This window comes from Streptomyces sp. NPDC048521, from assembly GCF_043199855.1.
Lineage (GTDB): Bacteria > Actinomycetota > Actinomycetes > Streptomycetales > Streptomycetaceae > Streptomyces.
This window is the reverse complement of sequence record NZ_JBICWR010000023.1, coordinates 1-113425: the sequence shown is the minus strand read 5'-3', so window position 1 is coordinate 113425 and position 113425 is coordinate 1. Positions and strand designations below refer to the sequence as shown.

100 protein-coding genes and 5 pseudogenes are annotated in these 113425 nt (G+C 70.1%); 52 read left to right on the top strand and 53 right to left on the bottom strand.

The features are described from left to right. Positions 1 to 174: 174 nt before the first annotated feature. Positions 175 to 1176 carry an SIS domain-containing protein gene (locus ACGFRF_RS36460; RefSeq protein ID WP_393747521.1) on the bottom strand — a complete coding sequence of 334 codons (1002 nt, stop codon included), beginning with the start codon at positions 1174 to 1176 and terminating at the stop codon, positions 175 to 177. A gap of 363 nt (positions 1177 to 1539) precedes the next feature. On the opposite strand from ACGFRF_RS36460, the gene ACGFRF_RS36455 reads away from it, so the two are divergent. The 7 genes from ACGFRF_RS36455 (at position 1540) to ACGFRF_RS36425 (ending at position 7294) form a co-directional block, all read left to right on the top strand. Continuing rightward, complete coding sequence (locus ACGFRF_RS36455) at positions 1540 to 2859, top strand: ABC transporter substrate-binding protein (protein ID WP_393747519.1); 1320 nt, start codon at positions 1540 to 1542, stop codon at positions 2857 to 2859. Between the two features lie 60 nt (positions 2860 to 2919). Beyond that, positions 2920 to 3774 carry a carbohydrate ABC transporter permease gene (locus ACGFRF_RS36450; RefSeq protein ID WP_393747517.1) on the top strand — a complete coding sequence of 285 codons (855 nt, stop codon included), beginning with the start codon at positions 2920 to 2922 and terminating at the stop codon, positions 3772 to 3774. Beyond that, complete coding sequence (locus tag ACGFRF_RS36445) at positions 3768 to 4604, top strand: carbohydrate ABC transporter permease (RefSeq protein ID WP_393747515.1); 837 nt, start codon at positions 3768 to 3770, stop codon at positions 4602 to 4604. Before ACGFRF_RS36450 ends, ACGFRF_RS36445 begins: the two co-directional genes overlap by 7 nt. 236 nt (positions 4605 to 4840) lie before the next feature. Further along, positions 4841 to 5278, top strand: a complete 438-nt coding sequence (locus ACGFRF_RS36440) for a glutaredoxin domain-containing protein (protein WP_393747513.1) — start codon at positions 4841 to 4843, stop codon at positions 5276 to 5278. A 135-nt stretch (positions 5279 to 5413) separates the two neighbouring features. Continuing rightward, positions 5414 to 6040, top strand: coding sequence for a TetR/AcrR family transcriptional regulator (locus ACGFRF_RS36435; protein ID WP_393747511.1), 627 nt, complete (start codon positions 5414 to 5416; stop codon positions 6038 to 6040). Positions 6041 to 6068: 28 nt separating this feature from the next. Then, entirely contained in the window at positions 6069 to 6740 is a 672-nt protein-coding gene (locus ACGFRF_RS36430) for an enoyl-CoA hydratase-related protein (RefSeq protein ID WP_393747509.1), read from the top strand. Between the two features lie 80 nt (positions 6741 to 6820). Beyond that, a complete protein-coding gene (locus ACGFRF_RS36425) occupies positions 6821 to 7294 on the top strand; it encodes a hypothetical protein (protein ID WP_393747508.1) in 474 nt (157 codons plus the stop codon). Between the two features lie 128 nt (positions 7295 to 7422). On the opposite strand, the gene ACGFRF_RS36420 is transcribed toward ACGFRF_RS36425, so the two are convergent. The 3 genes from ACGFRF_RS36420 to ACGFRF_RS36410 are packed head-to-tail and all read right to left on the bottom strand — an operon-like array spanning position 7423 to position 10192. Beyond that, complete coding sequence (locus ACGFRF_RS36420) at positions 7423 to 8607, bottom strand: cytochrome P450 (RefSeq protein ID WP_393747506.1); 1185 nt, start codon at positions 8605 to 8607, stop codon at positions 7423 to 7425. Between the two features lie 30 nt (positions 8608 to 8637). Further along, on the bottom strand, positions 8638 to 9993 hold the full coding sequence (locus ACGFRF_RS36415) for an NAD(P)/FAD-dependent oxidoreductase (protein ID WP_393747504.1): 1356 nt from the start codon (positions 9991 to 9993) through the stop codon (positions 8638 to 8640). Further along, positions 9983 to 10192 (bottom strand): ferredoxin, encoded by a 210-nt coding sequence (locus tag ACGFRF_RS36410; protein WP_393747502.1) that lies wholly within the window; start codon positions 10190 to 10192, stop codon positions 9983 to 9985. Before ACGFRF_RS36410 ends, ACGFRF_RS36415 begins: the two co-directional genes overlap by 11 nt. Positions 10193 to 10369: 177 nt before the next feature. Between ACGFRF_RS36410 and ACGFRF_RS36405 the strand changes: the two are divergent. Continuing rightward, positions 10370 to 10543: pseudogene (locus ACGFRF_RS36405) on the top strand (cytochrome P450); the annotation flags it as partial. 261 nt (positions 10544 to 10804) lie between these two features. Here the strand turns inward: ACGFRF_RS36405 and ACGFRF_RS36400 are convergent. The 3 genes from ACGFRF_RS36400 to ACGFRF_RS36390 form a co-directional block, all read right to left on the bottom strand. Next, positions 10805 to 11647: an SDR family oxidoreductase gene (locus tag ACGFRF_RS36400; protein ID WP_393747500.1), complete on the bottom strand. Its 843-nt coding sequence runs from the start codon at positions 11645 to 11647 to the stop codon at positions 10805 to 10807. A 319-nt stretch (positions 11648 to 11966) separates the two neighbouring features. After that, positions 11967 to 12611, bottom strand: a complete 645-nt coding sequence (locus ACGFRF_RS36395; RefSeq protein ID WP_393747498.1) for a dihydrofolate reductase family protein — start codon at positions 12609 to 12611, stop codon at positions 11967 to 11969. Positions 12612 to 12701: 90 nt separating this feature from the next. After that, positions 12702 to 13421 carry a helix-turn-helix transcriptional regulator gene (locus tag ACGFRF_RS36390; protein WP_393747496.1) on the bottom strand — a complete coding sequence of 240 codons (720 nt, stop codon included), beginning with the start codon at positions 13419 to 13421 and terminating at the stop codon, positions 12702 to 12704. Positions 13422 to 13542: 121 nt separating this feature from the next. On the opposite strand from ACGFRF_RS36390, the gene ACGFRF_RS36385 reads away from it, so the two are divergent. From ACGFRF_RS36385 to folE, 3 genes and pseudogenes are all read left to right on the top strand, one after another. After that, on the top strand, positions 13543 to 14091 hold the full coding sequence (locus ACGFRF_RS36385; RefSeq protein ID WP_393747494.1) for a DUF2231 domain-containing protein: 549 nt from the start codon (positions 13543 to 13545) through the stop codon (positions 14089 to 14091). Positions 14092 to 14167: 76 nt separating this feature from the next. Continuing rightward, positions 14168 to 14623 carry a hypothetical protein gene (locus tag ACGFRF_RS36380; RefSeq protein ID WP_393747492.1) on the top strand — a complete coding sequence of 152 codons (456 nt, stop codon included), beginning with the start codon at positions 14168 to 14170 and terminating at the stop codon, positions 14621 to 14623. Between the two features lies 1 nt (position 14624). Continuing rightward, a pseudogene (folE, locus tag ACGFRF_RS36375) lies at positions 14625 to 15226 on the top strand (GTP cyclohydrolase I). 410 nt (positions 15227 to 15636) lie between these two features. Here the strand turns inward: folE and ACGFRF_RS36370 are convergent. Further along, a complete protein-coding gene (locus tag ACGFRF_RS36370; RefSeq protein WP_393747490.1) occupies positions 15637 to 16092 on the bottom strand; it encodes a VOC family protein in 456 nt (151 codons plus the stop codon). Positions 16093 to 16378: 286 nt separating this feature from the next. Between ACGFRF_RS36370 and ACGFRF_RS36365 the strand changes: the two genes are divergently transcribed. Further along, positions 16379 to 17731 carry an MFS transporter gene (locus ACGFRF_RS36365; protein WP_393747488.1) on the top strand — a complete coding sequence of 451 codons (1353 nt, stop codon included), beginning with the start codon at positions 16379 to 16381 and terminating at the stop codon, positions 17729 to 17731. Between the two features lie 245 nt (positions 17732 to 17976). On the opposite strand, the gene ACGFRF_RS36360 is transcribed toward ACGFRF_RS36365, so the two are convergent. Beyond that, positions 17977 to 19182, bottom strand: coding sequence for a cytochrome P450 (locus ACGFRF_RS36360; RefSeq protein ID WP_393747486.1), 1206 nt, complete (start codon positions 19180 to 19182; stop codon positions 17977 to 17979). A gap of 473 nt (positions 19183 to 19655) precedes the next feature. On the opposite strand from ACGFRF_RS36360, the gene ACGFRF_RS36355 reads away from it, so the two are divergent. Continuing rightward, complete coding sequence (locus ACGFRF_RS36355; RefSeq protein ID WP_393747484.1) at positions 19656 to 20234, top strand: fasciclin domain-containing protein; 579 nt, start codon at positions 19656 to 19658, stop codon at positions 20232 to 20234. A gap of 64 nt (positions 20235 to 20298) precedes the next feature. Then, positions 20299 to 21797: pseudogene (locus ACGFRF_RS36350) on the top strand (MFS transporter). An 8-nt stretch (positions 21798 to 21805) separates the two neighbouring features. Here ACGFRF_RS36350 and ACGFRF_RS36345 read toward each other — a convergent pair. Next, positions 21806 to 22159, bottom strand: a complete 354-nt coding sequence (locus ACGFRF_RS36345; RefSeq protein WP_393747556.1) for an SHOCT domain-containing protein — start codon at positions 22157 to 22159, stop codon at positions 21806 to 21808. A gap of 119 nt (positions 22160 to 22278) precedes the next feature. Further along, positions 22279 to 23679 (bottom strand): DUF2252 domain-containing protein, encoded by a 1401-nt coding sequence (locus ACGFRF_RS36340; protein ID WP_393747482.1) that lies wholly within the window; start codon positions 23677 to 23679, stop codon positions 22279 to 22281. Positions 23680 to 24135: 456 nt separating this feature from the next. On the opposite strand from ACGFRF_RS36340, the gene ACGFRF_RS36335 reads away from it, so the two are divergent. From ACGFRF_RS36335 to ACGFRF_RS36300, 8 genes are all read left to right on the top strand, one after another. After that, positions 24136 to 24570, top strand: coding sequence for a hypothetical protein (locus ACGFRF_RS36335; RefSeq protein WP_393747480.1), 435 nt, complete (start codon positions 24136 to 24138; stop codon positions 24568 to 24570). Between the two features lie 61 nt (positions 24571 to 24631). Next, the gene (locus ACGFRF_RS36330) at positions 24632 to 25027 is read left to right on the top strand and encodes an amphi-Trp domain-containing protein (protein ID WP_393747478.1); all 396 of its coding nucleotides are present in this window, start codon (positions 24632 to 24634) and stop codon (positions 25025 to 25027) included. 284 nt (positions 25028 to 25311) lie between these two features. Further along, positions 25312 to 25596, top strand: a complete 285-nt coding sequence (locus tag ACGFRF_RS36325; RefSeq protein ID WP_393747476.1) for a polyprenyl synthetase — start codon at positions 25312 to 25314, stop codon at positions 25594 to 25596. Next, a complete protein-coding gene (locus ACGFRF_RS36320; RefSeq protein ID WP_393747474.1) occupies positions 25589 to 26641 on the top strand; it encodes a polyprenyl synthetase family protein in 1053 nt (350 codons plus the stop codon). The genes ACGFRF_RS36325 and ACGFRF_RS36320 overlap by 8 nt, the downstream gene beginning before the upstream one ends. A gap of 61 nt (positions 26642 to 26702) precedes the next feature. After that, positions 26703 to 27866, top strand: a complete 1164-nt coding sequence (locus ACGFRF_RS36315; RefSeq protein WP_393747472.1) for an oxygenase MpaB family protein — start codon at positions 26703 to 26705, stop codon at positions 27864 to 27866. Between the two features lie 159 nt (positions 27867 to 28025). Next, positions 28026 to 28724 (top strand): VanZ family protein, encoded by a 699-nt coding sequence (locus ACGFRF_RS36310; RefSeq protein WP_393747470.1) that lies wholly within the window; start codon positions 28026 to 28028, stop codon positions 28722 to 28724. Between the two features lie 68 nt (positions 28725 to 28792). Further along, the gene (locus ACGFRF_RS36305; protein ID WP_393747468.1) at positions 28793 to 29488 is read left to right on the top strand and encodes a response regulator transcription factor; all 696 of its coding nucleotides are present in this window, start codon (positions 28793 to 28795) and stop codon (positions 29486 to 29488) included. Further along, on the top strand, positions 29481 to 30560 hold the full coding sequence (locus ACGFRF_RS36300; RefSeq protein ID WP_393747466.1) for a sensor histidine kinase: 1080 nt from the start codon (positions 29481 to 29483) through the stop codon (positions 30558 to 30560). The genes ACGFRF_RS36305 and ACGFRF_RS36300 overlap by 8 nt, the downstream gene beginning before the upstream one ends. A 144-nt stretch (positions 30561 to 30704) precedes the next feature. Here the strand turns inward: ACGFRF_RS36300 and ACGFRF_RS36295 are convergent, their stop codons facing one another. Then, entirely contained in the window at positions 30705 to 31361 is a 657-nt protein-coding gene (locus ACGFRF_RS36295; protein WP_393747464.1) for a hypothetical protein, read from the bottom strand. A gap of 583 nt (positions 31362 to 31944) precedes the next feature. On the opposite strand from ACGFRF_RS36295, the gene ACGFRF_RS36290 reads away from it, so the two are divergent. Further along, positions 31945 to 33081, top strand: coding sequence for an MFS transporter (locus ACGFRF_RS36290; protein ID WP_393747554.1), 1137 nt, complete (start codon positions 31945 to 31947; stop codon positions 33079 to 33081). Between the two features lie 205 nt (positions 33082 to 33286). Here ACGFRF_RS36290 and ACGFRF_RS36285 read toward each other — a convergent pair whose 3' ends face one another. From ACGFRF_RS36285 to ACGFRF_RS36270, 4 genes are all read right to left on the bottom strand, one after another. Then, a complete protein-coding gene (locus ACGFRF_RS36285) occupies positions 33287 to 35371 on the bottom strand; it encodes a HelD family protein (protein ID WP_393747462.1) in 2085 nt (694 codons plus the stop codon). Between the two features lie 698 nt (positions 35372 to 36069). Further along, a complete protein-coding gene (locus ACGFRF_RS36280; RefSeq protein ID WP_393747461.1) occupies positions 36070 to 37035 on the bottom strand; it encodes an alpha/beta hydrolase in 966 nt (321 codons plus the stop codon). Between the two features lie 277 nt (positions 37036 to 37312). Further along, positions 37313 to 38296: a zinc-dependent alcohol dehydrogenase family protein gene (locus tag ACGFRF_RS36275; protein WP_393747459.1), complete on the bottom strand. Its 984-nt coding sequence runs from the start codon at positions 38294 to 38296 to the stop codon at positions 37313 to 37315. A gap of 305 nt (positions 38297 to 38601) precedes the next feature. Continuing rightward, on the bottom strand, positions 38602 to 39183 hold the full coding sequence (locus ACGFRF_RS36270; RefSeq protein WP_393747455.1) for a TetR/AcrR family transcriptional regulator: 582 nt from the start codon (positions 39181 to 39183) through the stop codon (positions 38602 to 38604). 181 nt (positions 39184 to 39364) lie between these two features. On the opposite strand from ACGFRF_RS36270, the gene ACGFRF_RS36265 reads away from it, so the two are divergent. Both ACGFRF_RS36265 and ACGFRF_RS36260 read left to right on the top strand, forming a co-directional pair. Continuing rightward, the gene (locus ACGFRF_RS36265) at positions 39365 to 39976 is read left to right on the top strand and encodes a nuclear transport factor 2 family protein (protein WP_393747454.1); all 612 of its coding nucleotides are present in this window, start codon (positions 39365 to 39367) and stop codon (positions 39974 to 39976) included. Positions 39977 to 40028: 52 nt separating this feature from the next. Continuing rightward, positions 40029 to 41129, top strand: a complete 1101-nt coding sequence (locus ACGFRF_RS36260) for a Gfo/Idh/MocA family protein (RefSeq protein ID WP_393747452.1) — start codon at positions 40029 to 40031, stop codon at positions 41127 to 41129. Between the two features lie 198 nt (positions 41130 to 41327). Here the strand turns inward: ACGFRF_RS36260 and ACGFRF_RS36255 are convergent, their stop codons facing one another. From ACGFRF_RS36255 to ACGFRF_RS36240, 4 genes are read right to left on the bottom strand one after another with little or no spacing between them, the layout of a single operon-like run. Beyond that, a complete protein-coding gene (locus ACGFRF_RS36255; RefSeq protein ID WP_393747450.1) occupies positions 41328 to 42185 on the bottom strand; it encodes an alpha/beta fold hydrolase in 858 nt (285 codons plus the stop codon). Further along, positions 42182 to 42748 carry a hypothetical protein gene (locus ACGFRF_RS36250; RefSeq protein ID WP_393747449.1) on the bottom strand — a complete coding sequence of 189 codons (567 nt, stop codon included), beginning with the start codon at positions 42746 to 42748 and terminating at the stop codon, positions 42182 to 42184. The genes ACGFRF_RS36255 and ACGFRF_RS36250 overlap by 4 nt, the downstream gene beginning before the upstream one ends. After that, positions 42745 to 43710: an RNA polymerase subunit sigma-70 gene (locus ACGFRF_RS36245; protein WP_393747447.1), complete on the bottom strand. Its 966-nt coding sequence runs from the start codon at positions 43708 to 43710 to the stop codon at positions 42745 to 42747. The genes ACGFRF_RS36250 and ACGFRF_RS36245 overlap by 4 nt, the downstream gene beginning before the upstream one ends. Further along, complete coding sequence (locus ACGFRF_RS36240; RefSeq protein WP_393747445.1) at positions 43700 to 45154, bottom strand: MFS transporter; 1455 nt, start codon at positions 45152 to 45154, stop codon at positions 43700 to 43702. Before ACGFRF_RS36240 ends, ACGFRF_RS36245 begins: the two co-directional genes overlap by 11 nt. Before the next feature lie 131 nt (positions 45155 to 45285). On the opposite strand from ACGFRF_RS36240, the gene ACGFRF_RS36235 reads away from it, so the two are divergent. Beyond that, a complete protein-coding gene (locus tag ACGFRF_RS36235) occupies positions 45286 to 45852 on the top strand; it encodes a dihydrofolate reductase family protein (RefSeq protein ID WP_393747443.1) in 567 nt (188 codons plus the stop codon). A 231-nt stretch (positions 45853 to 46083) separates the two neighbouring features. On the opposite strand, the gene ACGFRF_RS36230 is transcribed toward ACGFRF_RS36235, so the two are convergent. The 3 genes from ACGFRF_RS36230 to ACGFRF_RS36220 all read right to left on the bottom strand — a co-directional run bounded on the left by ACGFRF_RS36230 (position 46084) and on the right by ACGFRF_RS36220 (position 48224). Further along, complete coding sequence (locus ACGFRF_RS36230) at positions 46084 to 46818, bottom strand: NADPH-dependent F420 reductase (RefSeq protein WP_393747441.1); 735 nt, start codon at positions 46816 to 46818, stop codon at positions 46084 to 46086. A 135-nt stretch (positions 46819 to 46953) separates the two neighbouring features. Further along, positions 46954 to 47550: a TetR/AcrR family transcriptional regulator gene (locus ACGFRF_RS36225; RefSeq protein ID WP_393747439.1), complete on the bottom strand. Its 597-nt coding sequence runs from the start codon at positions 47548 to 47550 to the stop codon at positions 46954 to 46956. Between the two features lie 194 nt (positions 47551 to 47744). Then, positions 47745 to 48224 (bottom strand): ATP-binding protein, encoded by a 480-nt coding sequence (locus tag ACGFRF_RS36220; RefSeq protein WP_393747437.1) that lies wholly within the window; start codon positions 48222 to 48224, stop codon positions 47745 to 47747. A 162-nt stretch (positions 48225 to 48386) separates the two neighbouring features. Between ACGFRF_RS36220 and ACGFRF_RS36215 the strand changes: the two genes are divergently transcribed. Beyond that, positions 48387 to 48761: an STAS domain-containing protein gene (locus ACGFRF_RS36215; protein ID WP_393747435.1), complete on the top strand. Its 375-nt coding sequence runs from the start codon at positions 48387 to 48389 to the stop codon at positions 48759 to 48761. A 216-nt stretch (positions 48762 to 48977) separates the two neighbouring features. On the opposite strand, the gene ACGFRF_RS36210 is transcribed toward ACGFRF_RS36215, so the two are convergent. Continuing rightward, complete coding sequence (locus tag ACGFRF_RS36210) at positions 48978 to 49457, bottom strand: HIT family protein (RefSeq protein ID WP_393747433.1); 480 nt, start codon at positions 49455 to 49457, stop codon at positions 48978 to 48980. A gap of 389 nt (positions 49458 to 49846) precedes the next feature. Here ACGFRF_RS36210 and ACGFRF_RS36205 point away from each other — a divergent pair, with 389 nt between their 5' ends. Further along, entirely contained in the window at positions 49847 to 50905 is a 1059-nt protein-coding gene (locus ACGFRF_RS36205) for a PucR family transcriptional regulator (RefSeq protein WP_393747431.1), read from the top strand. Between the two features lie 209 nt (positions 50906 to 51114). Here ACGFRF_RS36205 and ACGFRF_RS36200 read toward each other — a convergent pair whose 3' ends face one another. Continuing rightward, a complete protein-coding gene (locus tag ACGFRF_RS36200; RefSeq protein ID WP_393747552.1) occupies positions 51115 to 52413 on the bottom strand; it encodes a phosphatase PAP2 family protein in 1299 nt (432 codons plus the stop codon). Positions 52414 to 53079: 666 nt separating this feature from the next. On the opposite strand from ACGFRF_RS36200, the gene ACGFRF_RS36195 reads away from it, so the two are divergent. Both ACGFRF_RS36195 and ACGFRF_RS36190 read left to right on the top strand, forming a co-directional pair. After that, on the top strand, positions 53080 to 53229 hold the full coding sequence (locus tag ACGFRF_RS36195; RefSeq protein ID WP_393747429.1) for a hypothetical protein: 150 nt from the start codon (positions 53080 to 53082) through the stop codon (positions 53227 to 53229). Positions 53230 to 53471: 242 nt separating this feature from the next. Then, positions 53472 to 54512, top strand: a complete 1041-nt coding sequence (locus tag ACGFRF_RS36190) for a VWA domain-containing protein (RefSeq protein ID WP_393747427.1) — start codon at positions 53472 to 53474, stop codon at positions 54510 to 54512. Positions 54513 to 54779: 267 nt separating this feature from the next. On the opposite strand, the gene ACGFRF_RS36185 is transcribed toward ACGFRF_RS36190, so the two are convergent. From ACGFRF_RS36185 to ACGFRF_RS36160, 6 genes and pseudogenes are all read right to left on the bottom strand, one after another. Continuing rightward, complete coding sequence (locus ACGFRF_RS36185; RefSeq protein ID WP_393747425.1) at positions 54780 to 56120, bottom strand: hypothetical protein; 1341 nt, start codon at positions 56118 to 56120, stop codon at positions 54780 to 54782. A 33-nt stretch (positions 56121 to 56153) separates the two neighbouring features. Continuing rightward, a pseudogene (locus ACGFRF_RS36180) lies at positions 56154 to 56471 on the bottom strand (zinc-binding dehydrogenase); the annotation flags it as partial. A 187-nt stretch (positions 56472 to 56658) separates the two neighbouring features. Then, a complete protein-coding gene (locus tag ACGFRF_RS36175) occupies positions 56659 to 59040 on the bottom strand; it encodes a phosphoketolase (protein ID WP_393747550.1) in 2382 nt (793 codons plus the stop codon). A 47-nt stretch (positions 59041 to 59087) separates the two neighbouring features. After that, positions 59088 to 59963 (bottom strand): universal stress protein, encoded by an 876-nt coding sequence (locus tag ACGFRF_RS36170; protein ID WP_393747423.1) that lies wholly within the window; start codon positions 59961 to 59963, stop codon positions 59088 to 59090. A 104-nt stretch (positions 59964 to 60067) separates the two neighbouring features. Next, positions 60068 to 60979: a universal stress protein gene (locus tag ACGFRF_RS36165; RefSeq protein ID WP_393747421.1), complete on the bottom strand. Its 912-nt coding sequence runs from the start codon at positions 60977 to 60979 to the stop codon at positions 60068 to 60070. A gap of 105 nt (positions 60980 to 61084) precedes the next feature. Then, on the bottom strand, positions 61085 to 62113 hold the full coding sequence (locus tag ACGFRF_RS36160; protein WP_393747549.1) for an alcohol dehydrogenase catalytic domain-containing protein: 1029 nt from the start codon (positions 62111 to 62113) through the stop codon (positions 61085 to 61087). A 303-nt stretch (positions 62114 to 62416) separates the two neighbouring features. On the opposite strand from ACGFRF_RS36160, the gene ACGFRF_RS36155 reads away from it, so the two are divergent. Further along, entirely contained in the window at positions 62417 to 63337 is a 921-nt protein-coding gene (locus tag ACGFRF_RS36155) for a pyridoxamine 5'-phosphate oxidase family protein (protein ID WP_393747419.1), read from the top strand. A gap of 122 nt (positions 63338 to 63459) precedes the next feature. Here ACGFRF_RS36155 and ACGFRF_RS36150 read toward each other — a convergent pair whose 3' ends face one another. The 4 genes from ACGFRF_RS36150 to ACGFRF_RS36135 form a co-directional block, all read right to left on the bottom strand. After that, on the bottom strand, positions 63460 to 63711 hold the full coding sequence (locus tag ACGFRF_RS36150) for a hypothetical protein (protein ID WP_393747417.1): 252 nt from the start codon (positions 63709 to 63711) through the stop codon (positions 63460 to 63462). A gap of 27 nt (positions 63712 to 63738) precedes the next feature. After that, positions 63739 to 64746, bottom strand: coding sequence for a hypothetical protein (locus ACGFRF_RS36145; protein WP_393747415.1), 1008 nt, complete (start codon positions 64744 to 64746; stop codon positions 63739 to 63741). 180 nt (positions 64747 to 64926) lie between these two features. Further along, positions 64927 to 65805: an aminoglycoside phosphotransferase family protein gene (locus ACGFRF_RS36140; protein ID WP_393747414.1), complete on the bottom strand. Its 879-nt coding sequence runs from the start codon at positions 65803 to 65805 to the stop codon at positions 64927 to 64929. A gap of 183 nt (positions 65806 to 65988) precedes the next feature. After that, positions 65989 to 66471, bottom strand: coding sequence for a winged helix-turn-helix transcriptional regulator (locus tag ACGFRF_RS36135; protein WP_393747412.1), 483 nt, complete (start codon positions 66469 to 66471; stop codon positions 65989 to 65991). Between the two features lie 86 nt (positions 66472 to 66557). Between ACGFRF_RS36135 and ACGFRF_RS36130 the strand changes: the two genes are divergently transcribed. Further along, the gene (locus ACGFRF_RS36130) at positions 66558 to 67391 is read left to right on the top strand and encodes an enoyl-CoA hydratase/isomerase family protein (RefSeq protein ID WP_393747410.1); all 834 of its coding nucleotides are present in this window, start codon (positions 66558 to 66560) and stop codon (positions 67389 to 67391) included. Positions 67392 to 67615: 224 nt separating this feature from the next. Here the strand turns inward: ACGFRF_RS36130 and ACGFRF_RS36125 are convergent, their stop codons facing one another. From ACGFRF_RS36125 to ACGFRF_RS36105, 5 genes are all read right to left on the bottom strand, one after another. Further along, positions 67616 to 68368 carry an SDR family oxidoreductase gene (locus ACGFRF_RS36125; RefSeq protein WP_393747408.1) on the bottom strand — a complete coding sequence of 251 codons (753 nt, stop codon included), beginning with the start codon at positions 68366 to 68368 and terminating at the stop codon, positions 67616 to 67618. 67 nt (positions 68369 to 68435) lie between these two features. Continuing rightward, positions 68436 to 69155 (bottom strand): SDR family oxidoreductase, encoded by a 720-nt coding sequence (locus ACGFRF_RS36120; protein WP_393747406.1) that lies wholly within the window; start codon positions 69153 to 69155, stop codon positions 68436 to 68438. A gap of 342 nt (positions 69156 to 69497) precedes the next feature. Further along, positions 69498 to 69983 carry a lipocalin-like domain-containing protein gene (locus tag ACGFRF_RS36115; RefSeq protein WP_393747404.1) on the bottom strand — a complete coding sequence of 162 codons (486 nt, stop codon included), beginning with the start codon at positions 69981 to 69983 and terminating at the stop codon, positions 69498 to 69500. A 73-nt stretch (positions 69984 to 70056) separates the two neighbouring features. Continuing rightward, positions 70057 to 71634: an aldehyde dehydrogenase (NADP(+)) gene (locus ACGFRF_RS36110; protein ID WP_393747402.1), complete on the bottom strand. Its 1578-nt coding sequence runs from the start codon at positions 71632 to 71634 to the stop codon at positions 70057 to 70059. Continuing rightward, positions 71631 to 72293 carry a cysteine hydrolase gene (locus ACGFRF_RS36105; protein ID WP_393747400.1) on the bottom strand — a complete coding sequence of 221 codons (663 nt, stop codon included), beginning with the start codon at positions 72291 to 72293 and terminating at the stop codon, positions 71631 to 71633. The genes ACGFRF_RS36110 and ACGFRF_RS36105 overlap by 4 nt, the downstream gene beginning before the upstream one ends. A gap of 143 nt (positions 72294 to 72436) precedes the next feature. Here ACGFRF_RS36105 and ACGFRF_RS36100 point away from each other — a divergent pair, with 143 nt between their 5' ends. Further along, complete coding sequence (locus ACGFRF_RS36100; RefSeq protein ID WP_393747398.1) at positions 72437 to 73006, top strand: TetR/AcrR family transcriptional regulator; 570 nt, start codon at positions 72437 to 72439, stop codon at positions 73004 to 73006. Between the two features lie 573 nt (positions 73007 to 73579). Here ACGFRF_RS36100 and ACGFRF_RS36095 read toward each other — a convergent pair. Continuing rightward, positions 73580 to 74344: an SDR family NAD(P)-dependent oxidoreductase gene (locus ACGFRF_RS36095; protein ID WP_393747396.1), complete on the bottom strand. Its 765-nt coding sequence runs from the start codon at positions 74342 to 74344 to the stop codon at positions 73580 to 73582. Between the two features lie 119 nt (positions 74345 to 74463). Then, the gene (locus ACGFRF_RS36090) at positions 74464 to 75087 is read right to left on the bottom strand and encodes an ester cyclase (protein WP_393747394.1); all 624 of its coding nucleotides are present in this window, start codon (positions 75085 to 75087) and stop codon (positions 74464 to 74466) included. Positions 75088 to 75445: 358 nt separating this feature from the next. Here ACGFRF_RS36090 and ACGFRF_RS36085 point away from each other — a divergent pair, with 358 nt between their 5' ends. From ACGFRF_RS36085 to ACGFRF_RS36055, 7 genes and pseudogenes are all read left to right on the top strand, one after another. Next, complete coding sequence (locus tag ACGFRF_RS36085) at positions 75446 to 76120, top strand: TetR/AcrR family transcriptional regulator (RefSeq protein WP_393747392.1); 675 nt, start codon at positions 75446 to 75448, stop codon at positions 76118 to 76120. 391 nt (positions 76121 to 76511) lie between these two features. Further along, the gene (locus tag ACGFRF_RS36080) at positions 76512 to 77816 is read left to right on the top strand and encodes an MFS transporter (protein WP_393747390.1); all 1305 of its coding nucleotides are present in this window, start codon (positions 76512 to 76514) and stop codon (positions 77814 to 77816) included. A 340-nt stretch (positions 77817 to 78156) separates the two neighbouring features. Beyond that, positions 78157 to 78477 (top strand): hypothetical protein, encoded by a 321-nt coding sequence (locus tag ACGFRF_RS36075; RefSeq protein WP_393747388.1) that lies wholly within the window; start codon positions 78157 to 78159, stop codon positions 78475 to 78477. Positions 78478 to 79844: 1367 nt separating this feature from the next. Continuing rightward, positions 79845 to 80390 (top strand): cupin domain-containing protein, encoded by a 546-nt coding sequence (locus ACGFRF_RS36070; RefSeq protein WP_393747386.1) that lies wholly within the window; start codon positions 79845 to 79847, stop codon positions 80388 to 80390. A 286-nt stretch (positions 80391 to 80676) separates the two neighbouring features. Further along, positions 80677 to 81078: pseudogene (locus ACGFRF_RS36065) on the top strand (transposase family protein); the annotation flags it as partial. Between the two features lie 478 nt (positions 81079 to 81556). Then, positions 81557 to 82375: an enoyl-CoA hydratase/isomerase family protein gene (locus ACGFRF_RS36060; RefSeq protein WP_393747384.1), complete on the top strand. Its 819-nt coding sequence runs from the start codon at positions 81557 to 81559 to the stop codon at positions 82373 to 82375. Positions 82376 to 82542: 167 nt separating this feature from the next. After that, complete coding sequence (locus tag ACGFRF_RS36055) at positions 82543 to 82686, top strand: hypothetical protein (RefSeq protein WP_393747382.1); 144 nt, start codon at positions 82543 to 82545, stop codon at positions 82684 to 82686. Positions 82687 to 82898: 212 nt separating this feature from the next. On the opposite strand, the gene ACGFRF_RS36050 is transcribed toward ACGFRF_RS36055, so the two are convergent. The 4 genes from ACGFRF_RS36050 to ACGFRF_RS36035 form a co-directional block, all read right to left on the bottom strand. Next, complete coding sequence (locus tag ACGFRF_RS36050; RefSeq protein WP_393747380.1) at positions 82899 to 83696, bottom strand: enoyl-CoA hydratase/isomerase family protein; 798 nt, start codon at positions 83694 to 83696, stop codon at positions 82899 to 82901. Positions 83697 to 83841: 145 nt separating this feature from the next. After that, positions 83842 to 84558, bottom strand: a complete 717-nt coding sequence (locus ACGFRF_RS36045; RefSeq protein WP_393747378.1) for an NADPH-dependent F420 reductase — start codon at positions 84556 to 84558, stop codon at positions 83842 to 83844. Between the two features lie 15 nt (positions 84559 to 84573). Further along, positions 84574 to 85605: an LLM class flavin-dependent oxidoreductase gene (locus ACGFRF_RS36040; RefSeq protein ID WP_393747376.1), complete on the bottom strand. Its 1032-nt coding sequence runs from the start codon at positions 85603 to 85605 to the stop codon at positions 84574 to 84576. Continuing rightward, positions 85598 to 86647: an LLM class flavin-dependent oxidoreductase gene (locus tag ACGFRF_RS36035; protein WP_393747374.1), complete on the bottom strand. Its 1050-nt coding sequence runs from the start codon at positions 86645 to 86647 to the stop codon at positions 85598 to 85600. The genes ACGFRF_RS36040 and ACGFRF_RS36035 overlap by 8 nt, the downstream gene beginning before the upstream one ends. A 105-nt stretch (positions 86648 to 86752) precedes the next feature. On the opposite strand from ACGFRF_RS36035, the gene ACGFRF_RS36030 reads away from it, so the two are divergent. From ACGFRF_RS36030 to ACGFRF_RS36020, 3 genes are all read left to right on the top strand, one after another. After that, a complete protein-coding gene (locus tag ACGFRF_RS36030) occupies positions 86753 to 87226 on the top strand; it encodes a MarR family winged helix-turn-helix transcriptional regulator (protein WP_393747372.1) in 474 nt (157 codons plus the stop codon). Positions 87227 to 87694: 468 nt separating this feature from the next. Then, entirely contained in the window at positions 87695 to 88399 is a 705-nt protein-coding gene (locus tag ACGFRF_RS36025; protein WP_393747370.1) for a hypothetical protein, read from the top strand. A gap of 110 nt (positions 88400 to 88509) precedes the next feature. Beyond that, complete coding sequence (locus ACGFRF_RS36020) at positions 88510 to 89217, top strand: SDR family NAD(P)-dependent oxidoreductase (RefSeq protein WP_393747368.1); 708 nt, start codon at positions 88510 to 88512, stop codon at positions 89215 to 89217. A gap of 130 nt (positions 89218 to 89347) precedes the next feature. Here the strand turns inward: ACGFRF_RS36020 and ACGFRF_RS36015 are convergent, their stop codons facing one another. Beyond that, positions 89348 to 90715: an epoxide hydrolase family protein gene (locus ACGFRF_RS36015; RefSeq protein ID WP_393747366.1), complete on the bottom strand. Its 1368-nt coding sequence runs from the start codon at positions 90713 to 90715 to the stop codon at positions 89348 to 89350. 493 nt (positions 90716 to 91208) lie between these two features. Here ACGFRF_RS36015 and ACGFRF_RS36010 point away from each other — a divergent pair, with 493 nt between their 5' ends. The 3 genes from ACGFRF_RS36010 (at position 91209) to ACGFRF_RS36000 (ending at position 95329) form a co-directional block, all read left to right on the top strand. Continuing rightward, a complete protein-coding gene (locus tag ACGFRF_RS36010) occupies positions 91209 to 92822 on the top strand; it encodes a class I adenylate-forming enzyme family protein (protein WP_393747364.1) in 1614 nt (537 codons plus the stop codon). Beyond that, positions 92806 to 94308: a flavin-containing monooxygenase gene (locus ACGFRF_RS36005; RefSeq protein WP_393747362.1), complete on the top strand. Its 1503-nt coding sequence runs from the start codon at positions 92806 to 92808 to the stop codon at positions 94306 to 94308. Before ACGFRF_RS36010 ends, ACGFRF_RS36005 begins: the two co-directional genes overlap by 17 nt. A gap of 175 nt (positions 94309 to 94483) precedes the next feature. Continuing rightward, positions 94484 to 95329, top strand: coding sequence for an alpha/beta fold hydrolase (locus ACGFRF_RS36000; protein WP_393747360.1), 846 nt, complete (start codon positions 94484 to 94486; stop codon positions 95327 to 95329). Between the two features lie 63 nt (positions 95330 to 95392). On the opposite strand, the gene ACGFRF_RS35995 is transcribed toward ACGFRF_RS36000, so the two are convergent. Next, entirely contained in the window at positions 95393 to 99238 is a 3846-nt protein-coding gene (locus ACGFRF_RS35995; RefSeq protein ID WP_393747358.1) for a S8 family serine peptidase, read from the bottom strand. A gap of 350 nt (positions 99239 to 99588) precedes the next feature. On the opposite strand from ACGFRF_RS35995, the gene ACGFRF_RS35990 reads away from it, so the two are divergent. Continuing rightward, the gene (locus ACGFRF_RS35990) at positions 99589 to 103347 is read left to right on the top strand and encodes a S8 family serine peptidase (protein WP_393747356.1); all 3759 of its coding nucleotides are present in this window, start codon (positions 99589 to 99591) and stop codon (positions 103345 to 103347) included. A gap of 117 nt (positions 103348 to 103464) precedes the next feature. Here the strand turns inward: ACGFRF_RS35990 and ACGFRF_RS35985 are convergent, their stop codons facing one another. Further along, positions 103465 to 103962 carry a MarR family winged helix-turn-helix transcriptional regulator gene (locus ACGFRF_RS35985; protein WP_393747354.1) on the bottom strand — a complete coding sequence of 166 codons (498 nt, stop codon included), beginning with the start codon at positions 103960 to 103962 and terminating at the stop codon, positions 103465 to 103467. Between the two features lie 300 nt (positions 103963 to 104262). Here ACGFRF_RS35985 and ACGFRF_RS35980 point away from each other — a divergent pair, with 300 nt between their 5' ends. Then, positions 104263 to 104706: a VOC family protein gene (locus ACGFRF_RS35980; protein WP_393747352.1), complete on the top strand. Its 444-nt coding sequence runs from the start codon at positions 104263 to 104265 to the stop codon at positions 104704 to 104706. A gap of 83 nt (positions 104707 to 104789) precedes the next feature. Then, complete coding sequence (locus ACGFRF_RS35975; protein ID WP_393747350.1) at positions 104790 to 106250, top strand: dihydrolipoyl dehydrogenase family protein; 1461 nt, start codon at positions 104790 to 104792, stop codon at positions 106248 to 106250. Between the two features lie 272 nt (positions 106251 to 106522). Here ACGFRF_RS35975 and ACGFRF_RS35970 read toward each other — a convergent pair whose 3' ends face one another. Continuing rightward, positions 106523 to 107746 (bottom strand): YbfB/YjiJ family MFS transporter, encoded by a 1224-nt coding sequence (locus ACGFRF_RS35970; protein WP_393747547.1) that lies wholly within the window; start codon positions 107744 to 107746, stop codon positions 106523 to 106525. A 517-nt stretch (positions 107747 to 108263) separates the two neighbouring features. Between ACGFRF_RS35970 and ACGFRF_RS35965 the strand changes: the two genes are divergently transcribed. Together ACGFRF_RS35965 and ACGFRF_RS35960 are read left to right on the top strand one after the other, a co-directional pair. Beyond that, positions 108264 to 108881: a TetR/AcrR family transcriptional regulator gene (locus tag ACGFRF_RS35965; RefSeq protein ID WP_393747348.1), complete on the top strand. Its 618-nt coding sequence runs from the start codon at positions 108264 to 108266 to the stop codon at positions 108879 to 108881. 535 nt (positions 108882 to 109416) lie between these two features. Beyond that, positions 109417 to 110880 carry a dihydrolipoyl dehydrogenase family protein gene (locus ACGFRF_RS35960; protein ID WP_393747346.1) on the top strand — a complete coding sequence of 488 codons (1464 nt, stop codon included), beginning with the start codon at positions 109417 to 109419 and terminating at the stop codon, positions 110878 to 110880. 31 nt (positions 110881 to 110911) lie between these two features. On the opposite strand, the gene ACGFRF_RS35955 is transcribed toward ACGFRF_RS35960, so the two are convergent. The 3 genes from ACGFRF_RS35955 to wrbA form a co-directional block, all read right to left on the bottom strand. Beyond that, positions 110912 to 111283, bottom strand: a complete 372-nt coding sequence (locus tag ACGFRF_RS35955) for an SgcJ/EcaC family oxidoreductase (protein ID WP_393747344.1) — start codon at positions 111281 to 111283, stop codon at positions 110912 to 110914. Positions 111284 to 111357: 74 nt separating this feature from the next. Then, positions 111358 to 111660, bottom strand: a complete 303-nt coding sequence (locus ACGFRF_RS35950) for a muconolactone Delta-isomerase family protein (protein ID WP_393747342.1) — start codon at positions 111658 to 111660, stop codon at positions 111358 to 111360. 232 nt (positions 111661 to 111892) lie between these two features. Beyond that, entirely contained in the window at positions 111893 to 112504 is a 612-nt protein-coding gene (gene wrbA / locus ACGFRF_RS35945) for an NAD(P)H:quinone oxidoreductase (protein ID WP_393747340.1), read from the bottom strand. A gap of 524 nt (positions 112505 to 113028) precedes the next feature. On the opposite strand from wrbA, the gene ACGFRF_RS35940 reads away from it, so the two are divergent. Continuing rightward, positions 113029 to 113425: alcohol dehydrogenase catalytic domain-containing protein (locus tag ACGFRF_RS35940; RefSeq protein ID WP_393747338.1), on the top strand; the 397-nt coding region annotated here is incomplete at its 3' end.

Genomic DNA, 113425 nt, shown 5'->3' with positions numbered 1-113425 from the left:
ACGAACGGGCGCCCGGCACCGGACTCGGTGCCGGGCGGGTGCGGACTGCGGACTGGGGAAGCGGGACGGTGGCCGTACGCCGGACCGTTCGGGCGGGACTTGGGGGCCGCGCCGCGAGGCGCCGGCCGCTGCCGCCGGTCTTCTCCCCGGAGCGGCAGCGGCCGGTTGCGCGTTTCAGTAGTCCATGACGCGGTAGTAGCGGCGCAGGTCCAGCGAGTGGCCGCGCACCCGCTCGAGGTGCTTGCTGACCCGGCCCATGACGGTGTCGAGCACCAGCGGCGCGAGCAGACCGCGGAACTCCGGGCTGATGCCGGCCAGCGCGTGGTCGCGGGTGTCGAAGACGGTCACGTCACGGGAGATGCGCTTGGCGAAGGCCTCGACCCGGTCGGTGAGGGCGCGTGTCTCGTCCTCACCCTGGAAGATGAGCACGCTCGTGTCCTCTTCGAGGAGTTCCAGCGAGCCGTGGAAGAACTCCGCGCTGTGCACACGGGTGGTGCGCAGCCACTGCATTTCCTCGAGGATGCACATGGAGTACAGGTAGGTGAACCCCCACAGGTTTCCCCCGCCGACCAGGAAGTGGTAGTCGGTGTCCTTGTGGGCCTCGGCGAAGGCGGCGGCGGTCGGCTCGGCCTGCCGCGCCACGTCGAGGAGGATGCCGGGCAGTCCGGCGAGTTCGCCGGCAAGCTTCTCGTACCCCTCGAACTCGCCTCGGCGCGCGAGCAGCCGGCCCGTGAACAGCAGCATCTGGGGATCGAAGGGCCAGGCCTTCGGCTCGGACACGAGGGCCACGTCCACGCTCCGGGCGACGGGTGAGTCCGGGTAGCCGGTGAATCCTACGGTGCGAACGCCCCTCGCCTTGCAGTACTCGATGGCCCGGAGGCTGTCCTCGGTGGTGCCCGACACCGAGGTGAAGACGGCGACCGAGCGCTCGCCGAGTGTCGCCTCGCTCCCGGTCACCAGCTCTGCCGCGATGACGGCGTGGACGGGCAGCGTCGAGGCGCGGCGCGCGAGCCGCTCGTAGGGCCACATCTGGGCGTAGGTGCCGCCGGCGCCGACGAGGAAGAGGTTGTCGAAGCCTTCGTCCGTGAGGCGGTCGGCGAGTTCCTCGATCCGGGGGCGCAGGGCCACCGTGCTCGCCAGCTGGGAGAGGAATTCCGGCTCGTCGAATCCGAGCATCTTCGCGTCCTTTCGGGAACGGGTGCGCGGCCGGCGGCGCTGAGCGACCTGATACCGGTATCACGCGGCCCACACGCTGACACAGCGTGCCGGTGGCGTCAACATCCGTGCACTGCCGAGCGGGCCGCGATCGACTCATTCAGCCCCTGTGAACTGGGGTCTTATTGATCCGAAGAGGAGAGGTGGACTCGGGCGACGACGCGCTCCACACCTCCTCGGAGAAAGATCTTCTCCCACACCCTGGTACCGGTATCAGAATCTCTGTACAGTCGCCGCACGCCAGCGGCCGTCTCCCGGACACCCGCAGCGGATCCGACGTGCCCGCGCCTTCGGCGGGCCCGCCCACTCGACGAAAGGACGCCCATGCGCGTACGTGCACTGACGCGGTCCGCGGCACTCCTCGGGGCCTCGGCACTCGTCCTCACCGGCTGCTTCGCCGGACCGGCGAAGGGTCCCGCGGCCGACGTGACCGCGAAGCCGGAGTACTCAGGCAACCTGAGCATCCTCACCAAGTTCGCGGGCGAGCCGCTGGAGCCCTACTTCGAGGACCTCGCCGCCGCGTACGAGCGGGAACACCCGAAGGTGAAGGTCCAGCTCATCCAGGAGACCGACCAGAGCATCAAGGACAAGACCAAGACGCTCACCGCATCCGACGCCCTGCCCGACATCTACTTCACCTGGACGGGCAACTGGGCGGAGAACTTCATACGCGGAGGCCGCGCGGCGGACCTCACCAAGGTGATCGGCCCCGGCACCGCATGGGGCAGGACCTTCAGCGAGTCGTCCCTGTCGGCGTTCGCCCACGACGGCCGCTACTACGGCGTCCCGCTCTACAACAACGGCAAGTTCATGGGCTACAACAAGTCCGCCTTCGCCAAGGCCGGCGTCGACGTGCCGAAAACCTTCGAGGATCTGATCGCCGCCTGCCCGGACCTGCGCAAGGCCGGCTACGAGCCCGTCGCCTTCGGCAACAAGGACGGCTGGCCCGCCCTCCACTACCTCCAGCAGCTCTTCGCCCACAACGTGCCGACCGACGTCCGCGAGGCCGACTACGACCCGAAGACCGCCACCTGGGACGACCCGGGCTACCTTGCCGCACTCCATCAGTTCAAGACCCTGGTGTCCGGGTGCACCGACACCGGACGCGGCACCAACGGCGTCCTCTACACCTCGGCGCAGGAAGCGTTCGCGCAGGGCAAGGCCGCCATGTACTACCAGGAGATCCTGGAGTTCGACAGCACCACGTCCGGCGCCACCCTCAAGCCCGAGGACCTCGGCATCTTTCCGCTCCCCGCCGCCGCGGGGACCAAGGGAGACCCGAAGGTCGTCGAGGGGGCACCCGAGGGATACTTCGTCAACGCCCGGTCGCCGCGTGCCGCCCTCGCCGTCGACTTCATGAAGTTCGTCACCAGCTCCGCCGGCGCCAAGACGCTCTCCGCACCGCCCTACGGCCAGCCGAGCACCGTGGTCGGCGCGGTGACGCCTCAGACGTCCAGCAAGGCCGTCCAGAAGGGCATCGAGCTGGTCAACAAGGCCCCCCGGCTCGCCGGTTGGCTGGACATGGTCACCGCGCCCGAAGTAGCCGACGCGTGGCTGGCCGGCGGCGAGGCACTCATCAGCGGCAGCAAGTCCCCCGAGCAGGTCATGGACAGCGTGCGCCGGGCCTCCGACTCGGCCAAGTGACCGGCGCCACCGAAGGGAATGAATCCGGTGCGCACCCTGTACCGAAGAGCAGCCGGGCTCGTGTGGATCGTACCGGCCCTCGTCCTGCTCGCAGTCTTCGTCTACCTCCCGCTCGTCCAGAACTTCGGGTACTCCACGCTGACGTGGGACATCTACAGCGGCAGCCAGGAGTTCGTCGGCCTGGACAACTACCGCGAACTGTTCGGTGACCCGGTCTTCTGGACCTCGTTCACCAACAACCTCTGGTACGCCCTGCTGTCGGTCGTCTTCCAGGTCTTCGGGGCCCTGCTGCTGGCCGCGCTCGTCGAGAGCATCGGCAGTACGCGATGGCAGCGCGCGCTGCGGACGATCTACTTCATCCCCTCCGCGATCTCCCTGACCGTCGCGGGACTGCTCTTCTACTTCATCTACGAGCCCAATCTGGGCCTGCTCAACCATGTCCTGGAGGCAGCCGGACTCGGCACGTTCGAGCACGCGTGGCTGGGCCAGGAGAGCACCGCGATGACGGCGATCATCGCGATGAGCCAGTGGCAGGGCTTCGGGTACTCGACGCTGCTGTTCGCCGTCGCCATCCAGCGCATCCCGGCGGAACTCTACGAAGCGGCCGCCCTCGACGGTGTCGGGCCCGTCCGCCGCTTCCTCCAGGTGACGCTCCCGCTCGTACGGGAGATGACCGGCCTGATGGTCATGGTCACCGTGTCGGGTGCCTTCCAGGTGTTCAACGAGGTCATGGTGATGACCAGCGGCGGACCCGACAACTCGACCCATGTGCTCGGCACGTGGCTGTACCGCAACGGCTTCGTACGCAATGACTTCGGCTACGCCGCGGCCATCGGCACCGTGATCTTCGTGATCACCCTCACGATCGCCATGGCACAGCTGTGGATCACCCGTAGAAGAAGGGTGGAATGGTGAGCCGTCTCGGCTTCTTCGGCGTGATCGCGCGCCTGTTCATGTGGGCCTTCCTGCTGGGGCTCGCGGTGGTGGTGCTCTATCCGCTCCTGTGGATGGTGCTGAACGGGTTCAAGACCAACGCCGAACTCTTCGGCAACCCCTTCGCGCTCCCCACCGATTTCAGCTTCGACAGCTATCGCGCCGCGTGGAACCGCGGGGTGAGCAACTACCTCGCTACCAGCGTCCTGGTCACGGTGACGTCCACCGTCGCGACCGTCTTCATCAGCGCCTGGGCGGCGTACGGACTCACGCGGGTGAACATCCCGCTCAACAAGGTGCTCACCGCCGTCATCCTCGGCGGTCTCATGCTCAGCCCGACCGTCGCCCTCGTCCCGCTGGTGCGCATGTTCCAGTCGATCGGCCTGTACAACAGCTTCTGGGCACTGCTCATCCTCTACACGGCCTTCCGCGTCCCCTTCACCACCTTCCTCATCCGCGCGTACATGATCGACCTGCCGCGCGAGGTCGACGAGGCGGCGCAGATCGACGGTGCCGGCCGCTGGACCGCGTTCTGGCGGATCGTGCTGCCGATGTGCAAGCCCATCATCACGTCCACCGTCCTGCTCCACGTGCTCTTCGCGTGGAACGAGTACCTGTTCGCAATGGTGTTCACCAACGGCAGCGACGTGCAGACCCTGCCGGTCGGCCTGACGAGCCTGATGAGCAAGCACGGCACCGACTTCCCCGTCGTGTTCGCCGGCATGGTGATCGCGGCGGTCCCGGTCGTGCTCCTGTTCCTCTTCGGCCAGCGCTACATCGTCAAGGGCCTGGCCGACGGCATCGGCAAGTGAGGGGCCGTGATCGGGTCGGCCGCGGTGGATCGCGGAGCCGGTTTCTTCGCCCGTACGCTCTGGACGCGGGGCGGTATCCCGAACAGGTCGCCGCCGGAGCGCGTCGTGACATCACCGGGCTTCTGTGCGCCGTACTCGTTCGGATGTCGAGGCAACCGCCGCTCCAGGGCCCCCTGAGGGCTCCGGTGTACGGCCAGTTCGAGGAGTATGCCGACTCATCGCTAGCCTGCGTGACCATGACGCGCACTTGGATCTTGCCGATGCTGCTTGTGCTCTGCGGCGCAGTCGTTGCGACCGGACTGGTGCTCAGCGGGAGCCCCGGCGAAGCCGCAGCACTCCTGCCGGCTTTCGTGCTGCTCGCAGGCGTGAACTCGCCTCTGGTCTTCCCGAGATCGATCGGTGCGCTGGAGGCACAACGCCGCAGCGCGGTCGACGGCAGGCCGGTCGTCTACTGGCGGTCGGGGTGCAAGTACTGCTTGCGATTGCGCATCCGGTTGGGCCGTAGCGCCCGCCAGGCGCATTGGGTCGACATCTGGCGTGACCCGGCCGGAGCGGCGGCGGTGAGGGCAGCCAACGAGGGCAACGAGACCGTACCGACCGTCGTCGTGGCGGGACACCCGCACACCAACCCCGATCCTGAATGGGTGCGCGAACAGCTCTCCCCTTCCGCATGATTCCGCGTGATTCCGCCGGTTTCGAGCGAACGGCCACCTGATCCCCCTCTTGCATGTTCTATGCCATACCCCATAAGTTACCGACAGGTAGCTCGCCGGTCGGGCCATCTCAGTCGTGGGAAGGGTGGTGGGCGGGTGAGTCCGCGCAAGAGTGAAAGCCGTGACCGGATGATCCTCAGTGCCGCTGCGCTGCTGCGTGAGTACGGGGCGAGCGCGACCAGCATCGACCGGGTGCTCGCCCACAGCGGAGCCCCTCGGGGCTCGGTGTATCACCACTTCCCCGGAGGGCGGGCGCAGCTCATCGATGAAGCGGTGGCCCTGGCGGGGGACTTCATCGCGGGCCTGATCGACGCCGCCATGCAGACGGATGATCCGGTGCAGGCCGTCGACGCGTTCTTCGTGCTGTGGCGTGACCGGCTCGTGGAGAGCGGCTTCCGGGCCGGCTGCCCGATCGTGGCGGTGGCCGTGGAGACCAACGACGACGCACCCCAGCTCGGCCGTTCTGCTGCCGCCGTCTTCGCGCGCTGGCAGGAGGCCCTCGCGGCCCTGTTCGTCCGGCACGGCCTGACCGAGGAACGCAGCCGCCGGCTCGGCGCCTTCATCATCGCCGCGGTCGAAGGTGCGGTGATCATGTGCCGGGCCGAGCAGAGCACCGCCCCGATCGAGGCCGCCGCCGCCGAGATCCACGACCTGCTCCGCTACGCCCTGCGCGACCGCCCCGGTGCCCAACCCGAGACCCGGCCGTATCCCGCAGCCACTTGAACCAGCAGTTCAGCTCGAAGGAGTCGCCATGCCCTCGCTCGACCGTCAGGACAACGTCTTCGTCCTCGACCTCGGGGACGGAGAGAACCGTTTCCACCCCGACTGGCTCACTGCCGTCGGTGCCGCGCTCGACGAGGTGGAGAAGGCGGAGGGCCCGCGCGCCCTGGTCACCGCCGCCACCGGCAAGTTCTACTCCAACGGGCTCGATCTGGACTGGCTGTTCGCCCACGCCGACCAGCACCAGGACTACGTCGTCTCCGTCCATGAGCTGTTCGCGCGGATGCTGTCGCTGCCGGTCATCACGGTGGCCGCGCTGCAGGGGCACACCTTCGCCGCCGGCGCGATGTTCTCCCTCGCCCACGACTTCCGCGTGATGCGCGCCGACCGCGGCTACTGGTGCCTGCCCGAAGCGGACATCAACATCCCCTTCACCCCCGGCATGAGCGCGCTCATCCAGTCCCGGCTGGCGCCGCAGACGGCGCACGAGGCCATGCTCACCGCCCGCCGCTACGGCGGGTCCGACGCCGCGGCCACCGGCATCGTCGACCAGGCGATCGCCGAGGACGCCGTGCGCTCCACCGCCGTCGAGATCGCCCAGGCGCAGGTGAACAAGGCCGGCGATACCCTCGGCACCATCAAGGCCCGCATGTACGCCCCGGTCCTGGCCACCCTGCGCGACACCACCAACCCGCTCGGCTGACCAGCGCCTCACCGACCGCACTCCCCGCGCCCAGGACCGGGGGCGCGGGTATGCCGGCCGCCCAAGAAAGGGCAGGTGCAGTGGAGATCACGGTGCAGTGGATCAAGACCTCCTGGACGAAGCAGTCGCGGGGCGGGGAGGCTGCTGCCCGCAGGAACGCGGCGCCGTTGGGCTTCTCACTGCCTCAGGTGCCTGCCAGGTTCGCCCACTTCGTCCAGATGTCCGAGCGGGATGGCTTCGAGCCACGTTCGAGCCAGAAAGATCCCCGCGAGATCGGCGTCAGCCTGCGGGACGAAGGCGATCGTCTCCGTGTGTTCGCTCGTGTGGAGCCACTCTTCGGGTTGCCTCCTCGACCGCGCAGGCCACCGGCAGTTCGGCTGCTTCCCGGACAGTGGGTCCGGTGGCAGTTGAACTATCGGTTCACCAGTGCCCTGGGAATCCGCGGCTGGTCGTACTGGCTCGACACGTTCAACATCGCTTACGGCCCCGTCGACAGAGACGTGTTCCTGTCGGAGCCGACCCTGATCGTCGATGAGACCGGTCCGGTGCGATAGAGCGGGTGGGGCCGGGTGGTCGCGAGGCGGTAGGAGTCGGTGCTGGTCTCGATGAGTTGCCGCCGAAGGTGCCCAGGAGGCGCGAGCGCGTCAACTCCTGCTGGGGCGGGGGGCGTCGGCGCGCGGCGTCACAGTTGAATGGGCAGGTGGCGGGGTCCGCGGAGCATGGCGTTCTGCCGGTAGGGGGGCGGGTCCTCGACCAGGCGGGCGCTGCCGAGGCGGGGAAGCAGCGCGCCGAGCGCGGCGTACGCCTCGACGCGGGCCAGGGGGCCGCCGAAGCACGCGTGGATTCCACTGCCGAAGCCCAGGTGCTGGTTGTCCGCGCGGGTGGGATCGAACCGGTCGGGGTCCTGGAACCGCACGGGATCACGGTTGCCCGAGGCCAGCGCCAGAATGACGGACGCGTGTTGCGGGACCTTGGTGCCTGCGATGTCCATGTCGGCGCGCGGAATGCGCTCGCGCATGTGGACCGGGGGCTCGTAGCGCAGCAGTTCCTCCACCGCGCGCGGCAGTAGGTCGGGTGCGCGACGCAGGAGGTCCAGTTGCTCGGGCCGGCGCAGGAAGGTGAGGGCGCCATTGGTGATCAGGTTGACCGTCGTCTCGTGCCCGGCGATGAGCAACAGCACGGCGGTCACCGCGAGTTCCTCCTGGGTGAGCCGCAGGTCCGGGTCCGGCTCGTTGACGAAGGCGGAGAGCATGTCGTCGCCCGGATTGCCGCGACGCTGCTCGGCGAGGTTCACCAGGTACCCGCCCATTTCCACCCGCGCCTGTTCGCCGGCCTTGTCCGTCTCGGCGGTGTCGTCCTCGGGCCTGACGTCGGCGGCTGTGACCAGCGCGTCGGACCAGGCCGAGAACAGCGGCTCGTCCTCGCGCGGCACGCCGAGCAGCCGGCAGATCACCGCGACGGGCAGCGGGTAGGCGAAGTCGTCGACGAGGTCGATCTGCCGCCCCGCCTCGAAGGAGGTCATCAACTCCCCCGCGATCCGGTCGATCTCACCGCGCATGGAATCGACCCGGCCGGGGCTGTGCGGGGGTCCGAAGGGCCGCATGGCCAACGTGCGCAGCCTGTGGTGCTCGGGGTCGTCGAGCCGGAGGAACGGCGGCTTGTGGGTCACTTCACCCTGGGTGCGGGGGTCGACGCTCATCCGTGGGTCGTGGAGCAGAGCGGCGATCTCGTGGTAGGTGCCGACCAGGTAGCTGCCGTCCGCCTGCTGTGCCACGGGACCGGCCTCGCGGAGTTCCGCGTACAGGGGGTAGGGGTCGGGGCGGCTGGCGTAGTCGGTGATCCGTGCCAGCAGGGTCTGGGGTTCCATGGCGGATCCTCGTGGTCGGCGGGACGTGGGCTACACCACCGTCAGTCGGCGGTCGGGAAGGTGGCCGGTGAGCGCGACGGTCGGGCCGTGCGACAGCCCTGACGGGTCCGGCACGAGAGAGGGGATCGGGATGTCGGCCGCGATCGCCCGGTCCTGCGCGCCGGGCGGCGGCGGGAAGGGAGCGGCCGTCTCGATCAGGTGCCGGTAGTAGTCGAGCGACTTGGCCATGTCGACGGTGACCGCGGCGGTGACCCGGCCCTGGTAGCCGTAGACCATGGCCAGACGGCGCGCCTCCAGGGAGCCCTGGGCGATGACCACGTGGTCCGAGTAGGTGGGTACGCCCACGGACTTGATGTTGAGCCCGAACTGGGTCGACCAGAAGCACGGGATGGCGAGGTGCGGGCGTTGCAGTGGCCCCGGGTTGACCATGTTGTGGGCTGCCACCTCGGCCTGCTCCACCGCGTTGCCCCAGTGCTCCAGGGACAGCATCTGGTAGCCGAACAGCGGGTGGGGGAAGCGGGAGACGTCGCCGGCCACGAAGACGTCGTCGGTGACGATCCCGTACATGTTGAAGGCGCGGCATCCGGCGTCGCAGGCGATCCCGCGCGGGCCGGCCGCCAGGCCGGACTGCGCCAGCCACTCGACGTTGCGGATCGCGCCCAGGGCGACGACGCACACGTCTGCGTCCACGCGGCTGCCGTCGGACAGCTCCGCGCCGGTGAAGCCGCCGTTCCCGCGCAGCGCGGTGACCGTCACCCCGGTGCGCAGGTCCACACCGTGGTTGCGCTGCATGACCGCCGCGAGTTTCGACAGGGTGCCGCCGAGAGCGCCGACCAGGGGCGCGGGGCCGCGTTCGGCGACCGTGACCTCGAGTCCCAGTTCCCGGCAGGCCGAGGCGATCTCCGAGCCGGTGAAGCCACCGCCGATCACCAGCACCCGCTCCGGCCCGGCGGCCAGCCGCTCGGCCAGTCCCGCTCCGTCCTCACGCGTGCGCAGGGTGAACACCCCGTCCAGGGCGGCCTCCTCCGGGTTGGGCCAGGGCCGCGCCCGGGTGCCGGTGGTGATCAGCAGCCGGTCGTACGGCAGTGACTCTCCGTCCTCCAGCAGCACGCGTTTCGCGAGCAGGTCCACGCCGGTGGCGCGTACACCGAGGCGCCACTCGGCGTCCGGGTCCCGGCGCATCGGCAGCTCGGTGGTGTCCGCCGTCGCCTGGCCCAGCAGCACCTGCTTGGACAGCGGCGGCCGGTCGTAGGGCGCGTGGGGTTCGTCCCCGACCACGGTCAGTGAGCCTGTGAAGCCCTCCTCGCGCAGCGCCTCGGCGGCCCTGAGCCCGGCCAGCGACGCGCCGACGATGACGATGCGGCCGCCCTTGAGGTCATCGGGCACCAGTGCTCACCTCTTCCCCGAGTAGGATCGCCTGGACGGGGCACGCCGCCGCGGCCTGACGCACGCGTTCGACCTTGTCGTCGGGGACCGCCGTGGCGTACAGCAGTCCCTCCTCGCCGTGCAGCTCGAAGACCTCCGGCGCGAGGAACACGCACTGTGCGTAGCCCTGACAGCGCGTGAGGTCGACAACGGTTCGCATGTCCACCACTCCCTCCGTTGTCTAACCCCCTCGTTTCCAGCATGGGCCGGGAAGCGCAGGCCCGCACGTCGCGGCCACGGGACGGAAATCCCGGAGCGCCGATGGGACGGCGATCGCCAACTCGCTTGACACTGGAGGGCCACCATCCTCATGGGGGCGTGAGAGCGGCCGAAGCGGTTCGACATCGACCGGGTGCCGCCCGAGAACCGCGCCGGACAGCACCCGCACGCCCACAAGTGGTTCGGCAACGGTGTACGTGCCTGCATCGGCGGCCAGTTCGCGCTCACCGAGACCCGCCTGGCGTCGGCGCTGCAGGAGTTCAGGTTCTCCGACACGCCGCTCACGGTGGTGGCCGACGAGGAACTCGGTGCCGGGGTGGAGTTCCACACCGAGAGCCCGCCGGGTTCGGGCCGCACGCTGGGCCAGTCGAGGGCCGAAGGCGCCCAGCACCGCGTCGGTGCCCTCACATGCGGCACCCGGGCCTTTGCGCTCGGCGGTCGACCACCGTTACCGCGACCGGTGACGTCCGTATGGCACGGGAGGCGAACAGCCCGCGAACCCTCCACCGAGGATCACCACCCGGCGGGGCGTGATGTGATCCCGCATCGAGGGTCAGCCTCCGGTGGCGAAGCCGGGAAACAGCGTCATTCCGCCGTCGACGTAGAGGGTGGTCCCGACGACGTAGTCGAGCAGGTCGGACGCCACGACGACGACGGCGTTGGCAATGTCGTCCGGATCCCCCACGCGGCGGTACGGGATCAGGCGCAGGAGGTCGGCCTCGGCCTCGGGGGTGGACCAGGCGTCGCGGTTGATCGGCGTGCGGATGGCGCCGGGCGCGACCGCGTTGACCCTGATCCGCTTGGGGGCCAGCTCCTGGGCGAGGGTCTGCATCAGCATGCCCACACCGCCCTTGGAGGAGGCGTAGTTCAGGTGCCCCGACCACGGGACGATCTGGTGGACCGAGCTCATGCAGATGATCTTTCCCGCCGAGCGGGAGACCTTTTCGACCACGCCGCGCCGGACGAACTCCTTGGCGGCTTCCCGCGCGCACAGGAACTGACCGGTCAGGTTGACGTCGATGACCTTCTGCCACTGGGCGAGCGTCATCTCCGTCACGGCCGCGTCCCGCTGGAGGCCCGCGTTGGCCACCATGATGTCGATGGTTCCGAACTCCTCGACCATCCGCGCGACCATGGCGGTCACCTGGTCCTCGTCGGACACATCGGCCTCGTGGGCGTAAGCACGGACCCCGAAGCGCTGGATCTCCTTCACGACGTCCTCTGCCTCGTGGGCACCGACGACGTAGTTCACCACGACGTCCGCCCCGGCCCGGCCCAGAGCGATGGCGGTCGCCAGGCCGATGCCCGAGTTGGCACCGGTCACCAGCGCCTTCTGTCCCTTGAGAAGCTGCGCGGACACCACCCCGCGGCTCTCGCTGACGTTTCCTGCCACCATCGCTCCTTCTGCGTTGCGGACGGACCGGACGACGCGCAGGAGAACGGCTGGACATCGGCCGGCCCGCCAGGACAGACACAGGAGCCGTCGCATACCTGCCCCGCAGACGAAAGCAGCCTGCGCTCCCCGGGGAAAACCGACGCGCAACGCAGCCGTACTTCAGCCGACCACATCACACGGTCGGGCTACGCACTGCCTCCGAACCCCGCCCAGGTCGGTGGTAAGGCGGGCCACCGAGGCCGAGAGGCACTGCGATCTGCGGTGTGCACTGCAGGCCGTCCCCAGGGCGTCTACCGGCCGGGCTTGCCCTGAAGTCCGGTCACTTGCGCCAGAACAGGTGATGCGTCACGCCGCTCGGGCTGGGCACGACCTCCAAGTGGAACCGGTCGAGCAACTCATCGGGGGAATCCCAGAGTCGTAGTCCGGACCCGAGCTTCACCGGCGAAACCGCCACATGCATGGTGTCGACGAGGTCTGCGGCGAGGAACTGCCGGATGGTGGTGACCCCGCCCCCGAGCCGGACGTCCTTGCCCTGCGCCGCCTCCCGCGCCTGTTCGAGGACCGAGACCGGGTCGCCGTCGACGAAGTGGAACGTGGTGTCGGAGAGCGTGATCGAAGGACGCTTGTGGTGGGTCATGACGAACACCGGGGTACGGAACGGGGGCTCCTCCCCCCACCAGCCGCGCCACTCGTGGTCCTGCCAAGGCCCGCGCTGGGGCCCGAACTTGTTACGGCCCATGATCTCGGCACCGATGTTACGGGCATAGTCACGCGTGAAGTAGTCGTCCAGGCCCCGGCTCCCGCCCGGATCGGTGCGCATGGGCCAGCTCGCCGTGGCACCGGCCCACGCGAACAGCCTCTCCGGACCGGCAAGGCCGAACGGACACTCCAAGCTCTGGTTCTCACCGGCACCGATGCCGTCACTTGAGACGTTGAAGTTCTGAACCCTCAACAACTGAGCCACCTGTTCCTCCAGTGTTGTCCGGACAACGGTGGTGAGACTCTCGGGGCCGGAAGAACTCATCGCTGCGGCGGTGACCAGTCAGACGCCGGGCTACTCGCTCGGGCCCAGCCGCACGCAGCACTCCCCGCGCTGGGGGGCCAGGATCGCTTGGACTCCGTTGACCTGCAGACCGTTGAGGTAACCGCCGAGAAAGGCCAGGTTCATGCCGCACACCAGGTCGGGGGCCTTCTCGGCCAGCGGATGGAACGGACAGTTGCGCAGCCGGAGCTGAGTGGGGGTTTCCCGGACGGGTTCGTAACCGTACTGTTCCAGCAGCCGCTCGCAGGCGGTCAGCCCGCGCTCGGGGCCCAGGCGGCCCGGGCGGGTCTCATCCCTGGCCTCCTCCCCCATCTGCTGACCGCGCTGCTCAGCGGTCCGGACCGCTGCCTGCGCGGCGTTTTCGTCGGCACCCTCGGTCAGTACGGCATCCAGCAGAAGGTCCGCTAGGAGTTCGTGGCGCCGATCGGGGATGCTCACGGTGATCTGGACGTCGGTGGGCTCGTACACCTTCGGCTGCCTGCCGACCTTGCGGATCCCGCCGGGCGTTTCGTAGCGGGCGCGGAGCAGACCCGCGTCGACGAGTTTGTCGAGGTGGAAGGCGGCGAGTTTGCGGGATATGCCGACGCTGGCGGCGGCCTCGTCGCGGGTGACGGCACGGCGGGCACGCCGGATGAACGTGAACATGCGTCGCCGCGAGTCCTCGCTCAGGACGCTGACGGAGTCGATGGCGGTGTCGGCCACGCCGGTCCGCGGAGTCGGGTCAGAAGCCACCACACCACCATAACTCCCACGTGCGTGGGCACAAGTGTTCTTTTAGCTTCCTGCCCTGCACTTCTTGACGCCCCACCTGAATAAGACCAAGAATTGTTGGTGAAACTCGCAGGAGGTCGCGATGCCCAGTGACTCACAGCTCCAGGCGAAGCGCCCGGTCAGCGCCTCACTCGCCGGCCCGTACGGCCATCCGTTCCACCCGATTCTGGTGACGGTGCCGATCGGGGCCTGGGTGACCAGCCTGGTGTTCGACATCGCTTCCCATGTCGTGCACCGTCCGGGATTCCTGACGCAGGGCTCGGAGTGGTTGATCGCGGTGGGTGTGATCGGAGCCCTGCCGGCGGCCATGGTCGGATTCCTCGACCTGTTCGCGATCCCGGCCGGCACCCCGGCCTTTCGCACCGCCCTGGTCCACATGACGCTGAACCTGCTGGTGTCTGCCGCCTACACCGTCAACTTCCTCTGGCGCCACAGCACGTACACCGACGGTGGGAGCGTCGGTCTCGGCAGCCTCATCCTGGCCGCACTCAGCCTGGCGGTCCTGGGCATCTCGGGTCATCTGGGCGGCAAGCTCGCCTACCGCTACGGCGTACGGGTCGCCGACGAGAGCACCCAAGCCGAGGGATACACGCCAGGCCACAGCGGCAGCGACGCCCGCTCCGTCGTGTGACCGGGCCTGCGCACCGCCCACGGCGGCCGGTGCCGTCCGGCTGCCGTTCGACATCGTCATCACTCGGGAGTTCCCCATGGACATCGCCGCACTGATCACCTGGGTGGTCACCGCCCTCGGCGGCTTCTACATGCTCGGCACCTGGATCCGACGCGGCGGGATCCGGCAGCAGCAATCCGGCACCAGCCGCCTGCCCGCACCGGTCGTCTTCGGTCACTTCGCCCTGGCCGCGATCGGGCTGGTGGTGTGGATCATCTATGTCGTGGCCGACCGGAATGCCCTGGCCTGGACCGCCTTCGGTCTGCTGCTGCCGGTCGCCCTGCTGGGATTCGTGATGCTGGCCCGCTGGATCCCCGTCTACCGCGACCGCGCCGCCGGGGCGCCACCGGCCGCCACAGTGGCTCAGGCAGCCGAGGAGGCCCTCCCTGCCGAGCGGCACTTCCCGCTGCCGGTGGTGCTGGCACACGGTCTGTTCGCCGTGGTCACCCTCGTCCTGGTCCTGCTCACTGCCCTGGGCATCGGTGGCAGCTGACATGACCGAGCGCTCGCACCGCACCACCGCCCGAGCAGATGAGCCCGCCGAGGACGCCACGGCGCCCGCCCGGCCTGCCCTGCGGGTCGTCCACCAGCCCGGCGGTATCGACCTGGCCGCCGCGGAAGCCGCAGCCGGCCAGTTCCTCACCGCCCTCGGCATCTCCACCGCCTCGGAGAGCCTGCGCGGCACACCGGGACCTTCTCCAACGACGAGGGCTACGACGAACTCGTCCTGGCCCGCCGCATACCCGTCCGGTCGGTATGCGAGCACCATCTGCTCCCCTTCGTCGGTACCGCCCACGTGGGCTACCTTCCCGGCGCCCGCATCCTGGGCCTGTCCAAGCTGGCCCGCGTCGTCGAGCACTTCGCCTGCCGCCCGCAGGTCCAGGAACGCCTGACCAAACAGGTCGCCGACTGGCTGCAGACCCACCTGGAGCCCAAGGGCGTGGGCGTGGTGATCGAGGCCGAACACTCCTGCATGACCCTGCGCGGCGTCCAGGCCACCGGATCCAGCACCATGACCTCCACCCTGCTCGGCCTGCTGCGTTCCGACGCCCGCTCCCGCAGCGAATTCCTTGCCTTGACCGGTGCTGCCTCCTGACCCGGCAGCGCCGCACACAGTCCGGCCCGAACACGGGACGAGAACGGCTTCCTCCGCACGCTGCTCGCGGGCCGCCTGCTACCTACTGGAGCCACGAGGGCGGGGACGGCGGCTACATCACCCTCAACGGCGCCACCGACGACGGCCGGCGAAGCGCCGCGGTTCCCTGTCCGAGGCACGCGGCGACACCCCGGCGCACCTACCGGATCAGGAGAACGCGGCCAGCGCCCTGATCGACCACGCACTGTGTGGCTACATCGAGAAGTAGCGGCTTCCCGTTCCCGTCGGCCGCCACCGCGGCGGCCGACGGGACAACGGCGCCCGCGGGTACCAAGGGATGCCTCATCCAGCGCTGTGGGGAGGTTGCGCCGGTGAACGAGTGGCTGTGACCAGCACAGTCGCAACGGCCCTCAGACGACGTCGAATTCGTTGCCCTCGGGGTCCTGCATGGCGGCGGCGTAGAGCCCCATGTTCGGCTCATCCTTGATCCGCAGTACGGTGGCACCAGCTTTGACCAGCCGTTCCACCGTAGCCTTGACCCGCTGTGTGCGGACGTCCAGCGGGACGTCACGGCCCCCACCGACCTTCAGGTCGAAGTGCCACCGGTTCTTGGCGACCTTCGGCTCCGGAACCTGCTGGAACCACACCCTCGGTCCACGTCCCGCGGGATCGATGATCGACTCCGGAACATCCCCGGCACCGGCCGGCAACTCCGCCTCGGGCACCCCCACCGCCGCCCAGTAAGCACGCCACGTGGCGTGCCCGGCCGGCGCAGGCTCAGGCACGTAGCTCAGGGCCTCGGCCCAGAACGTCACCATTCTCTGCGGATCGGAGCAGTCGATCGTCAGCTGCACTGTCATCTCCATGCTCGGAGCATGCCAGGCAGGTCTGACAGACGATCCACTTTCGTAACAGGCCCCAATCGCCTTTTGCGTTGAGCCATCGAGCGCTAGTGTCCGGGTGCGGCGAGTTGACCCACGAGGAGTTGCGGACATGGTCGGTCGTACGAGCGCGCGTTGACGTTGTAGGCCGATCGGCCTGTCATCGCGTGCTGCCTTGATGTTGCGGCACGGCGAGCCTTCTCCTGCCTGACCCGTCGGCGCACCTGCCGTGCGGTAGCGGGCCTCGTTGTCGGCGACCCGAGGGATCCCTGTGCCGTCCGCATCCTCCGCTGTATCCGATTCCGGTCGACCCGTTCCGTCAAGCCTGTGGCGGGACAGCGATTTCCGCAGACTCTGGCTGGGGCAGACCGCCTCCCAACTCGGGGAACACACGGGTCTGGTCGTTCTTCCACTCTTGGCCGTGCTGGCGCTCGATGCCAGTGCCACCCAACTGGGCGTCCTGCGCGCCGTGGGCCAGGCGCCGATCCTGTTGCTCTCGCTCTTCGTCGGTGCATGGGTGGACAGGTGGCGGACCCGCACAGTGATGGTGCTGGCTGACGCCGGCCGGACCCTTGCCCTGGGTGCCGCCGCCGTGGCCGGCCTCTTCGGCTTGCTCGGTCTGCCCGCGCTCTTCCTGATCGCCTTCGCCGTCGGGACCCTGTCCGTGTTCTTCGACGTGGCATACCAGGCGTCTCTCGTACAGCTGGTGTCACGCGATCAGCTGGTGCGGGGCAACAGCGCGCTCGAGGGCAGCCGGTCCGCGGCTCAGATCGGCGGTCCCGCCCTCGGTGGTGCGTTGGTGTCCCTGCTGTCGGCGCCGATCGCCACCGCGTGCAGCGCGCTGACCTTCGCGCTGTCATTCCTGTCGATCCGACGAATCCGCCGAGTCGAATCCACCCCGGAGCGCCTGGAACGTCCCTCTCGGGTCTGGCGGCGCATCCACGAGGGTCTCCGTTTCGTCGTCAGCGATGCCGCGCTGCGGACCGTGTGCCTGGCCGCGGCCGCCTTCCAGTTCTCCTTCGCAGCCGTGATGACCGTCTACCTGCTCTTTCTGCCGCGGGAACTGCACCTGTCCGGCACCGCCGTCGGGCTGGCACTCGCGGCGACAGGGCCGGGCGCGCTCCTGGGCTCCATTCTGGCCGCCCGCCTGCCGAACCGGTTCGGGTACGGCCCGGTACTCGTGGCCGCGGCGGCCATCGGCGACGGCGTGTTCTTGTGTGTACCCGCGCTGCACGGCTCCTCCGCGGTGACCGTTCCCGCGCTCCTTGCCATCAATGTCGTCTTCGGGGCCGGCGGCCAGTTGGTGAATGTGGCGGTCATGGCCGTCCGGCAGACGGTCACTCCAGACGGGATGCAAGGGCGTGCGGCCGCGACGATCACGTGCGTCGGCATGGGGCTGTCTCCACTCGGCTCCCTGCTCGGCGGGTTCCTCGCGGAGCGGTGGGGCTTGCGCGCCAGTCTCTCGGCGACGGCCGCAGGCATGCTGCTGTCCCCCGTCGTGATGGCGCTGTCCCCGCTCGCACGCCTTGGGCGGACGCTTCCGGCCGCGCGGAATGCGCCGTTCACGGCTGGCCGCTTTGAGGTCACCGACTCCAGCAGCCGCCCTGCCGGTGACGCCGAGTGAGGTCCTGCAAGCCGGCTCGTGGGAACCGAGGGAGTAGCGAAGGCCCCGTCGACGCCATGGCATTGGGCTTGGAACCGAATGAAGGTTCACCCGCAACCTCCACCGTCCTACGCGGGACCCACGCCCCCGTGGCGGCCGCGTTCTCCGCAAGTCAGCCACATCCGTGGGTCCCCGTCCGCACCGCACTCCGAGCAGGCCACCACGCCGGGGTGGCGCAGCCCCTCAAGGGCGGTGGACACCTGTCATCACCAGGTCACGGGTAGCTCCAGGGGGAAGCGCCGGATGGTCTTGGTGTCCCATTGCACTTCCTGGGCGGGTACCGCGAGACGCAGGGTCGGGAAGCGCGTGAACAGGGCGCCGACAGCCGTCTGCAGTTCCGCGAGGGCCAGTGGGGTGGCGATGCAGTGGTGTCCGCCCCAGCCGAAGGTCATATGGGGGTGGGCCGAGCGGTCGGGGTCGAGGGCGTCCGGGTCGCAGAACACGGCAGGGTCCCGGTTGGCTGCCAGGTAGGAGACGTGGACGAAGTCTCCCGCACGGATGAGGACTCCCTCCAGTTCGACGTCTTGCAGGGCGATGCGCGGGATGCCGACGCCCTTGCGGAACGGGATGTGCCGCAGGAGTTCGTCCAGCACCTGCGGTAGTCGTTCGGGATCGCGTTGCAGCAGGGCGAGTAGCTCGGGGTGGGTCAGCAGGGTGTAGGCGATGTTGCTGATCTGGCAGGTGGCTGTGTCGTTCCCGCTGAGGATGAGTGTCAGCGCCAGTACGGCCAGTTCGTCGTCGTTCAGCGGGTCGTCGTCGTCCTCGCCGGGGCTGGCCATGGCGCTGATGAGGTCATCTCCTGGATCCGTTCGCCGCTCGGCGACCAGTCCGGCGAAGTAGGAGCGCAGGTGCTGCTTGGCGGCCGCCGCCGTCTGCCGGGCCTCGGGTGAAGTGGCCAGCATCTGCTGCGTACGGCGCAGCATGAGGGGCCGGTCGGCATCGGGTACGCCCAGCAGTTCGCAGATCGTGTGGTTGGGCAGCCGCACGGACAGGCATTGGGCCAGGTCTGCTGGTGGGCCTTGCTCGGCCATGTCGTCCAGGAGGCGCCCGGCGACCCGCTCGATGGCCGGCCTCATGCGCTGCACACTGCTGTTGGTGAACGCGCGGGCGGCGGCGCGACGCAGCCGGCTGCTCTCCGGCGGGTCCATCACATTGAGCGACTCCGGGGAGACGATGGGCTCCGGAGTCAGCCGGGGGTAGTCGCTGCCGATGATGGCAGCGCGGCTGAACCTCGGGTCGGTCGTCACCTGCCGTACGCCGTCGAACGTGGTGACCAGCCACGCCTCGGCCTTCCCGTAGGGCAGCCGGATCCGGCTTACCGGGCCCTTCGCCATGAGCTGTGCGAGCGACGGGTCGAAGGCCAGCTCCTCACTGAAATCGAAGGGACAGGTGACCGCGCCGGGGTGGTCCATCCGTACTCCTGAGTGCGTAGGGCCTTGCGGCCATGCGGGCGAAACGGCCGGGCACGCGACACGGCCGCCCAGTCCAAGGGCATATTTCGCATACTGCGGCAGAGCGCCGCCCGATGCACCCCGGGGGACCGCGTCCGACGGCAGAGAAGCGGTGAGAAACCCCTGGCCGGGCGCCTCGTGAAACCCACTTCGTCGAGGCGGCCGATCGGCTCTTTTCCGGGGCTACAGCCTGATCACGGCACCCATCGGCAAGGAGCCGTGCCCGCTATCACGCACCAACTCGTACGCCAATTGCGGTTGAGCCTTTCGGGGCGTTTACCGAAGCTGCTTAAAGATGCGGTCGCGAAGCCCTGCTGGATACCCTCGATGAGTGGGGCGGTGACGGAGTCCCGCGTCCCTAGCCCAGCGGTAACGGCGACTTCCGCCGTGCAGACTCATGCGGCGTTCACGCCTCAACGGGAGGAAGGCTTTCCATGAGGTTCACTGCTACACGTATGGCAAAAGCGGCTACGGCAACTGCGATCGCGCTTCCCCTCACGTTCGGCGGCCTGACTGCGCAAAGCCACGCACAGAGTCCGTCCCCCAGCCCGTCGGGAACGTTCGGTTCCGGCTGTTCGGCACTCTCCCAGAAGGCCGACACGGCCAAGGACAAGATCACGGAAGCCGCGGCCGCATACCCACAGCTCAGCCAGCTGGTATCGGCTGTGGTCAGGGCGAACCTGAGTGACACCCTCGACGGGAAGCCCGACATCACCGTCTTCGCACCCAACGACCAGGCCTTCCAGAAAGTCACCATGTCGCAGCTCACCTCGCTACTGGGCAACGAGGGGCAGCTGAAGAAGGTGCTGACCTACCATGTCGTGGACGAGCGAATCACCCCGGACGAACTTTCCAACGGTTCCTTCACGACGGTGCAAGGCGGCAAACTGACCACGTCAGGATCGGGGACCGACTTCAAGGTCAACGGCAAAGCGAACATCGTCTGCGGCAACATCAAGGTTGCGAACGCCACCATCTATGTCGTGGACTCCGTCCTCCAGCCACCGTCCTGACACGTTGAACTTTCCGGCAACGGCGCGCATCGTCCTGCTGGCTCTCGCGGCCGGTCAGTTCCTGATGGCGCTCGACAGCTCGGTCATGAACGTCTCGATCGCGACGGTGGCCAAGGACGTGGGCACGACGGTGACGGGCATCCAAGGCGCCATCACTGCCTACACCCTCGTGATGGCGATGTTCATGATCCCCGATTCATGATCGGCTGTGTCATCTACGGCTGCGGCTCCCTGACCACGGCGCTCGCACCGAACCTGCCCGTGCTGCTGCTCGGTTGGTCGTTTCTCGAGGGGGTCGGGGCGGCACTCATCCTGCCCGCGATCGTGGCGCTTGTGGCGAGCAACTTCCCTGTTGAACGCCGTCCCGCCGCCTACGGTCTCGTCGCGGCCGCGGGGGCCGTGGCGATCGCGGTCGGGCCGCTCATCGGGGGTGTCGCGACGACGTACTTCTCCTGGCGGTGGGTCTTCGCCGGTGAGGTCGTGATGGTGCTCGGCATCCTGGTGCTCGCCGGCCGCATCGCCGACGCACCGACCGGCGAGCGCCCGCGCATCGATCTCGTCGGCGCCGTGCTGTCCGCGCTCGGGCTCGGGATCTTCGTCTACGGGGTACTCCGCTCGGACGAATGGGGATGGTTCCAGCCGAAGCCCGAGGCGCCCTCGTGGCTCGGCGTCTCGCTGGTCTTGTGGCTGATGCTGGCCGGTCTGTTCCTGGTCCGGCTCTTCCTCGGCTGGGAGGCCCGCATGGTGGAGCAGCGCAGGGAGCCCCTCGTCGACCCGGCCATGCTGCGCAACAAGCAGCTCACCGGCGGACTGACGATGTTCTTCTTCCAGTACCTCGTTCAGATGGGTGTCTTCTTCGTCGTACCGCTCTATCTGTCCGTCGCCCTGGGCCTGTCCGCGCTCACGACCGGCGCCCGCATCCTGCCGCTCTCCGTGACACTGCTGGCGGCCGCCGTCTTGATCCCGCGCTTCTTCCCGGACATCTCGCCGCGGCGGGTGGTGCGGCTCGGGACCCTCGCGTTGCTCGCGGGCGCGGTGGCCCTGATGGCCGCGCTCGACGCGGACGCCGGCGCGGAAATCGTCACTCTTCCCCTCCTGTTGATCGGGCTCGGCATGGGCGCGCTGGCCTCCCAGCTCGGGTCGGTCACCGTGTCCGCCGTGCCTGAAGCACAGAGCTCAGAAGTCGGCGGTGTCCAGAACGCCGTCACCAACCTCGGCGCCTCGATCGGTACAGCACTCGCCGGGTCGATCCTGATCGCGGCGATGACGACTTCGTTCCTGACCAGCGTGGAGCAGAATCCGGCGATCCCGGGTGAGGTCAAGAGCCGGGCGACGGTCGAACTCCGAAGCGGCGTACCGTTCCTGTCGGACGCCCAGCTCAAGTCCGCCCTCGACGAAGCGGGCACGAGCCCCGAGGTGACTCGAGCGGCACTCGACGCGAACACCGGCGCAAGGATCGACGGCCTTCGTGCCGCACTCGGCATCCTCGCCTCCACCGCTCTCCTCGCCCTGTTCTTCACCTCACGGATCCCGAATACCCAGCCCCGTTCGACGGAGCCGTAGATTCGGGGTCAGGACGTCAGGACCTTCTGCTTGGCCTGCTGGAACTCCGCATCGGTGAGTACACCCCTGCTCCTGAGCTCGGAGAGCTTGGTCAGCTCGTCCGCGTGGCCGCCCGCACCCGCGCTTCCGGCGCTTCCCCGCATGTACACGTCGAGCGCGGCCTGCCGTGCCCTGGCGGCCTGTTGTTCACGCTTGCCCATGGCACGGCCTCGGGCGATCAGGTACACGAAGACTCCGAGGTACGGCAGGATGATCACCAAGAAGGTCCATCCCGTCTTTCCCCAGCCACTCAGCGAGTCGTCACGGAAGACATCGCCGATGACACGGAACAACAGGATGATCCACAGGAAGATCCACATCATGGTCCAGAACGCGTCCAGGAGCGGGTAGTCGTATGCCAGATACAGGTCGCTGCTCGTAGTCGTCCTTCTGTCTTTTGCCGTGCCTCGCGGCGCCAAGTCGTCTCCGGCCACTTCAGGCGCTACGCGTTCCGGGCGGGGACTCGGCCGGTGCGTACGGCGTCGGTGAGGGCCTGGTGGTCGCGTTCGTTCTGGTCGGCGTAGCGTTCGGCGAAGATGGCGAGTGCGCGGTCGAAGACGTCGCCGCCGCCGAGGTAGGCGCCGATGGCGATGCGGTCTCCGGAGCGGGCGTGGGCGCGGGCGAGGGTGGCGCCGCAGAGTTCGCCGAAGGCGCGCATGTCCTCGGGGACCATGAGCTGGGGTTCGGCGATGCCTTTCCAGTCCCGCAACCGGCGGATGTAGAAGTCGCGTTGGTGTCCGTCGATGCCGGTGACGCGTTCCCAGCCGAGGAAGATGTCGCTGGCGGCCTGCATGAGGCGCTGCCCGGCGACGACTCGTTGGCCCTGGTTGTCGTAGGTACTCGTGCCGGCGTACGGGGCCAGCACCGACTGGTCGGCTTCCTTGGCCTGCAGCAGCAGCGGATCCTCCTCGTCCCTGCCGACCAGCAGGATGATCCAGCAGCGGGTGCCGACGCTGCCGACCCCGACGACCTTGCGGGCCATGTCGACGATGCGGTACTGCCGCAGCAGACGGCGACGGTCGGACTGCAGGCTGTGACCGTACCGTTCGATCAACTCACGTAGCTGTTCCTCCAGTTGGTCGCGGTCGACGCCCGGCAGCAGGTCCTGCAGTGGCACGATCAGCGGCGGATCGGGGGTGATCCTGCGCCGGCCGTCGGTTATCCGCGTGAGCTTTTCGAATGCCTGGAGGTTGTCGCGGCTGCGGGCCTTGGCCAGGGCCCGCCGGGTACGCGCGCGGCCCCGCGCTCCCAGCTTCCGGTTCGCCAGCGCCTGCAGAGCGTCCATGTCGACCTGGGAGTACCAGACGGCGAGGTTGCCGAGGCCGGCGAAGTGGCGCATCCGCTCGCGGTAGGACCGTACCGTCGCCCGTACGACGGAGTCCCGCTCGGTGTCCGTGTAGCCGTTTTCGCGCCCCGCGATGGCCAGGCTGGCGGCCAGCCGTTTGACGTCCCATTCCCAGGGGCCGGGCAGGGTCTCGTCGAAGTCGTTGATGTCGAACATCAGATGCCGCTCGGGCGAGGCGAGCAGCCGGAAGTTCAGCAGATGCGCATCCCCGCACAACTGCGTGGTGATTCCCGAGCAGGGAGTGTCGGCCAGGTCACCGGCCATGATGGCGGCGGCACCCCGGTAGAAGCGGAAGGGGGACTCCAGCATCCGGCCGTAGCGGATGGGCACGAGTTCCGGCAGTCGGGTGGCCGACTGCGCCTCGATGGTGTCCACCGGGTCCGGCCGCTTCGCCGAGGGCTGGTACTCCGCGTGGGCGGAGCGCGGAGCGTCTGCCCGCGCCGCCCGGCCCCGTGCCGCCCGTTCCTCCGGAAGCTCCCCGCTGACCTGGCCAGCCATGACGCCACCTCCTGGGCGGAGCAGCCCGAGCAGCCCGCGTGGAGCACCTGCCCGCCCGCATCCGGGCCTGCTTCGCCCTCTCCCACCGTTCCACACCCCGCACCAGCCGGCATCTCGGCCATCGGCATCGCTGGGACGGGATGGCCCCGAGCCGCCGTATGACCGAACTCGCCATCGAGGTGCCGGGTTGCAGCAGTAAGGAACCGCATCGTTCGTTCTGAACACTGCGATCGCTCTGGTCCTCACCCCGGTGTGTCATGTCCTGCGGTCCCTGCCTGCGCAGCCGCGTCGGACAACTCCGGCCTGCGCGGACGGTCTGCGAACAACTCATCGACAGCGGCCGGTCGCGCACCCCGAGGTGCGCCGCGCACCCCGCAGGACGACATTGGAAGTAGCCCGACCGGCCGAACGCGAACGCGCGGTCGTGCGGGGCCGTACGACACGAAGGAGCCGGCGATGACCAGTCATGCGAGTGGGGCTCGCTCGGGCGCGGCGGTGCGCAGTTCGGAGAAGACCGGTATAGGCAGCGGCTGGTTGGTCTTCGCGGCCGTTCTGATGATCTTCGGTGGCCTGATGATGCTCTTCACGGGCATCGCCGCGATCGCCAACGACAACGTGTTCCTCGCCACCCGCAACTACGTGTACGCGTTCGATCTCACCGGATGGGGCTGGATCCACCTGATCATAGGCGTAGTCATCACTCTCGCCGGCGCAGCCCTGCTCCAGGGCGCCACCTGGGCCAGAGTCGTCGGAGTGGGGCTGGCCGGCCTGGCCATGCTCGCAAACTTCCTCTGGCTCCCCTACGCACCGTTCTGGGCCATCGTCCTGATCGCGATCAACGGCTTCGTCATCTGGGCACTGTGCACCGCTCCCAGCCCGTCCGAGCGATGAACGGGGGATGGCCCCGGGGCTGCGGCCCGGGATCCCGACCGTCTCCGGATCGGACACACCCATGAAGGACCTCAAGTTCGAGCAGAAACGCTCGCTGTCACGCCTTGAGGCGGCTGACCAGCTCACGGCACTCGCAGCCGCACTGCGAGAAGGCGGGGACGCCGAACTGGAACTCAGCCCCGGAACGCTGAGCCTGCGGATTCCCGACGACCTTCACAGCGAGATCGAGGTCGAGATCGGCGACGGGGAGGTCGAGCTGGAGATCGAGTTCACGTGGCCGACCGCACCGACAAGGACGGCACCATCGCGGACGGGCACGGGCACGGGCACGGGCACGGGGACGGGGACGAGGGAAACCACAACACGCAAGAGCGTGCCCGCCAAGCCAGGGCGTCGCGGCAGTACGGGCGCCGACAAGACCAAGAGCACGAAGCAGTCCGCTACGAAAACGCCCTGAGTCGTGTCCGGGACCTCGGCCGGCCACCACGCGACGAGACGCGGCCACGTGCCCGAAGACCTGTGTCCGACGCAGCGGTCACTCGGCAGGCGCGTCCAAGTACCCGACGTGTACGGCACATTGCCGAGGCGGCCTTGATCCCTGGGCACATACGTTCCCCCGCATCACTCGATGCGGTAACCGAGGCGTACGCGCCATGCGGCGGCTCCATGATCGGAACATCGGAACAGAAGCGCCAGGCGAACCGGCGCACCTGTCAAGCACGTGATCTTGGGGGCAACGGCATGACGTCAACTCCGCAACGAGGCGAGCGTCTGGACGAGCAGGCGGTCCTGCTGGTGGCGGGCCTGGCCGACCTGGCGGTGAGCACCATCAGCTCGGCCGCCGGAACGCTTCAGGGACTGCTGCGCCGCGCCGACGGCGCCGACCTCGCGCGGGACGCGGAGCAGGATCTGATGTCCCGCGGCCGGCTCGCTCTGGACCGGTACGCGACAGCACCCTCCGCTCACCTCGAAGTGCTGGCCCAGCACGTACTCGCCCGGCAGGCGGCCTCCGGTCGCGATGTCTGACACATGGGAGTCGGCCGCGTTCAAGCAGCGCGTCGACGACATCCTGGGCCCTTTCCTGGCAGCTGAGGCCGAACACCTGCTCGAGATCGACGACGTCCTGGAACCGGTGGCGGAACAACTGCAGCGTGCGGCCGTGCACGGCAAACGGCTGCGGGCGGCGTTCTGCTACTGGGGCTGGCGCGCGGCGGGGCAGCCCGACAACGACGCCCTCATGCGGGCCGCCGCCTCGATGGAGTTGGTGCATGCCGCGGCGGTCGTCCACGACGATCTCATCGATGACAGCCCTCTGCGTCACAACCGGCCCACCGTCCACGTCGCTCTGCAGGCCCCTCTGACCGGGCGGCCGCGGGCGCGCGCCGCCGCCCGCTGTCTGGCCATGCTGGTCGGGGATCACCTGATGGCGCTGGCGGGGCAACTGTTCGTCACGAGCGGCCTGCCCGCCGCCTACCTCGCCCGGGCCCGGCCCCTGTGGGCGGCACTCGCCCGGGAACTCATCGCGGGCGAATGCCTGGAGATCCTGAGCACGGGCACCAGTCCGGACACGGATCTGTCCCTGAAGGTGATCCGCTACAAGACCGCCAAGTACACCGTCGAGCAGCCCCTGCTCATCGGCGGTCTGCTGGCCGGGGCCGACTCGCACCTGCGTGCCGGCCTGTCCGCCTACGGACTGCCGCTGGGAGAGGCGTTTCAGCTGCGGGACGATCTGCTGGGCCTGTTCGGTGAACCGGAGCGCACGGGCAAGGCCGGCCTGGACGACATCCGCAACAACCGCCCCACCGCCCTGCTGGCCGCGGCCTGGCAGGCTGCCCTGCCCGCCCAGCGCGACCACCTCACCGGCGTACTGGGGCGCCGGGACCTGGACGAGGGGCAACTGGCCCGTGTGCGGGAGTTGCTGGTGACCCTCAAGGCGCCGGAGCAGATCGAGGAAATGATCGACACGCGTGTGCGGGAAGCCATCCGCGTCCTGAACGGCCTCGACCTTCCCGCCCATGCCCGGCGGGCCCTGAGCGACCTCGCGCACTCGGCCACCGACCGCCGGCACTGAACACGCCCACCGCCGCGGCAGCCCCGCTGTCGTAGGGGACCTGCAGACAAGGATTTCCGTCATGACCTACACCGAGACGTCGATGGACGCCCTGCGCCGGTCCGGTGACGAACTCGCCGACACCGTCGTGGCCACGCTGTTCGAGCGCGGGGAGGTGGGCACGTTCAACACCCTGATGCGGTACGTCTCGACCGCCGGCGCGCCCCTGCCCGACGGGCTGCCCGACGTCGCCCGCGAGTACCTCCGGGCCACCAGCGTGCCACCGGCCTGGGTGGACTGGGCGGAGATGGAGAAGGCGCGGCTTTTCTTCATCGACAACAGCGTGCACATCTCCACGGCGCTGTCCTTCGTCTCCATGCCCGCCTGCTATGTCGTTCCGCACGTGGCCAAGCTGCTGTCGGCCACCCACGGTCTGAACTACCCGTCCAAGCGGATGGCGGAGACCGGGCAGTTCACCGTCTACCTGATGCAGCCCGACGCCTTCGAGGCGGGCAGCCGCTTCCTCCCCGCCGCGCAGAAGGTGCGCCTGCTGCACGCCTCCATCCGCCACCACCTCGAGCGCGAGAACCGCTGGGACACCGCGGCCCTGGGGACGCCGATCTGCCAGGAGGACATGATCGGCGGGCAGATGTTCTTCTCCCTGCTCGTCCTGGACAGCCTGCACCGCCTCGGCATCCACATGTCCACCGAGGGCGCCGAAGCGTACTTCTACGCCTGGCGCGTGGTCGGCGCCATGCTCGGTGTCGACCAGGGCGCCGTGCCCCGAACCCTGGAAGAGGCCCGCCAATTCCTCGACCTGTACATGGTTCGCCACATGGGCCCCTCCGAGGAGGGCACCCACCTGACCCGGCAGCTGATCGACCTCTACGAGGAAGTCGTACCGGGCACCTTCTTCGACCCGATCGTCTCCGCACTCATCCGCTACCTCATCGGGGACACCTGCGCCGACTGGCTCCAGGTTCCCCGCACCGCCTGGGACAGCGTGGTCAAGGTCGTACCCGGCCTGCTCGGCGTGCTGGAGAACATCGAGGACCGCTCACCGCTGGGTGCCTGGGCGCTGGACCGCCTCGGCCACCTCACCACCATCTTCGAGCTGTCCTCCCTCACCCGTGGCCGCGTCATGCACTACGCCATCCCCGAGCAACTGAAGAAGGACTTCGGCGTCACCGGCGGCGTGCCGCGCACCCACCGATGGACCCCGCCCGTATCCACACTCGCTTCCTGAGCACACAGTGGTGCCGGCGTGACCGCGGGCTCGTTCTGGATGGTGAGGCCATCTCGCCGCCGACGTGCGCCAGTTGGTTGAGGACGGGGATTCCGTGTATCGCGGGCGTATCGAAAATCGCATACGCCACCGCGACGGCCCTCCGTCTCCAATGGGGGCATGAACCACAACGCGTCCCTGTCAGCACCGCCCCGGCGCACGCGCGGGATCGTGCTCCTGAGCCTGGCGATCCTCGGCGTGGCGAGCGCCGCGTTCGTCGTGCGGCGGCCGCTCATGATGTCCGCTCCGATGTGCATGGCCGGGCGGTGGCACGGCTGCTTCGACACGTTCAACGGTGTGGTGCTCATGACGTTGGTCGGACTGCCGTTGGCCGCGCTCGTGGTCTGGGGGCTGGCGCGCCGTCGGCGTGCCACCGGTGACACGTCGGCGTGGCGGATGTCGCTGGCCGAGGTGGGCATGGTCCACGGGACGGTGCCGTTCCTATGGATGACCATGATGCCGGGCGCCGGGGCCGGCACCGTCCCCGGCCGGGTGAGCCTGGTACCGCTGCGGGACCTGCTCACGATGGGGCCGGCCGGGATCGTCGGCAACCTGCTGGTCTTCGCGGCGCTGGGGTTCTTCGCCCCCATGCGGTTCTCGGCGCTGGCGTCCGTGCCGCGGGTCCTGGTGCTCGGGGCGGGCTGCTCGGTCCTGGTCGAAACCGCACAGTACGTCCTGCGGTTGGACCGGGTGTCCTCCGTGGACGACGTACTGGTCAACGCCGCCGGCGCCGTGCTGGCCGGGCTGGCGTCACGCCGCTGGTGGCGCACTACGGCCGAAGCGCCGTCGCCTCGCCGCGCGCCGGCACCGGCAGGCTGACTCGCGTGTCCGGTGCGCACATGTCTTTGCATACGTCGGCGATATGGTGTGGTGCTTAGGCTGCAGACATGCGCGTACTGATCGTGGAGGACGAGCCCTACCTGGCCGAAGCCGTCCGTGACGGGCTGCGGCTGGAGGCGATCGCCGCCGACATCGCCGCCGACGGCGACTCCGCCCTGGAACTGCTCAACGTCAACTCCTACGACCTCGCGGTCCTCGACCGCGACATCCCCGGCCCCTCCGGTGACGAGGTCGCCCGGCGCATCGTCGCCTCCGGCAGCGGCATCCCGATCCTCATGCTCACCGCTGCCGACCGGATCGACGACAAGGCTTCGGGGTTCGAGCTCGGCGCGGACGACTACCTCACCAAACCGTTCGAGCTGCGGGAGCTCGTCCTGCGGTTGAGGGCGCTCGACCGCAGACGCGCGTACGCCCGGCCCCCGGTCCGCGAGATCGCGGGCCTGCGGGTCGACCCCTTCCGCCGGGAGGTCTTCCGTGACGGACGCTACGTCGCGCTCACCCGCAAGCAATTCGCCGTGTTGAACGTCCTCGTCACCGCCGAGGGCGGGGTCGTCAGCGCCGAAGAGCTGCTGGAACGGGCCTGGGACGAGAACGCCGACCCCCTCACCAACGCCGTGCGCATCACGGTCTCCGCACTGCGCAAGCGACTCGGCGAACCATGGATCATCGCCACGGTGCCGGGTGTCGGCTACCGCATCGACTCCGGCCCGGACGCCACCCGCCCCGGCAGTACGCATGCATAGACGCCCAGGGCTCAGCGCCCGACTGAAACTCACCCTCAGCTACGCCGGATTCCTCTTCGTCGCCGGCACCCTCCTGCTGGTCGTGGTGTGGGTGTCCCTGCTGCGCTACGTACCCGACACCCCCAAGGGCCTTCTCGGGATCGCACCCAACCGCTACCTCCTCGTACGCACCTTCGCCCCCGCCGCGGCCATGGCGATGGTCTTCCTCCTCGTGTTCGGGCTCGTCGGGGGATGGATCCTCGCCGGCCGGATGCTCGCACCACTCACACAGATCACGGATGCGGCACGGAGGGCCGGGAACGGATCGCTGTCCCACCGGATCCGCATGAAGGGCCGCCAGGACGAATTCCGTGACCTCTCCGACGCGTTCGACTGGATGCTCGAGCAACTCGAGTCCCACGTCGCCGAGCAGCAGCGGTTCGCCGCGAACGCCTCCCACGAACTGCGCACCCCGCTGGCGATCTCGCGGACGCTCCTCGATGTCGCCCGCAAGGACCCCACGCGGGACCGGGGCGAACTCATCGAACGTCTGCACGCTGTCAATACGCGGGCGATCGACCTCACCGAGGCCCTCCTGCTGCTCAGCCGCGGCGACCGCGGAAACTTCACGCGCGAGGGCGTCGACCTCTCCCTCATCGCCGAAGAAGCCGCCGAAACGCTGCTTCCCCTCGCCGAACAGCGCCGGATCACGCTCGACGTCACCGGCGAGGCGGCCCGGACCAGCGGCTCCGCGGAGCTTTTGCTGCGGATGGTGACGAACCTCGTCCAGAACGCCATCGTCCACAACCTCTCCGCTGACGGCACCGTGACGGTCCACACCGAGGCACACGGCGACACGAGCGTGCTGCGAGTCGAGAACACGGGCCGTCGGCTCCCACCGGAACTGGTACCTACCCTCACCGAGCCCTTCCAGCGCGGAACGGAACGCGTACGCACCGACGAGCACGCTGGTGTCGGCCTCGGCCTGGCCATCGTGCACAGCATCGTCCGCGCCCACGACGGGACCCTCGCCCTCGTCCCCCGCCCCGTCGGCGGTCTCCTCGTCACGGTCCGGCTACCCGGCACACCGTAGGCATCCTCCCCGAGCGGGGCCACCAGGCCGTGTTTCAGGGATCCTGGGCGGCCGTCCAATTGGTCACCGCATCGCCCGTCAACCGCCCACGTCGCCGACCACTGACGCGGGGGCGTGGGCGGAGCAGGTAGGGCAGGCGGCCGGTCAGCGGCGGGTGCCGCTCCCGACGTGGTAGCCGAGTTCGAGGTAGCGGGTGCGGGTGCTCCAGGAGCCGAGGTCGGGCGTGTTGACCAGGACGTCGTGCCAGGGCTGGGCGCCGGGAGCGGGCGCCTCGCCGGAAACCGCCGGCTTGCCGGGAGCCGTCTTACCGGTGGGGTCCCTCTCGTCGTGTGCGGGCAGCGGACGGCCGGGGCGCCCGGCCCAGAGCCGCACTCCCGACCGGGCCTCGGACTCGCGGACCGGCTCCCACCCACCCACCGAGAACATGCCGGCGAGCTGGTGCATGGCGATGAAGCTGGCCAAGCCCTCCTCGGGATCCGTGTGGTCCGGGCGCTCGGTGAGGGCGTGCCACAGGATGTACATGTTCGGTAGCCGCACCTCGGGCTGGAAGCGGTATACGAGCCGCTCCAGCCTGATCGAGCCGATGCGCGGCAGCTGTACGCGGGTGAGCGGGACGACCTCGCGCTCGCCGCCGGTCCAGGTCAGCCTCTCGTTGCGGCCCATGTAACCGGGCTCGCTGAAGACCGTGACGTGGAGCCATTCCCTGCGATCAGGCCGGCGGTTGTACAGCAGGCCCGCGCCGGCGACGGCACCGCCCACGGAGGCCAGGCCCGCCAGGAGGATTCTGGTCTTGCGGTTCATCGGAACGCGACACCTCGCTTCTGACGGGAAGGGCGCCTCCATCATGCGCCACCGACGGCCCGTTGCTCTACCGTCAGGCCAAGTGGCGAAAGGGACCTCCCATGGACCCCGGATCCCACCGCCCGCGTCGCTGCCCGGCCCAACTCCCCAACGGGTACCGTTGGTTCGATGTGCCGTTGACTGATGCGCAGTGGGCGCGTTGAGGTGGCCCCAGGCGTCGGGGTGCACGAAGACCGGCTGGTCGGGACGCGGTTGAACATGCCCCCGACCCCCTTGCCGGTGGCGCAGACGCTGTGGTTCCGGGAAGGGGTCGTAGAGATCGACGAGGCCGGCGGTGTCGTGTGTGCGGCAGATGATCCGGGAGCGCGCTCGCGAAACCGGGCCGGACGGCCCTGAAGGCCCGGCTCGATCATCCGGCCGGCACTGCGGCAGCTGAATTCGGTTGCGGCGGGACCGGTGAGCCCGGTGAGGTGATTCCATGGACGGTGCCACGGAGCAGGAGCAACGGGCGGCGGCAGGAAGAGTCCATGGGGTCACGCGGCAACCGGCTCCCTGGCACAGGTCAGCGGTGCTCGTAGCCCTGATGCTGGCCGCCTTCACCTTCAACACGGCGGAGAGCCTGCCGATCGGGCTGCTGGAACTGATCTCCGAGAGCCTCCGGGTGTCAGTGCCGGCGGCCGGTCTCCTGGTCACGGGTTACGGCGTGACGGTGGCCCTCGCCTCTCTGCCGCTCGCCCACGCCACGCGGGCCATGCCCCGACGCCATGTGCTCACGGGACTACTGGCGGCGCTGGTCCTGTCCAGCGTGGTTGCGGCGCTGGCCACCTCCTACTGGCTGCTGCTCGTGGCGCGGCTGCTGACCGCGTCGGCCCAGGCGTTGTTCTGGGCCGTGACGGGGCCGGCCGCGGTCGGCCTGTTCGCGCCCCAGGTCCGCGGGCGTGTGGTGGGAGCACTGTCCGTCGCCGGTTCGCTCGCCCTCGTACTCGGTGTTCCTGCCGGGACCTGGCTGGGCCGGTGGAGCGACTGGCAGGTACCCATCGCCATGCCGGCGGCTCTGGGGCTCATCTCCCTCGTGACGGTCGCCGTACTGCTGCCGACCTCGGCTCCGGAAGAAGAACCCGCCGCCTATGCACCCATGCCCGACGCCCGCCGATTCGGGATCGTGCTGGCAGCGGGAACCCTCTCCGCCACCGGGGCGTTCGCGGGATACACCTACGTCGTGAAGTTCCTGGACAACGTCAGCGGGTTCTCCGCGAGCGCGGTCAGCGTCCTGTTCGTGGTGTTCGGTGTTGCCTGTCTGACCGGGGTGAGCATCACCGGGGCGTTGCTGGACCGCTTCCCGCAGTCCGCGCTGCCCACGGCCCTAGCCACGCAGGCGGTGGGCATGCTCGGCCTGTACGCGGTCGGCACTCATCCGGTGGCGGCGGTGATGTTCCTGGTCCTGATGGGCGGTGCGCTCGGGCCGGTGTTCATGGTCACCCAGAACGAGATGCTGCACTGCGCGCCGGGACGCACGGACATCGCCCTCGCGGCCAACTCCGGCGCCTACAACGCCGGCATCGCGGCCGGCGCCGCAATCGGAGCACTGGTCCTCTCGCTCGCCGACGTGCGGGGCCCCTTCCTCGCCGGCGGGCTGCTGACCGCCGGCGCCTGCGCCGTAGCACTCGCCGGTCGTGAGGCAGCGGGTGGTACCAGCCGCTCCGGTACGGCCTCAGGGTAGAGGCCGACCGGTGCTTGCGGCCATCGGAGAGGTTCGTTCCCGCGCGCTGCCGGCGTCGGCGCCACGGGCGCTCGAGGATGTGTACCCGCACGGCCGCCGACTGCGGGGCCACCGGCCTGCACAGTCCGTGTGAGGCGGTGGCCGGGGGGACTCGCCCCGGGATGGGCGCCCCACGCTCACCTGGGGCCGGTAACGGTGGCAGTAGCTACGTGCGCGGGACGGTGATGGTGCACAGTCGCTTGGTGGCCCGGGTGAGGGCGACGTACAGGTCACGCTCGCCGCCGGGGCGGGCGGCGGTGATCCCGTCCGGGTCGACCACTACGGCGGCGTCGAACTCCAGGCCGCGCGCCTGTGAGGCCGGCACGAGCCGGGCATGCTGCTCGATCCCCGCAGCCGCGAGCTGCTCCGTCATGGCATCGGCGCAGATCACCCCGACCAACTCGCCCGGGTAGGCGACGCCTTGCTCCCGCAGCTCCCGCACGAGGGTGGTGATGACGGATTCAGGGGCCGCGGCAAGGGTGCGCGGCACCTCTCCGCGCCGGATCGATCGGATCGGTGGGCGGCCTGGGGCGATCCGGGCGAGCAAGTCCGCTGTGGCGGCGAGGATCTCCTGCGTGGTCCGGTAGCTGACGGTCAGGGTGCGCAGGTCGAAGCGCTGTCCGAGGTGCGGGCCGAGTGCTTCCTTCCAGTCCCGGGCCACCGTCGCCGGGCCTGCCTGGGCGAAATCTCCGACCAGTGTCATCGACCTGCCCGGGCAACGGCGCACGATCATCCGCCACTGCATGACGGTGAGCTCTTGTGCCTCGTCCACGACGATGTGCCCGAACACGTGCTCAGGCGGGCCGTCGACCAGGCTCGCCGCCTCGTCGAGAAGCGGCACATCGGCGTCCGTCCAGGGCGCACCGGGCGTTCGCCACAGCAGGGCCCGCTGGTCGTCGGTGAACTGCCGCAGGTACGCGGCCAGCGCGTCGGCGTCCGTCAGCAGGGCGCGGACCACGTCGCCGGGCGTGAGCCGCGGCCACAGGTCCTCCACGGCCCTGTCGAGCAAGGCATCGTCCAGGAGGTCGGCGCGCACGGTGTCGGCGTCGAATTCGTCGGCACCCGTCGCGGGCGCGTCGTCAAGGCCGAGGCGGCGCAGGTCCGCTGCCGCGGCCCGGTCGAGATCGAGGCCGGTCAATTGCGCGACCTGAGCGTCGATCCGGTCAAGCGCCTCGGCGCTACTGCGGGCAAGCTCGCGGATGAGGGCGTCGACCAGCAGCTCCTTGAACAGCCGACGCGCCCGGTTGTGCGCGAGACCACTGGTGTGTGCCGACTCCCGCGCTTGTGCGACATCCGCGTCCCGCAGACGAATCCACTCCTGCCCGACCCGGACATCGAAGTCGCCGCCCGGGGCCTGCCGTGAGCGGACCACAGCGGCCAGCGCGTCGGCCAGTGCGGCACTCCCCTTCAGGCGGGCCACTTCGAAGGGGTCCGCGGCACCCGGTACGACGCCGGCCAGTTCCTCGCACGTCGCCAGGACGACGTCGTTCTCCCCGAGCGAGGGCAGCACGTGGCAGATGTAGTCGAGGAACCGCGCGTTCGGCCCCAGTACGAGCACGCCGCGCTCGGCTGCCTTCGGGAACGCGTACAGCACATACGCGGCGCGGTGCAGTGCCACCACCGTCTTTCCGGTGCCCGGACCACCCTGCACCACCGTCACCCCGCGGTGCGGGGACCGGACGATCGCGTCCTGCTCGACCTGAAGCGTGGCAACCGCCGCACCCATCCGTCCCGTGCGCCTCTCCTGGAGCGCCGCCGCCAACGGGCCGTCGCCGACCACGTCCTGTCCGGTGGGTGCGGAGCCGTCGAGCAGCTCATCGCTCACCCCCACCACCGTGCGGCCCGCCAGGCGCAGATGGCGGCGCCGCCGCAGGCGCATGGGGTGAACCGGTGTCGCCTCGTAGAAGGGCCGCGCGGCCTCGGCCCGCCAGTCCACCAGCACGGGCAGCTCGTCCGCATCCCTTTGCAGCCCCAGCCGCCCGATCCGCAGGGCGGTCCCGTCCGCCAGGTCGATCCGACCGAAGACCAAGCCGTCTTCGGCCCCCTGCAGCCGTCGAACCTCCCGCGCCAGCCGCCCGGCCGCCACCTCCCTCTCGTACGCCTCGCCCGCGCCGTCGGCCGGCGTCGCGAGTACGCGCGCCAGCTGCTCCCGCGCGCCGGCCAGGCGCTCGTCGAACAGCTCGCCGATGACGGAAACCTGAAGTCGCTCACGCTCCACCTCACGCGCGGCGACATCCCTGATCTGAGACAAGAAAGGGCCCTCTCGGCTCAACCCACCACTATTTCGAGGCGCCACTATGCAGACGGATTCCGGGAAAGTAAATATTGACCGAACCAGGTGGAATGTGGCCTGCCAGGAGAGAGCCCGGCTCGCACGGCCCGTGGCGAGGAGTTCCCCGCCGCATTCAGCGGCGGGGCCGAAGTCGCTGGGTCACCCTCGCAATGCCCGCCCACGCCGGTCGTTACGTTACGGGCGACAAGCCGCACCCCAGACATGAAGATCACGGTCTGAGGTCGGAGTATTAACCGACCTGCAGGGCGGAGCCGCGTGTCGCGGAGTTTCGGCGTCGCGCCGGTGTGCCGTGGCGGTGCTGTGGTCCGCGCTGACGGACGGAACGAGTGCCCGAGGGCGGCCAGTCGGACGGCGAGGGAGTCGGCCTGTTCAGGCGTGAGCGGGGAGAGGCCGAAACCACGGGGCGGAAGGCGGTAGAAGGTGGCGTCGACCTCGCCTGCTCGTTCCAGCATGCCGAAGACGGGGGCTTCGGCGAACGCCTCCGCCCCCCGCTCTCGCACTCTTTCCGCCCAGGTCAGCTGCATGACGTGCGGGCCGGGCCGAGAGCGCAGAAAGTCTCCGGCTCGGGCGAGGAAGTCGTCGACGTCTTCAAGGAACCACGGACCTGGAGGCAACTCTGCCCAGCGCACTGATTCTCATGGCGACGTCGCGTGTCGTCAGCTCGTTCCCAGGGCGGCGCTGAGCATAGCGATGGCCTGGGCGACGGCCGCGCGCGTGGCGTGGGTGTCGCTGAGCGGGTTGAGCATCATGAAGTCGTGCGTGATCCCGTCGTAGCGCACGGTCGTCACGTCGTTGCCCGCGGCGCGGAGCTTGGCCGCGTAGGCCTCGCCCTCGTCGCGCAGGACATCGGCCTCGTCCACGATGACGAAGGCCGGCGGCAGTCCGGCGAGCTGGTCGAGGTCGGCCTTCAGGGGAGAGGCGGTGATCTCGTCACGCTGAGCCCGGTCCGGCACGTAGGCGTCCCAGAACCACTCCATGGCCTTGGCCGTGAGGAAGTAGCCGGTGGCGAAGTCGGAGTACGACTGGGTGTTCATGTCGGCACTGGTCACCGGGTAGTACATGGACTGCTGGACGAAGCGAACGTCGCCGCGCTCCTTGGCCATCAGTGCCAGTGCGGCAGTCATGTTGCCGCCGACCGAATCGCCCGCGACCGCCATGCGGTCCGGGTCGAGACCGTGCTGGGCGCCTTCGCGCATGACCCACTGCGCGGTGGCGTAGCCCTGCTCGATCGCCACCGGGTAGTGAGCCTCGGGCGAGCGGTCGTACTCGACGAACACGACAGCTGCTCGTACTCCGTTCGCCAGCTCTCGTACGAGGCGGTCGTGGGTGTCGGCGTTGCCGAGGATCCAGCCTCCGCCGTGCATGTAGAGAACGACGGGAAGCGGTGAATCCGTGTTCTCGGGACGTACGATGCGGACCCGGGCGTCGCCGACCTCGGCCGAAACGGTGATCCACTCCGAGTCGACGGGAAGCTTCTCGATCGGCTCCGCCTGGATGTCGTCGAGCACCTTGCGGGCCTTCTCCGGACCGATCTCGTACAGGAACGGCGGTCGCGAGGTGGCGTCGGCGATCTGCTGCGAGGCGGGTTCCAGAACGAGGGTGCCGCCGGACTGGACGACCATGACGATCTCCTTGCGATCTCGGGACTGCTGCCGAGCAGGAAGACCTCGAGGAGGCGTCCCGGTCGGCACCGGTACGCCTGTGCCTCGGACGGCTTCGGACGAACAGCCGGGCAGCGAAAAGCGCGATGTCACAACAGCGTCTCCCGGCCCGTTGATGATCGCATCCGTCAGGTCCCTGCAGCGGTCCACACGGCACGCTCCGTGCCCTCGTCAGTGGGCGGACAGCCGCTGATATCGCGTGCAGACGGAGCGCCGGCTGCAAGGCGTCCGGCTGCGGTCAGCCCTCGACGTCGATCACAATCTTTCCTTCAGCGGTGCCGTTCTCGACGGCGGCGTGGGCGTCGGCGATGGTGGCCAGGGTGAAGTGCCGCGGGTCGAGCCGGGGCTTGAGGGCTCCGGTGTCGGCGAGGGTGGCGGCCTCCCGCATGATCTGTCCGTGGTGTTCGCGTCCGCGGCCGGTGAGCATGGGCAGCAGGGTGAAGATGCCGGAGTAGGTGGCCCCCCGGAAGGACAGGGGGGCGAGACTGTGGCTTCCCCAGCCCAAAGCGCTCACCACATGGCCGGTGTAGGTGCGGACCGCGCTGAAGGACGCGTCGAGTCCGGCACCGCCAAGGGTGTCGAAGACGATGTCGAAACCTTCTCCGCCGGTGTGCTGGGCTACGTACTCCTCCACCGTGGTGGTGGTGTAGTCGATCGGGATCGCTCCCCATTCCTTGACCGCTTCCGTCTTGGCGGGCGACACGGTGGTGAAGACCTGGGCGCCCCGGGCCCGGGCGATCTGGATCGCCACGTGGCCGATGCCGCCGGCCCCGCCGTGGACAAGGACCTTCTGACCCGGGCTGATCCCAGCCCGGTCGACCAGGCCCTCCCACGCGGTGATGAAGACCAGCGGCAGCGCTGCGGCCTGCCGCATGCTGAGGGAGGCGGGCTTTCGGGCCAGCAGGCGGGCGTCGACAGCCGCGTACTCGGCCAGCGAACCCGGCAGATCGCCTACGCCACCGGTCAGGCCGTAGACCTCGTCCCCGGGGGCGAAGCCGGTGTCCTCACCGGCCTGCTCGACGACGCCGGCCAGGTCCAGCCCGAGGATCGCGGGCAGTTCGCGCCGGGCGTGAGCGGCCTTGCCGTCGCGGATCTTCACGTCCAGCGGGTTGACTCCGCTGGCCTTGACCTTGACCAGAACCTGGCCTGGGCCGGCGACGGGCCTGTCGATCTCCTTCAGTACCAGCGGGGTGTTGAATTCTTCCAGAATGAGTGCGCGCACGGTGTGCCTTCCTTGTCTTGCGGACGGCCGGGGCCGGCCCGTCAGTTGGTTTCCCCCGATGTCGGCGGCGCTCCTGCTGCCCGTCAGACGAGGAGTGCAGCAATCGCGGGTACGGCGCCCACGTCGACCCCACCCCTGCATCGTGTGCACGCAGGACAGCGTGCTGCCACCGCGGCGCAGGTCATGCCCACCGCAGGTGCCCGGGTCCGGTCTGCGTCGTCGTCATGGCCGCAGGACGGGGATGCGTGGGAATCCGCCACTGGTGTCCGCCAAGAGGCGGTGCGGGACGGTTGTCAGCGGGCGGGTCACTCCAGGGCCCTCAGGGCGGCCTCCGCAACCGCCATCAGCGACTTCCGGTCGGGCTGGATGGCACCCATGACCCGCAGGCCGTGCATGGTCACGATGAGATACCGGGCCAGGTCCCTGGCGTCTTGCGTGCCCGGCAGCTGCCCGTCCGCCTGGGCCTCCGCGATGACCTGGGACAGTGCGCCCTCCAACGAGGCTGTCGTCGACCGCACGTGGGCGGCTACCTCCTGGTCGCGGGCGACCCGCTCCACGGCAGCGCCGACGATCAGGCAGGCTCGTCGCCCGCCGTCACCGACGATCTCGTCCACCGTGGCGACCAGAACCTCGCGCAGCAGCTCACGGGCCGGCGCACCCCCACGGAGCAGCTCGATCATGGGGACCGCGTACCGCTCCCGGTAGAGGTCCATGGCGGCCAGATACACGCCCTCCTTGCTGCCGAACGCGGCATACAGCGAACCACGGCCCACACCGGTGGCATCGATCAGGTCCTGGACCGACGTGCCGTCGTAGCCCTTGCGGCGGAAGACGTTCATCGCCGCCTCCACAGCCCTCTCGGTGTCGAACTCCCTCACGCGTCCCATGACCGAAGCGTATCAGGAACGATAGGTAAAGATTTCCTGCTTGATCACCAACGTAGCGCCGAAGATTTTTTTGACTCTTCGTTCCATATGGGTTTCACTGGCCGTCGTCCACCTGATCGAGACCGGCAGCACGTCGCTCCAGAGGTGAGCCACCAGTCCGCTCGTACCGAAAGGACCCAGCATGGACAAGCAGGAATCCCGCACGCCCTCCTCGCGGCGTTCACGTGTGGCCGCCGCAGCCGCGGTGGCCGCGCTGCTCGCCGGTGGGGGCGCGGGCGCGGCAGCCTGGGCCGCCCAGTCCGCGTCGGCGGAGCACCACCCGGCGCAGTCCGCTGCCGCGCCCGACGCTGCCGTGGTGCAGCGGCTGGCCGACATCGAGGACATCCGTCAGGTGAAGGCGCGCTACTTCCGCTACCTCGACAGCAAGCAGTGGTCCCAGCTGGCCGCCCTCTTCACCGCCCACCCCACCATCGACGTAGGCGCGAAGTACGGCAGCGGCGAGGAGCTCGCCGAGAGGACGGCAGCGCTGCTGGGTGAGGCCCCCACCGCCCACCAGGGCTTCCTGCCGGAGATCCAGGTGCACGGAGACCGCGCCGAGGCGGTCTGGGCGATGGAGGACTACGTGAGTTTCCCGCGCGGATCGAGCTACAAGAACGGCTTCCACGGCTACGGCGAGTACCGCGACACGTACAAGCGGATCAACGGCCACTGGTACATCGACAGCACTGTCCTGTCCCGGTTCCGGGTGGACACCGTCCCCAACCGGACACCGTCGACCGCGCCGAAGAAGTAGCAACAGACCTCATCCCCAAGAACCCGTCACGATCCTTCGAAGGAGCGACAACATGAGCACCATCGGTGTCGGCATCATCGGCGGCAGCCCGGGCGGCTGGGCCTCCATCAGCCATATCCCCGCCCTGAGAGCAGTGCCGGACCTCGAGTTGCGCGCCGTCAGCACCTCGCGCCAGGAATCCGCGAACGCCGCCAGGAAGGAGTTCGAGGTCGAGGCCGCCTTCGACAACCACGCGGACCTCCTCGCCCACCCCGGGGTCGACATCGTCGTGGTCGCGGTCAAGGTTCCCCGCCACCGGGAGCTGATCTCGGCGGCGATCGACGCCGGCAAGACCGTCTACGCCGAGTGGCCGCTCGCCCTGAACCTGGCCGAAGCCACCGAGCTGACCCGGCGCGCCGAGGCCGCCGGAGTGCGCACCGCCATCGGCCTCCAAGGGCGCTACCACCCCGAACTCCGTTACGCCCGCCGTCTGATCGAGGACGGCCGGATCGGCCGGGTCATCGGCACCACCATGGTCGGCTCCGGCATGGTCTGGGGCCCGGAGACCACCCGGGCACACGCCTACTGGTACGACCGGACCCAGGGCGCCACTCCCCTGACCGGCGCCGCCCTCCACGCCATCGATGCGCTCAACGTCACGCTCGGGGAGTTCGGCCACCTGTCGGCCAACCTCGTGAGGGGCCGCACGCAGGTCACCGTGACCGACGACGGCGACACCGTCATCCCGGTGACCGCGCCGGACCAGATCTCCCTCATCGGCACCCTGGACGACGGCGCCGCGGCTTCGGTCTTCTACCGCGGCGGCACCTCGCGCGGTGACAACTACCGCTGGGAGATCAACGGCACCGACGGCGACCTGGTGCTGACCGCCCCGTGGGGCAACCTCCAGGTCACCGACCTCACCCTCCAGGCCGGCTTCGGCAAGGACACGAGCGTCTGCGAGGTCGAGGTCCCCGCCGCGTACTCCGCCGACATCCCCGCAGGCCTCACCGGCCCGGCCAGGAACGTCGCCGCGCTCTACACACACCTGGGACGCGACGTGCGCGAAGGAACCCGCACGGTCCCCGACTTCGCCTACGCCCTTACACGCCACCAGCTGCTCGACGCCATCGACCGCTCCTCCGCGGAAGGCACCGCCCAGACCCTCACCTGACCGGCCCGAGATCAGCCTCGACCGGTGGCCGCAGCGTGCTGATGGGCCCGTGCGCCGGTCGAGTCGCTCCGGACGGCCACTCGACGTCGCAGGCCGCTTCGACGTGGGGTTGGAGCTGCCGGAGAGCCCGGGTGAACACGCCGCCCAGGGCGTTGCGGGCCCGGTACCGCTCGGCATGGCCCAGGACCGTGGCAGCCGTTACTGCATGGAGTGCCGAAGCAGCCATTCCAGGGCGTCGACCGCGCCGCTCAGCACGGAGATGTGTCCGTCGTCCGGGCGGAGCCGGAGGGTGGATCGACGGCACCGGTCGGCCAGCCACTGGGCGTGTGCGCTGGGGGCGACGCGGTCCCGACCGCCGTGCAGCAGGAGCACCGGGCAGGTGATCGTCCGGGGATCGCAGTCCCAGTCGTCCACATAGGCCAGGTCGTCGTCGATCAGTCCGCCCGGGCCCCCGGCCAGGGCGGGGGTGACGACATCCTCGAACCACGACCAGTCGCCGGCCAGGGCGGCGTGGTCGGCCTCCGTGAACATGGCGGGGTCGTACGCGGCTTGCGCCTCGTGGCGTGACTTCGCCCGGCGGCCCCCGGCCGCCGCGGTCAGGGACGCGCGACCGGAGTCGCACATGCCCGCGAACCAGTCGAGGCCTTCGGCGCCGTACGGCGCCAGCCCGGCCACGCTCACCGCGCCGAGCACCCGGTCCGGCAGCAGCGCCGCGCACGCCAGGGCATGCGGTCCCCCACCGGAGTGGCCCATCACCGCGAACCGGCCGACGCCGAGAGCGTCGGCGACACAGGCGGCGTCGGCGGCGGCCGACCCGACACGTCTGCCGGGCAGGGGAGTCGATGCGCCGTAGCCGGGCCGGTCGTACGACACCCAGCGGATGGCGAGTCGGCGGGATGCGGGCAGGAGTGGCTCGGGCGGGGCGCCCAGGTTGGGGGTGCCGTGGTGCCAGACCACGGTGAGGCGGGCGGGTCCGTCGCCCGTGCCGGTGTCGTACACGTGCAGTGTGCGGCCGTCGGCCGTCTTCACTTCGCACTCGGTCACGTCGGTGTTCATCGAAGTCCGGATGTCCTGTCGGGGTGGCTGCGCGGGGGCGGGGGCAGGGCTTGCCGTCCGAAGAGGGCGAGCAGCCGGTCGGTGGGGTGGTCGGGCCGGGGCGGTGGGAGCGGGGCGGCGAACAGGCCGGTGCGGTCCACGCCGTCGACGACGAGCGGGGCGAAGGCGAGCAGCGCCTCAGCCAATGTCGGCGGCAGGGGGGCGGGGCATCCGGTGGACTGGTCGACGTCCCATGCGTGCAGGGTCAGTTCATAGCTTCCCAGGAGGGCTCCCCAGCGCACCCGGGCCGTCTCACGAGGGATGTCCGCCACCGCGGCCCGCAGCCGGCGCACCTCGTGCCGGGCCGGCGCGCAGCCGGGCTCCGGCGGCCGGCCGGGAGGCATGCCGGTCAGGAGCTCCCGGGTCGAGGTGGTGGAGTCGGTGATGTGGCGGACCAGCGTGCCGAGGTTCCAGCGGGTGCAGGGCGTGGGTGCGGCCGGGTCGGCGAGGGCGGCGCGGTCGAGGCTGTGCAGCACCGCCTCGGAGGCCTGGACGAGCAGGTCCAGCGGGTGCGGCGGGCTCATGCGGGCACCCCCGACAGCACACGCGGGACGCCGAAGTGGGGGAAGAGCTCGGGATGCAGGAAGACGACGACGCGGGAGATCAGTCCGCCCTCGGTCTCCAGGACCTCGATGGCGTGCGCCCGGAAGTCGCCCTCGGGGTCCTGGACGTAGGTGGCCACCGCAGGACGGCCGTTGGCCCGCACGGGCAGGGCGCGCAGGGGCTGTCGGAACACCCGGCGCGCCAGGTGGTCGCGGACGGCGTCCCGGCCCCGGAACCAGGTGGGGATGGGCGGCATCTCGTATGTCACTCCGTCCCGGAGCAGCTCGGCCAGCCGCTGGACGTCGGCGGCCTCGAAGGCGGCCAGGTAGCTGCGCAGCACCTCCTCGTCCAGTGCGGGATCGGCGGTGACGTCGTCCTCGGCGGGCGGGTCCTCGGCCAGCGCGGCCCGGGCACGTTGCAGCAGGCTGCGGGCCGCGTTGACGGTGATGCCGAGGAACTCGGCGGCCTCGGCGACACGGAAGCCGACCACGTCGACGAGGAGCAGCGCGGCGCGCTGGCGGGCCGGCAGCCGCTGGAAGGCGGCGACCAGGGCGAGCCGGGTGCTGGCGCGCAGCACCGTGATCTCCGAGGGGTCCTCCGCGTGCGGCGCCGGCTGGGAGGTCGGCAGGGGGGTGAGCCAGGAGACCTCGTCGGCGCGTGCCAGGTCCGCTGCTGCGTCATCGGTGGCCGTGCCGAGGCCGGAGGGCAGGACCCTGCGGTGGGTGCCGGCGAGCGCGGACAGGCACGCGTTGGTGGCGATCCGGTACAGCCAGGTGCGCACTGAGGAGCGGCCGTCGAAACGGTCGTATCCGCGCCAGCCGCGCAGCAACGTCTCCTGGACCAGGTCCTCGGCCTCGTGCACCGAGCCGAGCATCCGGTAGCAGTGGGCGAGCAGTTCCTGCCGGAAGGAGGCCGCGAGGGCGGCGAAGTCGTCAGCGGGCACCGAGTTCCTCCTGAACGGGTCCGTCGACGGCGTCCCCCAGCGGGGCGACCGCGGTCCCGGCCCGGTGCCGGCCCGGGACGAACAGCCCGCTCACCGAGCCGGCGCAGGCCAGGGCGGCGGCGACGATGACGGCCGCGGAGAAGCCGTCGGCGAAGGCATCCGGCGACTGGTCGCCGCCGGCCGTGCCGAAGACCGCCGCCATGACGGCGATGCCGAGGGCCCCGCCGAGTTGGCGCACGGTGTTGAAGGCGCCCGCGGCCTTGCCCATCAGCTCGGGCGGTACGGCGGTCATCACGGCCGTCTGCTGGGACGGCAGGGCCATCGACGTGCCGATCCCGGACAGGACGAGCGCCGCCACGGAGTCGGCGTAGCCCTGGTGCGGATGGGCGTTGACGCCGACCCACAGCAGCCCGGCGCCCTGCAGGAGCAGTCCGACGGAGATGAGCAGGCGCGGTCCGAGCCGGTCCTGCAGCCGGCCGGCGACCGGGGCGACGAAGAACAGGGTCGCCGTCCAGGGCAGGAACCTCAGGCCCGCGTCGAGCGGGGAGTGTCCGAGGGCGACCTGCAGGTACTGGGCCAGGAAGAAGACGGTCCCGAACAGCGAGGCCGTCAGCAGCAGGGTCGACAGGTTGCCCGCCGTGAAGGCCGGCTGCCGCAGGAGACGGGTCGGCAGCATCGGGTGCGCGGCCGTCGTCTGCCGTACGGCGAAGGCCGCCAGTGCCACCACCCCGGCCGCCAGGACAGCCAGTACCTCCGTACTCCCCCAGCCCACGGACCCGGACCGCACCAGCGCCCACACCAGTGCGAACACGGAGGTCGCCGCGAGCAGAATGCCGGGCAGGTCGGGAGCGGCGGACCGTCCGGTGTGCTCCGTGAGCACGGAGCGGGCGATCGGCACGACGACGGCGATGACCGGGACGTTGATCCAGAAGATCCACTGCCAGGCCAGCCCCTGTGCCACCGCGCCGCCGATCAGCGGACCACCGACGACGGCGAGTCCCGTGACCGCCGCGTGGACGCCCATGACCGCGCCCCGCTGCCGGGCCGGGGTGGCCTCGGTGAGCAGGGCGAGCGCTGCCGGTGACAGCAGGGCGGCCGCGGCGCCCTGTACCGCCCGGGCGGCGACGAGGACGCCGGTCGTGGGGGCGAGGGCGCAGCCCGCCGAGGCGACCGCGAACAGCACCAGGCCCAGGAGGTAGGCGCGCTTGCGCCCGATCCGGTCGCCGAGTTCGGCTGCCGGGATGAGCAGGGCGGCGAAGGCGAGACCGAACGCGTTGACGGTCCACTCCAGATCCGCCATGGAGGCGCCCAGGTCGTGTCGGATGGTGTCCAGAGCGGTGGCGACGACGAGCTGGTCGAGGGCGACGATCAGTCCGGCCACCGCGGTCAGTGCCAGCACCCGGCGTGGGGAGGGCGGTCTGCCGGTGGCGGCGGATGCGGTCATGAGAGGTCCTTCCGGTCGCGTTGTCACTGGTACTGACTCGGCGACCGAGCCGAATGCATCGCTCGGCCGGGACCCGGTCCAGGGCGGCCCGGCCACCGATGCATTCCGGCCACGCCGGAAGTCCAACAGGTATGAACCCGATCGATGACAGCCCCCGGCGGCTCCTGCAGACCGCCCTCGTGTCCCTCAACGGAGTCATCGGGGAGCCCCTGAGCTGGGCCGGACCGTACTTCGGGCCCGGCAGCGCGGCGCACTCCCTGAAGGTCCTGCAGCGCTGTGGGGCGATGCTGATGGGCCGCCGGACCTACGAGGTCTTCTCCCAGCAGTGGCCGGCCGCCTCAGGCCCCTACGCCGAGCACATCAACGCGATGAGGAAGTACGTCTTCTCCTCCACCCTCGAGGAGGCGGAGTGGACCAACACGACCGTGGTCGCGGAGGAACCCGTGAAAGCCGTGGCCGAGCTCAAGCGGACGCCGGGGCGGGACCTGATCGTCTACGGGCACGGGCGGTTCGGGCAGACACTCTGCGACGCCGGCCTCGTCGACGAGCTGAGCCTGACCGTCGTACCCGTTTTCGCGCAGGGCACCACCTTCTACCGGCCCGGTTCGCCGCCGCACGCCTGGGAGCCGGTGAGCGCAGGTCGCGGACGGGACCCCGGGCTCGTGTCCCTCACGTATCGTCCGACGCGCCCGGAGTGACCGCGGCGGCGAGGCGTTTGCGCCCCTGCCCGGCCGCCGCCCCTCCCCCGAACCAGGCAGCGTGCCGTCGGACAGAGGGTCGGACGCGCCTGTCACATGGGGAGCGTCCGCCGCAGGGGCTCGCGCGGGGAGTCGGTCGTCCACCGCAGGGGCGAGCGGGGGTCGTCGTCCGCCGCAGGGGGCTCGCGCGGGTGCCGTTTGCCGGCACGAGCGTGGTGGCAGCGAGGGGTGTCAGCGGTGGGCGGAGCGGTTGATGTCGACGACGTCCTCCAGGGTGGGCGTGGACGTCAGGGCGGCGAAGTGCTCCATCAGGCGGTCGCGCGTGCGCGGTGCCTCGGCCCGGTCGGCCGCGGCCAGGGCCGGTCCCAGGTCCTCGAGAGTCAGCTCGGTGCAGTAGGCGGGCGTGCCCGGCTGCTGACGCCAGGAGTCGGCCAGGACACCGGCGTCGAAGGGGTCGAAGCCGGTGTCGTCCACGAGGCGCATGGCCACGCGCCGCGCCTCGTCGGAGTCGGCCGCGACCGGGATGGCGATGCGGCCCGGGGTCCCCGCCGGAACGCCCTTGGTCTGCTGAGTGCCGGCCAGGGCGGCGTTCCACGCCTTGACCACGGGCCGTCCCAGTTGCTCGGCGACCCACAGGCTCTCCACCTGTCCGTCGACCACCGCGTCGATGTGCCCGTTGAGGTGGGGGTAGTAGTTGGAGGTGTCGATGACCACCGTCTCACCGGGTACGGAGGCGAGCGGGTCGGACAGTTCCGGGACCCGGTGGAAGGGGATGGACAGGATGATCACGTCCTTGTCCTGGACAGCGGAAGCAGCAGTCACCGCGCGGGCCCCGAACTCCAGCACATGGTCCGGAACGACCTTGGGGCCCCGGCCGTCCGCCACCTGAACGTCGTGACCGGCCGCGCTGAGCTTGCGGGCCAGATTGCCCCCGATCGCTCCTGCACCGATAACAGCAATTCTCATGATTTGTCCTTGTAAAGGTTGCACCGCCCTCGAGGGCGGAAAAATGTGATGAACGTTCGGCTGGGGCCACTGGTCGTCGCCGGCCGTATCCGCGCAGGGGTCCCGGCAACCGACCACGAGGGGGCGTCCGGTGGACTACGCCTCGTCGTCTCGCTCGCGGTATCCGCTTTCGATGAGCATGCGGAGACGGTCGAGCGACTCCTCGTCGGTGGCGCCGGTGCCGCTGATCCAGGCAACGGAGACCGCCGCGAGGAACAGGTCGTATCCCTTGACCGACGGGCGCACGCGCCCCGCGAGCTGCGCGGCCCGCACGTACTCGTCGGTGGTGGAGATGAGGGTGTCGCAGGGAAGAGTGAGCGGGTTGTCCGGCTCCTGCGCCCTGGCTGCCGCCATGAGCGGTTCCGGCAGCCCACTGAAGGCGCTGAAGTACTCCTCCATCGCCCGCAGCCACTGCACCAGCGCCTCGAAGGCGTCACCGACCCGCGCGATCTGCGATCGGCGGGCCATCAGCTCCTCGGAGCGCGTCTGCAGCACCGCCGCCAGAAGCGCTTCCCGGGTGGGGAAGTGCCGGTAGAGCGTGCCGGGCCCGACACCCGCCTCCTTGGCCACCGCCTCGAGCGAGGCACCGACCCCGTACCTGAGGAAGTGACGCTGCGCGGCTTCCAGGAGGGCCGCACGGTTGCGCTGGACGTCCGCACGGGGCCGACGCTCCTGCCGCCCGTTGGCGCCCATACGCCCTCCTGCCTCACACGATCCTGCGGCCAATAAAACGGAGGATGCCTCCGTAATGAGTCGAGCATAAAACGGAGGTAGCCTCCGGTCAAACCGCACTACCCACGCCACTCCGCGCCGCTCTGCTGGGCAGCGGGATGCAATAGAAGGTGGCCCGTCACGTTCCCGCCTGGGCCGTCAAACGCCCCGTGCCGCTAGACAGGGCTTCGTCCGGCGATGTCACCGCCGGGGTCGTCCAGCAAGGCGATACGGGCGGTGATGCGTTTGCCGACCGGCTCCCGCTGGACCTCGAAGCCCTGCGCGACGGCCATCACGATCTCCAGCCCGTGCTGCCCCACGCGTCCGGCGTCGGCGGCCCTGGCCACCGGCAGCACGGGTTCGGAGTCCCACACCACGACCTCCACCGTGTCGCCGACGATCCGCAGGTCCATCAGCACCGGGCCGGGCGCGTACTTGCGGGCGTTGGTGACCAGCTCGCTGACCACCAGCTGGGTCAGGTCCAAGGCGCGCCGCGAGATGGGCAGGCCGTGCTCGGCCTGTATCCGGGTGAGGAAGCCCGCGGCCAGGTGGCGCGCCTGGGCGATGCAGGTGTCGTCACCATCCAGAGCCACCGTGGTCTGTATGGTCTGCTCGTCCGGCGCGGTGCCGTCCTCGCCCAAAGGCACTGATTCCATCCCGGCCGCCTTCGCTACCCGTTCACGTCCCCCGCGCCTACCCGCGCCTACCCGGTACACGCTCACCCCCTTGCGCTGACTCGCCGTCTCAGCGCAAGGGGTCGCTCGGACCGTGCAGGGCAGCACTTCGGGCTGAAGGTTTTGTGTGCAAGTATCGCTGACATGGCTGAGGGACGAATGACGGACACCGAACAAGCCGGACGGCCTGGCGGGCTGTCGGTCGTGGCCACCGCCACGGACGGCATTCGTATGCTGAGCCTGGCCGGGGAGATCGACCACCACACGTGCGATCAGCTCAGGCAGGCCCTGGAGGTCCCCGACGACAAGCCGCGCATCGTGATCGATCTGCGCCGGGTCACCTTCATGGACTCCAGCGGCATCAACGTTCTCATCGCCTCCTACCAGGCCGTCACCCAGGCCGGCGGCTGGCTCCGCCTTGCCGCGCCCACCGACTCCGTACTACGGGTCCTGCAACTCGTCGGCGTCGACGACCTCATCGAGTGCCACCCCACCGTCCGCCAAGCCCTGACCCCCTGACCGTTCGCCCTCTTCACCATCCGAGCCGCCCACGCGGCGCCGGAAGCGAGGGGAAGGCATCCGGGCACGTCCCGGATGCTGCCCGAGCCGATGCTCACCTGGGCTGCTTCGACGGCAACGCGGCCCACCCGTGGGAGCACCCGCCCGCTGGGGCCGCCCGCCGATCGTCGATACGGGACCTGGCGCAATTTCGCTCTGGCTTCGACCACCTGCCACTCATGGATGTCCGGGGCGGTATCCGCTCCGTGCCAAACCCGCCCTGATCCGTGCCGCGTCGTCGTCCAGGTCAGCTCGGGATCGCTCCTGCCACCTGACCTCCAAACGGAACCGGTCGTCCGCGGTACGGGGGAAAACGTGCACGTGAAGGTGAAAGACCGTCTGATCGGCTGCCTCGCCATCGGCGAGAAACACGTTCACGCCCTCACACGGCAGCCCCGAGCGCCGCAGCCCCCGCACCAGCAGGTGAACGACCCGGAACAGGTGAGCCGCCAACGTCTCGTCGATGTCCTCCAGACCTGCCGCATGCACCGTCGGAATGACAAGAAGGTCGCCGGGCGCGGCCGGGTGGATCTCCATGAAGGCCAGGACCTGCGGGTCCTCGTACACCCGGCTGGCGCGCACTCGGCCGGCGACGATGCCGCAGAAGGTGCAGGTCGGGTCGGTAGCGAACCATCCCATAGCGCCAGCATGCGGCATCGGCTCGTCTTCCGCCCCGGTCTCCGAGGTGGGCCCGGGACCGAACCCGGTGGGACGCCACCCGGTGCCAGTGCCCGGTGGGCGCCCGCATCAACGAGGCCAAGCGCACGGAGCTTCGCGTGGAAACGAGTCGGCACGACGCAGGCGTCGTCCGACTCCCCTGCGCCCCGCACACGCCGTCGGTGAACGGGCACCGCTCCCGTCCGGGTCTCGCTGCCAGGCACCTGCCGGTGCGCGGCACCGAAACCCTCGGCAGTGCCCCCCGCACGGCATGATGGGCGGCCGGAGCAGCTCCGCGCATTGCCGTTGTCCGGCAATGTTCACTATGGTCGGTAGGCCGGTGAACCGCTGAGAAGGCGTCACCACCACGTCAAGATTGCGGGGGCGGCGTGACGGACCGGGACATTCCCGAACAGTATCTGGACGGCTATGCCCACATCCTGGCCGAGGTCTCGGCCACGGGGCGCCGCCTCACCCGGGAGGAGATGGAGTCACGGCGGATCCTCGGCGAGCAGGCTGCAGAGGCGGGCTACGGGCTGCGGGATCTCGTCAGCGCCCACCTGACCGCCGCACGCGCCGTCCGGTCGCACAGCACCGGCTCGACCGACAGCACCCTGGCTGCCGTACAACAGGCGATAGACGCCTTCGCCGAGGGATACGAACGCGCCCAGCGCCTCGCCGTCCGCCAGGAGGAGGCCGCGCGCCGGGAGTTCATCGACGATCTGCTCTACGGCCGCAGCGACCTGGGCCGCCTCGCCGAACGCGCCCACCGCTTCGGGCTGCGTCTGTCCCACGCCCACGCAGTCGCCGTCGCGGAGGGGCCGAGGGCCTACGAGGAGGGCGCCCCGGTCGCCCGGCAGGTGGAGCAGGCACTGCTGGCACGCTTCGGCAACCGCGACGTCCTGCTCACCACGAAAGACGGCCGGCTGCTGTGCATCGCCCCCGGCCACGAGGACGAGGTCCTCCCCTACTTCGCCAAGCAGGCCCACGCCGCCACCGACGGCGGCAGGGTGGCGATCGGCCGCCCACACCCCGGCCCCGGCGGAGTCGTCCAGTCCTACGAGGAGGCACTGAACGCCCTCGAACTGGCCGAGCGGCTGAACCTGGACGACTCAGTACTGCGCGCCGCCGACCTGCTCGTCTACCCCGTCCTGACCCGCGACCGGCAGGCCATGGCCGACCTCGTCCTGGGCACACTCGGTCCGCTCACCACGGCCCGCGGGGGCGCCCAGCCCCTCCTCGACACGCTCACCGTCTACTTCGACTCGGGCTGCGTCGCCGCCGAGGCCGCGCGCCGCCTGTCTCTCAGCGTGCGGGCCATGACCTACCGCCTGGAACGCATCCGCCACCTCACCGGCGCCGACCCGGCCGACCCTGCCCACCGCTACATGCTGCAGACCGCGGTCATCGGCGCCCGGCTGCTCGACTGGCCGGCCAAGGATCTCTGACCAGGACCGCACGGGCGCCGGAACCTCGGCAGGCACCGCTCGCCGACGCTACGGCAGCAATCGCCTCCCGTTGACTGCCGGTGCCCGGCACAGCCGGACCGATGCGCCGCGCGTCACCATGGCGACCGCCGCGAAAAGCGCGGCGGCAAGGGCTTGTACTCAGCTCGAATATCAGACCGCGCGAAGCTCATGACCCGATGCAACACGGCTCAGGCCAGTTCGGGTTGCGGTTCCGGCTGTCGAACCGATACGGCCTTCGGCTCCCACAGCCTGGTGGTCCGTACATAGCCGTGGACCACGGAACTCACCGCCAGCACGAGAAGCGGTCCGAACACCCACGGATACTCGGCCATCTCCATCGGGAGATAGCGATACGACACCAACAGCGCAGCGAACACCGCCGCGCCGTAGGCGACCAGCTGAATTCCTGACCGGTCCCAGCCACGGTCGATCGAGCGCAGCGCTGCCTCGATCGTGACCGCGAACACCACGCCGGCAACGAGATCCACGCCGTAGTGGTAGCCGAATCCGAGCGTCGCGACGAGCGTGGCGATCAGCCAGAACGTCCCCGCGTACCGCAGAATCCGCAGGCCCTTGCGCGAGTGAATGAAGATCGCGGTGGCCCACGCCGTATGCAGGCTGGGCATGCAGTTGCGCGGGGTGATCTCGTCGTACGGCACCGGGTGCGGGGTACTGATCGGCGGCGGCGTGTTCGGCCACAGGTTGGCCACCGCCCAGTGCACGCCGCCGGTGCCGGAGGCGCCCGGGCCGTAGGCGAAGACCGGTCCGACCACCGGGAAGAGCATGTAGATGCCCGGCCCGAGAAGACCGATCACCAAAAAGGTGCGCACCAGATAATGGCTCGGGAAACGACGCTCGACCCTCACGTGACGCAGCTGGTACAGCGCGACGACGACCGCGGCCACCGCGAGCTGAGCGTAGACCAGGTCGAGAACATGGATACCGATCGGGCCGGTGGCCTTGACGATCCGGCCTACCACCCACGACGGGTTGCCCAGCGCGTGATCGGCGGTCGCCACGTAGGGGTCGAGCACCGTCGGGCGGGTCTTCGAGGTGATGAGCAGCCAGGTGTCGCCCGTCTTGCGGCCGGCCACCAGCAGCAGGCCCAGCCCGACGCCCTTCAGCAGCAGGACACGTTCCCGGCCGGTGCGGCGCGTGACCGCGATGACCGCATAGCCCAGAATCACCCACAACGCGCCGTTCCCGAAGTAATGGCCGTCGGTCACCTCGGCGCCGACCGCCCACCGCACCAGCACGAAGACGACGTCGATGCCGATCGCGACGCCAGCCGCGACGAACCGTTGCCGCCAGGTGAGCACGACCATCATCAACGCCAAACCGGCATACAACGGCCCCGGCTTGGGGGCGAATACAACCTCTTTCGCCTGGTTGGTGATCGGCCCCGGCGCGCCGGCGTAGCGCCGCGCGACGATCTCCACCGTGACGAGGAACCCGAGGGCCACCACGCCCGCCGCGGCCCACAGCATCGCCCGCGGCTGACGCCACGCAGCGAACGTGATACTGCCGTTTATGCGCGAAAACACCCGCGAAAGTCTAGGTATCAATTGATTGGCCGTTTTTGTTAGATGTCAGTCAGAAAAACACTGTTCGTTCCGGTAGCCCGGTATTCCGGTGAAGGACGGGCGACGAGGGTGCTCGTCGAGAGCCGATCATGCCATTGGCGCGGTACGGGTGGCTGCCCCGGCCTCGGCCGATTCCGCCGCGCGTCACCGATGGCCGGCTGCGCAATCGGCGCCAGGCGGCCCGACCATCCGTTCGGGCCGGTCGGGCCGGATGCGAGCGCCGTGCGGTGTCGTCGCCATGCTCAGTCAGACGGCGATATCGGCGGTTTGGTTGACTGTCGCCCCAGGACGTGTCGTCAACCGAAGCGGTCAGTTTCACACCCTCTCGCCCGTGACAACGAAGGGTCGGTTGTGGTTGGACCGGGTATGAAGCGACGACTGATCGGTATGGCGGCCGTAGCGGCTGCCGTTCTGGCCTCTGCTGCAGCCGTCTCATCGGCCCGCTCGGCATCGGCAGCCGCAGTAGAGCCCCGGGGCGGTGACTCCCCGACAGCAGCCGCGCAGCTGCACACCCTCGAGGGCGTACACCTGCGCGCCGGCCGGGGCGCCCGAAATCGCTCGCTGGCGGTCTTGTCGAGGAACACCGACTTCTATGCCGAGTGCTGGGGCGTCGGGAGCGATGGCCTGTGGTGGGCCTACGGCGTGGTTGTCTCCGGCCACAAGAGCGGCCGGCGAGGCTGGGTGAACGGCAACCACGTCGCCACCGGCTACCGGCAGTGATCAGCAGCGCAGTGCCCTCGTCGGGAGTTGGGTGTGAGCCCAGGCCACGAGCGGCCGGCCGGTGAATCCGCCAGACGCACCAGTGCCCGGAGAGCCCCGGACGGTGACAGTGCCCGAGGTCTCGTGCTGCGTGCCGGCCGCGCCCTTGGTCGGCAGCTCGTCGTCCGGTCCGAGAGCCAAGATCGATTGTCAGTGGTGGGTGACACGATAGGAGCATCGAGTCAGAACGAGGGGGAGCTGTCATGTCCGGAAGCCAGAACTACATCAATCACGTTGCTCTCGTCCTGGATGCCAGTTCGTCCATGTCGCACCTGAGCCGCAAGGTCGTCGACGTCGCCGACCAGCAGATCGCCTATCTTGCCCGCCGATCGAGGGAACTGGACCAGGAGACCCGGGTCACGGTGTACGTCTTCGCGGACAAGGTGGAGTGCGTCATCTACGACAAGGACGTGCTGCGGATGCCGTCGCTGAAGCAGCTGTACCGGGTCGGTGGAATGACGGCTCTGCTGGCGGCCGCACTGAAGTCACAGCGGGAGCTGGCGCAGACAGCTCAACTGTACGGTGACCACAGCTTCCTGACGTTCATCCTGACCGACGGGCAGGAGAACGCCAGTCATCGCTGCGCGGACGCCCCTACCCGGGATCCGCGTGAACTGGTTGCGGCGGTGGCCGAGATGATCGAGGCGCAGGAGGACAACTGGACACTGGCCGTCCTCGTGCCGGACCAGATGGGCAAACGCGAGGCCATGCGGTGCGGTTTCCCGAAGGACAACATCGCCATCTGGGACGCCACCAGCACACAGGGTCTGGAGGAGGCCGGGCAGGTCATCCGACAGGCCACCGAGAAGTTCATGGTGGGCCGCACCCAGGGCATCCGGGGATCGCGGGCGGTGTTCTCCACGGGTGCCGAGGCGGTCAACAAGGACAGCATCAAGGCGGCCGGCCTCAGCCCGGTGAATCCGTCGGAGTACGAGCTGATCCCGGTCACTCGTGACGCGGCGATCCGTGACTGGGTCGTCGAATGCGGGCACACCTACCGTACCGGTGGTGCGTTCTACCAGCTGAGCAAGTCGGAGAAGATCCAGGCGCAGAAGCAGATAGCGGTGCTGGAGAAGAAGACGGACCAGGTGTACACCGGGCCCGAGGCCCGAGCTCTGCTCGGCCTGCCGGATGTGGAAGTTCGCGTCAAGCCGGACCACAACGACGACTTCACGATCTTCGTGCAGAGCACCAGCGTGAACCGGAAGCTCGTGGCCAACACCCAGGTGCTGTTCATGCTCTGACAGCCTGGAGCCCCGTCGCTTCAGGGAGGCTTCGTCGCCCCGGCACCCGACGGTCAACGGAGGCGGCAACTGCGGACGCGGCGTAAGGGCACATACTGCCCCAGCGTGGTCCGCAGCGCCGTCGGTCGGCGTCCGGCAACGTCCGCCGCATGCCTGCCACGGTCCGGGAGCCCGGTCCGAGGTGCGCTTGGTCTGCCAAGGTGATGCACGGCTCGCAGGTGAGAGTTGTCGAACGCGAGGCCGGACGCCATCCGTCCGGCAGCGCGTTCAGTGAGCGGGGCCGCCGGCGCGGGAGTCGGTGGGCGGGGTGGCGCCGGCGTCCAGGAATTCGCGGATCGCGAAGGCGACCAGGGTGAGCACCGCTGTCCAGACCACGACCATCGTGGTCGGGTAGGTCCAGGTGAACAGGACGATCGCCGCGACGGCCAGGATGGCGACCCCGATCCAGCGCTTGAAGCGATGGACGAACCGGCCGACCGCACCGAGGCGGAGCCCCGCCGACGCCGCCACGTCACGCAGAGCGGTGACGGACCTGCGGCAGCCCTTACGGGTGAGGACGGCAATCCGGGAGGGACCGAGCAGGAAGGCGCCGGCAGCGGTGAAGAGAGCGACGGCGGCGAGGGCCCGGACGGCGGCGCGCAGGAACTTGATCAGAGCGTCGTACACGGCTCCGGCGGCTGCCTGGGACGTCCCGGGCGGCAGATGGTTGAGGTAGACGTCGCGCGCGACGGTGAGGGCGATACCGAGGACCAGCATGGCGAGGAACACCGCCAGTGCGACCCCGATCAGCGCGTGCCGGCGGTTGAACGCCACGTACACCCCGGCGGCGGCGATCAGCAGGGTGATGACGGGCAGCCAGCCGCCGAGGATCTGCAGCACGCGCAAGTACGTCTTGACCTTGCCGATGTCCTTCGAGGCGAACACCACGAAGTCCGTGTGGACCGTCGGGATCTTCGCGGCGGGCGAGAAGCCGGCGCTGACCAGTCGGTCCTTCACCTGGGCGATGATCGGAGCGACGTCGATGGCGACCTGGTTGTCCTTCAGTGAGGCCGCGCCTGCGGCCGCATGGCCCGTCAGGGCCTTGTCCAGCGCCGTGTGCGCCCTGCGGTTGCCCTCCACCCAGACGGTGTCGAAGGCGCTGCTGGTGACCACCCGCTGCACTGTGCTGCTGACCAGTTGCTTGAGACCGTTGGAGATCGGCCCGTCCAGGTCGTTCAACAACCGTGCCGCCCGCGGTGGCACACCCTTCTGCGCGGCCGCGTCCGTCAGTTGCGTGACCAGCGCGTCCACGTCGATCTGTGCCAGTACGGCGGTGGTGACCCGGTTGGTGACGGCCTTCTGGACATCCGGGTCACCGGCCAGCGGTCCGACGGTGGCGACGTAGCGGTCGGTGTCCCGCACGATGCTGTTCGCCCACACCGCGACGACGGACAACAGCGACAGCAGCGCGGCGAAGAGGATCAGCAGGACGGAGCCGAGCGAGCGGAACCGGTGATGGCCTGCCGCCTGCGGTGACCCGGCCGTCTCCAGGGCGCCCAGCCGACGCCGCAGTTCATTCAGCTCGCCGCGTTCCCCACCGGAGAAAGCGGCGTCGCCCCTGTCGCTCATGCCCTCAAGGGGATCCCTGCGGATGGGAACCCGCTACCCGGATGACGCAGACGGGCTAACGCACCGAGGGGCGATTGCGGGGACAGCCCGGCGAACCCCACCGAGCACCACCTTGAGCGCGCCGGTCTCGGCGGCCCGGGAAAAGACGTCGTACGCCTCCTCCATGTGCATGCCGACGTGGGCCACATGTCCGACCGGTCGCACCATGCGGGTTCACAGCACGAAGCTCCCCGCGCCGCCGACCGCCTCGATGACCACGTCCGCGCCGAGCCCGTCGGTCAGGTCCGTGACCAGTTGCTGTGGGGCCTCATGGACGTCCGCGACCGCGTCGGCGCCGAGCCGACGGGCGGCCGCGGGATCGGCGATTCCGGCACGGGGCCGGAGCCGCCCCGCACGTTCGGTTTCGACGATGGGTGAGCCGTTCCGCTTGGGCCGTCCGGCCCTGGCCTCCGGCCGGACGGCGCCCATGGGAGCCCGCGGCCGCCGGGCCGCGGGGGGCCGGATGGACCGACGGCCGGGGCCGGACGCGGCCGTTCCCTCAGCTGTTCCAGCTCCACTCGGCGACCTCGGGCAGGTCGGTGCCGTGTTCGCGGACCCATGCGTGGTGGCGGGTGCGGGCGTCGGCCATGGTCTGACGCACGGCGGCTGCGCGTACGGCTAGGCCGGGGACCCGGTCGATGACGTCCATCACGAGCCGGTAGCGGTCGAGGTCGTTGCGCACGACCATGTCGAAGGGTGTGGTCGTGGTGCCGGACTCCTTGTAGCCGCGCACGTGCAGGTGCTTGTGCCCGGTGCGGCGGTAGGCCAGGCGGTGGACCAGCCACGGGTAGCCGTGGTAGGCGAAGATCACCGGCTTGTCGGCCGTGAAGAGCCCGTCGTACTCGAAGTCGGTCATCCCGTGCGGGTGTTCCTCGTGCGGCAGCAACCGGGTCATGTCGACCACGTTCACCACCCGCACGGCCAGCTCGGGCAGGTGCCGTCGCAGCAACTGCGCGGCGGCCAGCACCTCCTGCGTGGGTACGTCTCCCGCGCAGGCCAGGACCACGTCCGGTTCGGCGCCGTTCTCGCTGCCGGCCCACTCCCAGATCCCGGCGCCGCGGGCGCAGTGGACGCTGGCCTGTTCCATCGACAGCCAGTCGAAGCACGGCTGCTTGCCCGCCACCACCACGTTGACGTAGTCCCGGCTGCGCAGGACGTGGTCGGCCACGGACAGCAGGGTGTTGGCGTCCGGCGGCATGTAGACGCGCACGACCGCCGGGCTCTTGTTGAGGACGTGGTCGACGAAGCCGGGATCCTGGTGCGAGAAGCCGTTGTGGTCCTGACGCCACACATGGGACGTCAGCAGGTAGTTGAGGGAGGGGATCGGAGCCCGCCAGGGCAGCTCGCGCGAGGTCTTCAGCCACTTGATGTGCTGGTTGACCATCGAGTCGACGATGTGCACGAACGCCTCGTAGCAGGAGAACAGTCCGTGCCGGCCGGTCAGCAGGTAGCCCTCCAGCCAGCCCTGGCAGAGGTGTTCGGAGAGGACCTCCATCACGCGGCCGTGCCGGTCGAGGTGCTCGTCGACCGGGAGGATCTCGGCCTGCCAGGCCTTTCCGCTGGCGTCGTAGACGGCCTGGAGCCGGTTGGAGGCGGTCTCGTCCGGGCCGACGAGACGGAAGTCCCGACGCGATCGGGTGTCCTTCATGACCTGTTCGAGCAGGGCACCCAGGATCCGGGTGGGTTCGTGCAGGGTCACCCCCGGCTTGTCGACGGGGACGGCGAAGGCGTCGAGTGACGGCACGGGCAGTTCGCGGACGAGGAGGCCGCCGTTGGCGTGCGGGGTCGCGCCGAGCCGTTTCGTCCCCTCGGGGACGCAGGCGAGGACGTCCTCGACGGGCCGTCCGTCGGGGCCGAACAGTTCCTCGGGCCGGTACGAACGCAGCCACTCCTCCAGCAGCCGCAGGTGCGCGGGGTTTTCCCGAACGCCCGGCAGCGGGACCTGGTGGGCACGCCAGGTGCCCTCCACCGGCTCTCCGTCCACCTCGGCCGGTCCGGTCCAGCCCTTCGGCGTGCGCAGCACGATGACCGGCCAGTGCACGCGCTCACTGACCCCTTGCTCGCGTGCGGTGCGCTGCATCAGGGCGATCCGGTCCAGTGCCTCGTCGAAGGCCGCGGCCAGGGCGCGGTGCACCGTGTCGGGGTCGTCGCCGGTGACGTGGAGGGGTTCGTGGCCGTAACCGCGCAGCAGCGAGTCCAGCTCCTCCTGCGGAATCCGAGCCGGCACGGTCGGGTTGGCGATCTTGTAACCGTTGAGGTGGAGGATCGGCAGCACGGCTCCGTCGTGCACCGGGTCGAGGAACTTGTTGGAGTGCCAGGACGCGGCCAGCGGTCCGGTTTCCGCCTCACCGTCACCGATCACACAGGCCACGACCAGGTCAGGGTTGTCGAGGGCCGCGCCGTAGGCGTGCGCGAGCGAGTAGCCGAGTTCGCCGCCCTCGTGGATGGAACCCGGGGTCTCCGGGGCCACGTGGCTGGGCACGCCGCCCGGGAAGGAGAACTGCCGGAACAGCCGCTCCATGCCGGAGGCGTCCCGGGAGACGTCCGGATAGGTTTCGCTGTAGCTGCCCTCCAGCCAGGAGCCCGCGAGGACGGCCGGTCCCCCGTGGCCCGGGCCCCACACGCAGAGAGCGTCGAGTCCGCGTGCCTTGATCACGCGGTTGAGGTGGGTGTAGACGAGGTTGAGGCCGGGTGAGGTGCCCCAGTGGCCGAGCAGGCGCGGCTTGATGTGCTCCGGGCGCAGCGGCTCGGTCAGCAGTGGGTTGGCCATGAGGTAGATCTGGCCCGCCGCCAGGTAGTTGGCGGCGCGCCAGTGCGCGTCCAGGGTGCGCAGTTCCTCGTCGGTGAGTGCGGTGGCGTCCTGGTGAGCGGCCTTGGTCATGGGAACCTCGGATTCGTCGTCCATCATCGATAATCTTGCCGGTTTTGTCATGAAAATTCGGGTACGACAGCCACCGGGCACACCGCGTGATGCAGCACGCCGTGCGCGACGCGGCTGAGCTGGAGTCCGACGTGGCCGTGCCGGCGACGAGCGCCGACGACGAGCAGGTCGGCGTCGTGGGAAGCGGCGATCAGGGCGTCGCGGGCATGGCCCTCGACCGTGCGCCGGAGCACTTCGAGGTCGGCCGGCGCGTCCCCCAGGGCTTCCTCCACCGCTTCGGCGGCGTCCTGTTCCCGCAGGTGTGCAGGCTCGCCGACGAGCAGGGCATGGCCGGTGGTCGCGTGCGCGGGGCGCCGCCCCCAGGCCCGTACGGCTTCCAGGGGCACGGCGCGCAGCAGAGCCTCCTCGGTCGCCAACCGTACGGCGGCCGAGCCCGTCGGCTTCTCGCGGACGCCGAGGACGATGCGGCCCCGGATTCCGGAGCGGGTCCGGTTGTCGTGGCTGCCGCGCAGCACGATCACGGGGCAGTGCGCATGCCCGGCGACCGTCAGGCTGACAGAGCCGAGGAGCGCCTCGGTCATGCCGCTGCGGCCCCGGCGCCCCAGGACCATGGCGAGGGCGGTGCGGCTCTCTCGTACGAGGCCGTACTCCGGCTCGTCGGGCAGCACGTCGGTGGCGACCCGCACGCCAGGGTGGCGGCGCTCGACTCGGTGTCGCGCGGTGCCGACGACGTCCTGGGCCATCACCTCCTCCGCCGGCTTGCCGAGTTCCTGGGCGATCAGGGCGCCTTCGTAGCGTTCCCGGAGCGAGGCGTACACCAGCCGGAGCGGTGCCCCGCGCAGGGCGGCCTCGTCGGCCGCCCAGTCCAGGGCCCGCAGGCTCGGTTCGGAGCCGTCGACGCCGACGACGATCGGAAGGTCCATCGTGCTCACCGTGCCGTGCCGTTGTGGAAAGGCTCCGCGATGACGGGTCGATCACCGAGCGCCCGTGCGACTACTGCCTTCATGGGTTCCTCTCCTCGAGGGAGTCAGTCGTGCGCGACCACGGCGACGGGTGCGACGACATGGTGCAGAACGGCGTGGGCGACGGGGCCGATGTGGGCACCGAGAGGGCTGGTGCGGATGCGCCGGCCGACGACGGCCAGGCAGACGTCGCGGGAGGCGGTGACGAGGACCTGCGCGGCGCTGCCGCAGCGGCTCGCCTCGATCACGTCGACGTTCGGGAACTTCTGCCGCCAGGGACGCAGCACCTCGGTCAGGAGGGTGGCCTGCCGCCGTGCGAGTGAGCCGTGGAGCTGGGTGTCGCCGTAGAAGCCGTGGAAGGTGGGCGGCTCGTTCCAGCCGTGCACGACCCTCAGGGACGCGCTCCGGCGCGCGGCGGCGTCGAAGGCGAAGTCCAGGAGCGTCTCGTCCGGGTCGTCGGTGTCGAGGCCCACGACGACGGGCCGGAAGGGGGTCGCGGCCGACGGGACGCCCGCGGGGTCCGTCTTGTGCTCGTCGGCGGCCTGCTCTCCGGACCGGACCAGCACTACCGGATGTGAGGCGCGGGCGATGACGGAGAGGCTGACCGACCCCATCACGAACCCGCCGATCGCGCCGAAGCCGCGCGAGCCCAGGACCAGCAGCTCGGCGGCGTCCGCGGCCTCCGCCAGAGCCGCGGCCGGGTTGCCGGTGACCCGATCGGTGATCACCTCGACACCGGGGTGGCGCAGCCGGAGGCCCTCCGCCGACTCCCGTGTGATCTCTTCGGTCCAGCCCTGGTTCGTCTCGCTGCGGAGCAGTGGTGCCTGTGTCACGGGCGGCATGGGCGAGGGCACGGGCTCCCGGACATGGAGGATCTTCAGCGGCAGAGCGCGCAGCCGCGCCTCGCGGGCCGCCCATTCGGCGGCGGCCCGGCTTTCGGGCGAGCCGTCGAGACCTACGGTGATGGTTCGGGTCACGGTCCCCACCTCCCGGGACGAGGCATCCGATTCCAGCGTGGCAACCGCGATCGTGCGGTCAGGGCCGCAGGTCCCTGTGCGTGCCATGACACAGCTCGACGGGGGTCACTCGCGGTGCAGCACGACTTTGAGGGCTCCCGTGCTGGTGCCGCTTGCGAAGACGTCGTAGGCGTCTTCCATCCGGTCGAGTCCGAAGGTGTGGGTGACCAGCGGGGACACGGGCAGGCGTCCGCACCGCATCAGCTCCAGCAGCCACGGTGTGGAGGAGGTGTCCACGTGGCCCATGCTGATCGTCACGTTCTTGCGCCACAAGGCATCGAGATGGAGCTTCGCCGGTCTGCCGTGCGTGCCGATGTTGGCGATGTGCCCTCCCGTGCGGACGGCGCGCGTGCACAGCACGAATCCGTCCGGATCTCCCGACGCTTCGATGGCCACGTCGGCGCCCGGTCCCTCGGACAGATCACCGATCATCGCCCCCGGCGATTCGGCGGCATCGGCCCCGACGCGGACGGCGGTCTCCAGCCGGGCTCCGGCGAGGTCCACGACGATGATCCGGCGGGGCGAGTAGAGCTGTGCGACGACCACCGCGGCGAGGCCGACGGGACCCGCGCCCACCACGACGACGGTGTCTCCCGGAGACACATGGCCGTTGCGCACTCCGACCTCGTAGGCGGTCGGGAGCAGCTCCGCGAGCAGCAGAGCGTCATCGAGCGGCAGTTCGGAGGGGCGTCGGGTGGTGGAGTGATCGGCGAAGGGCACCCGCACCAACTCCGCCTGGGTCCCGTTGATCAGACTCCCCAGGATCCATCCGCCACCCTCGCCGCACTGTCCGTACATGGCGTCTCGGCACGCCCAGCAGTGGCCGCACGCCGAGACGGACGACACGATCACCTGGTCGCCGGGGCTCAGGTGGTGGACCTCGCCACCGACGTCCACGACCTCACCGACGGCCTCGTGGCCGAGGACTGTCCCCGGCTTCACCTCGGGGAGGTCTCCCCGCCGGATGTGCAGGTCACTGCCGCAGACGGTGGTGGCGTCCACGCGCACGATGGCATCGGTGGCCTCCTCGATCGCAGGATCCGGGACGCTGTCCCAGGAGGTCTGTGCCGGGCCGTGGTAGACGAGCGCTCGCACGGTACTCACTTCCTCGCTCCCCCACCTCCACGGTGACCCCCGCAGTACTCCCGGGCAACAGGGTCACCCGTGCGCATCGGTCCGGCTCCGTGCACGAGCGGTGGAAGGCCGGTGCCGGACCGGGCTCCCCACGGCCGTACGGGAGCTGAGCGCCCGGGCGACCGCTGACTCCAGCCCCCGCGAACCGAGCACCGTGATCTCGGACACCGGCGCCCACTTCATGGGGGAGGCTCGCGCCGCCTGCGCTGATGTGTCCCGCGTGGCAGGTTGGAGAGAGCACCATGTGAGGAGAGGGCGACGATCATGCGAGCTCACCTCGGCGACCAACTCGTCATCGAAAGTCCGGCGACCGGCGCCGCCAGGCGCGACGGCGAGATCGTCGGACTTCATCACGAGGACGGAACACCTCCCTACGACGTGCGCTGGTCGGACACGGACCAAGTGACGCTCGTCTTCCCCGGGCCCGACGCCCACATCCGCCATCTCGAGCACGCCGAGCCAGGGACCACGCGTGCGTCACAGCCGGACACGGTCCGGGCGGAAGCCGTGTCCACGAATGACCCAAGGACCGCGGCACCCAACCCCGGCGACATCGGGCGACGCGTGGCCGTCGAACGCCGGAGACAGGGGCTCAGCCGAGAGGAAGCAGCCGGCCGCGCCCGGATCTCTCCCGACTACCTCGCGTACCTGGAGGAACGGCCGGCCGACCCGACCCTGGCGACTCTCGTCAGACTGGCCGACGCGCTGGGCACCACGGTCACCGCTCTGCGCGGCGGAGGGATCGATCTCCCGCCCGGGCAGGGCTACGCACTGCCGCACCCGCAGCTGCGGGACCTCGACCCGGACGAATGCCGCACCCTGCTGTCCACGCACGGCGTGGGGCGCGTCGCGGTGTCGGCGTCCGACGGAAGCCCGGCGGTCGTCCCGGTCAACTACGCGGTCGTCGCTGACGCCATCGTCTTCCGGACCGCGCCCGACTCCGTGGCCGCGTCCGCCGCGGGAACGGAGGTCGCCTTTGAGGTCGACCACGTCGACGAGGCTCTGAGTCAGGGCTGGAGCGTACTCGCCGTCGGCCCGGCGAGAGCGGTGACGGAGCCCGAGACCGTACGTCGGCTCACCCGACAAGCACAGCCCACACCCTGGGCGGGTGGTGAGCGCGAGCTGTGGGTGTCGATCACGCCCACCAGCCTCACCGGCCGTCGGATCACTCCGGCTGATCAGTAGGAACTCGAGGGCGCCGTGCGGACGGCCAGGCTCCCCGAGGTCGGCGCACCCGTCCACGCTCGTTCGGCCGTCCGGGACCGTCTGGGGCGGCCACGGCTGCGGCTCCGTCGGCACGGTGTTCGTCACGCGTCCGTGCCGTCGGCGTCGCTCCGTCCGCCCTCCGGCCGGCCGGTGAGCCGGGTCGCGAGGCGGTAGGCGACGGTGACGTCGTGGTACTCCTCGCCGGGGACGACCCTGTCGGGCAGGTGGGTCCGGTCGCTGTGGCTCGTCGACTCCCGCCCCCCTGTGCCGGGGAAGCGGACGGCTGTGCGCGGTTGCTCCGCGAAGCGGAGACGATCGGCGCCGACCGTCGACCGGAACGAGATGTCCGGCACTGGGCCCCGTGCTCCCACGCCTCCCGTTCAGGGCGGCTCCTCCGGCTCCTCGGCGGTGCGGCGGCGACTGGGCCGTGACGGCAGTCTGCCGTCCTCGGCGCGCACTCGGCGCGTGCGGGTGCCGCCCTGACCGGTCCGGCGCCGGTCCCCTGCCGCCGGCCTGCGCGTCGTACTCCGTCCGGCCAACTCGGTTTCCCGTACGGTGCCGCCCGCTGTGTCCAGGGCGTCCGCAGCGGCCTGGCCACCCTGCCGTACCGTTTCGCCCGCCGCTTCCGTCACGCCCGCGGCGTTCTCCACCACGCTCCCGGTGGCGTCGCCGAGCCCCTTGCCGACCTCTCCGACAACCTGGCCGGCCTCACCACCGACGTCCTCCACCGCGCGTCCGGCGCCGCGGCCCACGTCCTGCACGGCCCTTCCGGCCCCCCGGCCGACGTCCTCCGCCACCGAGCCGACCCCGCGGCCCACGTCCTGTACGGCGGCCCCGGCACCCTGGCCGACGTCCTGGACGGCCCTTCCGGCACCCGTCCCCAGCTCACCGATCGCGTATCGGGCTCCGCCACCGACGTCCTGCACGGCGGACCCGACGCCCCGTGCCAGCTCGTGCAGGATCTCCGGGTTGCGATCGAGCGTGGTGAGCACCCGGTCGATGATCCTCGCGACGTTGTGGAGACGTACCTTGAGCTGGGCCTGTGCCTCCACGCCCGAGATGCCCAGGTGCACCCGGCCGAGCGTGACGTCGGCGCCGACGTTCAGCTTCAGCAGGTCCAGCACCTCGGCCTGCAGCGAGACATGCGCCCGCAGGTCCTCGACGTCCAGATCGATCTCGTCGACCTTCAGCACCGGAACGTCGAGATAGACGTCGGGGTTCGCATCGGCGGTGGCCGGATCCTCCTCCTCGTACTCTTCGTAGGACTCGGGCTCTTCCTCGTACGGCTCGGGCTCGGTGTACTCGTCGGTGTCCTCGGTGTCGAGGACACCATCGTCCTGCTCACTTTCCTCGAGGGATCCGTCGTCGTTCTCGGCGTTACCGTGCATCACCGCGCCTCCGCGATCTCCGGACTTTTCGCCCATTGTGATCCGGATATGGCGATCGGTGCGCGGTGAGTACGCCAGGCCGACTTCGGTCGCCAGGCGGCTCGCCTGTCAGCGTGCCCCAGACCCGTTTCCGCGGACCGGCATCGGCATACAGGCTGATCAGGCAGTTTCCTCCTGGACCTATGTCAGAACACGGTCGAGAGCAGCCCAGCCCGCGGGTCCCCATGTCGGCTTGCCGCCGGGCAGCCCCCGGTCCCCGGCCCGTCCCATGAGGATGAGGAAGAGGCTCTTCAGGACAGCCCACCCTCGTGCGCGCCGAATCATCGCCTCGTCCGCGTGTGCGTACGCGTCGAAGAACCGTGCGGCCGCACCCGCGGGAAGGAGCACCCACGCGGCCGCGAGATCCACCGCCGGATCGCCCGCGCACATGTCACCGAAGTCGATCACGCCCGAGAGAGTGCCGTCCACGACGACGATGTTCGCCGGGTGAAGGTCGCCGTGCAGCCATACCGGCGGGCCGTCCCCATCGGCAGCTGCGAGGGCCTCTTCCCAGACGTCCCGGACATTCCGGAGGGCATCGCAGGCGACTTCCTCGAGCGTCTTCTCGAAAGCGTCCGTGAGCGTGCTCAGCGGAACGCCGCGATCGGGACTGACCGGTGCGTCGGCGGGCGCCTCCACGTGGAGCGCCTTGAGGAAGTCCGCCAAGGTGTCGGCTGCGCGGTCGTGGCTGATGGGTGCGCGGTCGGCCGGCTCGCCGGGAACCCAGGTCGCGATGGTCCATGGCCGCGGGAAGCGCGACGACGGTTCACCGATCCGCGTGGGAGTCGGGACCGGTAGCGGTAGGCGCGGCGCCAGGGCGGGCAGCCACCGGTGCTCTTTGCGCAGGAGGGCCGGCGCGCGCTCGGTGCGCGGCATGCGCACGGCCAACTCCTCCCCGAGGCGCCACAGTTGGTTGTCCCAACCGCCGGGGACCGCACGTAGGTCCAAGCCCGCGAGGTCCGGATGCTGCTCTCGCACCAGGGAGCGCACCAAGTTGTGATCGATCTCGAAGCTGTCCACAGTCTCACTCAACCATCGATGGCACGTGGCCGCCGGTGGTTGAGCACGGGCGACAGGGTGACTCGGCCGCGTTGGATCTGATCTCCGGTGAGGTACCGGTTGGCGGCTCATGCGGCATTTCGGTCGGATCCGGTCTCAGAACCGGGCGGCCGGCTGCCGCGTCCGGGCGACCCCCGGTGACCCTCACGCCTCGGGCACCCGTGGCGGATCGAACCGAGCGGCAAGGTGTACGTCGTCGAGCGGCGACTCGTTGCCCTCGTCGTCGATGAAGGCGACCCGGAGAGGGCGCCCGGTCGCTCGGCTCGCCCGGTGCACCAGAGGGCCGTCGGGATGAGGCCTGTGCAGGTCACCCCACTGCTGGAGGGCGCCGATGACCACGATCAGGTCCCGGCCCGCCGGAGTCAGGCGATAAGCCATGCGGGTCCGCGCCCCGTCTTCGCGGTACGGACTCTTCTCCAGCACTCCCGCATCCACCAGGACACCCAGCCGCTGGGTCAGCACGTCGCTGGCCACGCGAAGCCGCTCACGGAACTCCGAGAAGCGCGTGACGCCCTGTACCGCCTCCCTGAGGATCAGCAGGCTCCATCGATCCCCGACGACCTCCAGGGCCCGGCCGATCGAGCAGCGCTGCCCGCTGTCCGTGGCCGACGCTATCCGTTTCGTCATGCCTCAAGCGTATCGCTGAGTTGGAAATCCGGACCATGCTAGGTTGGGATCCAGGTTTCAGCCTTCTTCTCTCCGGAGGTGCCGGCATGGCCGGGCAGCAGCTCATGATCGACAGGTCGGATCCGCGCCGTTGGCAGGTCACCTTCGACCACCCACCGCTGAACCTCATCGACCCCTGGACCATCGACGAGATCGCGGCGCTCGTCGCAAGCCTGGAAGACGACCCCGAGGTCCGCGTCGTGGTCTTCCAGAGCGCCGACCCGGATTTCTTCCTCGCCCACTACGACACCGGCGCTCCCCGCGCCCAGACCCCGCCACCGCCCTCCCCCACCGGCCTGCCGACCTGGCTGGACATCCTCGCTCGCCTCTCCGAAGGCCCGTTCGTCTCCCTCGCCAAGATCCGCGGTCGTGCCCGTGGCGCCGGCAGCGAGTTCGTCCTGGCGTGCGACATGCGGTTCGCCAGTCTCGAGCGCGCCGTGCTCTCCCAGCCGGAGGTCGCCCTCGGCCTGGTCGCCGGCGGCGGTCCCATGCACCGCCTGCCCTATCTCACCGGTCGCGGCCGCGCCCTGGAGATCATGCTCACGGGCCAGGACTACGACGCAGAGCTCGCCGAACGCTACGGCTACGTCAACAGGGCCGTCCCCGACGCCGATCTGGACGGCCTGGTCGATGACATGGCTGGGCGCATCGCCACCTTCGACAAGGCGACGCTCATCGAGGTGAAGGGCTACGTCGGAGAGGTGTCTCAGCCCGCACACGCCCTCCTGTCCCCGACATCCCGCGCGTTCTGGGCCTCCGCGGCCCGGCCGGCCGCTCAGCGGCGACTCGCCGCCGCCGTCGAGAAGGGGCTGGGCAAGCGCAGCGATCTCGAGCTGCACATGGGCGACCGTCTCGGCCGGCTCAACCGCGAGGATCTCTGACAGCGGACCCGCGTGTCGTGCCGCACGGTTCCGCAGGGAGGCCACCACCGGCCGAACCGCGCCGCCCAGCCGACAGCGTCGTACAGCCCTCAGACGGTACGGCGTTCCACTCCCGGACAGCTGACCGGTGGGTGCGGACGCCACCATGGCCCGCCCCGTCGGGCGACCCGTCCCCGCGCCGCCTCACCGCCCCAAGCCGCATGGCCCCCTGGCCGGCAGGGCGCTCAGTGTGCGAGGAGTTGCTGGCCGCCGTCGATGTCGTACGTTCCGCCCGTGAGTGCGCCGTTGCACATGATGTGCGTGGCCAGAGCGGCGACGTCCTGCGGACCGACGACCCTGCGGATGGGCAGCGCGGCACGCAGTTCCTCGCGACGGGCTTCGAGCTGGTCGCCCAGGAGCGAGGAGGACAAAGGAGTGTCGACGAAGCCGGCAGCGATGAGATTCACGCGGACCGGTGCGAGTTCGAGCGCCAGGTTGGCGGTGAGGGCGGGGAGAGCCGCGGTCAGTGTGGACGCGACGGTCAGGCCGATGCCGGGGCGTCGGGCGCCCGTGCCACCGAGGAACAGCAACGTGCCTCCGGGGCGGACCTTGTCACGGCCGTAGAGGGCGACAGCGAGGTTCATGGCCAGGCGCTCGCCGAAGTGGTGGCGGGCCTTGGCGAGGTCCATGTCGGCCAAGGGCATGTAGAAAGGGCTGCCGGCGGTGAGGACCACGTGGTCGACCGGGCCGGTCAGCTCGCGGAAGAACTGCTCGAGACCGTCGGTGTCGGTGGCGTCGAAGGCCGCCGTGCCCGCAGGCTGGACCTCGAGCGCGGCTTGCTGCAGCCGTTCGGGATCGCGTCCGGTCAGGACCACCTGGCCGCCCTCGGCACGCACGCGGCGAGCGGTTTCCAGTCCGATGCCTGCGCTGCCCCCGATCACCACGACGGTCTGGCCGACGAGGTCGGAAGGGGCGTGGTTCGGCCTGCTGTCGTTCATCGGCACCTCCGATGGGCACGCGGTTCCGCGACGACGAGCCCGGATGACGGGCCGTCCCCTGAAGCGATCAGACCAGTGACGGGCCGCCGCTCAGTTGCGGGTACAGCACCTCGGGCCCTTGGGGCAGTGCTTCCTGCACACGCCGGCTGACGTCGTCGGCGAGCACCTCGTGCAATCCCGCCTCGACACCCTCGAGGGTCGCGCGGGCCACGGCGGCGGGGTCCGCTTTCGGCCCCGTGACGGCGGAGGCCATCTCCGTCGCGAGGTAGCTGACATGCAGGGCGGTGACCTGCGTGTGCTGTTCCGCCAGGGCCACCCGCAGGGCATTGGTCACCGACCATTCCGCGGACTTGGCCGCGGCGTATCCGGCACTGGGCGTGATCGACACCCAGGACAGCACGGAGAGGACGTTGACGATCGCCCCGCCGCCGTTGCGCCCGAGAACGGGGGCGAAGGCCCTGCTCATCGCGAGGGTGCCGAGTACGTGCGTCTCGAACTCGGTGCGGAACGAGTCCAGTTCGGCCGTGAGGATGTGCGCCCGGGTCGTGGAACCGGCGTTGTTGATGAGGAGGGTCACGTCCTGGGCCTGGTCCGCCGCGGCACGGACGGAGTCGTGGTCGGTGATGTCGACCGCGACCGGAACGGCTCCGGGCACGGTGACCTTCGAGGGATCGCGGGCTCCCGCGTACACCTTGGCCGCTCCCGCTTCGAGCAACGCCCGGACGAACTGCTCACCGAGTCCGCGGTTGGCACCGGTCACGAACGCGACAGACCCCTGCACCTTCATGGATACACCTTCCCCACAGGAGGTTCGAAGGGCTGAAGACCGGTGGTCACGATGCGATACGACAGCCCGCAACAGTCCTCCTAGAACGTATAGCTCCTGGGTTGTCGCCACCACCCGAAGCGGGCCCGGCCCGACGCCCGGACGGGCGCCGCAGGCGGTCCCGGACCGGCCGGTGACACGTCCTGCCCGGCCGGCACCGACCGCCACCACGCCCGGTGCACCGGGGCACGACCGCACGGGTACGGCATCGGGCCACCGACCATCTCCGCCGGGCTGACGACACCGACGTCCGTCGTCAGCGCCTCCGCAGGCGCGCGACGACGGGACCGGCACGGGACGGGGTCAGGCCGCCCTTCTCCAGGTGAGTTCCGCTGTGCGCTGCGCCCCCCACAGCCGGGTCGGAGTGGCGACGGCCAGTTTGAGCAGAGAGCCTTCGAAGCTCACCTTGCGGACCTGGGACCGTCCGATCCAGTTCGGGAACAGGCTGGTGGTGACGTGGTGCTCGACAGTCGTGGCATCGACGACTTCGAACGGCCCGCCGTAGGCGAGATAGCCGACCGCCGCCCGAGCCAGCTCCTCGGCCGATGCGTCCTCGAGACGTGCCGATCGCAGGGCTGTGCGATCGCCGCGCCCCAATTGTGCGGACATGTAGCCCTGGGGGGTGTAGACGATCAGCCCGTACGGTGCGGGGCCGAGGGGGTGGATGACCTCCCCGTCGGTGCTCGTGGCGGTGTACGACACGAGTTCCCATGCGCCGAGCAGCTTTCTGCGTACCTCTTCGCGGGCCTCGCGTACCCTTCCTGCGACCGCTCGGTCGGCGGTGGTCATGGAGGGGCTCCTCTCGTGTGACAGAGTGCACGGGCCCCGTTCGCAAGAGCGAACGGGGCCCGCCCGGGGTGGGTCAGTGCTGGGTGAGCTCGCCGTCGACGAGGCGCCACAGATGCAGCGGGTTGGCCTCGCGCAGCGGCTGCGGCAGCAGCTCGTCGGGGAAGCCCTGGTAGGTGACCGGGCGCACGAACCGCTCGATCGCGCCCATCCCGACAGAGGTGAAGCGGCTGTCGGAGGTGGCCGGGAAGGGGCCTCCGTGGGTGGAGGCGTAGGAGACCTCCTGCGGGATCGAGAAGGCGTTGAACACGATGCGGCCGGTGCGGCGCTCCAGTATCGGCAGGAGCCGTTCGGCGGCGGCGCGGTCGGGCGTTTCAGCGTGCATCGTGGCCGAGAGCTGTCCCCGGAAGGCGCGGGCCGCCTCGAGCAGTTGGTCCAGACCGGTCAGCCTGACCAGCAGGATGGCGGGGCCGAAGACCTCCTCCCGCAGCTCCGGTTCGGCCAGCAGCTGGTCACCGGTGACCTCGTAGAGCAGGGACTGGCCGTCCCAGGCGTGGGCCGGGGCCGGTCCTGCGCCGACCAGGGTGGCGCCGTTGTCCGCCATGCGCTGCGCGTTGCGGGCGTAGGCGTCGTGGATGCCGGGGGTGAGCATGGTGCGTGCGGCCGCCTTCTCCACCTCGGTCGTCGCCGCCTCGCGCAGTTCCTGGTAGCCGGGTCCGTCGACGGCGAGCAGGATGGCCGGCTTCAGGCAGGCCTGGCCGACGTTGTACATGGCGCGCTGCACCAGGCCCGCGCCGATCTCCGCGCCGCGGGCGGCCAGGGCGGCGGGCAGGACGAAGGTCGGGTTCACGCTGGTCATCTCGGTGAAGACCGGGATGGGGTCGGGGCGCTGCTGGGCCCGGCGGTAGAGGGCCATGCCGCCGACTTCGGAGCCGGTGAAGGTGACGGCCCGGACGAGGGGGTGGTCCACGAGTGCTTCGCCGATGTCGTTGCCGGGCCCGCGCAGCAGGGAGAAGACGCCTTCGTGGAGTCCGGACTCGGCGACGGCCTGCTGGATGACGCGGGCCTGGATCTCGGAGGCGCCGGGGTGGGCGTTGTGGGCCTTGACGATGACGGGGCAGCCGGCGGCCAGAGCCGAGGCGGTGTCGCCGCCGGCGACGGAGTAGGAGATCGGGAAGTTGCTCGCGCCGAAGATCACCACGGGTCCCAGGGCGATCTTCTGCAGCCGGTGGTCCAGCCGGGGTGTGGGCTGCCGGTCCGGCTGGGCGGGATCGATGGCCGCCTGCAGGAAGCGGCCCTGGCGGACGACGGTGGCGAACTTGCGGAACACACCGGCGGTGCGGGTTGCCTCGCCTTCGAACTGGGCGGCGGGCAGGCCGGTCTCCAGGGCGGTGCGGGCGGCGAGTTCGTCCTTGACCGCCTCCAGCTTGTCCGCGATGAGGTCGAGGAAAGCGGCCCGCTCGGCCAGCCCGGTGTGGCTGTAGCTGTCGAAGGCTTCGTCGGCGAGACGGACCGCGCGGTCGACCTCGGCCGCGCCGCCGAAGGCGAACTCGGGCTCGATGAGGTCTCCGGTGGCGGGATCGAGCGCCTTCATGGTGCCGGCGGTAGCGGCGACCTGGGCGGCTCCGATCAGCAGGTTGCCGGTGAGGGTCATGACTGTGCTCCCTTGAACGCGACGGTGAGCTCGTCGGTGGTGGTGATGGCGTGGGCGTAGGTGGGGCCGTTCAGCTCGTGCGCGGCGTGCATCATCGCGGGCAGGAGCGCGGCGGTGGCGTCCCGCACCAGGGTGACGTGGTAGCCGAGTTCCATGGCGAAGCGGCCGGTGGACTCGATGCAGGTGTTGGCGAGCAGGCCGATCAGGACGACGTGGGTGATGCCGTGCTGCTTGAGCTGGAAGTCCAGGTCGGTGTTGGCGAACCCGCTCTGCGCCCAGTGCTCTGCCACGACGACGTCGCCCGGCTGCGGCTGGAATTCGGGGTGGAACTCACCGCCCCAGGTTCCGCGGGCGAAGCTGTGCCGCTCCATGATGCCGAGCTGGGTGGGGTTGGGAAAATCCCAGGTCTCGTAGTCGCCCGGCTCCCAACGGCGGTGCGGGACGAACACCACCCGCATGCCGGCCTCGCGGGCAGAGCCGACCACGGTGCGCAGGTGGTCGAGGAGCTGGGTCTGTTCCGCCAGAGGCTTCAGGCGGGGCCAGATCTTGCCTCCCTCGGACAGGAAGTCGTTGTACGGATCGACCAGCAGGACGGCCGTGTGGCGGGGGTCGTAGGTGTGGGACACAGCTCTCACTCCGATCTGGATGACGATTGACATCCACAGTCAGGATTATGCGCGTCATCCACAAAGTCAAGGAGACCCAGGTCACCGTCGAATCAAGCACGCAGGTGTATGATGCGAATCATCCAGTTGCGCCGGTGTTTTCCGGTGCGCCGCCCCGACGAAAGGCAGGGCCAGTCATGGGCCACTCGCAGGCGGAGAAGGCGGCGACCCGCGAACGGGTCCTGCGCATCGCCTCTCGCAAGGTCCGCACCGAAGGCATCACCCGCCCGGGCATCGCGGACCTCATGAAGGAGGCCGGCCTCACCCACGGCGGCTTCTACAAGCACTTCACCTCGCGCGACGACCTCATCGCCCAGGCCGCCGCCACCGCGCTCGCCGAGGGCACGGCGAAGATGGAACGGTCCGCCCGCAAGAACGACCAGGACCCCCGCGCCGGCCTCATCGACGCCTACCTCGCCCCCCAGCACCGCGACGCACCGGCCACCGGTTGCGCACTGGTCACCCTCGGAGCCGCCGCCGGACGCGGTGACCAGCACCTCAAAGAGGCCTACGAGAAGCAGGTCCGCACCTATCTGGACCTGATCGCCGGCCTCGACGACGACATCACCGACGACGCCCGAGCCGAGGCGATGCTCACCCTCAGCGCTCTGGTCGGTGCCGTCCTCATGTCCCGCGCCGTCACCGACAAAGACCTCGCCGACGAACTACTGCACACGGTCGCCGAGCAGCTCAAGCAGTCCGCCTGAGGAACTTCGCCACCCGCCGCTCGACATCCGCCCGGGTCCAGTTGATGCAGGGTGGCGTGCGGCGAGGCGCCCGGCCACGAGCGGGGCATCGCCCGCGCTGCGCCGGTCGTTCCGCCCACGGTGGCCTCCGATGCCGACGTACCACCCGACGGCTCGTCGTCGGACGCCACGACTCGTCGTCGGACATCACGGCCTCGTCGGACATCACGGCTCGCCCTCGTACGCCACGTCTCGTCGTCGTACGCCACGCAGAAACGGCTGTCCACCAGAAGCCGTTGACATCGGCGTTCCCGTGATGAAGGCGGGGTAAGCGGCCTTGCCGTCGCCGCGGATGCCCTGCCCGGACATCACCCACGCGGGCATCACCCACACAGGCTCGGTGGTGTGGTGGTACGTGCGGTCATGCGCGACGTGTCTACACAAGTCCCGGCCACTGCACAGGGTTTCGGTGCGCGTACGCGTGCCGGGGCTTCGCGCACGGCCACCATACGCAGCTGTCCCGGTCGGGGTTCGGCACAGCCGACCTCGCCGGGACAGAGCACTGCAACGGATGAACACGGGGCACCGATCGTATTACCAGGCGCTCGCACCACCGTCGACCGCGTAGTTGGCGCCCGTGATGTAGGCCGCTCGGTCGGAAGCGAGGAACGCGCCCAACTCGACGATCTCCTCCGGGCGAGCGAAGCGCTTGAGGAGCGTCTTGCTGATGATCGCGTCCCGGGCGGCCTGGTTGTCGCCCAGGTCACGGTCGCTGGCCGGGGTCAGCACAGGGCCGGGACTGATCGCCACCGCACGGATCCCATGGGGGGCGCCCTCCAGCGCCAGCTGCCGCGTCATGCCGATGACACCGGCGTTGGCTGCCGTGTGCGCAACCATCGGAGGATTGGCACCGGCGATCAGCCCGGCCTCCGACGCGATGTTGATGATGACGCCGCCACCACGACTGACCAGATGCGGCCAGGTGAACTTCGCCACGAAGAAGGGGATGTCGAGTTCACCGGCTTCGGTCGCACGCCAATCCTCCACCGAGAAGCCCGGCATGGGGCCGAAGCGCTGCATGGCCGCGTTGCTGTAGATCACGTCGAGCCCGCCGTAAGCGGCGGCGGCGTCATCGGCCAACCGCCGCACCGCCTCCGGGTCGGTGAGATCGACCGGCGCGATGCCCGTCATCTCGCCGCCCGCGCGGCGTACGAGCTCGACGGTCTCGTTGTTGGCCTCGACCTGGATGTCGGCGCCGACGACCCGTGCACCTTCTCTCGCGAAGATGAGTGACGCGACCCGGCCCATGCCTCCGGCGGTGCCGGTGATGAGCGCTACCTTGCCGTCGAGTGTTCCCATGGAACTGCTCCTGGTTCTTACATGCGCGGTGACGATGTGCACCGCGCGGGTGTGCTGGAATTGCGCTCGGCCGCCCGGTCCCGACCTGGGCTGCGTCAGGACCGGGGGCCGGCGCGGGCCTACTTGGCGCTGGGGGTGGCAGTGTCGGGAGGCGTGTCACCGCGGAGCTCGTCCAGGAACCTGCCGAAGTTCCCCTCCGACCAGTGCTCGACGGACTGGCCATGGATCACGCGGTCGATGGAGATTCCGCTGAGCGTGACCTGACGGCCGGAGGCAGGAATGCCGAAGACCGTACCGGTGTGGACGCCTGTGAAGCTCCAGCGCGTGACGACCTTGTCCCCCTCCACGATCTGGTCGAGAACGGTCATCTTGAAGCCGGTGAGACCCGCCTTGATGTTGAGGTCGCCCTTGATCCAGGCCTCGCGGTCCTCGGGCCCGTTGAACCCATGAAGCACCAGGTCCTTGGAGATGTAGCGATCGAAGCCGGCGGCAAGGTCCCCGTTGTAGCTGGCGTAGTACGCCGAGGCGACCTGCAGCGGTGAGAGGTAGTGCCGGTGGGACGAGGACGCGGACGCGGACGCGGGGTGCGGTGCCTGGCCCTGCGCCGACGCCGGGACCGCTGCTGCGGTCAGTGCGGCGGCGACGGCCAGGCCGGCCATGGCGCCGATCAGCCTCCTGCGGGGCCTGCGCGTGGAAGCGGAGGTGAGAGCTGGTGCGGTCTGAAGGTCCTTCTGGGAAGTCACAGATCACTCCTGAGAGACGGTCGGCCTCTGCCGACCCTGCCAATTTGCTTGACGCATCAAGCATGTGCCCAAGTCTGACAGGCGTCAAGCAGTTCCGGTGGGGGCGTACCGGCCACCCGCGCCGCCCGCCTCGGACCACGATCACCGTGCAAGACTTGAGCCGCACACGCGGGCGAGTGCCCGCCCGCCACGGATGCCCGCGACGGGCGGTGGTCGACAAGGCCGCAGGTCGAAGACGGGTGGCCCGCCGGCCACACGGGGGCCATGCACCGGCCCGGGAGCCGACCGACGCGACGGTCGACGGTGGGTGTGCACGACCGAGAGCGGACCGAACGGCGGCGAACGGAAAGATGCCGGAGTGACCGACATAACACACGACGCGAAGAAGTCACCGACGCGCGGCAAGTACACCCCGGTGGAACTGGACGAGAGCGAGATCCTCCGCCGCGGCCTCGAGACCTTCGCCGAACTCGGGTATGCCGCGACCACGGTCCGGGAGCTGGCCCGACGGCTCCGCGTCAGCCACAACTTCATCAACGACCGCTACGGGTCGAAGGAGAACTTCTGGCGCGCCGTCGTCGACTTCGCGCTGCTGGACGTCCAGTCCGGGTTCGACCGGCGAATGGCGGAGTGCCACGACGACGAGGAACGACTGAGAAACGTCATCGTCCAGCTGTACCGGCTGTCCGCGAACGCCTCGGCGATGAACCGGTTGATAGCGGATGAGTCGACTCGCGACTCCAGCCGCTTGGACCATCTCCACCGCCGATTCGTCAAGCCGTTCTGGGACAGCATCGAGCCGACGATCGACAGCCTCATGGCGGCCGGACGCATCCCCCGTGTGCCCACGCACCTCCTGTACTTCGCCGTCACCGGGCCCGCGCTGGCGCTCGCGCAGGACCCGATCGCCGACCGACTCAACCCCGCTGCCGCCCCGGTGGCGGAACAGGACAGGAACAGCATGGCGGACACGCTGTCCAGCATCGTCCTCCACGGCCTGCTGCCGCCGTCGCAGAACGACACCACCGCCTGACACGGCATTGCGCACGCGCGGCGCGATCCCGGCGCCACCCACCGTGGCCCTACGGCCGGCCGTACGAACCTGCGTCGTCGTACCGCTCCGGACACCGCTTCCGCATCTCAGTCCGACCTGGCGAACTGGATGTTGGAGAACATCCACATACAGGCAGAAGCGCTGGTTGAGCAGGGCACACTTGACTATCTGGATGCTGCGCGTAATCCTGGTTCTGGATGTCACTCATCATGCAGATGGCGTTGGGAGCCGTGCCGTGGCCTCCGCCCCAGGCCGCACGGCGACCATCGGCCGCTGAGGCACTCCTCCGGCCGGCGGCCACGGTCGCTTCCTGCCGACGCCATCGCACCGCCGCCGTAGCACCCGTGCATCAACTCACCCGAGGTTTCCCATGACCACCGCAGTCACCCGCCCCGACGTCAAGCGGGGAACCATCCCCGTCTTCGCCACCGCGACTGCGATCACCGTCTCCAACATCTATTTCACCCAGCCGCTCCTCGACGAGATAGCCCACGGATTCCACACGTCCCCCTCCGCCGCCGGACTGGTGGCCACGACCGGGCAGATCGGCTACGCGCTGGGCATCATCGCCATCCTGCCGCTCGCCGACAGCGTTCGGCTTCGCCGATTGTCCACCCTTCTGCTGGCAGTCACCGCCGCCGCCCTTCTCGGGGGTGCCTTCGCACCCTCGCTCGCGCTGCTGAGCATGGCCACCCTCGTACTCTCGGCCAGCACCGTGCTGCCGCAGGTCATCATGCCGACCGTCGTCTCCATGGCGACCCCCGGCAATGCCGGACGGGTCCTCGGAGCGGTGGGTACGGGCCTGACCATGGGAGCCCTGCTCTCACGCACCGCCGCCGGACTCGTCGCGGAGGCCACCGGCACCTGGCGAGCCGGCTTCGCCGTCGCCGCCGTGGCCACCGGGGCCCTGCTCCTGGTCCTCCCCCGCTACATGCCGGCCGACCGGCCGACTCGTACCGGAGCACCGGAAAGCTATCTCCGGCTGCTGGCGTCGCTCCCCAAGTTGGTCACCGAACATGCGCCCCTGCGTCTGTCCGCCGCTCTGGGAGGGACGGTCTTCGCGGCCTTCTCCGCGTTCTGGTCGTCGCTCGCCTTCCACCTCACCGCGGCCCCGATCGCGCTGGGGCCCGCGGTGATCGGACTCTTCGGCGTGTTCAGCGTGCCCGGAGCCCTGGCCGCCCGCTACTCGGGCCGCCTCACCGACCGCTGGGGAACGCGGCGGGTCAACGTCGTGTCCCTCACGTCGGTGCTGCTGGCCTTCGCGCTGTTCGGGCTCGCCGGCCAGTCACTGATCGCCCTCGCCGTCGGCTGCAACCTTCTCGGCTACGGGACCACCAGTGGTCAGATCGCCAACCAGGCACGCATCTTCGCCGCCCAGCCCGCGATCAGGGCCCGCCTCAACACCGTATACATGTTCGCCGTGTTCGCCGGAGGTGCCGCCGGAGCAGGTGTCGCCGGCGTGATGTTCTCCGCGTTCGGGTGGACCGGTGTGGTGGTCGGTGGACTGGGCTTCCTGCTGCTCGCAGGACTCGCCCTGACCTGGCACACCCTGCGCATCCACCACCGGGCCGACGGTACGGCCGTGACCACCGGTGCGGTTCGCTCGGGGACGGGGGACAGCCCCGCCCCGACACCGCGGCCCGACCGGGCATTCTCACCGCGGGGCTCGCGGTGACAGCTCCCCGGCCTCGCCTGTCCGGGCCGTGCGGGCGCGCCCTGGGACGTGACGGATCGAGTGCAAGATCGATCACACCCAGACTTACTTGACTGGGCAACTAAATTCTTTATGGTTGAGTCGTCAACAACATGGAGGTGCGCCCCCACGGGAACTCGCCGCGCGCGGCGAGCCCGGCCTCTGGCGGCCCACCGTCGGTGGCAAGCGCGGCAACCTGTACGACAACGGACAGGTCTCGGCCGCCGGACCCCTTCCGCCGCTGAGAGCACACCTCCCGCACGCCGCTGGCCGACCCCGGCCGGACAGGCAACCGGTAACCCACCCCGGAAGGACAGAAAACATGCCTCACGTCATCACCGACATCCCGTCCAACCGATCCTGGGCCGCGAGCGCGCTCGCCCGCCCGGGCACCGGCCGGCATCGGGGCAAGTGCGCCGACGAGGAACGCTGCATCGCAGAAGGCGACGTGTGCACGGGACACGGGCGGCACCGCAGACTCGCCCGCCCTGCGCTGGTCCCGGTGCACGAGACTTTCGAGCTTCCCGGCAGCGGGTCGGCACAGCCGCCCACCCGGGGCACAAGCGCTGCGCCTGGCTGGGAGCACCGCACCGGCGACGAGTTCGCAGCCATCGAGGCCCACACCCTGCACGAGGTGCACTGATCCGACCGTGCGACTCCGGCCCGGCGGGGACGGGGACGCCCTCGGCCCTCCGCCCGCGGTGACGGGAAGGAGTACGGCGTCCCTCCCGCCCACCACGCCGCTCGGGGGTACGTCGCGGCGCGGGCAGATCGGATCCTGCTGCCCCCCTCGACCATCCGGATCACCGACAAGGACCCGATGCAGATCGCCGTGGACTACGTGATGCTGCATCACGCCGCGAGAACGGGGTCGACTTGACGCCGTTCCGCCTCTACCTCGACGGCTCCCCCGCGTACGGAAAGGCTCCGTTCGCTGGAGGACACCATGGCGCACACCGAGGTGATGGCCAGGAGCCCGCAGCACGTGGTCGGGCGCGAGCTGACCTACCGCGAACACGCAGACGCGACCAGGAGCTGTACGGCCGATCATGCGGAGGGGGAGGAGAAGGGCGGGCGGGGTTCGTTGACCCGCGGCAGAACATGGACCGATGGCTGTCCAGGAACGCGACCGTAGGGTGTATCGCCCTCTTCGGCGGGCTTGCCTCAAGGTGATTCCGAACGCCGTACCAGAAGGCACGATGCCATTCGTCCACGGAATCGGTGCCGAGGACGTGACCGATGGCCTTTCCCGCCGGTACGACACTCCGGGGCTCGGAGCCGGCTGACCAAGACGGCCGCAGTGATTGTGCCGAGGAAGACGTAACCGCGTTTGTCGTAGCGGGTGACCATGGCTCGGTGGTCCTTGAGCTTGTCGTGGCCCGTTCGAAGGTTTTGTGCTTCTTGTAACGTTCGTCATCGAGGCCGGGTGGCCGCCCGCCTCGTGATCCTGTGCGCGGCGGGTGGCCTGGCCGTCGGCCTTCTGCGGGACCGTGTGCCGGATGCCCCGACGTCGCTGGTACTCGCAGCAGGGGCCATTGCTATGAGCCCTGTCGCCGCGACGCTGTCGGGCGTCTTGCGGGGCCTGCCCGATCCGGGCCGGGGAACGCGACTCTTCTCCAGTACCGGCACGAACTGGATGCAGTCAGTTCGCTGCTTCGCTGTTGATCAGGGACAGCGGGCGGCAGCGACCGTCGACACTCAGACGGGTCCACCGAGATGCTGCAGTCAGTCTCGCCTCCCGCGTCGGCCGCGGCTCGGACTTGCTGCAACTGCCGTTCCCAGGTGCCGTCCGCGGGCCGTAGCCGTTGGCGCTCCTACACCGTCTTCCACGGCCCGAACCGTTCCGGCAGCACCGACACCTCGGTCCGGGCAGAGCGCCAACGACACGCGCCGACCTGAAGCTGCCGAAAATACCTCACTCCGCGGCAAGTACTTGACTAGTCAATCACTTGGACGTCTACTGTCCGGAGTCGCCACCCCGTCAGGTGGCAACCCATTCGAGGAGGAATCTTGAGCATCGTCACGCCCAGCCAGAGTGAGCCCACGGGGCAGGACAAGCCCGAGTACATGAAGAGGAACGGCATCTTCGTGCCGCCCGGCGAAGGCGACACCAGGTGGATCGTCGGGGACACCTACACCCTCAAGGTGGGCGCACCGGAGACCAACGGTGCGCTCACCTTCCTTGAGGCGACTGTCCCTGCCGGAGCCGGCGCCTACCCGCATGTGCACGGCAAGCACCAGGAGGCGTTCTACCTCATCTCGGGTGAACTGGAGTTCGTCAACGGCGACGACATCATCACCGCCGGACCCGGCTCCTTCTACTACGTTCCCAGCAACACGCGACACGGCTTCTTCAACAAGAGCCTGCACGCAGCCAAAATGATTTTCCTGTACCTCCCCGGAGGGTACGAGGAGGCCATCTTCCACGACGCTCCCAGGGCCGAGCATGGACGCCCCGCACCGCACATGATGGAGAACCTTCCAACGCCCAGCCCGGAGATCATGGAGCGCTTCGGCGACTTCATCCTCCCGTCGGACCTTCCGTCCGCGGACTGAGCCATCCCAACGCGTGCGCCACCCGGGTCGCTCAGTACGCCGGCAGCCCGGCGAGCGGTGCGGGGCACAGCCACCAGGGCTGCTCCTTTCATCAGTCCAGCTCTGGGCAACCGCGCCTCCCGGCCGTTCTGACCAGACCGGTCCCGGGTTGCCTGCAACCGTCCAGGAAGGCGATGAGCCTTCGCCTACTTGAGTCGTGAGCTGGTCGGTTGGTTCGACACATGAGTGAAACCCCTGGTGGACGGGTTCACCATCGAGATCACCCGGTACCCACCAGAGGCTTCACGTGCTTGTCCACCCGTGCGGGCTGGACGTGTTCAATCGGTCCCTGACCTTCCTCGCCGCTCGTCCGCGCGAACACCGTCGCCGAATGGGCAGTCGCCGGCGTCGGCTCCCGACCCGCCGTCAAGCACTGCTGGTGCCGGCACATCTACACAAGGGGACCACATACGTCCAGCTCGCAGCAGGTTTCGAGGTCAGGACGAGCACGGTCCACTACATCAGCGAGGCCGTCGAACTACCGGCCGCACTCGCACCGACCCTCGACAAAGCCGTCCAGACTGCTTCGACGATGGCCTACATCCTGCTCGACGGGACGCTCCTGCCGGTCGACCGGATCGCTGCCGACCGGCCCCACCACTCCGGCAAGCACAAGAAAGATGGCATGAACGCGCAGGTCACCGCCGAGGACTGAACGGTGCGACGTAGTTCAACTCGGCCGCGGAAGTTTCCCGTGCACATAGCCAATCAAGTAAATGTCGGCGGGCTCGTCGTGAATGTTCACCGGCCAGCGGCGGTACCGCCATGCACGCTCACAAAAGAGTGCACGCATAACCCTGCGCACGCACCAACGCCTCGGCGGTGCCGCCGTTGCCGTCACCCGAGCCGCACTGCTCGTGGGCGCGGCCCTCGCCCAGCCCGCCTCGTCGGTCGAAACCCCCTGGGGCCTCTTCGCCGTGCCATCGGTCACTCTGGGACCTGTTTTCCTATTCAGATGCTAGATTTGGATTCAGGTTTCAGGCCTCGGAGGTCACCCTTGAAGATCAACCACGCCTGGTGATGCACGGTTTCGACGCCCGTACGCGCGGTCCCCTGCACCCCCGTCACCTCCGCAGCGGCTCTGTCGCCCCCCTACACACCCGCCCACTCGCAGACAGGATGCGCTCATGAGCAGCAGCGAGCAGTTCGCCGTGCAGGAAGTCACTCCGTCCTACTGGAAGGTGACGTTCTCCAACGGCGAGATCAATTTGATCGACCCGGACACCATCGAGCAGCTCGCGGAGCTGATCACCCGCATCGAGCAGGCCCCCGACCTCACGGTGGTCGTCTTCCGCAGCGCCAACCCGGACTTCTTCATGGCGCACTGGGACATGCTGGCGGACCGCTCCCGTGTGGCCGCCATGAAGCCGGCCCCGTCCGGCCTCCACCCGTTCGCCGACAACCTCTACCGGCTCGGGAAGGTGCCCGCCGTCACCATCAGCGAGATCAACGGCCGCGCCCGTGGCGCAGGCAGCGAGTTCGTCCTGGCGACCGACATCCGCTTCGCCGGACCGGACGCCGTCCTCGGACAGTTCGAGGTCGGGGTCGGATCGGTCCCCGGCGGCAACCCCACCGGCCGACTGCCGCGCCTGCTGGGCCGGGGGCGGGCCCTGGAGATCCTGCTGGGCGCCGACGACTTCCCCGCCGACCTCGCAGCGGCCTACGGCTACGTCAACCGCGTCGTGCCGGCGGACGAACTGGAGCAGTTCGTCGACGCGTTCGCCCGTCGGGTCGCCGGCTTCGACAAGGTGGCGGTGCGAGAGACCAAGTCGCTGGTCGACGCGGTCACCCAGCCCCCCGTCGAGGAGTTCGGCACGGCGCTGGCGACCTTCTTCCGCACCTCCGGCCGACCGGAGAACGCCCACCGCGTCAAGCGGCTCTTCGACGCCGGTCTCCAGAGGCCGGACGGCGTCGAGCGCGACCTCGGCCGCCACGTGGCCGAGTGAACGACGCGAACGGCACCGCACGAACGGCACCACGCGAACGGCACACCACGATGACGAAGCCGCGCGATCGGTCGGTGCGCCGCGTCTGACCCGGACAGCGGCGGCATGGCGCGGTCGGTACGGGCCGACGCGGCCCGGTGCTCGCAACGATCCATGAGCCATGAGCCATGAGCCGCAGGCTACGTCAGTCGGTTCCCACACCCCTGCTGACGATCGTCGGCCGGAAGGGCACCATCACACCGACCGGCATCACACTCGTCGCCCACGAGCGGGCGTTGGAGTCGGACTGGTCCCGGCGCTACCTGTCCTGATAACCGAGGTCCCGCGCGGCTTCCGGTGCCGCACACAGGCCGAGCGCCCGTGGTGGGCAGTCCGTCGCATGGCTGCCCCACCCGGGCTCCACGGTCTTCCCCGTCGCGGCTGACTCATCGGCGTGCGGAGGCCGGACCGCATGCGGCGCGAACAGTCGAGCCAGACCCCCGCACACCTGTGCTCCGCACTCTTCGGCGAGCGGTGCGGGATCTCACTCGTCGGCGATCTGCTCGCCCAGTCGATATTCGAGTTCGCCGCGCTGCTGCATGCCCCGCTGCATAAGCCGACGGACCCGCTCATGCGCCTCCGGCCACGTCAGCGCGGCACGGAACGTGTCCTGGCCGGCCGTCAGGTCCGTCTCGGACGGCAGAGTGGTCCGGTTGATCAGGGCCTTCACCTCGGCCAGCGGCCGGCGGTCGAAGGAGGCGATACGAGTGGCGACGCGGTCGACGTAGGCGTCCAGTTCCGCGTCGGGAAGCGCCCGGTTGATCCAGCCGTACCGCTCGGCCGTCTCCGCATCGAAGTCGTCGGCCGCCGCGATGATCTCCAGCGCACGCCCCCGGCCCACCAGCAGCGGCAGCCGCTCCGTGGCTCCGCCTCCTGGTGTGACACCCGCACCGACTTCCGGTTGTCCCAGCACGGCGTTCTCCTTGCTGGCGAACCTCATGTCGCAGGCCAGGGTGAACTCGCTGCCCACACCCCGCGCCCGGCCACGGATGGAGGCGATGCTGATGACGCGGGAACGGGCCATGCGCGTTGCGATCTCCAGCCATGCGGGCCCCGTGTAGGGCTCCTTCGGCGGCACCATGTCGAAATGGGCCAGGAAGAAGTCCGGGTCCGCGCTGTCGAAGACCACCACCTTCACATCCTCGTCCGCCTCCATCCGATCGACGAGGTCGCCGAGCGCTGCGAAGACCTCGAAGGTCACCAGATTGATCGGAGGACTGTCGAACGTCACACGCCAGTACGACGGGGACCGCTGGACCACCTGGAAAGGTGAGGAAGTCATGTTCGACATCGTACGACGCACACCTCTTGTGCTCATTTGGAACTTTCAGGGTCGTAGGCCCGACAGGTGCGGGAAGCACCGAACACGCACAGGGCCTGGAGGAACTCACCGCCGAGCCGGCGGGGCAAGACCGTGCACCAGTGCGTCAGGCCGCTTCGGTGGATGAGCCCGGCGATGCGGGGCGAGCCCTGCTCACCGCCCGGCCCTGTTCGGTCTCCGGGAAGCGGTCGAGCATGGCGCGCAGTTCGCCGGCGCTGACGTCCGCGCCGAAGGGTTCGGTGCCCGGTTGCAGCCGCACACCGTCGGCGAGCGGGCCGGCGATGACGGGGTCGAAGCCGAGCGCGTGCACGAGGTGTGCGGCCGTGGCCCTGTCGTCGGGATCGTCACCGGCGATGGCGATGGCCTTGCGGTCGGCTGTCCCGGAGGGCCGTGCCCCGTCCTCGAGGTCGTGGTAGCCCATGTGATTGAACGCCTTGACCACGCGGGAGCCCGGCAGGAACGCCTGGACCATCTCGCTGGTGGAGGTGCGCGGGTCGGTGAAGTCGTCGCGTACGCCGTCTACTTCCCACCAGTAGTTCATGGCGTCGATGACGAGTTTGCCCCGCAGCGCCTCCACCGGGACGCTGCGGTACTTGCCCAGGGGGAGGGCCAGGATCGCCACGTCGGCCCCGGCCGCGGCCTCGGTCGCGGTGACCGCGACCGCGCCGGGGGTGAGCACCTCGACGGTGAGAGCGATGGCGTCGGCTTGCCCCGAGCCTGCGATCAGCACGCGGTAGCCGGCCGCCAGGGCGAGCCGGGCCAGTACGGTCCCCACCTTCCCGGCGCCCAGGATGCCGATCGTGCGTACGTCCGTGATGTCCATTCGGATTCCTTCAGGTCAGTCGGCCAGGATGTCGCGGACCAGCGGGATCACCTTCGTGCCGTACAGCTCGACCGCGCGGAGGCGGGCGCTGATCGGCTGGGCGCCCGCGGTGTAGAGGAGGTCGAACCGGCCGACGCCGAGTGCGCTGACGGCTCGAGCGATCTTGCGTGCGACCGTCTCGGGAGAGCCGATGTAGAGGGAGCCGTGCTCGATCTCGGCCTCGTACTCGGCGCGGCGCAGGGGCGGCCAGCCGCGCAGCGCGCCGATCCGGTCGCGGATCTCCCGGTACGGCTCCCAGTACACCTCCCGGGCCTCTTCGTCGGTGTCGGCGACGAAGCCGGGTGAGTGCATGCCCACCGGGTGGGCGGTGGTGCCGAACTGGGCCGTCGCCCGCTGGTAGAGGTCGATGTAGGGGATGAAGCGGTCCGGGGAGCCGCCGATGATGGCGAGCATCAGCGAAAGGCCGTGGTGCGCGGTGCGGACGACGGACTGGGGCGAGCCGCCGACGCCGACCCAGGTGGTCAGGTGCCCGGACTCGGTACGGGGGAAGACCTCGGCGCTGTTGAGAGGGGCCCGCACGGTGCCCTTCCAGGTGACGGGCTCCTCCTTGAGCAGTCGTACGAAGAGGTCGAGCTTCTCCTCGAACAGCAGCTCGTAGTCACTCAGGTCGTAACCGAAGAGGGGGAACGACTCGGTGGAGGAGCCGCGGCCGAGGATGACCTCGGCCCGGCCGCCGGAGAGCGCGTCGACCGTCGCGAAGCGCTGGAACACCCGGACCGGGTCGTCCGAACTCAGCACGGTGACGCCGGAGGACAGGCGGATGCGCCGGGTGCGCGTGGCGATGCCGGCGAGTACGGTCTCCGGGGTGGACACCGCCCACTCGGGGCGGTGGTGCTCACCGAGGGCGAGGACGTCGACGCCGATGTCGTCCGCGAGCACGGCTTCGTCGATGACCTGCCGAATCGCCCTCGCGTGGGTGAGCGGGGCTCCGGAGTCGTCCACGGGCACGTCGCCGAATGTGTCGAGGCCGAGAACGAGGTCAGACATGGGTGGGCTCCTTCGTGAGCAGTTCCCTGACGCGCGGGGCGACTTCGCGGCCCAGGAGTTCGATCGTGCGGGCGCGGGCTTGGCGAGGCAGGTGCAAGATGTCGTACTTGAGGTCGAAGCGGCTCAGACCCAGGTCACGCGCGGTCTTGGCGATCTTGCGGGCGACGGTGTCCGGGGAGCCGACGTAGAGCGCGCCGTCGGTGACCTCCGCCTCGTAGCGTGCCCGGGTCGGCGCGTAGAACCCTCGTTCCTCGGCCAGTTGGGCCACGACCGGTTCCCAGTACCGCCACCAGGTCTCGACCGCCTCCTCGTCGGTGTCGGCGATGAGGCCCAAGGAGTGCTGGCCGACGGGTTGCGGCTCGTGTCCGGACTGCTGGAGTGCCCGGTGGTAGAGATCGACATGACCGGCGAAGCGCTGCGGGCGTCCGCCGATGACGGCCAGCATCAGGGGCAGTCCGTAGCGGGCGGCACGCAGCACGGAGTGGGGGCTGCCGCCCACTCCGATCCAGGTGGGAATCCCGCCGGGCCGCATCCGGGGGCGCAGCCGCTGCTCGACGAGCGGGGTCCGGTAGGCGCCGGCCCAGGTCACCGTCTCCTCCCGCTGCAGCCGCATGAAGAGTTCCAGTTTCTCCTCGAAGAGCTGCTCGTAGTCGGCCAGGTCGTAGCCGAACAAGGGGAACGAGTCCGTCGCGGACGCGCGCCCCAGCACGAGCTGGGCCCGGCCGCCGGAGACGGCGTCCAGCGTCGAGAACTCCTGGTAGAGCCGCACGGGGTCGTTGGTGCTCAGCACGGTCACCGAGGTGCCGAGGCGGATACGGTCCGTGGCCGTGGCGAGGGCGGCGAGCAGGACGGGAGTGGCGCTGTCGACGTGCCCCGCGCGGTAGTGCTCGCCGGCGCTGAAGACGTCGATCCCCGAGGCCTCGGCGAGCCTGGCCTCCTCGACCAGCAGCCGGAGGGTCTCGGCGTCGTCGAGGACGCGGCCGTCGTCGGTCGCGACCTCTCCGAAGGAGTTGAGCCCGATGTCGAAGGTCGTGGCCGTCATGGTGTCCTTCCTTGCCGACTCCCAGACGGCTGACCGTCCGGCTTTTTATTGACCAGTCAAGTATCTCGTCCTATGATTGACGTGTCAATCGAGAGGGTGTCAGTAATGGGTCGGCGACGCAGGGCATACCCCACGGCCGAGGAGCTGCGGATCTGGCGGGACTTCATCGAGACCGCACAGGCGCTCCGCACCGAGCTCACAGCGCGTCTGCAGAGGGACTCCTCGCTGTCCTCCGCAGACTACTCGGTGCTGCTCGCGCTGAGCGAGGCGGACGGTTCGCGATTGCGGCCCTCCGCACTGGCGCAGGTCCTCGGCTGGGAGCGCAGCCGCCTGTCGCACCAGCTCGGGCGCATGGAGCGCCGTGGGTTGGTGCGGCGCGAGGAGTGCGCCACCGACAATCGCGGCGCCGAGGTGGCGCTCACCGGCGAGGGTTCCCAGGCGTTCCGGGCCGCGGCCCTCCCCCACCTGCGCGCGATCCGGGAGCTGTTCCTCGACCCGCTCACGCAGGAGCAGATCACCGCCGTCGGCGATGCCGCGGCGGCACTTCGCATCCGGACGGAATCGCAACGGGGCCGCTGAGTCGGGGTCGGTGGCATCGGCGACGGGAGCAGCGGCGATCGCGCCCTTCGGGTGGCCCTCCCGGGGCCTCCTCCCGGCCTTTGACAGAGTGCAAAAGTCCCCATGTACTTGACCGCGCAAGCAGGATGTTTTTCCGACGACGCCATTAGCGCCCTCTTCCACACCTGCCTCAACGCCTACGGCGCCACCGACTTGGCAGCGGACCGACCACCAACTCGCCGCAACCCGGACAACGACGCGGTCTGTCTGTACACCGGCCCCCTCGCACTCCCGCCGGTGTCCGATCGTTCATACGTGCTCGTGCGGCTCAGCGAGGTGTTCCTCGAGTCGGCTGCCGCCGGAGGCGTTCCGTGGGCGCCCGCTTCCTGAACCGGGGCCGCCACCGGGATACGGTCGGAGCAGCGGAGCCGGGAGCGAGCGCGTATCGCTCTGCGCGGCGGGACGGACGAGGGGACGGGGGCGGCCCAGATGACGAAGTTGCAGCGACCTCAGGCGCCGATGCGGTGGCGCGGCTCGTCCGTCCCGGCGTCGCGCCGGTCCCAGCGGCGGCAGCGGGTGGCCGAGCTGCGGGCGCAGGGCCGGTACGGCCCGGAACTCCGCGAGGTCCTTCCCTCCTTCGTCGGCCTCGGCCTGGTGCTGCTCGCCCTGGTCCTGCTGCTCAGCGGGGTCAACCGCGCGTTCGGCGCTCCTGGCCTGGTGTTCGGCGTCCTTCTGTCGGCGGTGGCCGTCACGGTGGGCCTGCGCCTTCGCCGGACGTTCGTCCGCCGCCGCGGTGGCCATTACACCGCCGAGGAACTCGCGCGGCTGGATGACCGCGGGCTGGTGGAGGCCACCGCGCGCATGCTGGAGCGCGACGGCTGGCGGGTGGCCGATCTGAGCCTGCGCAAGGGCCACATGCGCCTGTACGCCCGGGACCGCCACGGACGTGAACTCGACGTCGCCTTCCGCCCCGTCGCGACGGACGACGAGGACGCCCGCTGGCCCGCGGCGGTGCGGGAGACGGTCCGGCCCGGGGCCGAGCAGCCCGGCCGGGTCATCGTCCACCGCGGTGGCTTCAGCCACGCCGAGGTGCGCTGGGCCTCCCGGCACACCGACGTCCACCTCGTCGACGGCCGCCAACTGCGACGCTGGGCGGCGGGCACGTCCCTGGACGGGCTGAGACGCCGGCGGTGAGATGGCGGGCCGACCTGCTCGCCGTCCTCGGCACCCAAAAGGTCACCGGCCTGTCACGCTGACCACCTCTCCACGAAATAGTCGACCGGTTGCCTACTAGTCGACCGGTCATGAGCATCCAGAAGGTCGCAGTCGTCACCGGCGCCTCGCAGGGCCTCGGCGCGAGCATCGTCGACGCCTACCGCAAGCACGGCTATGCGGTCGTCGCCACCTCCCGCACCATCGCCCCGTCCAGCGACCCGGACCTCCTCACCGTCCAGGGCGACATCGCCGACCCCGCCACCGCCGAACACGTCATCGCCCAGGGCCTGGAGCGCTTCGGCCGCGTCGACACCCTGGTCAACAACGCGGGCATCTTCGTCGCCAAGCCGTTCACCGAGTACACGCTGGACGACTTCGCCGCCGTGACCGGCGTGAACGTCACCGGCTTCTTCCGCATCACCCAGCTGGCCATCGAACAGATGCTCACCCAGGGCGCCGGTCACGTCGTCACCATCACCACCAGCCTGGTCGACAACCCGGACGTGCGGCTCCCCTCCGCCATGGCCTCGCTGACGAAGGGCGGGCTCCAGTCCGTCACCAAGTCCCTGGCCATCGAGTACGCCACCCGCGGCATACGTGTCAACGCCGTCTCACCTGGCACCATCAAGACACCCATGCACCCGGTGGAGACCCATGAGACCCTCGCCGGCCTGCACCCGGTACGGCGGTTGGGCGAGCAGAGCGACATCGCGGACGCGGTGCTCTACCTGGAGAACGCCCCGTTCGTCACCGGCGAGATCCTGCACGTCGACGGCGGCATGAGCGCGGGGCACTGACACGGCTCGGCGGTCCTCGGTGCCGCGGGCGCCGGGTCATCACGATCGGCGTTCCCAGTGCGGTGCACCGGCCGGGACCGGTTCGGCGCTCCGAACCGGTCCCGGCCGTCAGCACGTCGTGGCGGAAGGTTCAGTGCCGCAGCGACTTGAAGGCCGTGCGGAGCTCCCGGGCCAGCAGCTGCGGCTGCTCCCAGGCGGCGAAGTGGCCTCCCTTGTCGACCTCGTTCCAGTGGATGAGGTTGCCATAGGCCCGTTCGCCCCAACTCCGTGGCGCGGGGTAGATCTCGGCCGGGAACACGGTGACCGCCACCGGGACGTCGGGGATGTCGAACGCGTTGAACGGGCCGCCCCCGGCCTGGGAGCCTTCCCAGTACAGCCGGGAGGACGACGCCCCGGTGTTGGTCAGCCAGTACAGCGAGATGGCGTCGAGCATCTCGTCGTAGGTGAGGACCTTTTCGGGCTCGCCGCCGGAGTCGGTCCACTCCGCGATCTTGTCGTAGTAGTACGCCGCCATCGCGAGGGGCGAGTCGGCGAGGGCGTAGCCGATGGTCTGCGGGCTCTGGTTCATCATCGCGGCGTACCCGAAGCCGTCGCGGTAGAAGTGCAGCAGCCGGTCGTAGGCGGCCTTCTCGCGCGCCGACAGATCCGACGGAGCGGGATCGAAGTTCCGGAGGTGGCGGAGGACGTCCGGCGGCACGGTGCCCGGCATGTTCACGTGGATGCCGAGCAGCCCCTCCGGCCGCTGCGTGGCCTGGATCTGCGCGATGATCGCACCCCAGTCGCCGCCCTGGGAGACGTACTGCTCGTAGCCGAGCCGGAGCATGAGCCGGTGGAACGCGTTCGCAACGCGGGCGGGGTTCCACCCGGTCGTCGTCGGCCGGCCCGAGAAGCCGTAGCCGGGCAATGTCGGCAGGACGAGGTGGAAGGCGTCCTCGGCACGTCCGCCGTGGGCCGTCGGGTTGACGAGCGGGTCGATGATCTTCAGGAGCTCGATGATCGAGCCGGGCCAGCCGTGCGTCATGAGCATCGGCAGGGCGTCGGCATGCGGCGAGCGGATGTGCGCGAACTGGATGTCCAGCCCGTCGATCTCGGTGATGAACTGGGGCAGTGCGTTGAGCCTCGCCTCGACCTTGCGCCAGTCGTATCGGGTTCCCCAGTACTCGACCAGCGGGCGGACCTTCGCCGACTGGGCACCCTGGGACCGGTCCCCCACGGTCTCCGGGTCCGGCCAGCGCGTCGCCCGCACCCGCCGCCGAAGCTCGCTGATCTCCCTCTGCGGCACCTTGATGCGGAAGGGACGGACTCCGGGGATCGGGTGGGCGGGGCCCAGGAAGGCGCCGGTCGCCGACGCGGCGGGACCTGCCGCTGTCGACCCGCCCGCCGCAGCCTGGGCCTGGCCGGGCACGCCGAGTTGGGTGGCGACGACGGCACCGGCGGCCAGGCCGAGGAACCGACGACGGCCGGTGGTGGTGTGGCCGGGATCTCCGGTCGTGTCCATGAGGACTCCTTGCTCGGTGGTGATGAGTGATGACGGACGGTCGAGCGGGGGCAGGGCGTAGGGCCGCCTCGACGGAAACACCCAGCGCGCTCAAGGCCCGTCGCGTGGTGACTCGTTCGGATGGTGAGGATCATGGCGCGCACATTTGTCACCTGTCAAATAGGTGACGAATTCCCTTCGGGGTGTGACTCGACGGCGGCGAACTCCACATCATATACTTGACCAAGCAAGCAATATTCCACCGCTTGCCGTCCGACGGTGGTGCCTGCGAACGTGAGGGCGGCGTAGCATGCCTCCGGTGGTGACGTGAGATACGTGTCTCACCCCCCTCAGGTTGCTCCACCTCGCCAGGCAGCGCTCCTGCACGATGCCTTATGTGCGCGCGGCATACGTGTATCGACATCCACCGGCCCATGAAGCGCGACCGGCACCCCTACTTCCTCTCAACGGCGCCTGCTCACGCCGTAGTTGGGACCGACAGCAAGGAGTCGTGATGCACGCGGCAACACTCCCCCGCATGTTCCTGGAGATCGCGGCTGCGCACGGGGAGCGTGAAGCCCTGGTGGACGGGCCCGTCCGGCTCAGCCATGCCGAGGCACTGCGGCGGGCCGCCGGCGTCGCGGTCCGGCTACGGGACCGGCAAGTCACCCCGGGCGACCGGGTCGCGATCCTGCTCCCCAACTGTTGGCAGTACGCGGTCGGTTACATCGGGGCCCAGCTGGCCGGTGCCGTCGTCGTCCTGGTGAACACCCGGCTGACCGGGCCGGAGCTCGACCACGTCCTGACCGACAGCGGTGCGACGGTGATCCTCACCGACGCCGTCGACGGGCCCCTCGGCGCCCGCGTGCCGACCGCGTTCACCGAGCGCATCGTCCCGGTCGACGTACTCCTCGCCGAATCGGGGGCGGACGCGCGGGAGTTCGACCCGAGCGCGCTGCCCGGACGCGACCGCACACCCGGCGACGTGGCCCATCTGCTCTACACCTCGGGCACCACCGGCAGACCCAAGGGCGCGATGCACACGCACGCCAATCTGCTGTTCAACGCCCGCACCGTGCGCGAGCGGCTCGGCGCCGGGCCGCGGGAGCGGACCCTGATCGCGGCCCCGATGTTCCACGCGACCGGCGTGGTCTCGCAGTTCATCGGCTTCTTCACGGGCGGCGGATGCTGCGTGTTCACCCCGGAGTTCAAGGCGGAGACCGTCGTACAGCTGATGGTGCGTGAACGCATCACGTTCTTCGCCGGTGTCGCGGCCATGCTCCGGCTGATCCTTCTCAAGGCCGCGGACACCGCGTCCGACCTGTCCGCCCTGCGCCTGTTCGTCATGGGCGGTTCCCCGGTACCGGAGAGCTTCCCCGCCGAGGTCGGCAGGCGTCTGCCCGGGCTCGACCTCGGCAACGTGTGGGGCCTGACCGAGGGCACGTCGATCGTGACCTACACCGAGAAGGACGAGTACCTCTCCCACCCGGGCACGGTGGGAAGGCCCGTGGCGGGCCTCGAGGTCGCCGTCTCCGTGAGCGGCGCACCCCCACGTGACCTGCGTGACACCGTCGGCGAACTATGTGTGCGCGGCCCCGTGGTGACCGCGGGCTACTGGAACAACCCGGAGGCCACCGCCACCACATTCGTGGACGGCTGGCTGTACACGGGAGACGTCGGCAGCGTCGACGCCGACGGGTTCGTGAGGGTGCTCGACCGCCTCAAGGACATGATCATCCGTGGTGGCGAGAACATCTACAGCCTCGAGGTCGAGAGCGTCCTGGCCGGCCATCCGGACGTCGCCGATGCCGCCGTCGTCGGCGTGCCCGACCCGATCTTCGACGAGCGGGTGCGCGCGGTCGTCGTACCCCGCCCGGGCCGCGCCCCCGGCCCGGAGGCACTGCGCTCGTACGCCGCCGCCTTTCTGGCCGACTACAAGGTCCCCGCCGAGTTCGTCTTCGTCGAGGAGTTGCCCCGCAATCCGTCCGGCAAGGTGCTCAAGCAGCAGCTCGCCGGCATCCCCACCGCCCTCGACGGCGGCACGATCCACGTCCCCACCGCCCTCGACAGCGGCACGCCGCGCGTGGAGCGGTCGACCGCCCAGGACACCGATGACCTACCCTGTTGATCCGTCGGCCACCGCAGCCGCGCCCGCCGCGCCCGTCGACGTGCTGATCGTGGGCGCGGGATTCAGCGGGCTCGGTGTCGCCGCCCTGCTCCGCAGGGCGGGCATCCGCTCGTTCCGGATCCTCGAGGCCGCCGACGACGTGGGCGGGACCTGGCGCGCCAACACCTATCCCGGGTGTGCCTGTGACATCCCGTCACCCCTGTACTCGTACTCCTTCGACCAGAAACCGGACTGGAGGCGGCTGTTCGCCCGCCAACCGGAGATCCTGGACTACCTGCGTGACGTGGCCCGCCGGCGCGGCCTCGTCGACCATGTGCGGTTCGGCCAGGAGGTGCGCAGCGCCCGGTGGGTCGAGGCGGACTCCCGCTGGGAAGTGGTGACGTCGGCCGGCGAGTGCCATCGGGCCCGGTTCCTGGTCTGCGCGGTCGGACCGCTGCACCATCCCGCCCTTCCCGACCTGCCCGGCGTCAAGTCCTTCGGCGGCGCGGTGTTCCACTCGGCGGGCTGGCGGCACGACGTGGACCTGACCGGCAAGCGGGTCGCGGTCATCGGCACCGGTGCCAGCGCCGTCCAGTTCGTTCCGGCGATCGTCGACCGGGTCTCGGCGCTCACGGTCTTCCAGCGCACACCGCCCTGGATCGTCCCGAAGGCCGACCGGCCCTTCGACGAGCGCCACCGCCGTCTGGCTCGCTGGTGTCCGCCCTACCGCTGGTGGGTGCGCGAGCGTCTGTTCCGCATCCATGAGAAGCGCGCCGCCGGTTTCGTCAGCGATCCTCGGGCGCTGGCCGCGACCGAGGCGCTGGCACGCAGGCTGATCGAGAAACAGGTGCCCGATCCCCTGCTGCGCGCGGCTGTCACCCCCGACTACGCCCTCGGTTGCAAGCGGCTGCTGATCTCCGGCGACTGGTATCCGGCGCTGTCCCGGCCGCACGTTCGGGTGCGTCGGGGCGGGGTCAGGGAGGTGGGGCCCGGGACGGTGGTCGGCGAGGACGGCGTCGAGGTCGCCGCGGACGTCCTCATCCTCGGCACCGGCTTCGACGCGCAGAACACCCTTCGTATCGACATCACGGGACGCGACGGTGTCACCCTCGCCGAGGCCTGGGCCGACGGCAAGCAGGCCTATCTCGGCACCACTGTCACCGGGTTCCCCAACATGTTCCTGATGGTCGGGCCGAACACCGGCCTCGGTCACAACTCGCAGATCGTCATGATCGAGGCGCAGGCCCGCTACATCACGGCACTGCTGCGCCGTATGCGTCGTCGCGGCGCGGACTCGATCGAGGTGCGTCCCGAGACACAGCGGGCCTTCAACGACTGGGGGGACGGACGGATGGCCGGCACCGTCTGGCAGTCCGGAGGATGCCGCAGCTGGTACCAGGATCCCCGATCGGGCCGGAACACCGTGCTGTGGCCCGACACCACGATCGCTTTCCGGCGCCGGACCGGTCGTGTCCGGATGGCGGACTATCTGCTCGGCCGGACCTGAATGGAGGGTCGACCGAGGGTCACCGGGCCCGGTGGCTCGGCGAGTTGACGCCACGTCGGACACCGGCCCGGCACAAGCCACCAAACCCTTGAGGGCATTTGACTTGCGCACAAGGTAATTGTGCTCTAGGTTTCTCGATGTCGCCCTACCGACCCGGACACGAAGGACACCCGCCGTGAACATCAAAAGCATCCTCCGCCCGATCCGTACCCAGGCCGTCCTGGCCGGTTCGCTCGCCACCCTGGCGGCACTGTCCCTGTCGGCCACCACCGCGGCCGGCGCCGCCAAGGCCGAGGCCGAGCCGACGCGGGCGAAGCCCACCGTCGTCCTGGTACACGGAGCCTTCGCCGACGCATCGAGCTGGAACGACGTCATCAAGCGTCTGCAGCACGCCGGTTATCCGGTCATCGCCCCCGCCAACCCGCTCCGCGGACTGACCGGTGACGCCGCCTACCTCAACAGCGTCCTGGACAGCGTCAAGGGCCCGATCGTGCTCGTCGGCCACTCCTACGGCGGCTCCGTCATCAGCCAGGCCGCGGCCGGCGACCCGGACGTCAAGGCACTCGTGTACATCGCCGCCTTCGCCCCCGACAAGGGCGAGAGCGCGCTGGAGCTGTCCGACAAGTACCCGGGCAGCACCCTGGGACCGACCCTGAACAGCGTGCCCATCACCCTCGCCGACGGCACCGCAGGAACCGACCTGTACATCAAGTCCGGCGAGTTCCGCGACCAGTTCGCGGCCGACGTGCCCACCGCGCGGACCGACCTCATGGCCGCCACCCAGCGCCCCGTCACCTCCGCGGCCCTGGAGGAGAAGGCCACCGCTTCCGCCTGGAAGACCATCCCCTCCTGGTACCTGGTCAGCACCCAGGACAAGAACATCCCCCCGGCCGCACAGCGCTTCATGGCCCGGCGCGCACACGCCCGCACCGTGGAGGTCAAGGCCTCCCACGCCGTGTCCGTCTCCCGCCCGGCGGACGTCACCCGCCTGATCGAAGAGGCCGCGAGCAGCGTCCGCTGACCGGCCGGAGGGTGCCGGACCACTACGGGCCAGGCACCCTCCACGGGGTGGACGGACCGCGTGTCACCGCCTCCCGGTGGTGGCCACGCTGCCGCGCATCAGGTACGCACGGTCGACCGTCTGCCGGACGCTGTCGCCGTCGGCGTCCGTCGCGGTCACGCGCACGGTGACGTAGGCGTCGCCGTGCAGATACGACGGCCGCGCCACGGTGGCGGTGAACCGCCCGGCACCGTTCCGGGCCGTGCGCGCGGTGGTCCAGCTCACCCCGTCGTCGAACGACGTCTCGACCTTGAGCGTCACCCCGCGCGGTGCTGCCATTCCGTCCTGCATACGGACGTCCAGACCGAGCGTGTGCGTGCGCGCCGGGCCCACCGCGTTCCGCGCGTCGACCGGTACGTCGTAGTCGACCTGGAGCAGCGGGAGCTTCACCGGGCCGGTGGTGGTGCCCGAGCGGAACGTCCAGGACGTGTGGGTGCTCGGTGCGAAGCGCCAGTCGTCCGAGCGGCGCGCGGTCGTCAGGTCCAGCCGGTAGTCGGCGTCACCCGCGGCAACCTCGAAGGTGCCCCACGCGCCGTTGTCGGACCGGGCGATCCGCTTCCCGTCGCGGTACACCTCCGCCGTGGCGGTGTCGCCGACGTGCTCGAAGCCGCCGGCCTCCGCGAACGACCAGTGTCCGGCACCGGAGTCGTCGAACTCGGGGACGTAGACAGCCAGGGTGTCACCGGTGCGTACGGCCGGTGCGTGGCCCCCGGTCGGGATGGAGGGGCGGACCACCGCCCCGTACCACCGTTCCGTGGTGCGCTGACCGGGCCGGTAGGTGTGCGGGTCGTCGCGCATGCCGCCGCGCAGCCCCTGGTCGCTGGACTCGACGACCCGGTACTGCACGGCGTGCTGCCACTGCGTGCCGTTCCCGGCGCTGACGTACTCGACGCGCTCCTGTCCCACCGGGACGATGCGGCTCCACTGGTTGATCGAGGTGCTCTGGTACGGCCGCCAGGCGAAGCGCTGCTCGCTCGCCCACTCGGCGGACCCGGTGCGGCTGTAGGTGGCGCGGACCACGGCGGTGTCCCGCTCCCTGACGGTGTAGACCGGGTTCTCCGGGACGGCGCCCTTCGAGACCTCCATCAGGTCGTAGAGGTACGGGCTGCGCACCGTGCCGGTGAAGCCCACGGTCGTGGTGCCCTTCGCCAGGCGCTTCAGCACGCCCGCGCCGTCCGCCGAGGACATCCGGACGAAGGGCAGCGCCGTCCGCTCACCTCCAGGTTGCCATTCGGTGTAGGCGGCGATGCCTTCGGGAAGCACCAGCAGCAGGGCCTTGGCGCCCGCGGACCTGGCCGCTCGCGCCAGCTCCCGGGTGTCGTAGCCGGCGGAGCCGTCGTCGCGCAGGACGGCCAGCCGGCCGCGCGCACGGCGGAAGTCCGGTGCCTGTGCGGTGCCGGCGTCCGCGGCCGTCAGCCGGGCGCCACGGTCCGCGAAGGCCGGGGAGAAACCCTCATAGTACGGGCGGAGTTCCTGGTGGATGCCGGAGACCTTCGCCCGCAGCTGCGGGGCCGCCATCTGCGCGTGCACGGTGAACTCGAAGGCACCGTCGGTCACCGGGGCGGTGGCGTTGACGTAGAACCGGTCGCCGCCGTAGACGACGAAGCTCTGGAGCAGCGTCTTGCCGTCGATCTCGCGGTAGAGCACGGGGGTGAGGACGCCGATGCGGTCCGCGGGGCGCGGCGTGCGGATCCTCACCTCTGCGGTCTCGGCGGCGTTCAGCGTCACCGTCGTGTCCTTGGTGACCTTCACCTCGGGGGCGACGACCTCGCCCACCTCCGCCGCGCCGTCGGCCGCGCTCTCGGTGAACGTGCCGTAGACGTGGTACGTGCCCTCCTCGACCAGGGCGACGCCCGCTTCACGGTCCGTGTAGTCCACGTACCCGTCCGCGCCGAAGACGGTCCCCAGCCAGCCCGGCACGACCCGGCCCCGGCGGTCGCGGTAGACCACGGTCAGCCGGTGCTGCGGGGCGTGCACCGCGAGGGAGACGGTGGTGTGGGCGCGCACGGTCCCGTCGGCGGCGGTCGCGGTGACGTAGCCGTAGTACTTCCCGCGGACGGCGTGCGTCGCGTCGGTGCGCAGCGGGACCTCGGCGGTGGCGCCGGGTTCCAGCCGGACGGTGTCGGAGCCGAGGCGGACCACTCCGTCGGCCAGTGCGCGTCCGGTCTCCGTGGCCAGGCGGGCGGCGAGGGAGAGGGTGACGGGGGTGTCGCCGGTGTTGGTGTAGCGGACGGTGGCCGTCTGCTGCTGTTCCGGGCTGCCGCCGAGGTGGAAGGGGGCGAGGGTGACGGAACCGGTGGCGGTGACCGGACCCATGGCCGCGGCCAGGTCGATGCGACCGCCGCCCTGCTCGGTCACCTTGGTGCCGGCCACCGTGTGCGCCGTGCTGATCAGGGCGTCCTTGATCTGCTGAGCCGTCCAGTCCGGGTGCTGCTGGGCGAGCAGCGCGGCGGCGCCGGCGACGTGCGGGGTGGCCATGGATGTTCCGGACAGTGCGACGTAGTCGGCGTCGACCGGGTCGCCCAGGGTGGTTCCGGCCGCCCGGGCGGCGACGACACCGACACCGGGAGCGGTCACGTCGGGCTTGACCGCGCCGTCGCCCCAGCGCGGGCCGCGACTGGAGAACGGGGCGAGCGAGTCGTCCCGGTCGACGGCCCCGACGGTCAGCGCCGCGTCGGCCGCGCCCGGCGTGCCGACGGTGGACGGTGCCGGGCCCGCGTTGCCCGCCGCGACCACGAAGAGGGTGCCGGTGGACGCGGTCAGGGAGTTGACGGCCTGGCTCACCGGGTCGGTGCCGTCGGTCTCGTCGTCCGAGCCCAGGCTCATGTTGACGACCTCGGCGTGCTCGCCGGCCGCCCACTCCATGCCGTCGATGACGTCGGACTCGGAGCCGTAGCCGTCGTCGCCGAGCACCTTGCCGATCAGCAGGTCGGCCTGGGGCGCGACGCCGCGGCGGGTCCCGCCGGAGGCGGCGCCGGTGCCGCCGACGATCGAGGCGACGTGCGTGCCGTGACCGAAGTGGTCGTCCGTGTTCCCGCTGCCGGAGAAGTCCTTGGACGCCGTGATGCGCCCGGACAGGTCGGGGTGGCCGGCGTCGACACCGGTGTCGAGCACGGCGACCTTGACGCCCTGTCCCTCGTAGCCGGCCTTCCAGGCCGTGGGGGCGTTGATCTGGGCGGTGCTGCGGTCCAGCGCGGCCTTGACCTTGCCGTCGAGCGAGATGCGCGGGGTCACCGCGGCGCGGGCGGCGTCTGACGTGTGGTCAGGAAGCAGCGCCCGCCAGAGATTTGCCAGGTCGTCTGCGGCGACCCGCAGTGACCGCGCGTCGATGCTCTCCAGCCGGCGCGGGGGCGCCGTGCCCGCGTCGAAGGCCATCAGCCGGTCCGCGGTCGCCGCGGCGGCCTTCGCCGCCGGTGCGCTGACCCGGCCCCCGGTCCGGGACGGCTCCGGGCGCGCGGAGACGATCAGCGGAAGAACGGAGGTGTGTGCCTCGTCGTAGCCTTCGGCGATCAGGGCCGTCACGTCGAAGAGCCGACGGTCCAGCGTGCCCGCGGTCACCAACGCCTCGGCGTCGAGCGGCAGTACGTTCAGCGCCTTGTCGTCCCCTTCCAGGGTCTCGAAGGGTATGTGGTCACGCCCGGGTCCCGGGTGCACCGAGACGGTGCGGCGGCCTCCGGGCAGCGTCGTCACGGTCACCCGGTCGCCGGTCACCAGCCGCACGGTCGCGGAGCGGGAGCCCGGCGCGGAGGCGGTGGGCGCGGCGGTCACGGTGTCCGCCGCCGGCGCCGCGAGGGAGGCCGGCACAACTCCGGCGACCAGCGCGAGTCCCGTCGACAGGGCCGCCGTCAGACGGCTTCTCGTCGTAAACAAAATCACCTCTCATACATGGTGGGAACTTGTCCCGAAGAGCCCGAAAAACCAAACGGTCCAGTAACTTGATAATTGCTCAGACAAGTATGCTGCGCGGAATGTACACCACACCGGTGTCACCTCCCTAGACTCCATGAGCCCTGGTAGTCGCCTTGATTGCTTGACAAGTCCACTAAGGGGCCTATCTACTTGTCGCGCCGAAGAGCCAGAAGCATGAAATTACGCAAGGCATTGTTCACCAAGCCCGGTTTCCGGAAGTCGGCGCGGCCGCACGGCCGGTGACCCCGCTCGCCGCCGCTGACTGACGAGCCGTCAACGCAGTGATTGCCACGCACAGCGAAGGGATCACCATGCCACCCATACGCCCCCGCACCCGGGGGTTCACCGCGCTCGGTCTCGCGCTGGCCGTACTGGCCGCGCAGCCGACGGCGTCAGCCCTGGCCGCCCTGAGACCGGGCGCCTCCGCGCAGCAGACCGCGGGCACCGCCGCGCACCGCATGCCGGACTCCCGGACAGTCACCCTCATCACCGGCGACAAGGTGACCGTGAACACCGCCGCCGACGGCAGTGTCACCCGCCGGGTACAGGGCGCGGACGGCCGGGCCACCGGCTTCCGGACCCAGCAGGACGGCGACGACACCTACGTGTTCCCCGAGGCGGCCCTGCCGTACGTCGCCGCCGGCACATTGGACCGCGAACTCTTCGACGTCACCCGGCTGCTGGCGGATGGTTACGCGGACGACCGAAGCAGTGTGCTGCCGCTGATCGTCACGTACAGCGACGCTGCTGCGCGAGCGCGGACCGAGGCAGTGCCCGCCGGGGCCACGAAAACTCTCTCCCTGAGCAGTGTCCAGGGCGCGGCGCTGTCGCAACGGCGCACGAAGGCCGCCGACTTCTGGGCCTCGTTGACCGGCGGGACCACGCCGGCCGGCGGCCGCGGCGCCGTGCGCGAGCCCCGGCTGCGCGGCGGTATCGCGAAGGTCTGGCTGGACGGGAAGGTCGAGGCCGACCTGGCCGACACCACCGAGCAGATCGGCGCGCCACAGGTGTGGGCGGGCGGCGACACCGGGCAGGGCGTGGACGTGGCGGTGCTGGACACCGGTGTGGACACCCGCCACCCCGACCTCGTCGGTCAGGTGGCCGGGAGTACGAGCTTCGTGCCCGACGAGGACATCGAGGACCACAACGGCCACGGCACGCACGTCGCCTCGACCATCGCGGGTACCGGCGCCGCCTCCGACGGCAAGGAGCGAGGCGTCGCACCCGGCGCACGCCTGCACGTGGGCAAGGTCCTCGCCGGCGACGGCAGCGGTCAGGAGTCCTGGGTGCTGGCCGGCATGGAGTGGGCCGCCCGCGACCAGCACGCCAAGATCATCAGCATGAGCCTCGGCGCCGGGCCCACCGACGGCAGCGACCCGCTGAGCCAGGCCGTCGACCGGCTCAGCGCCGAGACGGGCGCGCTGTTCACCATCGCGGCGGGCAACGACGGCCAGTACGCCGTCGCCGCGCCGAGCGTCGCCGACGCCGCGCTCTCCGTCGGCGCCGTGGACGGCTCCGACCGGCTCGCGAGCTTCTCCGCCACCGGCCCGCGGCAGGGCGACGCCGGCCTGAAGCCGGAACTCACCGCGCCGGGCGTCGACGTCCTGGCGGCCCGTTCGCGGTACGCCCTGGAGGGCGTCGGCGACTACCAGACGCTGAGCGGCACCTCGATGGCCACCCCGCACGTCGCCGGTGCCGCCGCGCTGCTCGCCGCCGCACACCCGGACTGGACCGGGCAGCAGCTCAAGGACGCGCTGGTCAGCAGCACCAAGATGACCCCCGGCTACACGCCGTACCAAGGTGGCAGTGGCCGGCTGGACGCCGCGGCCGCCGTCCACGGCACGGTGTTCGCCACCGGCAGCGCGTTCGGCGGCTACCGCGACGCCGCGGTGCCGGCCGGCGAGAAGGCCACGAAGGAGGTGACGTACACCAACACCGGGGACAGCCCCGTCGCCCTCGACCTGTCGGTCCAGGTCCCGGGCGCGGTTCCGGGCGAGTTCGCGCTGTCCGCGCGGCGGGTTTCCGTTCCCGCGCACGGCACCGGCAAGGTCACGCTGACCACCGACTTCGACCTGGTGAAGGCCGACACCGTGACCTCGGGCCAGATCGTCGCCACCGACGCGTCCGGCACCGTGCGGGCCCACACCCTCACCGGCGCCTACAAGATGGGCCCGCGCCACACCCTCACGGTCAACGGCAAGGACCGTGACGGGCGCCCCCTGGGAGGCGTCGTGACGGTGTCCGGCCCACGGTTCTCCCAGTCGCTGCTCCTGGAGGAGTCGGGGACGGGCACGGTCACCCTCCCGCCCGGCACGTACGCGGTCCAGCTGGAGACCGACGTCGAGGGCGCCCACGGGCCGCACTCCAAGGGCCTGGCCGTGCTGACCGCGCCCGAGGTCGTCCTCGACCAGGACACCACCGTGAACCTCGACGCAGGCAAGGCCAAGCAGCTCTCCATCCGCACCCCCCGGCAGAGCACCGCGGCGCAGTCGCGCATCGCCACCTACCGGTGGTTCGACGACAGGCACGCCTACCTGTACCAACAGGACCTCGACCCGTCGTACGACAGTGCCTGGGTCCTGCCCACCGACCGGAAGGTCACGACGGGCACCTTCGAACTCAGCATCGCCTCACGTCTCGAACAGCCGGCCCTGACGGTCGCGTCCGGCACGCGCGCCTTCGACGACCTGCGGGTGCACCGGGGACGCCTTCCGCTGCCGTCGGGCACGCGGAAGTACGACACGGTCTACGCCGGGGAGGGCGACGCCGCCGCCTACGCCGGGCTGAACGCCAGGGGCAAGGTCGTCGTGGTCCGGCGCAGCGATGCCGTCGAGCGGACCGAGCAGGCCAAGACGGCGGCCCGGGCCGGCGCCGAGCTGCTGCTCGTGGTCAACGACGGCTACGGGCGCCTGGATCCGTGGGACTGGGACCTCGACAACCCCTACTCCCCGACCGACAACTCCCCTCCCCTGACCGTGGCCTCGCTGACCGCGGACGAGGGCGACGATCTGATCACCCAGATCGAACGGGGCCACCGGACGGCGCTCGAGGTGACTTCCCACCCGACCACGGACTACCTCTACGACATCGTGTGGAACCAGTCCGGCATACCGGCGGACCCCACGTACCGGCCACAGCCCCGGGACCTCGCCCGGGTGGACGTGTCCTTCCGCAACAACCGTCCCGCCAAGGCCATCGAGACCCGGGCCGCGGTCTGGCACGGTGACTACTCGTTCCCGCCGCAGCCCACACCCGCGCAGGCGGAGCGCACCGACTGGGTGTCCGCCGACACCGACTGGTACGAAGAGGCCGCCGTCAACCGGCAGCTCCAGATCTACCCCGACACCTACCGGCGCTACCCGGCAGGCACGACCTCCCACCTGGAGTACTTCGGGCCCGTCCAGCGCCCGCGGTTGAACAGCCAGTGGCGGCCGGTACGCACCGGCGACACCCTGCTGGGAGTCGTTCCGGGCTGGGGCGACTCGGTCGCGGGACACGCCGGCACGACGTTCGGCAACGCCGACGTCCGCAACAAGGTGACCCTCTACCAGGGCGACACCGTCGTCCGGGCTTCCGACACCGACACCATCGGCAGCACCCGCTTCCCGCTCGTCCTGCCACCCGAGAAGCTGCGGTACCGCCTGGTCTCGGAGAACTCCCGGGAGACCTGGAGGAACGACTACTCGACCAGCACCCGGACGGAGTGGGGTTTCACCTCCGGGCGGACCGCCGACGGCACGTCGGAGTACCCGGCGCTCGTGCAACTCGACTACGCGGTCGCGGGCATGGACGTCACCGGCAAGGCCGGGCGCCACGCCGAGATCACCGTCAGCCCCGTGCACCTGCCGGGTGGTCCTGACTCCGGCTCCATCCGGAAGGTGACCGTCAACGTCTCCTACGACGACGGCGCCACCTGGCACCACGCGGTCCTGCGCCACACCGGCCAGGCCTGGACCACACGGCTGGACGCCCCCCGCGGCGCACGGTTCGTGACGCTGCGCACGAGCGCCGCCGACACCCAGGACAACACCGTCACCCAGTCCATCACCCGCGCCTTCGGCCTGAAGTAGACACCCGAGGCACACAACGGGGCCCACGGCGAAAGGAGCGGGGCCGCATCCAGCGGTTCCGCACCTCGGACGTCCGCACGCTCGACCCGAACGGTCGATCCGCCTGCCGCTGCCGGCTCAACGCCTCGCTTCGGCCGGCTGGTTCGCGGCGGCGTCGGCCGCGTTGGCGGTGAGCCGGCGCAGGAGGACCTGTGCGGTTCTGAACTCCTCGTCGGTGAGCCCCATGGCCGCGCCGATCACCGGGGGGATGCCGCGGATGCGCTCGCGCAGTGCGGTGCCCTCGGGTGTGAGGGTCACCTCGACCACCCGCTCGTCGTCGGCACGGCGCTGCCGCTGGACCAGACCGTTCGCCTCCAGCCGCTTGATCACCGGCGTGAGCGTTCCGTAGTCCAGGTGCAGCATGGTGACCAGCTCCTTGACGGGGGCCGCACCGTGCTGCCACAGCACGAGCATGACCACGTACTGCGGATAGGTCAGCCCGACCGCGTCGAGGAGGGGACGGTAGACGCTGGTCACCGCGCGTGAGGCGGCGTACAGGGTGAAGCAGAACTGGTCGTCCAGCAACAGCGAGGGCTCGCCGCCCTCATCGGGTGCCGGGGTGCGGCTGTCGCTCACCAGTACCTCCTCTTCCTCGGGTCGTCGGCCGGTCGCGTCCGGACCAGTGTCGCACTTCTCTGGCCCCCGTTGGTCTGGTGCCCCATTGACTTGTGCAGCAGGTAATGGCGGGGGGGGGCGAGGCCACAGGGGCCCGTCTGACGCGTTGCGATGCTGCGCTACGGGGAGGCGGCGCGGCCACTTGAGCATACCCTAGCGTCACCTGCTTGACGGGTGACGCGAACTCTGCCAGAATCATCACCCCTTGAACAGGTGACGCACTTGGCGCGACACCTCCGGCCAGGAGAGCAGAAAGCACACATGGACCTGAAACTCGAAGTTGCGGTGCTGCCCGTGTCCGACGTCGACCGGGCCAAGGCGTTCTACGAGGCACTGGGTTTCCGCCTGGACGTCGACTACGTCGCCGACGACGGCTACCGGGTGGTGCACCTGACGCCTCCCGGCTCGCAGTGCTCGATCCTCTTCGGCACCGGTGTCACCACGGCCGCGCCGGGGTCGGTGCAGGGACTGCACCTCATCGTGGACGACATCGAGAAGGCCCACGCCGACCTCGTCGCCCGCGGCGTCGACATGGGCGAGATCTTCCACGACGCGGGTGGGGTCTTCCACCGCGGCACGGAGGAGGGCCGGGTCAGCGGTCCGCACCCGGAGCGCGCCAGCTACGGCTCGTTCGCCGCGTTCAGCGACCCGGACGGCAACGGGTGGGTGCTCCAGGAAGTGACCACGCGCCTGCCCGGCCGCTGACGGCGAGTCAGCAGCCGGAGCCCCGGCGGCGGGCCGGGCCGCGCTGCCGGGGCGGCGCCCTCCGACCGATAACAGGAGCAGTGATGGAAGAGACCTCCCGCGCCTACGACGTGATCGTCATAGGCGCCGGCCCGGTCGGCGAGAACGTGGCCGACCGTACCCGCGCCGCCGGACTCAGCACCGTGATCGTGGAACGTGAACTGCTCGGCGGGGAGTGCTCTTTCTGGGCCTGCGAGCCCAGCAAGGCCCTGCTGCGGCCCGTGGTGGCCCGCGCCGACGCGCGCGGGGTCCCCGGGCTGAACCGCGCGGTGGACGGGCCGCTGGACGTGGCGGCGGTCCTCGCCCACCGCGACGAGATGGCCGCCCACTGGACCGACGACGACCAGGTCGACTGGCTCGACTCCGTCTCCGTCGACCTCATCCGCGGTCACGGCCGGCTCACCGGCCCCCGGCAGGTGTCGGTGCACACCCGCGACGGCGGCATCGTCCACCTGACGGCACGGCACGCCGTCGCCCTCTGCACCGGCAGCGGCACCGCCTGGCCCGGCATCCCCGGACTCGACACCGTCCGCCCCTGGACGAACCGCGAGGCCACCAGCGCCGACCGGGTACCGGACCGGCTCGCCGTGGTGGGCGGCGGTGTGGTGGCCGTCGAACTGGCCACCGCCTGGCAGGCGCTCGGCTCGCAGGTGACCCTACTGGTCCGTGGCGACGGGCTGCTGGCGAGGATGGAACCGTTCGCCGGCGAGCTGGTCGCGGACGAACTGCGCGCCGCCGGCGTCGACATACGGCTGAAGACGTCGGTCACCTCCGTGACCCGCGAGGACGGCCCCGACGGCGAGGTACGGATCACCCTCGCCGACGGCGCAGAGGTGTCCGCGGACGAGATCCTGGTCGCCACCGGCCGGGCCCCGCGGACCATCGACATCGGCCTGGAGACCATCGGTCTGACCCCGGGCGACTGGCTCGCCGTCGACGACACCTGCCGGGTCACGGCGATCGCCGACGGCTGGCTCTACGCCGTGGGCGACGCCAACCACCGGGCGCTGCTGACCCATCAGGGCAAGTACCAGGCCCGCATCGCGGGCGCCGCCATCGGCGCCCGCGCGAAGGACGAGCCCGTCGATGACACCCGGTACGGCGCCCATGTCGCGACCGCCGACCACACGGCCGTACCCCAGGTCGTCTTCAGCACCCCCGAAGTCGCCTCCGTCGGCCTGACCACGCACGAAGCGCGGCGGACCGGGCGCCGGGTGGACGTGGTGGACTACGACCTCGCACGCCTCGCGGGGGCGCACCAGTACGCCCACGGCTACCGCGGTCGGGCGCGCATGCTGGTCGACCCCGACCGCGGCACCGTGGTCGGAGTCACCTTCGCCGGCCCCGGCGTCGCGGAACTGGTGCACTCGGCCACGATCGCCGTGACGGGCGAGGTGCCGATCGAACGGCTCTGGCACGCGGTACCGGCTTTCCCGACCCTCGGCGAGGTCTGGCTGAGGCTGCTGGAGACCTACCGCGACGCCACTCGACCCGCACGACCCTGACCGAACCGAGCCCAGGGGTCGTCGAGCGCAGGAGGATGTCGAAGCGACTGCGCCCTACCGACCCCCTGGCCCACGGGCATGCCACCGCGGCATCTCCACGACGGTGTGCGGCGCGCCGACGAGCGGCAGATCGAGGACATGGAGTTTCCACGACCCGAGGACATCGCCGACGCGGTGGCTGCACGACGACACAGGGAGCCGGCCGGGCCACCCGCCTGGTCCGGCCGGCTGCTACGCCTCCTTGTTCGGCGCCCTGACTCCTCGAGCAGGCGTCACTGGTCCGCCTGTGCCGGGCCGGCATCCAGGGAGGCCGACTCGCGGCCCCGGCCGACGGCGGGTTCCGAGCGCCGGACGGTGTGACCCGGTGCCGGCTTGTGGTGCGGAAATCCGACGCGGAGAGCGAGGGCGGCGAGCGCCGAGAGCAGCACGGTCGCGGCCGCCAGGATCAGCGCCTGGCGGTACCCGTGGTGCAGCAGGGGCGCGGCCACCAGGGGGCCGAGAATCTGCCCCACCGAGTATCCGGCGGTCAGCAGCGCCACTGCACGGGGGAACCGCAGATGCGACCCCGTTCCCAGCGCGAGTGTGCTCACCCCGATGAAGGTGGCGCCGAACAGCACCGCGGAGATCAGCGCGGCCGCGACTCCCCCGACCAGCGCGGGCAGGACGATACCCACCGCCTGCACGCACAGCGCGACCAGCAGCAGGCTCGGTCGGGACCAGCGCCGTCCGAGCCCCGCCCACAAGGCGGAGGAGGGGATGGCCGCCAGTCCCACGAGCACCCACGCGCCGCTGCCGATCCAGCCGGGCGAGGTCTGCTCGATGGCCGCGACCAGGAAGGTGCCGGCGATGATGTAGCCGATGCCCTCCAGCGTGTACGAGGCGAACAGGGCGCTGAACCAGCGGTGGGTACGCGGCTCCGGCGTCCGTCCCCGCGGTGCCGGAGCCGGAGCGGACGACACCGAAGGGGACGCTGCCCGGGCGGAAGCCGACGGTGGGGCCGGCTCGGGCCGCAGGTTCCAGGCGGCGAGGGTGAGCGTCGCGGCCAGTGCCGCGGAGGCCCACCAGGCCGTCTGCCAGGTGCCGGCCGAGCGGAGAGCCAGCACCAGCAGACCCGACAGGGCGATGCCGACACCGACACCGCCGAATGCCCAGCCCGGCAGGTGGGCCGGTTGATCACGCAGGTGGCTCAGCAGGGAGCTTGCGGCGATGACGAAGATCAGCGCGCTGAAGGCTCCCGCGACCAGCCGGAGTAGCAGCCACACGGCACTGCCGTGCGTCAGCGGCATGGCGGCGAGAGAGGCGACCAGCGCCAGCAGACTGCCCCGCAGCACAGCCGCGGAACGCACCAGCCGTGGCAGGCACGTCCCGGCGAGGGCTCCGACCAGGTAGCCCACATAGTTGGCGGTGGCCAGGTTCGCCCCCGCCCCGGCCGACAGCCCGGCCTGGGCGTGCATCAGCGGAAGGATCGGGGTGTAGACGAAGCGGCCGACGCCCATGCCGGTCGCCAGCGCGGCACCGGCCTGGGCGACGTGGAGCCACGGCGCATGCGGGACGCCTCCCGCGGCGTGGGGGTGGGCGTGCGACGGGGTTGCGCTCATGCGGTGTTCCTCAAGGTCCTTCGGTTCGTCGTGCGGCCGGCTGGGCCCCTGCGACAGCCGGACCAGGGCCGGGCGCTGCGCGGTCGGGACGGCGGGCGGTCTTCGCAGGGGGCCGCCAGCGCACCCGCCCGCCGCACGGTGCCGCCCGCCCGTCGGGACGGCGCCTGGACATGGCGGGCGTTCGAGCGCCGGCGGCACGGCGGTCCGCACGAAGCTGCGCACGGGACTCCGACGGCGTCCTGCTGCCTGCTTCCACCGCCTCAGCATGCGCCCGCCTCGCGGGCGATCTCCACGACCGGCTTCCTCCCTGCTGGGAGGCCCAGCCTCCGACCGGCGGGGGACGATCGCGACCGCTGAGGGGCCGTACTTCCCGGCGGACCCCCCGTTTGTAGTCGATCGGTCGTATACTGACCCTATGGGACGGACAAGTGACGCCAGGAAGAAGATCCTCGAGGCTGCGCAGTCACTCATCGAGCTGCGTGGCTACTCGGCGCTGGGCGTGGCCGAGATCTGCAAGGCGGCCGAGGTACCCAAGGGCAGTTTCTACTACTTCTTCGAGTCCAAGGAGGCCCTCGCGCTCACCGTGATCGACGAGCACTGGGCTGCCGAGCGAGGCGAGTGGAACCGCATCCTGAAGGGCGACGCGGAGCCGCTCCAGCGGTTGCGGCAGCTCTTCGAGGCGACCGAGGCCCAGCACCGGGCCGGCCGGGAGCACCGCGGATCGATCGCGGGCTGCATGCTCGGGAACCTCTCCCTGGAGATGTGCAACCAGAGCGAGGCAGTGCGCGACCGGCTCCAGGAGATCTTCGAAGCACAGGTCGACATGATCGAGGCGGTCATCGTGGAGGCCCTGAGCCGCGGCGAGGTCACCGTGGACGACACCCGCGAATCGGCCCGGGCCGTGGTCGCGCAGCTGGAGGGACAGGTGCTGTTCGCCAAGCTCTACAACACCACCTCACCGCTCGGCACGCTCTGGGCCAATTGCCTGGCACTCCTGGGCGGCCCGACGGCCTCCGTCCCGGCCGCGAACTGACGGCACCGCGGGGCCCGAGGTCCTGACACGCCGGGGGGGGGGGGGGGGGGCCCCCCCCCGCCCGCGCCCCGCGCCCCCCCCCGCCCGCCCCCCCCCCCCCCCCCCCCCCCGGCGGCGCCCCCCCCCCCCCCGGGCCCCCCCCCCGGCGCACGTACGACCGAGAGACACCGCACCCGGCCGCCGGCAGGGTGCGCGACCGCTCACGATCGCCACGGGTGTTCGTGCGGTGCGACGAGGCGCTCGCGCAAACCTGGGCATAGGGTGTGAATCGTCCGTTTGCCCGTGTCTCGGTCGACAGCCGGCAAGGAGACATCGCATGCTCGGGATGGCTCCACCCCCGCGCACGTGCGCGGCTCACCACTCGAACGCTCCGCCTCCTGATGCCTGAGCGCACCCGAGCGCGCACTCCGCGCTCCGATCGAGAGCGAGCGGTCCTGGCCGACGCGGCGCGGTTCCCGCACAGGCCCGGCCTCCGAAAGCCCGGCGTGCCTCCGGGAAGGGTCGAGAAAGAGACACCCAAGTCACAGGAGCAGCGATGAACGATGTCCCCCGCACTTATGACGTCATCGTCATCGGGGCTGGACCGGCCGGTGAGAACGTGGCCGAACGCACCCGGTCCGCCGGGCTCAGCACCGTTGTCATCGAACGCGAACTGCTCGGGGGCGAGTGCTCGTTCTGGGCCTGCGAACCCAGCAAGGCACTGCTGCGGCCGGTGATAGCGCGGGCCGATGCGGGCCGCATCCCCGGATTCCGGCACGCGGCGGACGCGCCTTTGGACGTTCCCGCCGTGCTTGCGCATCGCGACACGATGGCCGAGCACTGGAACGACGACGACCAGGTCGACTGGTTGCACTCGGTCTCCGTGGACCTGATCCGCGGTCACGGCCGGCTCGCCGGGGCGAAGCAGGTGACGGTGGCGACCCCCGAGGGCGACACGGTCCGGCTCGCCGCCCGGCACGCCGTGGTCGTCGCCACCGGCACCGGTGCGGCTCTGCCCGACCTGCCGGGGCTCGACTCGGTTCGTCCGTGGACCAGCCGCCAGGCGACGAGTGCCGCCCAGGTGCCCGGTCGTCTCGTGGTGGTGGGTGGCGGTGTCGTGGCCGTGGAGATGGCCGCCGCCTGGCAGGCGCTCGGCTCCCAAGTGACCATGCTGGTACGCAGCGAGGCTGGACTGCTCCCCCGCATGGAACCGTTCGCCGGTGACATGGTCGCCGAGGGCCTGCGGGAAGCCGGCGTCGACGTGCGACTCGGCGCCTCGGTGATCTCGGTGACGCGCCAGGAGCAAGCGGCCGGCGAGGTCAAGGTCGAGCTCAAGGACGGCGGCGAGGTGACCGCGGACGAGATCCTGTTCGCCATCGGCCGGACTCCCCAGACGGCGGATCTGGGTCTGGAGACGATAGGCCTGACGCCCGGTGACTGGCTGACCGTGGACGACACCTGCCGGGTCACCGCCGTCTCCGACGGCTGGCTCTACGCCGTGGGCGACGCCAATCACAAAGCGTTGATGACCCACCAGGGCAAGTACCAGGCCCGCATCGCGGGCGCGGTCATCGGCGCCCGCGCCCATGCGGAGAGCCTCGACGACGCCAGGTGGGGGGCACACACGACGACCGCGGACAGCGAGGCCGTTCCGCAGGTCGTCTTCACGGACCCCGAGGTCGCGTCCGTGGGCCTCACCACCCGCGAGGCCGCGCGCACCGGACGGCGGGTCGAGGTCGTGGACTACGACATCGGGCTGGTCGCGGGCGCGCGTCAGTACGCCGAGGGCTACCGCGGCAAAGCCCGCATGCTGCTCGACGAGGACACGGGCGTCGTGCTCGGCGTCACCTTCGTCGGCCCTGGCGTCGGGGAGCTGCTGTACTCGGCGACCGTCGCGGTGACGGCCGAGGTGACCGTCGACCGGCTCTGGCACGCCGTGCCGGCCTTCCCTACGATCAGCGAGGTCTGGCTGAGGCTGCTGGAGACGCACCGCGACAGGGACGCTGCGCAGCCCTCCTGAACGCCTGCGCCGAGCCCGTCCACGGAGGGCGTCAGGCCAGCCTGGTCACCTGGTAGTGGGAGATGTACCACTGGGCGGCCACACGCCTGAGCACAACGCTGAGGGTGACGTGGATGTTCGGCCGGTCGGTGAAGGAGAAGTCGACGTCGAGGTACCCGAGCAGGACATCGTCCGCGAGGCTCCGCGTCTCGAGCACCGTGTACTCGGCCGCCAGCCCGATCGGCTGGGAGTCGTAGTACTCGGCGACCCCCTGACGGCCGACGCTGTAGGGATGAAGCCCCTGGAAGATGGCGTCCTCGGTGAAGAGCGCCGCGACCTTCTCCGGCTCGTGCGCGTCCACCGCGGACTTCCACTGGTTCATGACGCCACGCAGGATGGTCTCTTGTGATGCTGTGCTTGTCATCGTTTCTCTCCTCTCACGCAGGGGCGGCACCGGTCCGCACCCCATGACGGGTGTTTGCTGGGAACAGGCCTGGATCAGGCGGTGGGGCCGGCGGCGCCCGGGTCGTTGGGGTGCGACTGCAGAGCGGTGATCTCGGCGGTCATCCACGGCCACAGGGGCAGGGTGCCGAGGACTTTCTCGCGCAACTCGGCCTCGTCGTCCGCACGCCACACGCCGATACTGCGCAGCTCGCCGACCGGGCGCCACAGCCGGAACAAGTGGCCGGTGGCGGACAGCTCCCTGGCCCGGACGGATTCGGCCGCGCGACGCCGGTCGACCTCGGCGGGGTCGGTGCCCTCGGGCACGGTCGTGGTGAGCACGACCAGGAACTCCTTCATCGTCTTTCGTCCTCTCGGTTGTGTCCGGGTGCCGCGGGGCGCACCCACTCGGACGGGAAAGCGCCACTGCGGCGCCGCGAACGCCGGTACCGCGGTGAGAACATGGTCTGCCCCCACGGCGCCGGACGGCGAGGTGTGGCCTCGTGCCCGGCACCGTCGCGGTGGAGCCGGCTCGAGCCGGCGGCCTGTCGGCGACCAGCGCCGGCGTCGACAGGCATGTCCGGTGGGCTGATCAGGCGGCGGCCTGGAGCGCGCCGGCGATCTGCACCACGCGCGCGGCCTGGATACCCGCGGCGATGCGAGTCACCTCGCCGACGGGCTTGGCGCCCTGACCATCGGCGTGCGAGGTGCCGTAGGGGTTGCCGTCGATGAACTTGTGCGGGTCGGTGAAGCCCGGCGTGACCGTGATGCCGCCGAAGTGGTGGATGGAGTTGTACAGGGCGAGCAGGGTGGACTCGTGACCGGCGTGCTCGGTGGCGGTGGAGACGAAGCCGCTGTACACCTTGTTCGCCAGCTTGCCCTCGGCCCAGAGGCCACCGAGCGTGTCGATGAACTGCTTGAGCTGCGAGGAGACGTTGCCGAAGCGGGTGGGCGTACCGAAGATGACGGCGTCGGCCCACTCGATGTCCGCCGGGGTGGCCTCGGGGATGTTGGCGATGGCCGCGTGGTTGGCAGCCCACGCCGGGTTGGAGTCGATGGCGGCCTGGGGAGCGAGCTCGGCGACCTTGAGGAGACGGACCTCGGCACCCGCCTTGACCCCGGCGTCGTGAAGCTCCTTGGCGATCTCCGTGATCGTGCCGGTGGAGGAGTAGAAGATGATGGCGAGCTTGGTCGGGGTGGACATGGCTTTTCTCCCTTTTGTGCGACTTCTGTACGGCTGAGTCGATCGCTTGAGTCGACCGGTCACTTACGCTAGACGACCGGTCTACTTCGGTCAAGTGTGACCTCGTGGCGCTTCGCGCCGAGCTCCTTCGCCTGGGCCCACCCCGGATCGTCTGCCCTGGTCAGAGAGGGTGCAGCGTCGAGGTTGCCGACGTCATGGACGTCGACCAGTACCTGCTGGATGCCTGCGACCCACCGGGCGAAACAGCGCTGGACAGCACAGCGGACCTCCTTGGTCCACCCGTGACGTGAAGCCCGCGCACGGAAGCGCCACAGGGCCGGCCGCACGATCTCAGCACGCCTGGACGCGCGCCCCATTTACACGCCTCGGAGTCAAGATGACCGGCCACCTGTCGAGTCAAGACCGCTCGCGTCCAGGGCTGCATCCGCTAGACTCGCTTTTAGTCGACCGGTCATTTTCACGTCGACGTCGACGTGTCGTGTCGTCTTGAACCTCTCGCTGTAACAACTTTCAGGAGCAGCAGCATGCCCACGTACCGAGCCTTCGAGGCGACCGGTGTTCACAACCTCCGGCTGGTCGAGCGTGAGCTGGTCGATCCCGAACCGGGGCAGGTCCGACTGCGGGTGGAGGCCTGCGGTGTCTGCCACACCGACGTGCTGGCCATCGAGGGCCTGCGCGCGGATCCCTCGCAGCCCGTCGTCCCGGGGCACGAGGTCGTCGGCGTCATCGACGCCGTCGGCGCCGGCGTCACCGCCTGGCAGCCCGGCGACCGGGTCGGTGTCGGCTTCCTCAACGGGCACTGCGGGGAGTGCGAGCCCTGCCGCCGCGGTGACTTCGTCAACTGCCTGAACCAGCCGCAGACCGGCACGACCACCGACGGCGGCTACGCGGAGGTCGTCTACGCCCGGGCCAGCGGGCTCG

Coding starts and splice junctions, on each gene's coding strand:
- ACGFRF_RS36460 (WP_393747521.1), bottom strand. CDS start 1,176: ATGCTCGGATTCGACGAGCCGGAATTCCTCTCCCAGCTGGCGAGCACG.
- ACGFRF_RS36455 (WP_393747519.1), top strand. CDS start 1,540: ATGCGCGTACGTGCACTGACGCGGTCCGCGGCACTCCTCGGGGCCTCG.
- ACGFRF_RS36445 (WP_393747515.1), top strand. CDS start 3,768: ATGGTGAGCCGTCTCGGCTTCTTCGGCGTGATCGCGCGCCTGTTCATG.
- ACGFRF_RS36440 (WP_393747513.1), top strand. CDS start 4,841: ATGACGCGCACTTGGATCTTGCCGATGCTGCTTGTGCTCTGCGGCGCA.
- ACGFRF_RS36430 (WP_393747509.1), top strand. CDS start 6,069: ATGCCCTCGCTCGACCGTCAGGACAACGTCTTCGTCCTCGACCTCGGG.
- ACGFRF_RS36420 (WP_393747506.1), bottom strand. CDS start 8,607: ATGGAACCCCAGACCCTGCTGGCACGGATCACCGACTACGCCAGCCGC.
- ACGFRF_RS36410 (WP_393747502.1), bottom strand. CDS start 10,192: ATGCGAACCGTTGTCGACCTCACGCGCTGTCAGGGCTACGCACAGTGC.
- ACGFRF_RS36400 (WP_393747500.1), bottom strand. CDS start 11,647: ATGGTGGCAGGAAACGTCAGCGAGAGCCGCGGGGTGGTGTCCGCGCAG.
- ACGFRF_RS36385 (WP_393747494.1), top strand. CDS start 13,543: ATGCCCAGTGACTCACAGCTCCAGGCGAAGCGCCCGGTCAGCGCCTCA.
- ACGFRF_RS36380 (WP_393747492.1), top strand. CDS start 14,168: ATGGACATCGCCGCACTGATCACCTGGGTGGTCACCGCCCTCGGCGGC.
- ACGFRF_RS36370 (WP_393747490.1), bottom strand. CDS start 16,092: ATGGAGATGACAGTGCAGCTGACGATCGACTGCTCCGATCCGCAGAGA.
- ACGFRF_RS36360 (WP_393747486.1), bottom strand. CDS start 19,182: ATGGACCACCCCGGCGCGGTCACCTGTCCCTTCGATTTCAGTGAGGAG.
- ACGFRF_RS36355 (WP_393747484.1), top strand. CDS start 19,656: ATGAGGTTCACTGCTACACGTATGGCAAAAGCGGCTACGGCAACTGCG.
- ACGFRF_RS36345 (WP_393747556.1), bottom strand. CDS start 22,159: ATGATGTGGATCTTCCTGTGGATCATCCTGTTGTTCCGTGTCATCGGC.
- ACGFRF_RS36340 (WP_393747482.1), bottom strand. CDS start 23,679: ATGGCTGGCCAGGTCAGCGGGGAGCTTCCGGAGGAACGGGCGGCACGG.
- ACGFRF_RS36335 (WP_393747480.1), top strand. CDS start 24,136: ATGACCAGTCATGCGAGTGGGGCTCGCTCGGGCGCGGCGGTGCGCAGT.
- ACGFRF_RS36330 (WP_393747478.1), top strand. CDS start 24,632: ATGAAGGACCTCAAGTTCGAGCAGAAACGCTCGCTGTCACGCCTTGAG.
- ACGFRF_RS36325 (WP_393747476.1), top strand. CDS start 25,312: ATGACGTCAACTCCGCAACGAGGCGAGCGTCTGGACGAGCAGGCGGTC.
- ACGFRF_RS36320 (WP_393747474.1), top strand. CDS start 25,589: ATGTCTGACACATGGGAGTCGGCCGCGTTCAAGCAGCGCGTCGACGAC.
- ACGFRF_RS36315 (WP_393747472.1), top strand. CDS start 26,703: ATGACCTACACCGAGACGTCGATGGACGCCCTGCGCCGGTCCGGTGAC.
- ACGFRF_RS36310 (WP_393747470.1), top strand. CDS start 28,026: ATGAACCACAACGCGTCCCTGTCAGCACCGCCCCGGCGCACGCGCGGG.
- ACGFRF_RS36305 (WP_393747468.1), top strand. CDS start 28,793: ATGCGCGTACTGATCGTGGAGGACGAGCCCTACCTGGCCGAAGCCGTC.
- ACGFRF_RS36300 (WP_393747466.1), top strand. CDS start 29,481: ATGCATAGACGCCCAGGGCTCAGCGCCCGACTGAAACTCACCCTCAGC.
- ACGFRF_RS36295 (WP_393747464.1), bottom strand. CDS start 31,361: ATGAACCGCAAGACCAGAATCCTCCTGGCGGGCCTGGCCTCCGTGGGC.
- ACGFRF_RS36290 (WP_393747554.1), top strand. CDS start 31,945: ATGCTGGCCGCCTTCACCTTCAACACGGCGGAGAGCCTGCCGATCGGG.
- ACGFRF_RS36280 (WP_393747461.1), bottom strand. CDS start 37,035: ATGGTCGTCCAGTCCGGCGGCACCCTCGTTCTGGAACCCGCCTCGCAG.
- ACGFRF_RS36270 (WP_393747455.1), bottom strand. CDS start 39,183: ATGGGACGCGTGAGGGAGTTCGACACCGAGAGGGCTGTGGAGGCGGCG.
- ACGFRF_RS36265 (WP_393747454.1), top strand. CDS start 39,365: ATGGACAAGCAGGAATCCCGCACGCCCTCCTCGCGGCGTTCACGTGTG.
- ACGFRF_RS36260 (WP_393747452.1), top strand. CDS start 40,029: ATGAGCACCATCGGTGTCGGCATCATCGGCGGCAGCCCGGGCGGCTGG.
- ACGFRF_RS36255 (WP_393747450.1), bottom strand. CDS start 42,185: ATGAACACCGACGTGACCGAGTGCGAAGTGAAGACGGCCGACGGCCGC.
- ACGFRF_RS36250 (WP_393747449.1), bottom strand. CDS start 42,748: ATGAGCCCGCCGCACCCGCTGGACCTGCTCGTCCAGGCCTCCGAGGCG.
- ACGFRF_RS36240 (WP_393747445.1), bottom strand. CDS start 45,154: ATGACCGCATCCGCCGCCACCGGCAGACCGCCCTCCCCACGCCGGGTG.
- ACGFRF_RS36235 (WP_393747443.1), top strand. CDS start 45,286: ATGAACCCGATCGATGACAGCCCCCGGCGGCTCCTGCAGACCGCCCTC.
- ACGFRF_RS36230 (WP_393747441.1), bottom strand. CDS start 46,818: ATGAGAATTGCTGTTATCGGTGCAGGAGCGATCGGGGGCAATCTGGCC.
- ACGFRF_RS36225 (WP_393747439.1), bottom strand. CDS start 47,550: ATGGGCGCCAACGGGCGGCAGGAGCGTCGGCCCCGTGCGGACGTCCAG.
- ACGFRF_RS36220 (WP_393747437.1), bottom strand. CDS start 48,224: ATGGAATCAGTGCCTTTGGGCGAGGACGGCACCGCGCCGGACGAGCAG.
- ACGFRF_RS36215 (WP_393747435.1), top strand. CDS start 48,387: ATGGCTGAGGGACGAATGACGGACACCGAACAAGCCGGACGGCCTGGC.
- ACGFRF_RS36210 (WP_393747433.1), bottom strand. CDS start 49,457: ATGCCGCATGCTGGCGCTATGGGATGGTTCGCTACCGACCCGACCTGC.
- ACGFRF_RS36200 (WP_393747552.1), bottom strand. CDS start 52,413: ATGCTGTGGGCCGCGGCGGGCGTGGTGGCCCTCGGGTTCCTCGTCACG.
- ACGFRF_RS36190 (WP_393747427.1), top strand. CDS start 53,472: ATGTCCGGAAGCCAGAACTACATCAATCACGTTGCTCTCGTCCTGGAT.
- ACGFRF_RS36185 (WP_393747425.1), bottom strand. CDS start 56,120: ATGAGCGACAGGGGCGACGCCGCTTTCTCCGGTGGGGAACGCGGCGAG.
- ACGFRF_RS36175 (WP_393747550.1), bottom strand. CDS start 59,040: ATGACCAAGGCCGCTCACCAGGACGCCACCGCACTCACCGACGAGGAA.
- ACGFRF_RS36170 (WP_393747423.1), bottom strand. CDS start 59,963: ATGGACCTTCCGATCGTCGTCGGCGTCGACGGCTCCGAACCGAGCCTG.
- ACGFRF_RS36155 (WP_393747419.1), top strand. CDS start 62,417: ATGCGAGCTCACCTCGGCGACCAACTCGTCATCGAAAGTCCGGCGACC.
- ACGFRF_RS36145 (WP_393747415.1), bottom strand. CDS start 64,746: ATGCACGGTAACGCCGAGAACGACGACGGATCCCTCGAGGAAAGTGAG.
- ACGFRF_RS36135 (WP_393747412.1), bottom strand. CDS start 66,471: ATGACGAAACGGATAGCGTCGGCCACGGACAGCGGGCAGCGCTGCTCG.
- ACGFRF_RS36130 (WP_393747410.1), top strand. CDS start 66,558: ATGGCCGGGCAGCAGCTCATGATCGACAGGTCGGATCCGCGCCGTTGG.
- ACGFRF_RS36125 (WP_393747408.1), bottom strand. CDS start 68,368: ATGAACGACAGCAGGCCGAACCACGCCCCTTCCGACCTCGTCGGCCAG.
- ACGFRF_RS36120 (WP_393747406.1), bottom strand. CDS start 69,155: ATGAAGGTGCAGGGGTCTGTCGCGTTCGTGACCGGTGCCAACCGCGGA.
- ACGFRF_RS36115 (WP_393747404.1), bottom strand. CDS start 69,983: ATGACCACCGCCGACCGAGCGGTCGCAGGAAGGGTACGCGAGGCCCGC.
- ACGFRF_RS36110 (WP_393747402.1), bottom strand. CDS start 71,634: ATGACCCTCACCGGCAACCTGCTGATCGGAGCCGCCCAGGTCGCCGCT.
- ACGFRF_RS36105 (WP_393747400.1), bottom strand. CDS start 72,293: ATGTCAATCGTCATCCAGATCGGAGTGAGAGCTGTGTCCCACACCTAC.
- ACGFRF_RS36100 (WP_393747398.1), top strand. CDS start 72,437: ATGGGCCACTCGCAGGCGGAGAAGGCGGCGACCCGCGAACGGGTCCTG.
- ACGFRF_RS36095 (WP_393747396.1), bottom strand. CDS start 74,344: ATGGGAACACTCGACGGCAAGGTAGCGCTCATCACCGGCACCGCCGGA.
- ACGFRF_RS36080 (WP_393747390.1), top strand. CDS start 76,512: ATGACCACCGCAGTCACCCGCCCCGACGTCAAGCGGGGAACCATCCCC.
- ACGFRF_RS36075 (WP_393747388.1), top strand. CDS start 78,157: ATGCCTCACGTCATCACCGACATCCCGTCCAACCGATCCTGGGCCGCG.
- ACGFRF_RS36060 (WP_393747384.1), top strand. CDS start 81,557: ATGAGCAGCAGCGAGCAGTTCGCCGTGCAGGAAGTCACTCCGTCCTAC.
- ACGFRF_RS36055 (WP_393747382.1), top strand. CDS start 82,543: ATGAGCCGCAGGCTACGTCAGTCGGTTCCCACACCCCTGCTGACGATC.
- ACGFRF_RS36050 (WP_393747380.1), bottom strand. CDS start 83,696: ATGACTTCCTCACCTTTCCAGGTGGTCCAGCGGTCCCCGTCGTACTGG.
- ACGFRF_RS36045 (WP_393747378.1), bottom strand. CDS start 84,558: ATGGACATCACGGACGTACGCACGATCGGCATCCTGGGCGCCGGGAAG.
- ACGFRF_RS36040 (WP_393747376.1), bottom strand. CDS start 85,605: ATGTCTGACCTCGTTCTCGGCCTCGACACATTCGGCGACGTGCCCGTG.
- ACGFRF_RS36035 (WP_393747374.1), bottom strand. CDS start 86,647: ATGACGGCCACGACCTTCGACATCGGGCTCAACTCCTTCGGAGAGGTC.
- ACGFRF_RS36030 (WP_393747372.1), top strand. CDS start 86,753: ATGGGTCGGCGACGCAGGGCATACCCCACGGCCGAGGAGCTGCGGATC.
- ACGFRF_RS36025 (WP_393747370.1), top strand. CDS start 87,695: ATGACGAAGTTGCAGCGACCTCAGGCGCCGATGCGGTGGCGCGGCTCG.
- ACGFRF_RS36020 (WP_393747368.1), top strand. CDS start 88,510: ATGAGCATCCAGAAGGTCGCAGTCGTCACCGGCGCCTCGCAGGGCCTC.
- ACGFRF_RS36015 (WP_393747366.1), bottom strand. CDS start 90,715: ATGGACACGACCGGAGATCCCGGCCACACCACCACCGGCCGTCGTCGG.
- ACGFRF_RS36010 (WP_393747364.1), top strand. CDS start 91,209: ATGCACGCGGCAACACTCCCCCGCATGTTCCTGGAGATCGCGGCTGCG.
- ACGFRF_RS36005 (WP_393747362.1), top strand. CDS start 92,806: ATGACCTACCCTGTTGATCCGTCGGCCACCGCAGCCGCGCCCGCCGCG.
- ACGFRF_RS35990 (WP_393747356.1), top strand. CDS start 99,589: ATGCCACCCATACGCCCCCGCACCCGGGGGTTCACCGCGCTCGGTCTC.
- ACGFRF_RS35980 (WP_393747352.1), top strand. CDS start 104,263: ATGGACCTGAAACTCGAAGTTGCGGTGCTGCCCGTGTCCGACGTCGAC.
- ACGFRF_RS35975 (WP_393747350.1), top strand. CDS start 104,790: ATGGAAGAGACCTCCCGCGCCTACGACGTGATCGTCATAGGCGCCGGC.
- ACGFRF_RS35970 (WP_393747547.1), bottom strand. CDS start 107,746: ATGGGCGTCGGCCGCTTCGTCTACACCCCGATCCTTCCGCTGATGCAC.
- ACGFRF_RS35965 (WP_393747348.1), top strand. CDS start 108,264: ATGGGACGGACAAGTGACGCCAGGAAGAAGATCCTCGAGGCTGCGCAG.
- ACGFRF_RS35960 (WP_393747346.1), top strand. CDS start 109,417: ATGAACGATGTCCCCCGCACTTATGACGTCATCGTCATCGGGGCTGGA.
- ACGFRF_RS35955 (WP_393747344.1), bottom strand. CDS start 111,283: ATGACAAGCACAGCATCACAAGAGACCATCCTGCGTGGCGTCATGAAC.
- ACGFRF_RS35950 (WP_393747342.1), bottom strand. CDS start 111,660: ATGAAGGAGTTCCTGGTCGTGCTCACCACGACCGTGCCCGAGGGCACC.
- wrbA (WP_393747340.1), bottom strand. CDS start 112,504: ATGTCCACCCCGACCAAGCTCGCCATCATCTTCTACTCCTCCACCGGC.